Below are 96842 nucleotides of genomic sequence, written 5' to 3'. Positions count from 1 at the left end.
TCGCGCAAGGCCGCGCGTTTCGTACGCTTCTGCGACGCTTTCTCGATCCCGCTCCTGACGTTGGTCGACGTGCCCGGCTTCCTGCCTGGCACGGCGCAGGAGTATGGCGGCGTCATCAAGCACGGCGCCAAGCTGCTCTTCGCCTATAGCCAAGCGACCGTGCCAATGGTGACGCTGATCACCCGCAAGGCCTATGGGGGCGCCTACGACGTCATGGCCTCCAAGCACATCGGCGCCGACGTCAACTATGCCTGGCCGACCGCCGAGATCGCCGTGATGGGCGCCAAGGGCGCAACCGAGATCCTCTACCGCTCGGAACTCGGCGATGCCGAGAAGATTGCCGCGCGCACCAAAGAATACGAGGAGCGCTTCGCCAATCCGTTCGTCGCCGCCGAGCGTGGCTTCATCGACGAAGTGATCATGCCGCATTCGTCGCGTCGCCGCATCGCTCGTGCCTTCGCATCCTTGCGCAACAAGCAGGTCGATGTCCGCTGGCGCAAGCACGACACGATCCCGCTCTGATGGAGGCAATCATGGAGCCGGAACGCGAACGCATCATGACGCCGGAGGAGGCCCGCCGCGACCATCGCGAGATGCTGCGCTACATGGGGATCCACGCGCTCTACGGCCTGGCGACCGGCGCAACCGTCGCCGGCGTGCTGATCTGGCTCAATATCGGTGCGGTCGGCACCCATATCGCCCGCTCCACCAGCCCAATTCTTGCCACACATGGTCGTCGTGCCCTTTGCGCTGCTCTTCGGCGGCGCTGTTGCGGCATCGTCGATCGCACTCCTGCCCTATCGGCGTAAGTTCAAACGCTGACGCGACACCCAGGATTTGAAAGAGATACGCATGTTCAAGAAGATCCTCATCGCCAACCGTGGCGAAATCGCCTGCCGCGTCATCAAGACCGCGAAGAAACTCGGTATCGCCACCGTCGCCGTCTATTCCGACGCCGACCGCGATGCCATGCATGTGCGCATGGCCGACGAGGCCGTTCATATCGGCCCTTCGCCTTCCGCACAGTCCTATATCGTCATCGACAAGATCATCGAGGCGATCCGCAAGACCGGCGCCGATGCGGTCCATCCCGGCTACGGCTTCCTTTCGGAGAATGCCGCCTTCGCGCAAGCGCTGGAAAAGGAAGGCGTAACCTTCATTGGCCCGCCTGTTGGCGCGATCCAGGCGATGGGGGACAAGATCACCTCTAAGAAGCTTGCAGCCGAAGCCGGCGTCTCCACCGTTCCCGGTCACATGGGTCTGATCGCCGATGCCGGCGAGGCGGTAAAGATCTCCGGATCGATCGGCTATCCCGTGATGATCAAGGCGTCTGCCGGCGGCGGCGGCAAGGGCATGCGCATCGCCTGGAACGACCAGGAAGCGCGCGAAGGTTTCCAGTCCTCGAAGAACGAGGCGAAAAACTCCTTCGGCGACGACCGTATTTTCATCGAGAAGTTCGTGACCGAACCGCGCCATATCGAAATCCAGGTGCTCGGCGACAAGCACGGCAACACGCTCTATCTTGGCGAGCGCGAATGCTCGATCCAGCGTCGCAACCAGAAGGTCATCGAAGAAGCCCCCTCGCCCTTCCTCGATGCAGCGACCCGCAAGGCCATGGGCGAACAGGCCGTGGCGCTGTCGAAGGCCGTCGGCTATCACTCGGCCGGCACCGTCGAGTTCATCGTCGACGGCAATCGCAACTTCTACTTCCTCGAAATGAACACGCGCCTGCAGGTCGAGCATCCAGTCACCGAACTCGTGACCGGCCTTGACCTCGTCGAGCAGATGATCCGCGTTGCGGCCGGTGAAAAACTCGCCTTCGGCCAGGCGGAGGTGAAGCTCAACGGCTGGGCGATCGAGAGCCGTCTTTACGCCGAAGATCCCTATCGCAACTTCCTGCCATCGATTGGCCGGCTGACGCGCTACCGCCCACCGGCCGAGGGCGCCAACGACGACGGTACGGTGACGCGAAACGACACCGGCGTCTTCGAGGGTGGCGAGATCTCAATGTATTATGACCCGATGATCGCCAAGCTCTGCACCTGGGGGCCGGACCGCCTGACCGCTGTCGAAGCCATGGCAGACGCGCTCGATCAGTTCGAGGTCGAAGGCATCGGCCACAACCTGCCCTTCCTTTCGGCTGTCATGCAGCAGCAGCGCTTTCGCGACGGCCGCCTGACGACCGCCTATATCGCCGAGGAATTCGCCGACGGCTTTCATGGCGTGACGCCGGATGAGACCTCGGCGCGCAAGCTGGCGGCCATCGCCGTTTCGATCAACCAGGTGCTGCAGGAACGCGCCAGCCAGATTTCCGGCACCATCGGCAATCATCGCCGCATCGTCGGCAACGACTGGGTGGTCAATCTCGCCGACATGGACTTCCCGCTCACCGCGGGTTCTTCCGCCGACGGCGCCTATGTCCGCTTCAAGGACGGCACATCCGCCTCGATCGCCGGTGACTGGGCGCCGGGCCGCACGCTTGCCACCTTCAACATCGACAATCAGCCGATGAGCGTGAAGGTGGAACTGACGGGCACCGCGATCCGGCTGCGCTGGCGCGGCATCGACGTGGTCGCCCGGGTCAGAAGCCCGCGCGTCGCCGAACTGGCCAAGCTGATGCCGAAGAAGCTGCCGCCGGACACATCGAGGATGCTGCTCTGCCCGATGCCTGGCGTCATCACCTGTATCTCGGTCGGAGTGGGCGAAGAGGTAGAAGCGGGTCAAGCTTTGGCGACGGTGGAGGCCATGAAGATGGAAACCGTACTGAGGGCCGAGAGAAGCGGTGTGGTGAAACAGATTGTCGCCGAGAGTGGTAGCAATTTGCTTGTCAACGAATTGATCCTCGAGTTTGAATGAACCGGGATCGCGGGTAGAGTGGTATGAGCGAAGAACTTGTGAATTGCCTTTCGGACACCTTACTGAGTGGCCACCGCAATTTCATGAAATCCCGGAATTCGGAGCAAAGCGAGAGCCTGGCCGAAAGGCACCAGATCCTCAACCGGGGAACCAGATTTGGCTTTATTTGGATTCTCAGCCGCAAGCTCATGCCATCCGTGGCTGCACTGACTATTTCTCACTGAATGCCGTCAACGACGCCACCTTCATCGACGCAAACATCTCCTCGGCTGTGGCTTGTGCTGCCCGAATATAGTCTTCGATCAACTTCATTCCTTGATTAGCGCCCAATCGGCATAAGCGTAAGTCGGATTTGATTGTCGGCTTGAATCGCTTTATGGCCAACCGTTCGCGTTGGCTAAATGCGAGGAGCGGGTCGAGCACCGATACTCCCATTCCGTCCGCCACCATCTCGCAGACCGCCGTGGCTAAGCTTGCCTCCAGGGAAAGCTTCGTTCGAACTCCATGCTGTTCCAATACGGCATCGATCTTTTGCCGCGTGCGGTTTTCAGGCGAGAAACCGACGAATGGAAGCCCATCAAGGTCGCTCGCTTCGATGACTTCCCTCCCAGCCAGTTCGTGCTCCTTCGGCAGAATGCAAACGAGTTGCCCCGGACCGAGTGGGAAACTCTCGATCAACGGATGTTCCAGGTTGGTATTGACGATACCGATATCGAGCTGGCTCCTGAGAACCCAATCAACGATAAACTGCGAACTCCGCCCTACGACCGATATATGAGCATTGTGATGTTCGACGAGGAAGCGCTTGGTCGCATGGCTGATGAACATGCCTGAGAACGCTGGTAGAACACCAATGGCCACGTGCCCGCGCTCTTCGCGCTTGATGAGCTCGACCGCATGCTCGACTTGCCGAACGCCCGCGAAAATCCGGTCGATATGGCTGTATAGGCGCATTCCTGTCGCCGACGGCAGCAAGCGACCCCGAATGCGGTCGAAAAGCTCGAGTTCCGTATCTTCCTCCAGATGAGCAAGCAGCTTGCTGACTGCGGGTTGCGACACCCGCATCAGCTCAGCCGCCTGGCTCACCGTTCCCGCTTCCACGACCGCCTTGAACGCCTCGATCTGCCGCAGGTTGATGCTTCTCTTCATCGTATAACCTTTCTGAATAGGCCACACCAATTTACGCATTTGACGTTACAGGATTCGATTAATACCGTTGACCGCGCAAACTGGGAACTGGCGTCCTAATAATTCGCAAATCAAGTCGGACGAGCGAGGCTGGACCGGGAGAGCCGGTAAAGCATGCTCACCTGACAATAGGTGGCCTTCACCTTGGCATTGGCCGAGGCTGGAGCCTCGCGCCCAGACATCAAAATAGAGGGAACGGAAGAAGAAAATGAAACTTCGTACACTTACCGCAAGCATCGCCCTGAGCGTCTCGATAGGCATCCCCGCCTGGGCTGAATTTCCGGAAAAACCGATCGAACTGATCGTGCCGTTTGGTCCCGGGGGTGGAACGGATGTCGCGGCTCGTTCCATTGCCATTTTTATGGAAAAGCATCTCGGTGACGGCACCTCGATCGCTGTGATCAATACTCCGGGCGCTGGTGGTGTGATCGGATGGACCAAATTGGCCAACGCCAAACCTGATGGTTACACCATCGGCATGGTTACTCCTCCCAATTTCGTCGCACAGACGATCGCCGGCAATGCGAAGTATGAGTTGGGTGACTTCCAGCTCATTGGCAACATCGTACTCGATCCCGGTGTTCTGGTAGTCAGAAAAGACAGCCCGTATCAGACACTTGCCGACATTGTAAATGCTTCGAGGGCCGCTGAAGGTAAAGTGGTCATCGGCACCTCAGGCGCTGCCGGATCGTCGGAGCATATCGGGCTTCTGAACTTCAATCGCATAGCTGAAACGACGTTCACGCCTGCGTTTTTCGGCGACACTGCTGCACTTCGTCAGGCGATCCTGGGTGGGCACATCCCTGCTGGCACACCCAACCTTTCCGAAGTCGTTCAACTGATCCGCAGCGGCGATCTGCGCCTCTTGGGTGTTATGGCATCCGAGCGCTCTGCATATCTTCCAGACGCACCAACGTTCGCCGAACAGGGCTTTGATCTCGTTGTGACCGCGTCTCGCGGCCTGGCGGCACCCGCGGGTGTTCCTACTGACGTTATCGAGAAGCTAGAGGGTGCGATGCAGGCGGCGATGCAGGATCCGGCCTATAGAGAGACTGCCGCGAAGGCAGAAATCCCACTTTCCTTCCTGGACGCCGGTCAGTATGGCGAGCTTCTCAAGAAGATGGAATCCGACCTGGTGGCAACGTGGAAGGTGACACCGTGGCGCTAAAATCAATCTCGCGGCGCCACGCGGAATTGGGTTTTGCGGCGGCCGTTGTGGCTGCCGCAGGCTTCTTCTTCCAGCAAGCAGCCGAACATCCCGGGCTAAGCGGTTCCTATCCCCAAACCCTCTCTATCCTGCTGGGGATCTTCGGACTGCTAATGATCGGGCGAACCTTGATGGGACGCAGGGCCGACGATAACGAACCCATCTTCGAGCGCCCCGGTCGGGTCTCTCTCGGTGCGCTTGTCGTGGTGTTCTATATAGCGGCCGTTTCCTACGTCGGTTACCTCATTCCCAGCTTTATCCTCGGAGTGGCTTTGCCTTATGCCCTCGGTTACCGCGATCTGCAGGTAGCGGTGCTGACGACGCTGGCTACTCTCGTTTTCATCGTGCTCGTCTTCGTCGTGGCGCTCCAGCGTCCGATCCCTCCAGACCTGCTCGATTCGTTTCTGGCGGTGCTGAGATGATCGATTCAATTCTACTCGCTTTACCGGCAGCCTTTGCCCCGGCCAATCTGTTCGCCGTGGCCCTTGGCACTATGGCAGGACTCATCGTTGGGGCATTGCCGGGCCTGACAGTCATGACCGGCATGGCGGTTCTCATTCCACTTACCTTTGGCATGGATCCGTTGTTCGCACTCGGCATGATGGCTGGCATGTATAACGGAGGAAGTTATGGCGCGGCGATACCCGCAATTCTAATGCGAGTTCCGGGTACTGCCGCCTCAGTCGCAACCCTTATGGACGGGCACGCAATGACCCGGCAGGGAAAGGCCGGTTACGCGCTTCAGGTTGCGGTCGTTTCAGCTGTGATTGGGTCGATCTTCTCAGCGCTGTCGCTCATTACGCTTGCGCCTTCGCTCGTCAAGATCAGCCTGATGTTTGGCCCTGCCGAATTCTTCTGGCTTGCAATTCTCGGTCTCGCAACTGTCGCATCACTACTGGGCAACGACCTATTGAAGGGGCTAATTGCCTCGTGTCTCGGCCTGCTTCTCGGGACCGTCGGCATGGACATGGCGACCGGTGCAGAGAGATATACATTCGGGCGTCTCGAACTCGTAGATGGCCTAGATCTGGTGGTAGTTCTCACTGCGCTCTTCGCCCTTCCCCCGGTGATCCAGATGATCGAGAACGCCATTCCGAACGGCATGCCCGCGGAACTGTTGAATCTGCGCCGACAGAAATCACCGCTCAGAGAATGGAAACGGTTTCTGCCAATCTGGCTTCGCTCGTCCGTAATCGGCATTATTGTAGGGATCTTGCCCGGTGCTGGCGGTTCAATGTCTTCATACCTCGCATATAACGACGCCAAACAGCAATCTAAGGATCCCGACAGTTACGGCAAAGGTAACCCTGAAGGCGTTGCAGCATCAGAATGCGGAAACGGCGCGGATAACGCAGCTTCGCTCATTCCGGCGCTTGCACTCGGAATTCCGGGGTCGGGGGTAGCAGCAGTGATCCTCGGCGGTCTCCTTGTCCACGGCCTCCGTCCGGGACCTCAGCTGTTCGATGAACACGCCGACATCGTTTACGGCTTCATGCTTCAGATGCTCTTGTCCGGAATCCTGGTGGGTTTGTTGGGCGGATTGACAGCCACCAAGATCTTTGGTCAAGCGCTGCGCTTGCCGGAAGTCGTTCTCGGGCCAGTGATTTTGTTGTTTGTGACCATCGGGGTGTACTCGGTAAACAACGCCATCTTTGATCTGCAGACAATGGTGGTTGTGGGTTTGATCGCGTGTGTTATCGAACGGCTCGGCTATCCGAGCCCGCCGATTATCCTTGGCATGATCCTCGGTCCCATCGCCGAAGTTCAGCTGTCGCTCGCGTTGACAATTTCGGGAGGAGAACGGCTTGCGTTGGCCTCTTCGCCGATATCGTTCGTGCTGATCGGTCTGACCCTTCTCATTCTGTGTGTTCCCCTTTGGAAGCGCCGAAAAAGGCAGACCCCTGCCCTCACCTGAGGGATTCACAACGCGCATTAACGCCGTTCGCCTGCAGCATGTAGGCAACGATAAACATCTCACGCTCCGGCCATATCGGAGCGTGAGGGAAACGCCAGTCGATCACAAACGACAGTTTCATTTCTTTCCAGCAATACGGACCGGCTCACACCGAGCAACTCGATGTCCGGAAAATTCAATCGCAACGGTAGGGCATATGCATAAAGTCGCAATTATTGGAGCTGGCGGGATCGGAACCGCCATGGCTGTGTATATGACACGCCGCGGTCACACTGTCGGCATTTGGTCACGATCCTTTGATCCCACCAGGGACACCCTGCCAGGCCCATTGAAGCTGACTGCGACAGGAGTTGTGGATGGCTCTTTCGAGGTCAAAAAGCTTCAGCGCCTCACCGAGCTGGAAGGCTATCCTATAGTTATCATTGCATTGCCCGCCACTGCGTATTTCGACGTGCTGCCCGACTTGGCTATGCACTTGACTTCTCAACAGATAGTCATCTTCAGTGGCTCGCTCTCATTGGCGCCGCTGTGGCTTCACGAGATGGCACGATACGCTGGGAACGATCCAACGATTACAGCATGGGGAACAACCTTGCTGGCCGGAAGCTTTCAGCAGGGTGGAACCCTTCATATCCCCTTCGTTAGAAAAAAATTCGACCTGGCGTCCCTACCCTGTTTCGAAACTGCGAACTCCCTGGACCTTTGCAAGAAGCTTTTCGGTATCGAGTTCCAAGCTCTGTCATCAGTCCTCGATGTGAGCTTGTCGAACATCAATCCCATAGCTCATGCAGGTCAAATGATTGGGAATTTCAGCCGTATCGACAAGGCCGAAAAATGGAAACTGTTTGAGAACTTCACCCCCAGCGGCGTTCAGCTAGCAAACGCCCTGGATGCAGAGCGCTTGAAAATCGCGCAAGCCTACGGTGCGCAAGTGCGATCCCTCCAGCGCCACTATGCATTGTCATATGCGGTCGACGAAGCCGACGTGGCCACGATGGTCAAAGAGATTGATAGAACCGGTTCCCGAACACTTGGACCTGCAACATTGAACCATCGCTATCTCGTTGAAGACATGCCCTACGGTCTGGCCTTCCTGGAAAGGTTGGCAAGCCGGGCGAGCATTGACGTTCCCGTATTAAGTTCGGTCCTCTCGATTCTTGAAGTCATGTGCAAGCTCGACATACGCGGTGGCAATCGCATCCTCGATCTCGTGATCGGCGCACGGGATGACAAGCAAAGCATTATCGAGCGTTGCCAAGGGACACGAACACCCGATCTGACCCGAGCGCTCGTTGAATGAGTGATGGCCGGATCTCGGCAGGCGGCGCATGACGTCGTCTGTCGCTTTCCCCGCACGCTATGACCAATCCGATGTCTTCCAGATGCTTCGCCAATCCCGGTTCGTTGACGGAGGGCGTGAGCACCGGCAATACCGAGCGCACAGGCGACCAATCCTAAAGGCATGACGGTCGCGCTTCAAGGCGTATTGGTTTTGGTATCATTTGTTCCAATCGGGGCGGCCAATCCAAACAAGGAAGCGCGCTTTTGCAAGCGACGGGTTCGTGTTGAACACTCCAAGCAGTGGATGTTTGCGAAGGAAAGTGCGAAGCGCATCTGTAAAGGCTGGATCGGAGGGCGCGCTGTCGTGAGATGCGCCGACGAGCTCCACCACCTCTGTCTGCGGCCGCGCCACCTTGAGCGCGCGGACATCGACGAGATATGGATCTTCCTTGCCGATCAGACTGAGGATCGGGACTTCGACGCCCTCAATTGATCCAGGGAAACAGCTGGTTCCGCGATCAACCCACGTACTGCTGCTAGCGATGACCTGCTCTTCCCATTTAGAAAGTTGTAGCTCAGCTTTCGCAGTTCTTCCGCCGATGGAAGCGACACGTTGCCCTGCCAGAGTCGGAGAAGATGCTGCGTAACATCTCCCTGCCGCACAAGATCCGCATCCCGCTGATAGCGATCGATATCTTCTGCCGTCATCGGCAGCCGACCCGCGCAGCCCGCAATTGTGGCGGTTTGGAAGCGATCAGGATGGTCGACCAAGGTACGAGCGGTGACCATCGCTAAAGATCGTCGATCCGGTCATCTGGTTGTATTTTTGGATTGTCTTTCCGAAGCCAAACCCGAGCGCCACCGCACTAGCACTTTCAAAGATCATCAAGGAAGAAAGTCGTCGAGCGATCATGGAAGGCCACGGCGAATTTTGAGGGTGAACAGCTTTGAGGCATGAACCACCCAACCGCGCTCCAAGATCATTGGGCATCTTCGGCCAGCACGCCCGCCCGTGATCGCCTGGATGATTCATCCTTCACCGATATCCTTGGTGAGATGGTGGGTCGTCGCACCAAACAGCTTTACCCTATGCTTACCTCATAGAATCCTTTTTGCGACCTAGCCCTGCATGACAGCATGTCCCTGAAGTTGTTTCAACACGCGCTTGCGTGCGATCACTTGGCGCTCATTCGCCATGGCTATCACAGCGATCCCCTCTTAGTAATTTTCAGAGGAACAAAGTTGAACGAGATTTGCCCGTGAAACAATCGCGGAAACGATCTCATGACACCCCTCTCTCTCCTCGACCGTCTCGCGGGCCTTGATACAAACACAGTTTCGGATGCCCTCGACTTCCTTAATCTGCCCGGCGCTACAGTCGGGTTACGTCCGCTCTGGGCCTGCCCGAAGATCGTAGGAAGGGCGAGTACGATCCAGCTTGGCCCAAAGACTGGCACCGCACCAACGGTTCACCTTATCTCTCCGGTAATCGCACGGGTCGAGACTGATGACCGTGTGCTCGTCATAGCCGGCGGGGTCGAGGGTATCTCCTGCTGGGGTGACATCCTTGCCAATGCAGCCAAGAAACGCGGTGTGCGCGGTTCTGTCATTGACGGCTTTAGCCGTGATGTCGAGGGCAGCGAGGCAATTGAGTATCCCGTTTTCGGCTGCGGCGTCACGATGGTCAGCGCTCGAAACCGCGTTGTGCAGATCAATTCAGGCGCGCCGGTCCAGATGGCAGGAGTCACCGTCCATGAAGACGACTACGTGATCGCCGATCGCTGCGGCACGGTATTCGTGCGCGTTCGACACATCGAAGAAGTCCTCGATCTCGGCGAGAAGTTAGCACGGCGCCAGGACGGCATGGTCGCCGCTGTGAGGGCGGGGCGTTCAGTCGAAGAGGTTATGCACGACAAGGAATTTGAGGCCATCAGGCAGGAGCAGACGAAATGAACAACGAAGATCGCGAGCTGGTAGAACTCTTCTCAGGGCTCGATACCCCCGGTGTCTCCGACGCGCTGGACAAGCTTGGCCTCGGCGGACATTGTTTCGACGTCATGCCGCTTGCCAACTACACTGAAACCGTCGTCGGCCCGGCATTTACAGTGAAATACGTTTCAGCCGCCAACCCGCCAGGGACCGTCGGCGATTTCATAGACGAGGTCGCCGAAGGCGACGTCGTTGTCATCGACAATGGTGGGCGCACTGATTGCACCGTGTGGGGCGATATAATGACCCAGTATGCGGGCGCTCGGCATTTTGCGGCAACGGTTATCGACGGGGTCTGCCGCGATGTCTCCAAGGCACTTGGCGACAGATATCCCCTCTTTACCCGCGGTCGGTTCATGCGCACAGGCAAGGATCGTGTAGAGGTCGGAGCCATCAATGAAGTGGTCTCCGTTGGCCAGGCGCGTGTTGCGCCGCGAGACATCGTGGTCGCCGATGCGAATGGCGTCGTCGTCGTTCCTCGCAAGCGTGCCCGCGAGGTTGCCGAAGTCGCGCGCAGGATCGAAACCGTCGAAGCAAGCATTCGCGAAGCGATTGCCGCCGGTCAGACTTTGAAACAGGCTCGAGAGGCGCTCGGCTACCATCTCCTTCAGAGGAAATCCTGATGACCTCCCCCCTCCTCCGTGTCTTGCCCGAGGATACAATTGCGCGTGCACGCCTTCTTGGGACCTCGACGCTTTTCGAAGCTTCGGGCTTGCCGTGCTCGGTCGATCCTTCCATTCGCCCGGTATGGCCGGGCGCTGCGATTGCTGCGACTGTCTATCCACTGGCCTGCTCCCCAGGCGATAACCTCGCGATCCACATTGCGATGGAAAGAGCTCCGCGTGGCAGCGTGCTGGTCGTTGCTACTGGCAACTATCTTGCCGGTTACTGGGGCGAAGTCCTCACGGTCGCCGCAGAAGCGGCGGGGATCGTCGGGCTCGTCATCGACGGGGGGGTGCGCGACATTTCCGCCCTCGCCGCACGCCGTTTTCCAGTCTTTTCAAGGGGGATCTCCATGCGTGGCACGGTCAAGGCCAGCGTCCCGTCCGTCGGCGCACCTCTCTTTTTTGGCGGTGTTCCAGTTGCAGCGGGTGATTTCCTCGTGGCCGATGAGGACGGCGTGCTGATCCTTCCACAAGGCGCCGTCGAGCGGACGCTTGCCGATGGGGAGGCCCGCGCGGAGAAGGAAAAGGTCATGATGGAGAAACTCGCCAACGGCGAGACAAGCCTCGAACTCCTTGGGCTCTCTGCGTGGAGAAACAACGCATGAGCCTCGAAACCTTGAACCGGCACCTTGCCGCAGCCAAACCGTCGGCGACCTATCGGATGATTGACCGCGTCGCCGCGAAACGCGCAGCTGGTGCCAGGGTCATTTCGCTGAGCGCGGGCGAGCCCGACTTTGACACGCCTGCACATATCTGCGAGGCGGCGGTCGCGGCCGTCCGCGCAGGGCAAACGCGTTATACGCAGGTAGCCGGCCTGCGCCCGTTGCGCGAAGCGGTCGCGGCGAAATTCCGCAATGAGAATGGGCTTGGTGTTTCCTGGCAAGACACAATCGTCTGCAGCGGAGGCAAGCAGGTCATTTTCAATGCACTGGCCGCAACCCTCAACGAAGGCGATGAGGTAATCGTGCCAGCGCCCTATTGGGTCAGCTACCCTGAAATCGTGGCGTTGTGCGGTGCTTCGCCGATCGTTGTCAGTTGCGGTGAAGATGCTGGCTTCAAACTTACTCCTTCTGTGTTGGCGGCAGCCATAACTCCGCGCACTCGCTGGGTGATCTTGAACTCGCCATCCAACCCTACTGGCGCTGTCTACTCCCGCCAAGAACTGTCTGCTCTTTCCGAGGTACTTCTGGCCCATCCCCATGTCCTCGTTCTTTCCGACGACATCTACGAGCATCTGATCTTCGACGGCGCGACCTTCCACACGATGGCTCAGGTCGAGCCGCGCCTTGCCTCACGGACGTTGACGATGAACGGCGTCTCAAAGGCGTATGCCATGACCGGCTGGCGCATCGGCTTCGGCACGGGCCCACGCTGGCTGCTGGATGCGATGGAAAAACTCCAGGGTCAACAAACGTCTGGCGCATCCTCCATTTCCCAGCATGCCGCTCTTGCCGCGTTGACAGGACCGCAAGACTTCATCGCGACGGCACGAAGCGTATTTCAGGAGCGGCGCGATCTTGCCGTGCGAATGCTCAACGAAACACCGGGGATGAGTTGCAAGACACCTGGCGGCGCCTTTTACGCCTTCGCCTCCTGCGCGGGCCTGATCGGGCGGACGACCCCGGCGGGCACTCTCCTCACAACAGACGAGGATATCGCAATTGCGCTTCTGGAGGAATGCAACGTCGCGGTCGTCCACGGCAGTGCTTTCGGCCTTGGTCCTCACATAAGGTTCGCCTACGCACTCGATACCGAAACTCTGCGAAGCGCCTGCGAAGGCGTTGGACGTTTCGTCGATCGTCTGACGAACTGATGGAGGCAGGGATGACAAATGCCTGTACCACTGCAAACCTCTCCTACCTCAACCCAGACGTTCCGGAGCCCTGGGCGAGTTTCCTTGAGCAGATTGATCGCGTATCGCCGCATCTGGGCGCCCTGTCGCGCTGGACGGAAACTCTAAAGCGACCGAAACGCACGATGATCGTCGACGTGCCAATCGTGCGCGATGACGGAACCAATGAACAGACCATGGCTTGGATGATGGACACCTATTCGATTAATGTCGGTGGCACTGCTACAGGCGTCGTCACCGGCAAGCCAGTCGCACTTGGAGGATCACTCGGCCGGCACGAGGCGACTGGTCGCGGTGTCTTCATTGCGGCCCGCGAAGCCGGTCGTCGCCGCAACGTTCCGATAGATGGCGCGCGCGTAGCAGCACAGGGCTTCGGCAATGTCGGCGGCATGGTGGCACGGATGTTCGCGATGGCAGGTGCGAAGGTGGTTGCTCTACAGGACCATTCGACAACGCTCGTTAACGAAGCAGGCATCGACGTCTCAAAAGCCTTCGACCATGTCGTGCGCCATGGACAGCTCTTAGGCTTCATGCCCCGGGTGGAGGTTTCAGCTGAAGACTTTTGGCATGTTTCGACCGAGTTCCTGATACCGGCTGCACTCGAGGGCCAGCTTTTGCCGAACCGGGCACGGAAGGTCAAGACACGGATCGTCGTTGAGAGTGCCAATGGGCCAACAACGCCTGCAGCAGAAGATATTCTCGCCGATCGCGGAATTCTTGTCGTGCCGGATGTGTTGGCCAATGCCGGAGGCGTGACCGTTTCATACTTCGAATGGGTTCAAGATTTCTCTTCCTTCTTCTGGACGGAAGATGGTTGGCGCCTTCGATTCCATCTGGGCGGTCGCGGAGGAACGGGCAGTGCCACTGCGCACCGCCGCATTCATCGTCGCTTGCGAACGCGTGCTTTCTGCAAGCGAGCAACGAGGCCTCTATCCCTGACGCACTATGCCCGCCTTGCTCATCCGCGCCGAACACGAAAGCTATGCACCATGACGCAACAGTTTCGCAAGACAAGGTTTCGCCTACATCATAGCGGCGTCGACCTGGAGGTTTCAGCTCTCCAGCGTGATGGCGATCGCACACCGTTTGTATTTCTTCATGGCTTCGGATCGACAAAGGAAGACTACGCGGATTTCGTGCGACAGCGCGCCTTCGACGGCCATCGCTTCCTTGCCTTCGATGCGGCGGGCTGTGGTGAAACCCTCTCGTCAGAGCTTTCGCGCACTTCCATTCCATTCCTCGTCGAAACTGCGCTACGCGTGCTTGACGCAGTCAAGTTCGATCGGTTCCATCTCGTCGGTCATTCCATGGGAGGCCTTGCCGGCTTGATGCTGGCTCACCAATATCCGGAGCGGGTGATCAGTTTTGTAGACATCAAGGGTAACCTTGCTCCGGAAGACTGCTTTCTCTCGAGGCAAATCCTCGACTATCCCGAAACCGACGTCGATGATTTCTGGGAAAATTTCATAGCGCGGACTCACGCAGCTCCAGCCTTTTCCAACGCACTCTATGCGGCGAGCCTTCGCCACAAGGTTCGCGCCCGTGCTGTTCGCCCAATCTTCGAATCCATGGTCGATCTCTCCGACAATGGTGATCTGATCTCGAAGCTCCTCGGCCTGCCATGCCCCAAGATGTTCATGTACGGCGAGGAGTTCGCCACGCTTTCCTATCTTGGGCATATCCAGTCCAACGGCGTCCACCTGGCTGAGATTGAAGACTGCGGCCATTTTCCGATGTATTCGAACCCGACGGCAATGTGGAAGGAAATTGCCAACTTCGTCGCCTAGGTGCGATAAGCCGGCCAGACGCAGCGGGCGTTCATCATGGCGGACTACGCGACTTTCCCGCGTCTTTCGGTGTGGGATTTCAATCGCGAAACGACGACATCCACCATTGGATGGTGCCGATTCTTGTTCCAGGCGAGAGCTGCGGTGACCACCATTACCCGTTCTTTGAGCGGGCGTATCACGACATTCTCAGGAGCGAGTTTACGCATGGTTGAGGGCACGAGAGCAAGGCCCTGACCGCAGCCGACATAGGCGATCTGCGACGATACCGATCTGACCTCATGGAGTACGCGCGGCGCAAACCCATGCGAACGGCAGACTGAAACCAGCATGTCGAAATAAACCGGGCTCACTTGCCGAGACGACATGACCAGTTGCTCGGACTCCAGCGACTTTAGCCGAATACGCGGCAGTGTGGCCAGTGGATGATTTTTCGGTATGGCAACCGCTAATCGATCTTCCGTCAGCGGCATCGTCGCTATCCCGCTGCCAACTTCCCCCTCTAGGCGCACGAACGCAAGGTCCAGTTCCCCCGCCTCAAGGCCTGGAACGGCTTCAACGCTGTCGATTTCGCGCACGAAAACCGTCAGGTTCGGATAGGCTTGCCTAAGTTCACTCAAAAGTGGCGGAACGGTATCGAGCATTGCGGATGTGATCGCACCGATATGCAAGACGCCGGACTGACCGGCCGCCACCTCCCGCACAACGCTCTCCAACTGTTCCACTTGGTCTGCGAACCTGCGCACCGCCGGAAGCAGTGCAGAACCGGCAGCACTCAGCTTGGTGCCCCGTCGCGAGCGGTCGAACAACTGGAGTTTAAGTGACTGCTCGAGCACCTTAATCTGCTCCGTGAGCGGCGGTTGGGACATTCCCAGTCGCTTTGCGGCACGACCGAAATGTTGTTCCTCAGCGATTGCGAGAAACATCCAAAGTTGGCGGATAAGCCGAAAATCGATGACACCCATAGCCTTCTTTCATGAGCAGGTTCATAACGAACCGCTATTACACTCAGCGTATCACGGCGTTCCTTTAGGGAACATTCTAGGGCACATTTTTGGTTGACCCTTTGCCGGCCGCCATCATTTACACCGTCGCTTCGAAGTTATCCAATCTGTGCCAGCAACACCGGTGAAGCACGCATGTGCAATCGCCTCCCGCCGCGGAATACTCGGCGAAACTCGCAGCGCCTTCGATGAAAGGCAAGACCGGTGCACTTAGAGCTCTGTTCCGCTCATCATATCACTGAGATAACTTTGTCGAATTTTACATCTCAGAGAATGCGCGAGAAGGTGCCTGGAAACAAGGACGGGGAACATAACATGCGACACGTCAGGAAAGAGCGGACTGCGCATCCAAGCCAAGCCGCACCGGAGATCAAGGCAACACTCTGAACTGCGGGCCGGCGTCGCTCCAACTTTCGTTTAAAGCTCAATCGAGAGAGACCGTCCGTGGAACAATGTATTCGAATTGGTATGGACACGTCAAAGAGCGTCTTTCAGCTCCACGGCGTGAATGCAGCCTAGCAACCAAACCTGCGTAGGAAGCTTTCGCGTAGAGAAGCGGTCAAGGTTTTGCGACTGCGCCGCAGATTACTATCGCGCTCGAAGCCCGTGGTGATTCCATCAATATGCTATGCTGTTAAGTTCATTTGCCATGAGGTGAAGTTGATCGAGCCTCTGCCAGAACTCGGCGACCGGCGCCTGGCGCGAAATGTACACGCAACCCTAATAGCGAATTCGCAAGTTGAAGCGGACGGAAGCTTGCTGTCCTGCGGCGCAATCTATTTGAATTCTAGCTCGGGGCTTTCATGTCGCGCAGCGTACACAGTTTTGGGCGTTTATTTGTAAGTGGGAGTTGCCAGAAAAGTTCATATAAGGAAGCAGCCTGCCTGAAGCTCACATTGGAAATGGGCGTCACTGCCGTGCGAGGACGCGCTACTGCCGCCAGCGTTCTACGAATGATATGGCCAAAGCGGACGCCAAGTCCTTGTGTTGTTATGCCGGCCGAGGGAGTGTTAAGGTCGACCGTCTTTCAACTCTTGCGCTCATCGTACAAATCATCGTTAGCGGCCGAGAAGTCGCTCGATCCCGGCAGATATTTGCAGCAAGCGCTTGTCCCGGTTTCCTCGTGCCAGAACCATGAGGCCGACAGGACGGCCTACTACCGGTAAAGGTAGCGAAGTGGCGCAAAGATCGAACTGGTTTGCAATCCTGGGATTACGCTGCAGCAGCGTTTCCACTCGGTCGTAGACACGGGCGTCCTGCGACACGGAGCTCAACGTCGGCGCGCAAATTGGCAACGTGGGCACCATAAGAACGTCGATTGCCTGTAATCTTTCGTCCATAGCTTTCACAAGAGACTGCCGCCGTTGCAGCGTTAGCAGATATGTTTGAGGGTTGACGTTTGAGGCCAACGTCAACGGCTCACTCACTCGCGGATCTACCACTCCCGCTCGATCGGAATTGAGCCAGCCCGCATGGACCGCAGCGCCTTCGATCGCTCCTATAGACGCACAGGCCGTGCCCCTGTTGAGTTCCTCGAGGAGGTCGTCGACCAGAATGTCCTTAACACTGGCGCCGACAAGCTCCATGCTCCGCAATGCTCGATCAAAGGCCTGCGACACTTCTCGCTGCATGTCCTCGAAGAGGAGGCCTTTGGGAACCCCGATGCGAACGTTTAATAGGGAAAGCGGAACGATAGTGGCGGGTTCTTCTCCCGCCATTATGGCGTCGGCAAGGGCACAGTCCAGTACCGAACGCGCGAGCGGACCGATCGAATCCAATGTATCGGAAAGGGGAAAAGCACCCGCGCGCGGAATTCTCCGCGCAGTCGGCTTGAAGCCGACTGTCCCATTCAGCGCCGCCGGAATTCGTACTGATCCACCAGTATCTGTTCCGATTGATATTTCGCTTGTGCCTTCGGCCACGGAGACGCCTGCGCCGGAAGAAGATCCACCTGGAATAAGGCTCGCATCAACTGCATTGCCTGGCGTGCCGTAGTGCGGATTTAGACCGACAGAGGAGAAGGCGAACTCGGTCATATTCGTCTTGCCGAGTATGATGGCGCCTGCTCGACGCAACCGCGTTACGACAAGCGCGTCTCGTTGCGCGGCGGCTCCGGCCTGCAAAAGACGCGAGCCCGCCGTCGTCGGCTCCCCCACGACATCAAACAGATCCTTTACCGTGACGATCGTACCATCCAAAGGCCCAAGCACCGTCCCGCCCTTCCGTCGCGCGTCGGACGCCGCGGCCGCAGCTCGCGCCTCATCGTGATAGAGTTTCGTGAACACCTTTTCGGACTGGGAACGCTCATCAAGGCGTGAGAGAAGTGATTCAAGAAGATCCCGACTTGGTTTCATATGACGCGTCCGAGCCCGGATCAGGCTTTCTGATCGACAGCAAGATAGATCATGTCGTCGAGAATGCGGACCGGATAAATTTCGAGATCCTTGTTTATTGGCGCGCAGAGGCCCTTACCAGTCTTCACCTCGAAGCAACCGCCATGCAAAGGGCATTCAACGTTACAACCTTCGAGCCAGCCGTCTGTGAGGAGCGCGTTGCCATGGGTGCAAACATTCGACGTCGCGTGGTGGCTGCCGTCATCCAGATGGTACAGCGCGATCGAGAGGTCGCCTAAATCAATCCCGACCATATTGCCCGTCGGCAGATCCTCCACAGGCATAATCGCGATCCACTGCTTTTCGTCTGTTATATGCATAAGGGAGCTCCGATGCTGTCGACCGCCAACTCGTTGGGCAGCTTACTTTTCGACTGAAGAAGGCTCTGTGCCGCGCGCCCTGCGCGTGGATTGTTTACAGTGGTGGCGCCAACAACGATTTCATCGATGCCTAAATGGTACGCGATGAAACTCCCCTCCTTGGCGCCGCGGCAATAGAGCGTTCGGTGAGAGGCCTGCGGAAGACCGAAAACCTGAATGTTGAGGTCATATTGGTCGGTCCAGAACCACGGCACGTCGCTGTAGGCGAGTTCTTTGCCGCACATGTTTTGCCCAACGGTGATGCCGTGATTCATCGCATGTCGCCAGGCTTCCAGACGCAGATGGCACCCCAAAGCTGGATGCCAGAACGCTGCGACGTCGCCTGCGGCGAATACATCCGGCCTGCTGCTCCGTCCGAACTCGTCGACGAGGATGCCATTGTCGAACTCGATGCCCAGCTGCTGGGCGATCTCGACGTTGCGATCCATGCCGATCCCGGCGACGACGACGTCACCGTCGACGGTCGCACCACCCGCCAGATGAACACGAATGGTGCCGTCGCCGAGCTTTTCCAAACTCTCTGGTTTGGCTTCGAAGACGAATGAGACGCCGGCTGCCCGGTGCTTATCCTCGATATACTGCTGCATATCGGACGTGAAGGCACGGGCCATGACTGTTGAACCGCCCTCCACGACGATGACGGCACATCCTTGCGAGCGTGCCACGGCCGCCAGTTCCATCCCAATGACGCCAGCCCCGATGCAGACGACCCGAGATTGCTTCTTCAGAAAAGGAAGGAGCCGTCCCGCGTCCGCACTCGTGCGCAAGGGCAGCGCCAAACCGCCCCCAGGTATCGACAGTCGCCGGGCCCGGCCGCCAGTCGAGATCAGCATTTTGTCGAAGGCCAGGCTTTCGCCGTTAGACAGGCTCAAGCAGTTGCGATGCGGATCAGCAGTCGTCGCTCGGACACCGAAGCGCGTTTCGATCGCATGGCTCTCATAGTCATTCTCGCGGTAGATCACAGGGGGAGCTAAGCTGGCGGCCAGCAGGACCTCCTTTGAGAGCGGCGGGCGTTCATAGGGTAGTCCGGGCTCTTCTCCGATTAACACGATACGTCCTGCGAATCCGGCTTTGCGCATCGCCAGCGCGGCGCAGGCGCCTGCCTGGCCGGCGCCAAGGACAACATGCGTCATCATCTTGCTCCATCCACAAGAGTGAGGACCACGTAGTTGTCCTCGATACTGATCGGAAACTTCTCCAGCGACGGCTCCTGCGCGCAAGAAAGCTCCTGCCCTGAGGCAACTGCGACCGGGAAGCTGCGCGTGCGGACCTCCTCCGGAACGCACACCGTCTTTCCAGTGCGGATGTCGAATTCCCAACCGTGCCATGGACACCGCAGGATTTCACCTGCACGAAGGAACTCGTACTCCCCTGGCATTTGCGACTGTACAAGACCCGTGATCTTACCGTGGCAAAGGCTGCCTCCGCGGTGGGGGCAACGGTTGAGCAATGCGAAGTAGTCGCCTGCGACATTGAAGACCGCTATGGCCCTGCCCTTCACCGTGACCAATTTCCGGCTGCCTGGCGGCAGCTCGCTCGTCAAACCTACAACATGCCTACTCATCGGGACGCTCCGTAGAGATCAAGTGCGTTCTGAAGAAAAAGCCGACTCTGTTGGCTTTCGCTGGCATCGAACATCAGCGTCTGGGCGGGATCGTCGAAATCCCAGTGGGGATAATCTGACGAGTACATAATCCTGTCCCATCCAATCCATTCGATGATATCGGCGATATGAGCGCTGTTCTCGGCCTCTTCCATCGGCTGGGTGGTAAACCATATGTGCTCCCGGATGTATTCCGAGGGCAACCGCTTGAGGTGTGGCGTCTCTGCCTTTAGCGTCTTCCAGTGGCTATCGAGCCTCCAGCACAAGGACGGAAGCCAACCGAAGCCACTTTCGATGAAAGCGATCCTGAGGGTCGGGAAGCGCTCAAAGACGCCCGACAAAGCCAAGCTGATCACCTGCGACTGGCATGACTGGGCGTGGCCTGCCATTTCCTCGATGTAATAGGACGGCCAACCGCTCGGCGTAATCGGATACCCACTGTTTCCGAAGGCATGGATTCCGATCGGCAGATTGGCGCGGACTGCTGCCTCGTACATCGGCCAGTAGTCACGGTGCCCGAGTGGTTTCGCCGTTCGGCTGAGCAGAAGGATCTGTGCAAAACTCGGATCGCCAGAAAGGCGATCGATCTCGGCAACCGCCGCCGACGCCTCCTCGTAGGCCACCATGACGGATGCTTTGAGCCTGTGATCTTTGGCCGTCCAGTGTTCAACCTGCCAGCCGTTAACTGCTCGGCAGAACGCGCTGGCCATGTCGGGGTTCTGATAGTTTCCCGGATGCGGCGAGATAACGTTCAGAATGCCCAGTTGCACATTGTTTGGATCGAGGTGCTGCTGCTGCATCAAGGGCAGCGAACTTCCGGCCCGACTTCCGTCTGTGGGCCATGCATCGACGCGTGCCGCGTCCGGTTGCCCCTTTGGATAGACAGGGCCGGCAAACGGTGCCTGCCGACGACTAACTCCGAAAAGCTCGTAATGCTCCTGCCAACGCTTTTCCAGATAAGGATAAAGCTCCCGGATCGTTCGCGGAACGGGATGAATGTCGCAATCCGCGACCGCTCGCTGTACACGGTGGCTGCGCTTAATCTCGGGCTGCACGATGTTGAGCGTCATTGAAGCGACTCCGCCAGGCGTGGGTAGGTCTCAAGGGGATTGTCGAAGAGGATCTTCCGCAGATATTCCTCGGAAAGTCCCTCGGGGGTGGCGTTGTCGTCCTGAAATTGCCAGTGCGGGTAGTCCGACGAGAAGACCAGAAGGCGATCCGAATTCATATGGTCGAGAAACCTCTCGAACTGCTGCCGCTCCACGGGAGCGTCTGTTGGCTGCAAGGTGAGGCGGACGTGATCCCTCACGATCTCGAATGGCGTACGATCGACCCACGGCACTTCCATCCGCAGCCCCTTCCAGAACTTGCCGAGGTGCCACATATGGGCGGGCAGCCAGGTGAAGCCGGATTCTAGCAAGACAACCTTCAACTCGGGAAAGCGCGAAAAAACCCCCTCGCAAATTAGACTGGTCAATGTCGTTTGCATCGCCTGCGCCTGGTTGACGTAGTCCTCGGTGTAGTAAGACGTCCAGCCAACGGTGGTCGTGGGATGGCGAAAACTGCTCCCGGCGTGAATGCCGATGGTGAGCCCGTGACGTGCAGCAGCCGCATAGATGGGCCAGAAGTGCCTTTTTCCGAGAAGACTATCTCCGCTTGCCAGAAGCAACACCTGCACGAAGCGCTTGTCGCCCGCCCAATGCTCGATCTCGTCCACGGCTTTCTCGACGTTCTGCACCGGAAGCAAAATAGAACCCCGGAGACGCGGCTCCCTGTCGAGCCATTCCGCGGCGAGCCACGCATTGACCGCGCGGCACATCGCGGCGGCCAGATCCTCATTGTGGAGCCCCTGAACCCCGTAAAGGCAATTGCAGATCGCTGCCCGAATGCCCCATCGGTCGAGGATGTCGCGTTGCAGATCTTCCAATCGGCTCGCCGGCTTAGCGGCAGCCTGACGCCAATCCGGGCGAGCTGTCAGCGGCGATCCTGGTGGATAGTTGACTGTTTCCAGATCCGGAAGACCAGTCTGGGTGACCATCTCTCGCCAGTGGTCTGTCAAATACGGCAGAAGGCTGCCTATTGAGGGGACAGCGGGATGAATGTCGCAGTCTATGGCATTCTGAAGATGTTTCACGGGTGTCCTCACGTAGCGGCTGGCGCTTCCCATTGTTTTCGAATGAAAAGTAATGCTTTACCTTGGCTCAGTAAAATAGAGTTTCTTCGTCTTTTGCATCGAAAAATCAGATTCAATTGCCCGCAGATATGCTGCGGGCACTGCGACCGGAACGCTAGCGCAGGAGTTGGCGCAGAAAGAGCCTGGTTCGCTCGTGGTACGGGTTCTCGAAAAAGGCGGTGGGCGTGTTCTCTTCAACGATCTGGCCGCGGTCCATGAAGATCACACGGTCCGCGACCTTCCGGGCGAACCCCATCTCGTGGGTAACGCACACCATGGTCATCCCATCCTCCGCGAGGCTTACCATCGTATCGAGCACTTCCTTGATCATCTCCGGATCAAGGGCAGAGGTTGGCTCATCGAAAAGCATGATTCTTGGATTCATGCAGAGGGATCTGGCGATAGCAACCCGTTGCTGTTGACCACCCGAAAGCTGGCCGGGATACTTGCGTGCCTGCTCCGGTATTTTCACGCGCTCCAGAAAATGCATCGCGATATCTTCCGCCCTCTTTCTGGGCATCTTTCGTACCCAGACCGGTGCAAGTGCGCAGTTCTCAAGAACTGTCAGGTGCGGAAACAGGTTAAAATGCTGAAACACCATGCCCACTTCCCGGCGCACCTCATTGGTGCGCTTGAGATCGTCCGTCAGTTCGATCCCATCGACGACGATCGTTCCGCGCTGATGTTCCTCTAGCCGATTGATACACCGGATCATGGTGGACTTGCCTGAGCCAGACGGCCCGCAGACAACAATGCGTTCGCCACGCAACACCTGCAGATTGACGTCGTTGAGCGCATGGAATTCACCATACCACTTGTGCACGCCGCGAATATCAACGGCGATTTCCGGCTGCACCGGTAATGGGCTCGCTTCGTTCGGCAGGTTCGGTTTAGGGACTTTCGTATGCGTTGACATGAGGTTCTCCTATCGCTGATGGCCGGTATTCAGGCGGCTCTCCATGTAGATCGAGTAACGCGACATGCTGAAGCAGAAGAGCCAGAAGACGAACCCAGCAAAGACGAGCCCCGATGTCGGCGTCTGCGGCGAGGCCCAGTTCGCATCCGAGAAGTTCTGGCGGACGGCACCGAGCAGGTCGAACATACCGATGATGTAGACCAGGCTTGTGTCCTTGAAGATGCCGATGAAGGAATTTACAATCCCTGGAATGACGAGCCTCAGGGCCTGCGGCAGCACGACAAGGCCCATCTTGTGCCAGTACGTTAGCCCAAGCGAATCCGCCCCCTCATATTGCCCCTTGGAAATCGCCTGCAAACCACCCCGCACGACTTCCGCCATGTACGCCGAAGAAAACAGGGCGACTCCAACAAGGGCTCGCATCAACTTGTCGAACGCGAAGCCCTGCGGCAGGAAAAGCGGCAGCATCACGCTTGCCATAAACAATACCGTAACCAGCGGCACACCTCGCACCGTCTCAATGAAGCCGATACAGGTATACCGGACGAACAGCATCTCGGAACGGCGTCCCAGCGCAAGCAGGGTGCCGAGCGCTAGCGAGACGGTGATCCCAACAATGGACAGGATCAATGTAATCATGAGACCGCCCCAGAGAGGCGTTTCGACATAAGAGAGGCCGAATGAGCCTCCGACCAGAAGGAAGAAGGCAAAGACAGGAAACAGCCCGAAAAGGGCAACCGCATTTGCGACTTTGCGTGGAAACCGGGGGATCAGCAACGGCACGAAAAGACAGATGAAGACGCTCGCGCATATGATTACCCGCCACCGCTCGGCAATAGGGTAACGGCCAAAGAGAAACTGCTCTATCTTCGCGTCGACGAAAGCCCAGCAAGCCCCCGACCAGCCGTCTGGGTGCAGACCTCCCTGCGAGACCGTGGCGCAGAACGTCCTGTCTGTCCCCGTCCACTGTGCCTCAATGATCGCCCACCGGACGAACGGAGGCAAAATATAGGCGAGAATGGCAAGACCGAGGATCGTCAGCAGAGCATCGCCAACCGATGAGAACAGATGTTTACGGATCCACCCGAGTAAGCCCGTTTCATCCAGCGGCGCCGGCTCACTCATCATCATTTCGCTTCGAACAAAACCAAGGGAGTTCTTCTGCATTGCCTTATCTTTCTACGAGCGCCACCTTGGCGTTGAACCAATTCATGAACGCTGAGGTGAGCAGGCTCAGACCCAGGTAAGCGGCCATCCAGATTGCAACCACTTCGATCGCCTGGCCGGTCAGGTTGAGAATCGTGCCGCCTATGGCCACCAGGTCCGGATAACCGACAGCGATCGCCAGCGAGGTGTTTTTGGTAAGATTGAGATACTGGCCAGCCAAGGGCGGGATGGCGATACGCATGGCTTGCGGTATGACGACGAGCCGCAACGTCTGTCTGGGGCGCAAGCCCAGAGCGAACGAAGCCTCGGACTGGCCATTGTGGACACCTAGAATGCCCGCGCGGACGATTTCAGCGATAAAAGCGGCCGTATAGAACGATAAGGCGAGGTACAGCGACAGGAACTCCGGCTTGATCTGGAAGCCACCGCTCAGGTTGAACGTCCCCAGCCTTGGATAGTCGAACGACAGCGGGAAACCGGACGCCGCGAAGGCCGATAGCGTCAGTCCGAGACATAGACCGACGGCGACGAGAAATACCGGAAATTGCCGGCCACTTACTCTCTGGCGCCGGCGAGCTGCGGCCGTAACGAGAACGGTCAGGACAACCGCCACGGCGAGCGCGGCGGCAACCAGCCAGGCACCCTCACCCCAGACTAGCTTCGGCGTGTAGAGCCCACGGCTGTTCACGAAAGAATGAAAAGGCAACCCGATGCTTTCTTTTGGTAGAGGCAAGACCGAAAGGACGCCGAAATACCAGAAGAAAATAACCAGCAAAGGTGGGATGTTCCGGAATATTTCGACATAGGCCGTGCAGATGGCCCGCATAAGAAGATTGCGCGACAGGCGCCCGATACCGACTGCGAACCCAACGATCGTTGCCGTGAGTAGGCCGGCGACGGCGACGGTCAACGTGTTGAGTAGGCCAACTAGAAGTGCGCGTGCGTAGGTCGAGTCAGGAGAATACGCAATCAGGCTTTCGCCGATGTCGAATCCGGCACGGCCGTGAAGAAAACCGAAACCCGTCGAGATGTTTGCGCGCTTCAAGTTCTCAAACGCATTGCCTGCTATCCAGTGCAGGAACACCAGCAAAACGATGAAAGCGAGGATCTGGAATGTGATCCTGCGGATCTTTGGATGGTAAAATAGCGAGGCCTTGCCCGCCGCGGTCAGTGGCGTGACGTCTTGTACGGTCATTGGAATTCCTCTGATGAAAGTGCCGGTGGGCTGTGGCCGCCCACCGGCCGGATCTTGATCAGCGAACCGGCATTCCGTACTGGAGGCCACCCTTGCTCCAAAGAGCGTTGATGCCGCGCTCGATCTTCAGCGGGCTGCCGACGCCGACATTTCTGTCGAAGATTTCACCGTAGTTGCCCACGCCCTTCACTATGTTGACGACCCAGTCCTTCGTCAGCCCCAGATCGGTTCCGATCTTGGAATCATCTTCCACACCGAGGATGCGCCGGACCTCCGGTTTGTCCGACTTGAGCATTTCTTCGAGGTTCGCCTGCGTGATGCCTAGTTCCTCGGCGTTCAGAAGGGCGTAGTAGGTCCATTTGACGATGTCGAACCACTTGTCGTCCCCTTGGCGAACCGCGGGGCCGAGAGGCTCCTTCGAGATGATTTCGGGTAGGATGACATGATCTGAAGGCGAACCGAGAACGAGCCGGGTTGCATAAAGCCCGGACTGGTCGGTCGTGTAGACGTCGCACCGGCCTGAGTCGTAAGCGGATGTGACTTCATCCAGCTTCTCGAAGACGACCGGATTGTACTCCAGCTTGTTGGCTCGGAAATAGTCCGAGATCGTCAACTCCGTCGTCGTGCCCGTTTGCACGCAGACGGCAGCCCCGGATAGCTCGAGGGCAGACGTGATACCTGGCAGCTTCTTCGCATTTATCATGAAGCCCTGGCCGTCGTAGTAAGTAACACCTGCGAAATTCAGGCCAAGCGCGGTATCGCGGCTAATCGTCCAAGTCGTGTTTCGCGAGAGGAGATCGACTTCGCCAGATTGGAGGGCCGTGAAACGCTCCTTCGGCTCGAGGGGACGGAACTTCACTTTGGACGTATCGCCAAACACGCCGGCCGCAACGGCGCGACAGAAGTCCACGTCGAGGCCAGTCCAATCTCCCTTATCGTCAGGGGCGGAAAACCCAGCAAGGCCCGAACTGACCCCGCATTGAACAAACCCCCTCGCCTTGATGTCATCCAGCGTCGCTCCGCAGGCTATCGAGGCCCCCAGTGTGACAGCAAACAGCCCAGATACCGCCGTCATTGTCGCTTTCATCAGATGCATTCCCCTTTATTTATGTGATTGTATATATTTGGTTTTCCATCAAACGGCTCCCAAACCGGCTGACTTCAATCTGCTGTCGGCACATCTGTCCGAAGGCAGAATTCATTTGTTGACGAACGTTAACTGCATTAGGGTGATGCGATAAAATAGATTTTGCAGGCCTTCCTGATGAGAAAACTCGATGCAACGTATTACATTGCGAATGTTGAACTATGTCGAGGCGGCCGCTCGGCTCGGGAATGTGACCGAAGCGGCAAAGGAGAAAAACGTATCCCAGTCGTCGGTGTCGCTCGCCATCGCTGAGTTGGAAGCTTTTGTAGGCGCGCCACTGTTCATCCGCCACCACGCAAAAGGGGTTGACCTCACCCCGGCAGGCGCAGGGCTCATCCTTCAAGCGCGCCATCTGCTGAACCATGCTCAGGACTTCGAGAAGCACGCCATGGGTCTATCCGACGGGCTGCGCGGGGAAGTGACGGTCGGATGCTTCGTGACACTGGCGGCGAGATTCATGCCAAAACTGCTGGCAAGCTTTTCGCAAACCTATCCGGGCATTACGGTTCGACTTGAGGAAGGGAGTCAGGACGCGATTGTCGACATGATTATGTCAGGGCGCGTCGAGCTTGGCCTGTCGTACCATTCGGCACTCAGGCAGGAAATCTCAGCCCAACACCTGGGAGAACTGCCTCCGCACGTCCTTCTTTCCATGGATCATAAATTTGCGAAACGCCAAAGTGTTAGTCTGAGGGAACTGGCGGCGGAGAACTTCATCCTTCTCGACCTTCCCTTTTCGCGTGACTATTTTCTCAACCTTTTTCGCCGTATCGATGCGGAGCCGCGGATCGTGTTTCGCTCTCAGTCCCCGGAGTTGATACGTGGGCTAGTTGCGAACGGGCACGGCTTCACCATCCACAACGCTGTCAGTTCGCGCATGGTCGCCAATGATGGCATGCCCCTTGCCGTCCTTAGAATTGAAGAAGAATTGCCCGGCGCCCGCGTGACTTGCCTGCAACTGGAACAGACCGCGTTACGTCCAGCCGTGGACACGTTCCGGCGGTATCTCACTGCCGCCTTTTCAACGGGCGGTCTTTTTGCCGATAGCCTGCGATCTCGACAAGACCGACCATAACGAAAAGCGCTTCTGACCGCGCCGTGGAACGGCTTCGAATGAACGCAGTTGGGCAAGCCGGCTGGACTGGAAAGGCTCGTTTGACGCGTCAGGAGCCTGATCCTTCGCACTGATCAAGCGCCCGTCTGTGACGAGAGTATACCTTGCAACCAAAGATGCTTGCAGGACTACGCCGCGGTGGTTGGTTGCCCAGACCTAGGTGTAAGCACCTTTGTACAGGCCTGCTTCAATCGACTGCAGGATCTCGGTTTCCTTCCGCTCCTGGGCGCGCACCGAAGCCAAGAGCACCTCTGCCTGTTCCGGCCGGAACGCGACGACACCATCCAGGTCACCGACAACAATGTCCCCGGGATGGACAAGCATGCCTCCGATGCTCACCGGTACGTTGATTTCACCGGGGCCGTTCTTGTATGGCCCACGATGAATAACGGTGCGTGCGAAAACCGGAAAATCGCTCTCGGCAATCGCGGCCTTGTCTCGGATCGCTCCGTCCAACACAAAACCGGCAGCACCCCGCTTTTTCGCTATGGCGCAAATTATCTCGCCGATAAGCGCACGGCTACTATCGCCCTCCCCATCGACGACCAACACATCTCCAGGCTGGATGAGTTCCAGCGCATCATGTATGGCCTTGTTGTCTCCTGCCCGCGTCTTGACGGTAAATGCAGTTCCAACCATCGGTGTGCCATCGTGAAAGGCCTGGAGACCCAAGGCTCCCGGCTGACGATCCAGATTGTCGCTGATGTTTGCAGTGGCAAGGCCTCGGAAAGAGTCGATGATCTCTATCGATGCCGTTACAAGCGGGCGGTCGTGAAGCGGTTGGGTCAACGGATGGTCCTGACTTGGGTCGGAGCACTTGTCTGCCTGAGACGAGCGAATGCTGGAGTAGAGACTGACGCGAAGACGGCGCCAACGGTGTCAGAAGACGCATGCCACGGAACGGAGTGGCGCGGATTTGTCGCCACGGTTCGCAAGCGTTGAAGTTGCTGCAGCGAAGCGAAGACGTTCATGCCGATTCCCAAACCTTGGCCAGCACGGCAATTTCGTCGTCACAAAGCGGCGTTGCGAGAGCTTGGACGGATTGTCGTATCTGGTTGGGCGCCGAGACACCGCACACCATACCCGCAACTGTCGGTCGACTGGCGAGCCAATTGAGCGCGATATCATGAAGCGGTCGACCCCAGTCCACCACACATTCATGCAGGCGCTTGACAACGCAGAGGTTCCTGTCAGTCAGGAACTGACCCCGATGGCGGGCATCCTGTTCAAAGCGGCTGCCGGCTGGGACATCCACCATCGAATGATACTTGCCGGTCAGCAGTCCTGCGGCAAGGGGAAAGAACGCGATCATCCGACTCTTACCGCGTTCCAGAGCAGGAACGATATCTTTCTCAACGCTGCGGTTTATCAGATTGTATTCGTGGTGGATGTAGGAAAAGCCATTCATACCAAGAAGGTGTGCGGTCCATTGAGCGTCAATGTAACGCCAGGCCGGAATGCTGCACGCACCAAGTTCGCGGATCTTTCCCTCTGCAATCAGGTCGTTGAGCGCGCCAAGTGTTTCCTCGATAGGCGTGACCTGGTCCATCACATGATAATTGTAGAGGTCGATGTAGTCAGTACCCAGACGCCGCAGGCTTGCCTCGAGCGATGTCCGGATGTACCGCGGCGAGCCGGAATCGGTTGCGGGTAGCGACCCTTCAACGCCCCGACTGTCGTACCCGAACTTAGTCGAGACGATGAAATCTGCACGCGAGGTGCGCAGAAATCCGCCGACGATCTCTTCGGAGGCACCGCCTCCGTAATGTGGTGCGGTGTCGAAGGTTGTCACCCCACAGTCCGCAGCCTCGCCAAGAAGGCGTTCGGATGTAACCGGGTCAATCTGTGCGCCAAGCCTGTTGCAGCCGAGCATGATGGGTGAGAGATTCAAGGCACTCGACTGCGCCAAGCCCATTGCGTGAAAAGAAGTCGTCATCATTGTACCTCGCACGAACTGGACCCAATTTCGGGTCTGCTTTTTCGATCAGACCTGGAATGGACTAGGCCAACGCTGTGGTTTGCATGATTCATCAGCGGGTCACCTCGGATGGATCGATGTTTGCAAGTTGCTCCACCGTGATCGAACGCAAGGGCGGTCTCGATCGGAACAGGCCCGCCTCACTCGGACTGATGCTAAGTTCATCGGCGACGATCTGGCTTATGATTTGGCCACATGTCTGGCCCTGACACGGCCCCATCCCGGTTCGGGTGTAGGCTTTCAGCTCATTGACGCCTCGTGCGCCATCGCGCAGCACGTGTCTGATTGTCCCGGCGGTTACAGCCTCGCAACGGCAGACGACCTCATTGTCGCCGATGGAAGAGGCACTATCCCGCGGCGAGTACAAACGATCCAGAAAAGGCCTGAGTGCTTTGGCTTTTCTGCGTGCCAGATGCCAGTGAGCGAGTGAGGAGCGACGAATGGGATCGCTTCCGAGCAAACCTTCAGCGATTGCAAGTGCCGCCAACCGACCCGATTTCTCGGCAGCCTCAGCGCCCTCAATGCCACCGGCATCGCCTGCGACATAGACATTCTCACTTGTGGAGCGGCCCTCGCCGTCAAGCCGTGGCCGGAAATATCGCTGGATGGAGTACCATCCCAGTTCGCAGCCGATCGCCCCGAAGATGCGCACGGCAGGCATGACGCCCTCGTGGAAGAGGATATTGGCTGTATCATACCGCTCGCGCCGACCCGCTCTCACGAACGACAGGGCTTCGACCTGCCGCTCGCCCTCAACTGCGATCTTGCTCGCGCCCGTGACGTACCGCATCTTCATGCGACGAGCATTCCATTGATACTTGAGACCGTAGAGCAGGGATCGGACGTCTCCGAGCATACTCGGCACGGCAGCGACCGCTTTGCGATAGTTTTCGCTGGGTGTTGTGTCGATATAGCCGGCGATAGTCACGCCGGCGCTGCGCAGTTGATTGATAAAGAGGAGCGGCAGAGGCCCACAGCCGACAATCCAGGTATCAGGTTCGGGCAAAAGTCCGCCCGCCTTGAGCATGATCTGTGCCGCACCAACTGTGCGCACTCCGGGTAGGAGCCAACCTGGTCTCGGTATCGATCGCTCCATCGCGCCGGTGGCGACCAGGAGCCTTCGCCAGGCCCACCGTCGTGCTGCACCGTTTGAAAGCGTGAACAGATAACCTGCGGGATCGACCGACCACACCTGATGTCCGCTGTGATATTCGATACCCGCGGTACGAAACTTGGAAACCAGTTTTCGACCAACTGCATAGCTTGGGCCAAGGGCTGCCATCCGATCGGGAGGACAACTCTCGATATCCCTGTAGATCTGGCCGCCGGGAGCTACCTGGTCATCGAACACGACGACGCGAAGACCGTGACTTGCCGCCTCGATCGCCGCAGCCATTCCCGCAGGCCCGGCTCCGACGATCGCCAGATCGAAAGCTTCACTCGACAAGGGATGGTGCTCCGCTTTGCATATCAATGCGCATACCGGGACGGACCTTGACGAGGCACGCTTGCACCGATGTTTCGCCGTCAATGGTCATGAGGCACTCAAAACAAACGCCCATGAGACAATAGGGTGCTCGAGTATCGCCCGTGACGGGAGAAGTCCGAGTCCACCCCAAACCCGCGCGAATTGTGGCCGCAGCAGCACTGTCACCAGCGTCCACGACACACTCATTTCCATTGATCAGGACCATGATCGGTTTCGTCGGTCGACGGTCAAGCTGCGGCATCGAATCTTCCTGAACGAAATGGTGAGTATCGCTCTCTAACAGCGCCTTCGGCCAACGCCTGCGCGAGCTCGCCGGCGTGAACAGGCGCCAGGGTGACCGCCGAATGGCAACCGACCACGTGGACCCGGCCCGTTGACGTTGTGTCATAGACTGGATTGCCATCCTTCGTCATAGTGCGCAGACCTGCCCAGATCCGGACAACTTCCAGTCTTCTCAGCGACGGCACGATGCTCATTGCCCGTCTCAAGAAGGGGCCGCATGCGAGAGGATCGGCACTATCGTTCATTCCGGCGTGCTCACTGCTGGAGCCAATCATGAACGTGCCGTTTGCAGCTTGCCGCAATCCACCTGCCGGGACTGCTAGGATGCGCTCCGCACGTTCGGTAACAACCAAATGTCCGCGCAACGGTTGAATGTCGACTTGCATGCCTATGCTTTTTGAAAGTCCGGTGGTCCCAAGGCCCGCAGCCACCACGGTCATACTCGCTTGATAGTGCCCCGTCTCGGTGACGATCCTTGTGCTAGCGGTGTTGTCTTCGATTGCGAGCACCCGCTCGCCTGCAAGGACCTCGACACCGAGCAACTTCATCCAAATCTTCATTGCGTGGAGAAGCTTCAGCGGATTAGCCTCGCCGTCCTCCTTCCCGTAGACCGCCCCCGCGACCCGTTCGCCAAGAGGCAGCCTCGGCAACAGCTTTTGCAGCTCATGCCTATCAATCATTTTCATCTCGTGCTGCGGGTCCGCACGATGCAAAGCCTCAATCCGGCGGGATTGGGTTTCGAATTCCTCCTGCCCGACGCAGAACGACAGGCCGCCTGTCAGCTTATGTTCGACATCAATCCCGGTGCTTTCAAACAACGCACGTTGGAATGTCAGCCACTGTTTGGCTGCCCTTTTGGTCAACGTGGTGTAGGCCGGCATGCCCTGGCCTTTTCCCTGAACCCACACCAGGCCGAAATTCGCGCGTGCGGCGCGAATGGCTGCGTCACCTTCATCGAAGACCAGGACCTTGCGACCAAGACGTGCGAGCCCCAACGCTACGGCCGAACCCACCATACCGCCTCCGATAACTGCCACGTCTATCGTGTGAGACGGCATGGCGCTCTCCCCTATGCCTTCGTCTGAAGTTGATGGTATCGGTTCGCGGAACGTGCGTCCTTCAAGGTGCTGCCAGCCTTGACGTCGTCACGGATCCGCTGTTCGGCCGCCTGTATCTCCTCGGCGATCGCGAGAATCTTCTCCTCCACAGCTGCCGGAATACAGAGCACGCCATCCGCATCACCTACAATCAGGTCCCCGGCATTGACCCGGATCGCGCCTACGCTCACACCGCCGTTTACTTCATCCACTTGCACCCGATCCTTCCCCGTGCGCATCGTCGAGTGTCGTACAAACATTGGATAGTTGATTTCCATTGCGAGCGAGACGTCGCGGCATGCCCCCTCGATGACTGTACCCGCCAGACCGCTTTGCGAAGCGACCATTGTCAGGATATCACCCCAGACCGTCGCATCTGCGCGACCACCATTGTCCAGAACGACGACCGCACCAGGTGGAACATCATCAATGTAGTCGCCAACCGTTCCAGGATTAACTGGGTCTATCGCACAGTAGCGAACCGTGAAGGCACGGCCCGCGAGCTTGAACGATGGTAACAGTGGCTTCACACCAAGGCATTGACCAGGGATTGCGCATTTGTCGAGCGCATCCGATAGGCTGGCGGTATCGAGTTGGGCGGCACGGGTAACATTGCGATCGATATTCAAGCCTGAGCTCCTTGCCTGCGAATTTTAGTCGGGTTTTGCTGATTGATTTCAAATCCTTGCAACAATCGCGTCGCAGGGAAAAGAACGACGAAGTAGCACACGGCCACGATCGTATAGACTTCAAGCGGCCGATAGGTTGCTGACGTGATCTGGATGCCTTGATAAAGCAGATCGGGAACCGCAATCGTCGACACCAGTGATGTATTTTTGAGCTGCAATATCGATTGATTCATGAATGGCGGAACCATTCTTTTGATCGCTTGTGGCAGCACGATCAATCGCATGATCTGCACGGGCTTGAAGCCAAGAGCTCTGCCGGCATCCGTTTGCCCAGTGGAAATGGACAGGATACCTGCACGGAAAATTTCACCGTAGAACGCACCGGCATATCCGGACAAGACGATGATCGCAGCCAACCACGGCGTCAGCGTGACCGGCAAAAGAACAGGCAGCGCATAGTATACCCACACCAGTTGAACGAGGACCGGCGTGCATCGAAACACCTCGACGACAAGGATTGCAAACCATCTCAACGGCGCGAACTTGGACATTCTCGCCGCACAGAAAACGAGGCCCACAACAAGCCCCAACACGATCGTCCCCAATGCGAACAAAATCGTGTAGCCAAGACCCTGCAACAGCAGGGTCCCGTATGGCAGTACGATACCGAAGTCCCAAGTGTATGTCATATCGCCGACCGCCGAACAGTCATCACTTCAACTAGGCCATTCCGCGCGCTGTCGGTATGCCGAAGTCTTCGTGCAGTACAGCGAGGATTTGCTTTGGATCGTCGATTGCGACGAGGCGACCGTTGACTTCACGCACCAAGGCCGGGCAGCTTTGATGCTCTTCGCCGACGAGATCGACGAGCAACTTGCGCGGCTTGGCGAAGGGTACGCGCACGACTTCAAGTCCTGCAGTCTCCTGCCCAAAAACCGCAAGCACACCTTCAAGAAGCATGCAGTCCGGGCAAAACTGTTTTTCGCCGTCCGCTTCGAAGCCCGGCGTCAAAAGGAAAAGTTTCTGCGTTGTCATTACGAACTCCTAAGCTCAGAAAAAGGAATGGCGAACGTCGCTGTCGAGGCGCTGAAAGGCCTCGGCATATTTCACTCCGGCATGGCTTCCGCGCTGTTCGGCCAAGCGGAGATAGTAGTCCCAGAGGTTGCTCTGACTGGGGGTGGCCTCAATGACCTGTCGCTTCAAATCCCAGACGTCGGAGATATCGATCAACAGGTTGGGCAAGAAGCCGGATTGCTCAGGGAAGTGAGGCTCGAAACACACCATCTTCGGCGACTTGATCGTTTTTAGGCCGCGGCCCGGAGACGTCACCATCATTCGCGCGCGGACCGCTGCCTCGTAGGCAACCACATGATCGATATTGCTCGGATCCTTGCTGGTATGCGTGATGATAACGTCAGGCTGCGATGCGCGCATCTCTTCTGCAATCTCTCCATAAAGTGCCTCCGAGGCGACGAGCGGGAAGTCCTCCAATCCCAAAATCTTAAGATTGGCGCCAAGAATGTCCGCTGCGGCCTCGGCCTCGGAGCGGCGCTTTTCGACGACCTGGTCGAGCGTTACATCCGCGCTGGTCCATAATTTGGGGGATTCGCCGCGAGCACCTGTGGTGATGGAAAGGATGTCGACGCCCATACCCTGCTTCACATGCTTTGCAATTGTTCCTGCAGCGCGCCAAACGAAATCACCGGGATGAGCTATTACGAGCATTAGTTTCGGCATCTAGTTCTCCATTTCAGAACGGCTCCGCACCTCTTAAGGACGGCTTCGTCTCGTACATACCGGCAACCAAGGCGCCACGCCTCAACGGCGCGGATGGCGCAGTCATTGCTGGATTGTCGAGGTTGTGATCAGGGGTGGCGTGCCGATTGAAATGCGACCTGCTGCCAGCCCGTTGTCTCCTTGACCCACGTTTGAGTGACCGTTGCTATCGCGTCGGCGGAAGTGTTTGTCTCGCGCATTCTCGATGTCATCTTCATTAGGCCGGTTACCACCGCAACAGGACCATAGAAGCGATAGGTGAGGTCTTCCCGTTCGATGGAAACGAATTCGATGACGTGGGTCATGCGATCGAAAAGTTCTTCTCGATTCTGTAGATGCCCGTTCGAGTGAACATGTGTGAGATTATCGGGAAGTATCCTTCTCAACAACTCGAAGTCCATGGTGGTGAGGCCCTTGATGCGCGTTGCTTCACACGCCTGCAATTCCTCAATAAGTGCGCTGGCCATACGTCTTTCCTCTTTTGTTAGCGCGAGACTGTCGCGTGGCAACTCACCGCCATCACAAATCGCGCTTGATTAAGTGATCGCTGACACGGGATGCATCGGCGCCGCAGCCACGGGATTAAAGTTGTGCCTGTACGTCGTCGGGGATGTCTTTTCGCTCGAGACCTATCTTCTCGAACCCTTGCAGTATCCACTCGGTCGTTTGCCGCGATCCCCGCGCGCTCTTAATCCAGGCGTTGAGAAAGTCTCGCCACTCGTAGTCAGCATCCCGCGGAATGGCCATGCAACTTTCCAGGTTCAACCTCGGCTGCTCGAGGAGCGTTATCCGGGACAATGCCGGAAATTTCGCGCGAACACCCATGCCTTGCATCATCGCCACCACAAATGCGTCCGCGCGCCCGGCCTGAGCGGCCACAATCGCGTCGTCGCGTGTCTTGTAGGCAGTGGTTTGAGCGTTTGGGCTGTAGCGGCGGCAAAGTGTGTCAGCAAGCCCGCCGATTACCGTCGCTATTTTGATCTCTGGCTTGTTCAGATCGTCCCACGTCGCGCCGGTGACGTTGGTGCCAGAGACATAGACGATGCCTTGCGTATAGATCGGGTCGGTGAACCTCACCGCCAAGGCGCGTTGCGGCGATTGATTGAAAGGGAAAGCGAGATCCGCCTTGTCCGTCTGTACGTCGGCGATCGAGCTGGAGGTGTTACCCTCAAGGATCGTCAATCTGACATCAAGCACCTTAGCTATATCTTCCGCCATCAGCATGCCTGCGCCTTCCCAGGTACCCGCTGCAAGGTTCTTGATATAGAAGGGGGCCTCGCCCGCAAGAATGGAGACCCTGAGTTCCCCTGTCCGCCGTATGCGCTGCAGGGTCGCCTCATTGGTGGCCGTCTGAGCCTTTGCAGTCGATGCCAGCGCCGCCGCTCCACCGAAAGCGAGCATCTTCAACATATCCCGCCTTATGCCGCGCACAATCGGTCTCCTTGAAACGAGCTGATCTCATGCCGCTCTCGCGAGGACATTTCGCAATCACATAATGCGACAAACGAATTCACGTCCAGAAGAAATTTACAAAACTGGAAAATTCGTATAATATTTCATTATCTACTAGATTTGTAGATTCTGGTTTCTTTGAATGAAGCGGGCCTCATGGGAGGTATTGGATACGTAAATAGGATCAGTTTGGGCGCCTAGATTTCCATCAAGGGTCAGGCGCGCCGCTACAACGGTGAGGGGATTTCCGTGCAGCACAAAAGCATAGCTCTCATAGCATTGACCCTGCTCTGGCTTCAGTCAGCAGCAGCGTTTGCCGATACACCACGCAGCGTCACTATCGTGCTGCCCGATCCACTTGCGTCTGTCGACGCATGTCAGGTGCAGACCTCGACGACGGGTCGGGTCATCAAGCTCAACGTCCTGGAATCCTTGACACAAGTCGATGTCGCAAACGGCGGTGTAAAACCGCGGCTGGCCGACGAGTGGAAGCCTATTGATTCAAATACCTGGGAATTCAAGCTCAGAAGAAACGTCAAGTTCCATGACGGCGCGGAGATGGACGCAAAATCCGTGGCGTATTCGATCGAGCGCGTGCTCGACCCCAATCTCGGATGCGACGCCTATGCGTTTTACTTTGCCAACACCAAGGTGACGACCGAGATCGTTGACAGTCATACCATACGCATTGCCACCGTCCCGCCTCAGCCTATCTTGCCGACATTGATGGAGGCCGTATCGATCGTGTCCCCTACGACACCGCGCAAGGAATTGACGCGTCAGCCCATCGGAACCGGACCATTTCGCTTCACCAGTTGGGACCCACAGTCGGAGATCGTGCTCGACAAATTCGAGGGCTACTGGGGTGAGAAGCCGGCAGTGGAAAAAGCACATTACAAGTGGAGGCAGGAATCGCTCGTCAGAGCCGCTATGGTCAAGCTTGGTGAAGCCGATATTGGCCTCAACATAGCCGATCAGGACGCCGACGATCCGAAAACGGATATCTCCTTCCACAATTCGGAAATGCTGCGCATCCAGATCAATACGGATCGCCCCCCCTTCGATGACGTTCGCGTTCGCAAGGCGCTCAATCTTGCCCTGGATCGTGCGAGCCTCGTGGGCGTTCTGATTAATCCAAAGGCCACGCTGGCCGCTCAGATCGTCGGCCCGAGCGCACTTGGTTTCAATCCCGAAATCAAGCCCTATCCGTTTGATCCCGATCAGGCGCAGAAACTCCTTGCAGAAGCAAAAGCTGATGGAGCACCAGTGGACACCACGATCCAGATGATCGCGCGTGCAAACAACTTCCCAAATGCCGACGAGGTCATGGAAGCCTTTGTGGCGATGTGGGAAGCAGTTGGCCTGAAGGTGAGCGTGAAGACGCTCGAGATGGCGCAGTACCGCGCGTCGGGCAAGCCACCGTTCGAGCCCAATCGCCCAGCGACACTTCGCTTCAGCTCCCATGACAATGCGACTGGGGATGCCGGAGTAAGCATCTTGGCGAAGTATCATTCCAGCAGCTTCCAGGCAGACGTGCCGAACACGGAGGTGGACGCCATGATCGAAAAGGCCCTCGCCTCCACCGGCGACGAGCGCCGTGTCCAGTTCCAGGCAATCTTGAAAAAGGTGCATGATGAAATCGTCCCGGAGATCTGGGTCTACGACATGGTCAGCACAGCTCGCGTTAACCCGCGGATCGATTACAAACCGAATGCCGCCTCCGGTTCGATCATTGATTTATCCAGCATCACGTTCAACTGACGCGACCTGCGAAGGTCTTCCGTCATGGGCCCCCATCTCCCTCTCTCGCGCCATCGGTCCACGACTGAGTGGCAAGGAGCAAACGCTCGATGCTGAGTTTCATCACCAAGAGAGTGCTGCAAAGCCTGGTCTCGATTGCCTTCATGGTCGTCACTGTCTTCTTCCTGGCTCGACTAACAGGCAGTCCGGCAGACCTCTATCTCCCGGTCGACGCTTTGGAGTCGGCTCGTCAGGAGTTCTCCGCGTTACACGGTTTCGATGACCCACTGGGAACGCAGTTCCTGAGGTTCCTGGAGGATCTTCTTCATGGTGACCTTGGCCAATCCCTCCGCCTGAACATGCCGGCGACCGAAGCTGTCCTGCTGGCGCTTCCCACGACATTGACACTGGCGGCGATCGCAATTCCCGTCTCATTGGTCTTGTCGATCATTCTTGGCGCAGCGGCCGCACTCAAGCCCGGAGGCATTTTCGACAGGGTCGCAAGCGCCCTCGCATTGACCGCTGCAAGCATCCCCGAATTCTGGGTCGCCATAGTTGGAATTGTTGTGCTCGCAGTCAGCCTGCACTGGTTGCCGTCATCGGGCTTCGGTACGCCCGCGCACTGGATACTGCCCGTCGCGGTGCTTACGGTCAGGCCACTTGGGATACTGGTTCAGGTTGTAAGGGGTGCGCTCGTCTCTGCGCTCGGCTCGGCATATGTAAAGACGGCGATCGCCAAGGGTGCAGGCCCAGCGCGTATTCTTTTCGTCCATTGCGTGAGAAATGCGATGGTACCGATCGTGACCGTTGCCAGCGACCTCGCACTTAACATTCTGAACGGCGCTGTGATCGTGGAGATCATTTTTGGGTTCCCTGGGATCGGGAGACTGATGCTCGACGCCGTTCTCTATCGAGACTACGCGCTTCTCCAAGCACTTGTGCTGACGACGGCTATCCTCGTTTTTGCCGTAACAGCGCTCACCGACATCCTTTATGCAATCGTTGATCCAAGGGTGGAAAATGTCTGAGATCGCTCAAGTCATGCATCAACCATCCCGGATCAGGATATTGAAGATGGTAACAAGAGACCCCCTTGTATTACTCTCTGCACTTTTCCTGGTTTTGTTGCTTTTCGCCGCAACGGTCGGCGCTTCACTTGTCGAACCAAGCATTGCAAAGATCAACATTGCGCTGCGAGGCCAACCTCCGTTCCAACTTGAGCATGGCTGGCTCTATTTCCTCGGGTCGGACAGCCTGGGCCGTAGCCTTTTGGCAAGGATCATCTATGCCAGCCGAAATACCTTGATGATCGCGACATCGGCCGTTGCCATCAGCCTGGTCATTGGTGTGGTGCTGGGTGTTTGGGCCGGTTACAAAGGTGGCTGGCAGTCAACGCTGATCATGCGGATCACCGACTCCATCATGAGCTTTCCCATCCTGCTTCTCGCGATTCTCCTGCTTTACATCATGCAGGCTCAGAACCAGACCATCGTGATCGTCCTGGCGGTAAGCCGAATACCGATGTTTCTGCGCGTTGCCCGCGCCGAGGTGCTCGAGGTTCGCGAGCGCCTGTTCGTAACCGCCTCAATCACGATTGGCAGCAAGACTGCTTGGATACTGCGAAAACACGTGCTCCCAACGATCACGCCGACGTTGTTGACATTGGCAGCACTTGAGGTCGGTTTCGTGATGTTGTCAGAGTCGAGCCTCAGCTTCATTGGTCTCGGCGTGCAGGCGCCCGAGATCTCCTGGGGACTTTTGGTGTCGCAGGGCACACAGCATCTAGGCACGCTCTGGTGGCTTGCGGTCATTCCCGGCTCGATGATCGTGCTGACAGCACTTTCTCTGAACCTTCTGGTTTCCTGGACGCGCATCTACCTCGATCCAAGACAGAAATGGCGCGTGGAGGCATGAGCATGTTCAACCTAATTGATACGAGCCCATTACCCGAAGAGCGCGATCTTTTGACAATCGAAGCGTTGACGATTGGCTTCAAGGCGAATGGAACAGTGGTTCCGGCCGTGACCGACGTCAACTGGTCGGTCAAAAGCGGCGAGACACTCGTCATCATCGGCGAGAGCGGTTCAGGTAAGAGTGTAACTGCTTCGGCCATCATGGGACTACTCGACGTTCCGCCAGCGGTAATCTCTTCCGGGCGCATCACATTCGAAGGCTTGGACTTGCTGGAGATCACGCAGGCGAAGCGGCGTAATGTCGTCAATGGCCGAGGGATAGCGATGGTGTTCCAGGATCCTCTGGCAAGCCTAAACCCCGTCTTCACGGTCGGACAGCAGATTGCCGAAACGATGCATCTGCACGGCGTTTCCCGCGCCAAGGCAAAGGAAGACGTGATTGCATTGTTGACCCGGGTCGGCATCAAGAACGCTCGCAGCCGCGCCAAGGACTATCCACACCAGTTTTCCGGAGGTCAGCGTCAGCGCGTCATGATCGCCATGGCGATCGCCTTATCACCGGCCTTGCTGATCGCAGACGAGCCCACCAGCGCGCTGGATGTGACAATACAGGCGCAAATACTCACACTCTTGAAGAGCCTCCAGGCTGACAACGGCATGGGGATGATCTTTATCACCCACGACATCAACGTCGCCGCTCAGATCGGCGACAAGGTTGCGATCATGTCGAACGGCCGGGTCGTCGAGGCCGGCCCGGTCAGGGAAGTCCTTTCAGCGCCCAGGCATGAGTATACCAAGATGCTTCTTTCCTGCGTTCCGGGAAGCAAAGCATTGGCAGAACCTGTCGCTTGCGACCGTGACGGTTCATTCTTGAGCGTCGAGCAACTCAACAAAATCTATTCCAAGCGAAGCTTTAATCCCATGCGTCGCAAGGATGAAGCTGTTCACGCGCTCAAAGGCGTCTCATTCAACGTCAACGAGAACGAAATCGTCTGTGTCGTCGGGGAATCCGGATCGGGAAAATCGACATTGGTCAAATCGCTCCTTGGATTAGAAGCGGTGGATTCCGGCAAAGTATCGTTTTGTGGAAGCCCCATTTCCACCCGCCATGGCGCCACCCTGAACCAATTCAGACGGAATGTGCAAGCCGTCTTCCAAGATCCCACTGCGAGCCTCAATCCCCTCATGACGGTGGCGGAGATCGTAGCGGAACCCTGGCACGTCCACACGTCCGTCGTTGCTAAGGACGAATGGGAACCTGCTATCGGGGACCTTCTCGAAACTGTCGGCTTACGCCGTGACCACGCGCATCGATTTCCACATCAGTTCTCCGGGGGACAGCGGCAGCGTATCGCGATTGCTCGCGCCCTTGCCTCACGGCCGCGGTTGATCGTTTGCGACGAAGCAGTATCCGCGCTCGACGTTTCCGTGCAGGCGCGAATTCTCGATTTACTTCGCAAGCTGAAAGCCGAAGCCGGTCTGGCGATCCTGTTCGTGACGCATGACCTCGCCCTGGTGAGAGACTTTGCAGACCGCGTCATCGTGATGAGCGAAGGCCATATCGTCGAGCAGGGCTTTGCCAAGCAAATATTCGAGGCGCCAACCCACCCTTATACGCGCACTCTGTTGGCGTCTCAGCGGCGCCTGGTGCCCGGTCATACAACAGAAAATGTGTGAGGAGAGAGTGTGATGACAATTGTTTCCATTATCGGGGCCGGGCACATTGGAATGCCAGTCATCGATGCAATCACTTCGGGATCGCTTCCGGGCTACCGGTTGGGAAAAGTCCTTGTGAGCGACCGTTCAAAGCGGACAGCAAACGATGGAACATACACGGATGACTGGAATGATCTTGCGCAATCCACGCCGGATATCATCCTCGAGCTTGCCGGCCCCTCCGCTTTCAGGGCCTTTGCCGAGCGGGCCATTTCCGTTGCCGAGACCTGGTCGATAAGTAGCGCCGCCATGGCAGAAGTCGAGTTCGACAAGACTATTACCCGTAGTTTGATCGCCAATCGTCGGTTGCGTTTTCTCTCAGGTGCGATCGGCGGATTGGACGCGATCGCGGCAGCCGCAGTCGACCCCAGCTCCGAAATTATTATCACCGCCGCCCTTAGCACCACGCCGCCCGATGCTGAGCCCGACGTCATTGGGTCTGCACGGGACATTGTACAGCGGTTTGAGGGCGTGAACGTGGTTTCGGCGATAGCACTTGCGGGACACGGTCTTGATAAAACGAGGGTGCGTTATTTCCACCGCCCAGGCACGGAACAGAGGCGCTTTGTCGTGGACGTTTCGAGCCAGCATGGTCAGTACCGGCTGGAGTCAAGGCCGACACCCAAACCAGGTCCTTCCGCCGTCGTGGCGTCGGTCCTATCGGCGCTGCGAGCGCGATCAAACAGGATCGTGATCGGATGAACCTCGTGCGTCTAAACTTTCACAATCAAGGGGCTCCGACACGGAGAAGAGAAAAGATGGTTCCTCTCAAGAGCGTATGCGTACTTTCTTCATTGCTTTTCTCATTTGCGCCAGTGGCTTTGGCGCAAGAAAACAACACCGTGACGATCGCACTCCAATCATCTCTGCCCTCCGTTGATTCCTGCCAGGTACAGACGGGATCGACTGGTCGGGTGATCAAGCTGAACGTCGTCGAGGCGCTAACAGAAATCGATTTCGAGAAGGGCGGCGTAAAACCCCGCCTTGCCACCGGGTGGGAGCGTATCACGCCGCAAACCTGGAGGTTCAAGCTGCGCGAGGGAGCGAAATTCCACGACGGATTACCGCTGGACGCCCAGGCGGTGGTATTTTCGATCGAGCGGGCACTTGATCCCAAGCTGAGCTGCGATGCGTACCAGCGCTACTTCGGCAACACCAAGGTTTCCACCAAGATTGTCGACCCGTCGACAATCGAAATCACCACGGATCCGGTGCAGCCGATCCTGCCTACCCTGATGGAAGCCGTTTCGATCATTTCGCCCTCGACACCGAAGGGAGAGCTAACGCGCAGTCCCATAGGCACTGGGCCTTACAAGTTCACGAAATGGGACACACAACGCGAGATTATCCTCGACCGCAACGACGCCTACTGGGGACAAAAACCCGAGGTGGTCCAGGCAAAGTATGTATGGCGCGAGGATTCGTTTGTGCGCGCCTCTATGGTCAAGCTCGGGGAGGCTGACCTTGCGCTAGGCATCGCCGATCAGCATGCGGACGATCCCTTCATGGATTTTACATTTAACGATGCCGACACGACGCGCATCCACGTCCATATTGATCAGCCGCCTCTAAACGACATTCGCATTCGCAAGGCTCTGAACCTGGCCCTCGATCGCGAAGGCCTGGTGGGGGTTCTGTTTAACAAGGGCGTACGACCCGCCTCCCAGATCGTCGGTCCGGCGACACTTGGCTACAATGGAGCATTGAAGCCTTTCCCATTCGACCTGTCCGAAGCAAAACGGTTCGTAGACGCCGCAAAGGCCGATGGGGTGCCTGTCGATCGTACGATCGTCATGCATGCCTCAACAGGCGGTTTCCCTAACGAAGACGAGGCGCTCGAAGCGTTTGTCTCCATGTGGGAACAGGCTGGGCTTCACATAAAAGTCGAGAAGCAGGAGCTTGCCCAATTCAGGAAGGCCCTTCGGCCTCCTTTCGACCCGAAGCGCTCACCGACAATCAGTTTGACGTCACACGACAACCTAACGGGCGATGCTGGCTTCAGCATAATGTCCAAGTATCATTCGAGCAGTTGGCAAGCCGATGTCCCAGGCCCGCAAACCGATGCGCTCATCGAAGCTGCCATGGCCTCGACGGACGAGACACGTCGCAGGAAGTTCGAAGACATATTCGCGAAAATTCATTCCGATGTCGTGCCGGAGGTGTGGCTCTACGAGATGGTGAGCACGATTCGTGTCAACCCCAGGATCAAATACACTCCGAACGCGGCCAGCAATGTCCAGGTCGAACTCGCTACCATAAAGTTCAACTGACGTACCGGCCCGGAAATCCCTCAGGTCATGGCCAATCAGGCAGCAAACCGTGACGTGTGCCGGCACCCACTCTGTCCGACACGATGGTTGCTCATGGCAAGGGATTTCCAAGGTTCGTCCACCAACGCTTGAAACCTGGCGAGCTGAGATAGGCGCTGCGGGTTTATTCAACAAAGGAAAACAACATGTCCCTCGCGAGGATCTTATGCACAGCGATCGGCCTAACGGTTCTCCCAACGATAGTCATGGCCCAAGACAATAAGGCAGTCACCATCGTGCTGCCGGAGGCCCCTGCCTACGTTGATTCCTGCCAAGTACTAAATTCATCGACCGGACGGGTCGTCAAACTCAACGTTCTCGAAGCACTGACCCAAGTCGATCTCGACAAAGGTGGCGCAAAACCGCGCCTTGCTGCGAGTTGGGAACGTGTCTCTGATAAAACGTGGCGCTTCCACCTGCGGGAAGGCGTGACATTTCACGATGGGACAGCGATGACGCCAGTGGCGGTCGTCTACTCAATCGAACGGACTCTCGATCCAAAGATGTCGTGCGATGTTCGACAAAGGTACTTCAGCAACAGCAAGGTATCAGCCAGCGTCGTTGATGGATCGACAGTGGACATTAGTACGGATCCGGCGCAGCCCATCCTGCCCACGCTTATGGAAGCGATACCAATCATTTCGATGGCAACACCGCGAAATGAGGTGACGAGACAGCCGATCGGGACTGGACCATATGTTTTCAGCCAGTGGGATACACAAAGTCAGATCGTCCTCGATCGAAACCCAAATTACTGGGGTCAGAGACCCGAAGTTGCCCAGGCAAAGTATCTCTGGCGTCAGGAATCATTCGTGCGCGCTTCGATGGTTGGTCTGGGCGAAGCAGATATCGGTCTGCTGATTGCCGACCAGCACGCAGACAACCAGAAGACGGATGTCGTTTTCAACAACGCCGAAATGACCCGGATTCATATCCACATCGACCAGCCTCCATTGAACGACCTGCGAGTGCGCAAAGCTCTCAATCTCGCCTTGGACCGCGACAGTCTCGTGGGTGTACTCTTCAACAAGGGCGCACGCCCTGCTTCGCAGATCGTCGGACCAAGCGTGCTTGGCTACAATCCCGATGTCAAACCCTATCGCTTTGACGCGGCCGAGGCAAAACGGCTGGTCGACGCGGCAAGGGCAGACGGCGTACCCGTCAACCGACAGATCATCATGCACGCTCGGGCAAACAATTTTCCGAATGACAATGAGGTCATGGAAGCATTTGTCGCCATGTGGGCTGCAGCGGGCCTGAACGTGAAGGTTGAGGTTCTTGAGTTGGCGCAATTCAGGGCGGCGCTTCGCCCACCCTTTCCACCTGGTCGCCAACCCACCTTGAGCATTACGTCACACGACAACACGACCGGTGATGCCGCCTTCTCGATTGTGTCAAAATATCACTCGAGCAGTTGGCAGACAGACATTCCGAGCGCGGAAATGGACAGGCGGATCGAGGATGCGACGGCGGCGACCGGTGAAGATCGAAGAAAGAGATTTCAGGACATCTTTGCCGAAGTCCATGAGAACGTCGTTCCGGAAATCTGGATGTATGACATGGTCAGCACGGTCCGTATCGCGCCGCGCATCAATTACATCCCGAACGCTGCGACCAATGCCCAGGTAGATCTCAGCGACATTTCCTTCAACTAGAAACAATTGAGAACGCTGGCACCTTACGCGCGACGGTGTCCGGCGAACCATCATATCGCGCGCAAACTCCAGATAGGACAATCAGATGACATTGACCGCTCAAAACGTTCTCGACACAGAAAATGCCAGGATAAAAGCTCTGGTCGACAAGGATATCGACCAACTCGAGGAAATCCTCTCTCCCAAATTGACCTACATTCATTCCAATGGTCACGTCGACAACAAGTCCCAGGTCATCGAAAAGATGCGCGGAGGGTTTCGTTACGCAGGTCTCACCCGCGGCAAGCTTCACGTCGAGATCTACGGCAACACCGCCGTGATGACGGGGCCGATGGACGTCCGTTTCATTTCCGCCAACGATCCGGCCGAAACGATCCAGGCGATGTCCGCCATGGTCACCCAGGTTTGGATCCAGGAAGAAAACAAACCTCGCATGGTTGCCTACCAAGTGGCGAAGACCGCCTGAGACACCCAAGTCCGGTTCCACGCCATTCCATCGCGCGGGTCACGTCGCTCAGACGTGATCTGCTTGCTGGTCGGCTCCTGGAGAAAAAGCGAAAATGACATACGAAAGGCAGATACGTCACAAGCCCGTTCATGGTGCCACGATTGGTATCGTCATGCTGGATACAAAATTCCAGCGTTTGCCCGGCGACATCGGCCATGCAGAGACCTTCCCTTTTCCTGTGGAATACAAAGTTGCAAAAGGGGTAAGGAAAGGCGCGCTCTTAGCGCCCGAGCAAACCGATGTGCTCGAAACGTTTCTAGATGCTGCCAACGAGCTCATCGATCTGGGAGTCGATGGCATCACCACGAGTTGCGGCTTTCTGTCGAAATTCCAACCGGTCCTGACCGAGCGGTTGTCGGTTCCGGTCGCAACATCCGCCCTCCTCCAGGTCCCAATGGTTAAGGCCACACTTCCGAAGGGAAAACGCGTCGGCATTCTGACGGCCGTTGAGGATGCGCTTACGGCTGAACATCTAAGCGTTGTCGGGATCGATCCCAGCACACCCATCGCGGGCCCGGACCCGAACGGAAAGATGCGCCAGAATTCCATCAATGGTCGCGCGTCGGTTGATTACTTCGAGCAGGAGAAAGACGTCCTCGCCGCAGCCCGAAAGCTGGTCGACCAGAACGTCGATATAGGCGCCATCGTGCTCGAATGCACGAACTTCCCTCCCTACGCCAGCGCAATCGAGCGCGCGCTGGGTCTCCCTGTCTACGACGTCATCGGGATGATCCACTGGTTCCAGAGGGGACTACGGCCTCGCCGCTATGATGTCCCGAGTTAATTCCACGCACCAAACAAAGACGTACATTTCAGCACCCAAAGGAGAAAACATGATCAACTTCACCAGCACACCAGACATTGTCGACGCGTTTTTCGAGGATGCGCAGGTCGCAGACGCAGGCCTGCGTGATTTTGGAGGTATCAAGAAGTTCTGGGGGGAAATCCAGACGGTCTATTGCTACGAAGACAGTACCCATATCGCAGGAAGTCTGGATACCGACGGTCATGGGAAGGTATTGGTGGTTGATGCAGGCGCCTCCATGCGGATGGCTCTCACCGGTGACGAAGTGCTTGGTCGAGCGATCAATAACGGTTGGCATGGCATCATCCTGAACGGGTGTATCCGCGACGTACCACTCGTGCGAGAGATGTCGATTGGCGCCCTGGCCATTGCGTCACACCCCGGCAAGCGCTTTCGCCGTGGGGATGGCAAGCGCAATGTCCCCGTGAACTTCTTCGGCATCACTTTCATGCCGGGCGACTACATTTTCTGTGACGAAACAGGCGTTGTCGTACTGCCTCGTGCAGTCGCACGAGACAACATCCAGGAAGTGGCGGACTCGCTCAAGGATTGATCAACTTTGTGCAGGGGGATCGCTTGTGCAGTGATCCCCTTCTTACCGGCTATCGATCCGACGATCTGGACCGCCGGCATTGCAACACTTCCCGTGCCGGAATCTCAATATGGCAGCCGCACGAAAACAACGGAGTTCGAACCCAATCATGAGCAATATTGAGGCATACAATCCGGCGGCGGCGCGTCGCAGACCGGTCCACGGGGTCTCCGTCGGCATCATCGTTCTCGACACTGGCTTCCAGCGAATTCCAGGAGATATAGGCAACGCAACGACGTTTCCGTTTCCTGTGCAATACATGGTTGCAAAAGGTTTGAAGGAGGGGTCCAGTCTTCAGCCTGATCCCGAGACGCTGCGGAACTTTCTGGATGTTGCAAACCAGCTTGTCTCGCTTGGAGTGTCGGGGATAACGACAAGCTGCGGCTTCCTATCGCTGTTTCAGGACCTGCTGACAGAGAGCCTGCCCGTTCCTGTGGCGACATCCAGCCTACTGCAGATACCGTTGGTTGAGCGATTGCTGCCCAAGGGAAAGCGGGTGGGCGTTCTTACTGCCACGCACGCCAAACTGACACCGGCACATTTCATTGCGGTTGGAGCCCGAGAGGACACACCGTTTGAGGGATTGGAGATGGAGGGGACTTTCCGCCAAAACCTGCGCCAGGGAGTCTCACCGATCCACTATGCCGACCATGAGGCAGATCTGCTCGATGCCGCTCGGCGCCTTCTGGAGAAGAATTCAGACATCGGCGCCATTGTTCTGGAATGCACCAACATGCCGCCTTATGCGCACGCGATCTCGGCCAAATACGGTCTGCCCGTGTTCGATGTCATCAGCATGATCAAATGGTTCTATGGGGCTTTGGTGCCGCGCCCTTACTCTTGAAATCGGACCGTGTTAGCAAATGCCATAACGGTCAGAAGGAAACCAAAGACTGTGGGGGCGAAATGAGCATTCGGACTTTCCCGATCTGGTATGTCGACGCGTTCACTGAGAACTTGTTCGGTGGCAATCCGGCTGCGGTCGTAGCATTGGAAGACACCTGGTTGCCCGACGAACAGCTTCGGGCTATCGCAGGCGAGATCAACCTGTCGGAAACGGCATTTTTCCTACGCGGACATGATCCCATCCCACTTCGCTGGTTTACACCGCTCGTCGAGGTTCCGCTCTGTGGGCACGCCACCCTCGCTACGGCATGGGTCATTAGGAATGAACTGCGAGAGGCCAACGGCGAGCATATCGTATTCGATACGGCGAGCGGACGACTGAACATCAGCGGTTCTTCTGGTCGGTTCATTCTGGATTTCCCCGCCAGGCCTAGCGTTACGTCGAGCATGCCGCTTTCGACGTTGACAGACGTGATTGGCGCTCCCGTTGTGGAGCTCTTTGAAAGTGTTGACCGCTATGTCTGCGTCGTCGCTAACAAGGACGCCGTCAAACGACTTGCGCCCGATCTCTCCAAGATCGCCACGCTGCCGCTACCCGGACTGGTCGTGACCGCCAGAGATGGCGACGATGCGTTCGTCTCGCGGTACTTTGCGCCGGCAAAAGGTGTTGCGGAGGATCCCGTAACCGGGACGTCGCATTGCACTCTCGCGCCATTCTGGGGCGACCGCCTTAACCGCAATCCGATCCTCGGGCGCCAGTTGTCGGCCCGCTCCGGGGAAATTCTTTGTCGAGTGGAACGTGATCGGGTTTTCCTGGAAGGTAAGGGGCGCCTGTTCCTGAAAGGTCACATCAACGTGCCTGTCGCAGGGAACGCTGCAATCTATGAGCCACCGATTTAGGCTAAGATTTTAGCGACGCTGGCCGGCCACATCTGGCGCAAGCCCTGACCCGCATTCCTGAATGCCAACGAGAGACCGACCTTGGAAAACCAACTTGCCGTAGCAAACCGTCACAGGTAACTGGAGCGGCCAATCGACTGGTAAGCCACACGTTCCTGATATGAGACGCACCCTCCGTCAAGGAATTCAACGTCACGCGGTGCCACGACACTTGGAAGATTATGCAAAAGACCTCGGAGCAACGACACATTCTCACGCAGATCAAATACGTCGCTGAAGCCTTGGGAGAGACATTCGCCCCGTTCTGCGAGGTCGTGGTGCATGACCTTTCCGATCCACAGAATGCTATTGTCTCCATTCACAACAACTTGTCATCTCGAGAGGTAGGCGATCCGACCACCGAAATCGGCCTTGCGCGGATCGACGATCCCGACATGCCGCAGATCATGGCGAACTACCCGAACAAGTTCAACGACGGCCGGCAGGTCAAGAGCACATCCATTGGCATCAAGGATTCCGATGGAAACTACATTGCTGCTCTGTGCTTGAACATTGACATAACCATTTTCCAGGATATTCAGAACATCCTGCACGCATTCAGCAAATTCTCGGCTAATCCCATCGTCGAGACGATCGATCCGTTCGGCACGAACGCGATCCGCGCGCGCATCGATGAGTTCGCCGCCTCCAAATCGAAAACACCCAGGACGTTGAAGGCCAGTGAAAGACGGGAGCTGATGCGAGAGCTTCGGAATTCCTCGCTGCTGGAGGCGCGGCGCGCCATGGAGACCGTGGCCCTCCACCTGGGTGTTTCCAAGGCAACGGTCTATGCGGACGCAAAGTAACCCTGGCCTAGGTGAGGAAGCATTGTCGGAGCTTTTTCCAGCCGTTTCATCTCGCAGGGTCGAGCCGCCATATTGTTGGAGTTGGAGCGCAGCGGCCCGATCGCGTTTGTCTGAGAAAACTCGCGGCTGCTCGATCACGACCCTCGTGGCTTGCACCAACACCTCCCGTCCGTCATCGGCAAAGAAAAGTCCTGAGTTCTTTTTCCCGAAGTCGAATTTGTCGGCTAGCGCGGGTTGCGCGATTTTAACGCGATCCCCGTCCTTTGCTCAGGCTATGGCAAGCCTTTGTAGACTTTCGCGCGCCCCACCCGATCCCCGTCGCCGGGAGGCGGCCGTCCGCCTCCTAACATAACTCCATGGTCAAGACGGCAAGCCCGCGCTCGACAAAGTCAACGGGCGATCCGCTACCTCTATCGTGCAGCGTTCCCCTTAAGCTCCCGAGCGATCCTTTATCCTTGCCGCGATCCATGCTGAAACTTGACGACGGGGTCCGTGAGCGAGCGGCCGGCCTTGATCGCCGCGACCCTTCCCGCCTCGGAATCGCGCTGGCGCCCGGCGATATCGATGACCGCCTGGAGCTTGTTACGCGGAATGAAGCAAACGCCCGACGCATCCGCGAGCACGACATCACCAGGCATGACTTTGCAGCCCAAGACAGTGACAGGCCCATTGATTTCCGCGGTTTCCAGCGTCCAACGGCCTGTCACCGGCGTGGTTTCACTTGCCCAGATTGGATACCCGGTCGCCTTGATATGCGGCACGTCACGAATGCCGCCGCTGACGATTGCGCCGGCCCCCCCTTGTGGAAGCGCTATTTCGGCCGACATGCCACCCATGTTTGACACGCCGTCGATCCCCTGAATAACCAGAATGTCACCGGTTTCGGTAATGTTGTGAGCTTCAATCTCGGCTTGGTAGACCTTGGCGACTTTTGCCCTTTCGGCGACGGACTGGGTTCCCTCCAGGAGCTCGTTACGCAACGTGATGACCGGTCCGGCGATTACCGCTTGGGGATCGATCGGTCTCAAGGTCGATGATGCGATAACGTTGCCGCGATAGCCAAGTTCGTCCAAAGCGTCCGAGACGGTCGGCGTATCCATGGTCTTGAGCTCGGCAATCAATGCCGCATCGGGCCGTTCGATTGTAAACGACGTGATACGGTCCGGATCAATTCTGCCAATTGTCTTTTTCATAAGGCTTCCTCCTGAGTTGCGGGCCTTCAGAAGAGAACAAACCAACGAAGAAAGGAATTTCGCATTCGATAAGCCCGCGTTTTAGCTCGCGAAACGCCGGGCTACATACGGCGTGAACTCAGCTCGCGGCCTGCAGTTCGAGTTCGTTCCTGATGCAAGCGACAGAATGGAGTTCTGAAACGTCCCGTAGTTCCGGAACGGATTGGGCGCAGGCTGTCGTCGCGTAGCGACAGCGCGTGCGGAACCCGCAGCCCGATGGAGGAGAAATCGGAGAAGGCGGATCGCCTTGAAGTATGACAGTTCAGCGCAACGGAACCCATGACAAAACATCTACCTTCCCTTCGTGCGATCCAGACATTCGAGGCTGCGGCGCGTCATCTCAGTTTTACGCAAGCGGCGGACGAACTTCATGTGACACCGGGAGCGATCAGCCGGCAGATACGAGCGTTGGAGGATCTTTTTGGACAGCCGCTTTTTGAGCGAATCCACCGCGGAGTGAATTTGACCTCCTTTGGAATCAAGTACTTCAATGGTATCTCGCATCATTTCTCTGAGTTGCGAAAACTAACCGAAGCGACGATCCCGCAAGAAACCTCCGCTTCACTGCATATCCTGTGTTCGCAGACGTTTGCCATTCGCTGGCTTATGCCGAGATTACCAGACTTTCATCGCCGGTATCCGCAATTCGATGTCACGCTAACCACCTCTTCAAAACCGTTGGATTTCGCAACCTGCAACGCAGACGTTGCGATCCGCCTCGGCCAGGGCGACTGGAAAGACACCATTTCGTATCCCCTGGTGACAATGCCGCTCATGCCTGTCTGCAGCCCGTCCTACAGGCGATCGGCGGATTTTCGACCTTGCAAGATTTCCAGCGCGCGACGATCCTCAACTCGCTTGCCCGACCGGACGACTGGAACAGTTGGCTTGAGGCTGTCGGGTTTGAAGGACAAGTCGGGCGCGAGATGGGATTTGAGAACTCCGCTCTTACCTATCAGGCTGCGATCGAAGGATTAGGGTTTGCCCTCGCACAACTGCCCCTCGTTGAAGCCGAGCTTGCTCGCGGGGATCTTATTACTCCCTACCCCGTGACGCTGGATAACCACATCACCTTCCATTTGATATTTCCCGCCGGGGCACCCCGCAACGCGATGCTGAAGAACTTCGAAACCTGGATCATCTCGAAAGCTGTCGCTGGTCTGTCTCCGTCGGAAAAGTAAGTCTCAGCCGGCACGTTTGCGTATTGGGAGCATACAGCAGATCTGTCTTCAGCCTCTGCGTTGGCAGGGCTGATGCCGAATGACGGAGCCGGTCAAGGTGACCGCGCCGATGAGACGCCCAGGAAAACCTCGACCTCCATGATCGACAGCTCCACCGGTTCCTTTGGGCGAGGATCGCGGCAATGCCGGTCATTGCGGAGCGGGTCGCTGCATCTAGGCCAGCGACGTCTGCCGCTTCGATATGGGCGTTGAAGCCAATGAACACGGCGGCTTGACTCACGAAGGAATGGAGTGCCGCAACGAGTTGCGGCATCTCGGTCACCTGGACGCGGGAAGCGACGAAGCGGCCGAGCTTAGGCAGAGATTAACTAAGAGCCTGCCGTCTAAGTGGCGATACTAGGACACCTCTCGGCCGGGATGCCGGCTGACTATAGGATGTGCCCGCTCCAGACGTTGCGAGCGACAAAGTCGGACGCTATCTCTGTGAACGTTTCCGCCACGAAACGAGCCGCCGGACTGACCGGCCTATCTGCAGGATAGGCTACCACCAATTTGCGAGTGGGGGTTGGATCGACCAACGGAGCGGCACTTAGACGCCCGGATTTCACCAACGAGTAAATCGGTGCCAGGGGCAGAATTGTCGACCCGAAGCCGTTTCTCACCAGATTGATCATGGCGCCGAAGGAATCGGCCTCGACACTGGTTTTCAAGGCAACACCAGCCTGGTCGGCGCATTCTTCGACGATAACGCGCAGTCCGTGTCGTGGGCTCGGCAGAACCATTTCTGCTTCCGCTAACCTGGCAAATTGCACGGGAACATCCAAACTTAGGGGATGTTCGGCGTCCGCGCTGACATACATCAAATTCTCCATCATGATGGGCCTGATGCGCAACGATCGAAGAGATTCCGGATTGTACGATACGGCCAGCTCGACTTCGCCGCGTTGGAGCCAGTCCATGAGATGGCCGCTGAAAGCGGACAGAATACGAATCGCGAGCTTAGGGTGGGCCTTCTTGATCTCGCTGACCAGCGGTACCGTCATGATCTCGGCCACCGTCGGCGTCATGCCCATCACCACCATACCTTGATAGGACGCTTTTCCACCTGACGTTATGTCACGAATGGCTTCAAGCTCGATCATGACCCTCGTGGCATGCTCCAACACCTCCCGTCCGGCATCGGTAATGACCATCCCGCGCCCGTGACGATTGAAGAGGAAGGTTCCTAGTTCTCTTTCCAGAAGTCGAATTTGTCGACTGAGGGCGGGTTGCGCAATATTGAGGCGATCCGCCGCCTTGCTCAGACTACCAACTTCAGCAACATGAATGAGTGTCTTGAGTTGCGCGACATCCATGTCTTTTCCCTAGTCTATGGCAAGCCTGCTCAGCCTTTCTGAGCACCCCTAGAGCTATATCTGTGTTGTGGTGGCGGGTAAACCCGGAGCAGGGGTGACCATCGTCAACCCTCGCGATGACCGGCCTTCAAGCCTGCGTAAGCCAGTGTCTTAGAACAGCGCTCGTTTCGTCAGGCTTTTCGATCGCCGGCAGGTGTCCGCATCCCTCGAAGACATGGTAATCTGAACCTGTAATGCCCAAATGGATCTCCATCGCATCTTCCGGCGGCGTCAGGACATCACCATCCCCAACACCAACAAGAGTGGGGATTTGGATTGAGGGCAGCAGTGGGCGCGAGTCTGGACGCCCGAGAATAGCATGTTGCTGTCGCAGGAACGCCGCTCCTCCCACACGAGCAGCCATTGCCTTGAGTTCGCCACCGACCTCCCCGTCTACGTGCGACGCATGGACGAGTTTCGGCAGGAGGCGATCAGTTACGCCTGCAAACCGTCCGATTCCAAGGGAGGCTATTGCGGCCTTTCTTTGCTCGATACGCTTTGGATCATCCTGTGCAGCACTCGTGTCGAACAGAGCGAGACGAGTGACGCGCTCCGAGGCCTGCCGCAGGATCTCGAATGCTACATAACCGCCCATGGACAGAGCTACGAGCACGAATTTTGGCGGCGCTGATGCCAACGCTCGTCGCGCCATGGCTTCGATGCTGCCATCCAGCGTAAGGTCTGCAATCGTTGCATGAACGATGTCATCGAGAGAGGCAATCTGATCCCGCCATAGGCGGTCATCACAAAGCAGACCAGGGAGAAAGAGGACAGGAATTTTCGTCATGCGAGATCCGTCGACAAGGGCCAGGAATAAGCCTGCTTCCTTCCGAAGCCGGCCTGCCTGTTTAACTCATTAAAGTAGATAGGGTTATGGCGCAAAAACGATCAGCAGGTCCTTGGCATCGATCTGGTCGCCGGCGCGCACCAGGACTTCGGCGACCGTGCCATCCTTCTCCGCGTGCAACGCGGTTTCCATCTTCATCGCTTCGATCGACAGCAGCACGTCGCCCGCCTTGACCGCCTGGCCCGCATGAACCGCGACCGTCGAGATCACGCCCGGCATCGGCGCGCCGAGTTGCACAGCGTTGCCGGCCTCGGCCTTGCGGCGGATGGCGCTGGAGGCACCGCGGTTGCGATCGGGAACTTTGATCGGGCGCGGCTGGCCGTTGAGTTCGAAGAACACCTTGACCATGCCCTTCTCGTCGATCTCGCCCTGGGTCTGGTTGAGGATGACGAGCGTCTTGCCCTTTTCGAGGTCGGCGAACAGCTCCTCACCCGGCGCCATGCCGTAGAAATAGGCCGGCGTCGGTAGAACGCTGACGGGACCATAGGTTTCGGCCGCCAGCGCATAGTCGGTGAAGACCTTGGGATACATTAGATAGGAGGCGAACTCGTAGTCATTGATCTCGCGTTCCAGCTTCTCTTCGATCGTCTTGCGCTCAGCATCGAGGTCGGCGGCTTCGAGCAGCGAGCCAGGGCGAACCACATAGGCCTTCTCGCCCTTCAACGCCTTCTTTTGCAGGCCTTCCGGCCAGCCACCCGGGGGCTGACCGAGATCGCCCTTCAGCATCGACACGACCGATTCCGGGAAGGCGATGTCCTTGGCCGGGTTCTCGACGTCGGCAACGGTCAGATCCTGGCTGACCATCATCAGCGCCATGTCGCCGACCACCTTCGAGGACGGCGTCACCTTGACGATGTCGCCGAACATCTGGTTGGCGTCGGCATAGGCCTGCGCCACCTCGTGCCAGCGGGTTTCGAGACCGAGCGAACGGGCCTGTTCCTTGAGGTTGGTAAACTGGCCGCCCGGCATTTCGTGCAGGTAGACTTCGGACGCCGGTCCCTTGAGGTCGCTTTCGAAGGCGGCGTACTGGTGGCGCACCGCTTCCCAGTAGAACGAGATCCGGCGGATCCATTCGGGATCGAGACCCGGATCGCGCTCGGAGCCGCGCAAGGCTTCGACGATCGACCCGAGGCAGGGCTGCGAGGTATTGCCGGAAAGCGAATCCATCGCCGCATCGACGACATCGACGCCAGCATCGACGGCAGCCAGCACGGTTGCAGCGGCAATGCCCGATGTGTCGTGGGTGTGGAAGTGGATCGGCAGATCGGTCGCCTCACGCAGCGCCTTGAACAGCACGCGTGCCGCAGCCGGCTTCAACAGGCCAGCCATGTCCTTGACCGCGATAATGTGCGCACCGGCCTTTTCCAGCTCGGCGGCAAGCGCCGTGTAGTATTTGAGGTCGTATTTCGGCCGCGCGGCGTTGAGGATATCGCCGGTATAGCAGATCGCCGCTTCGCAGATCCTGTTCTCCTCGGCGACCGCCTCCATCGAGACGCGCATGTTGTCGACCCAGTTGAGGCAGTCGAACACGCGGAAGACGTCGATGCCGCCCCTTGCCGCCTGGCGCACGAAGTATTTGACGACGTTGTCGGGGTAGTTCTTGTAGCCAACTCCGTTGGCGCCGCGCAGAAGCATCTGCAGCAAGAGGTTTGGCGCATCCTCGCGGATACGTGCCAGCCGGTCCCACGGATCTTCGGTGAGGAAGCGCATAGAGACGTCGAAGGTCGCCCCGCCCCAGCATTCGAGCGAGAACAGGTTGGGCAGGGCCCGTGCATAGGTGCCGGCAACACGGGCGATGTCGTAGGTGCGCATGCGAGTGGCGAGCAACGACTGGTGACCGTCGCGCATCGTCGTGTCGGTGATCAGCACCTGCGGCTGCTCCCGTACCCATTCGGCAAATTTCTTCGGGCCGAGCTCGTCGAGCTTATGCTTGGTGCCCGGCTTGATGTCGCCGCCGATGAACGGAACGACGGGGGCCGCGATCTCGTCCGACGGACGCGGACGACCCTTGGCTTCCGGATGACCGTTGACGGTAACATCGGCCAAGTAGGTCAGGAGCTTGGTCGCGCGGTCCTGACGGCGCACCTGCTGAAAAAGCTCCGGCGTCGTGTCGATGAAGCGCGTGGTGTAGGTGTTGTCGTGGAATTTCGGGTGGCTGATGATCGCTTCGAGGAAGGTCAGGTTCGTCGCCACGCCGCGGATCCGGAATTCGCGCAGTGCGCGGATCATCCGCTTTATCGCCTCGTCGGGGTTCGGCGCCCAGGCCGTCACCTTTTCCAGAAGCGGATCGTAGTAGCGGGTGATGACCGCGCCCGAATAAGCCGTACCGCCATCGAGGCGAATGCCGAAGCCGGTTGCACCGCGATAGGCGGTGATGCGGCCATAGTCCGGAATGAAGTTCTGCTCCGGATCTTCCGTTGTAATGCGGCACTGCAGCGCGTGGCCGTTGAGGCGGATGTTTTCCTGCGAGGGAACGCCCGATTCCGGCGTGCCGATGGCATAGCCGTCGAGGATGTGGATCTGCGCCTTGACGATATCGATGCCGGTGACGACCTCGGTCACCGTGTGCTCGACCTGGATGCGCGGATTGACCTCGATGAAGTAGAATTTGCCGCTGTCGGCATCCATCAGGTATTCGACGGTACCGGCGCCGATATAGTTCGTTGCCTCGGCAATGCGCTTGGAATAGGTGGCAAGCTCTTCACGCTGGCTGGCGCTGAGGTAAGGCGCCGGCGCACGCTCGACGACTTTCTGGTTGCGCCGCTGGATGGAGCAGTCGCGCTCGAACAAATGCACGACGTTGCCGTGGGTATCGCCGAGAACCTGACTTTCGACGTGGCGGGCACGCTCGACCAGCTTTTCGAGATAAACCTCGTCCTTGCCGAAGGCGGCCTTGGCTTCGCGCTTGGCTTCCGTCACCTCGCGGGCGAGATCCTTGGGGTCGCGGATTGCGCGCATGCCGCGCCCGCCGCCGCCCCAGGAGGCCTTGAGCATGACGGGATAGCCGATCGCCTCGGCCATCTTCGCCACTTCAGCCATGTCTTCGGGAAGCGGTTCCGTTGCCGGCACGACCGGTACGCCGATCGAGATCGCCAGGTTGCGCGCGGCAACCTTGTTGCCGAGCTGGCGCATGGTTTCCGGCTTCGGGCCGATGAAGGTGATGCCGGCCTCGGCGCAGGCCTCGGCGAATTCAGGGCTTTCCGACAGGAGGCCGTAGCCCGGATGGATGCCATCGGCGCCGGAAAGCTTGGCGACGCGGATCACTTCGTCGATCGACAGGTAGCTCTCGATCGGGCCGAGGTCTCGCGACAGATGCGGGCCGCGGCCGACCTGATAACTTTCGTCCGCCTTGAAGCGGTGCAGCGCCAGCTTGTCCTCTTCAGCCCATATCGCGACCGTTTTCAGACCTAGTTCATTGGCCGCGCGAAACACGCGGATTGCAATTTCGGAACGGTTGGCACACAGAATTTTGGAGATAGCCACGGGCTCACCCTCGATAAGACGGAACCTACATGTTGGGATAGACGGGCCCTTCGCCACCCTGGGGCGGCACCCAGTTGATGTTCTGGTTCGGGTCCTTGATGTCGCAGGTCTTGCAGTGCACGCAGTTCTGCGCGTTGATGACGAAGACAGGCTTGCCGTCCTTCTCCACCCACTCATAGACCCCGGCGGGACAGTAGCGCGTCGACGGGCCGGCAAAAACGTCGAGTTCCGACGTCTTCTGCAGCTCCGGGTTCTTCACCTGCAGGTGGATCGGCTGGTCTTCCTCGTGGTTGGTGTTCGACAGGAACACCGAGGACAGGCGGTCGAAGGTCAGGACGCCATCGGGCTTCGGGTAATCGATCTTCTTGTGTTGAGCTGCCGGCTCCAGGCTCTGCGCATCGGTCTTGCCGTGCTTCAGCGTGCCAAACAGCGACAAACCGAACAGCTGGTTGGTCCACATGTCCAAGCCGCCGAGTGCCACGCCGATCGCCGTGCCGAACTTCGACCACAGCGGCTTGACGTTCCTGACCCGCTTCAGGTCCTTGCCGATGTCTGTCTGGCGCCATTCGTTCTCGATCTCGACCGGCTCGTCGTTGGCCCGGCCCGAGGCGATCGCTTCGGCCAGCTTGTCGGCCGCCAGCATGCCCGACAGCACCGCATTGTGGCTGCCCTTGATGCGCGGCACGTTGACGAGGCCGGCCGAACAGCCGATCAGCGCGCCACCGGGGAACGACAGCTTTGGCACCGACTGGTAGCCGCCCTCGGTGATCGCCCGGGCGCCATAGGACAGCCGCTTGCCGCCCTCGAACGTGCCGCGAATGGCCGGATGGGTCTTGAACCGCTGGAACTCCTCGAACGGGAAGAGATAGGGGTTCTTGTAGTTGAGGTGCACGACGAAGCCGACGGCGACCATGTTGTCTTCGAGATGGTAGAGGAACGAACCGCCGCCGGTCTTCATGCCGAGCGGCCAGCCGAACGAGTGCTGCACGAGGCCGGGCTTGTGGTTCTCGGGCTTGACCTGCCAGAGTTCCTTCAGGCCGATGCCGAATTTTTGGACGTCGCGGTCCTTCGAGAGATCGAATTTTGAAATCAGCTGCTTGGCGAGCGAGCCGCGCACGCCTTCGCCGATCAGGGTGTACTTGCCGAGCAGTTCCATGCCGCGGGCGAAATTCGGTCCCGGCTCGCCATTGCGCTCGATGCCCATGTCGCCGGTGGCAACACCGATGACGGCACCTTCGTCGTTATAGAGCACTTCGGTTGCGGCAAAGCCCGGATAGATCTCGACGCCGAGCGCTTCGGCATGGCCGGCAAGCCAGCGACAGACATTGCCGAGCGAGACGATGTAGTTGCCGTGATTGTTCATCAACGGCGGCATGGCGAAGTTCGGCAGGCGGATCGAGCCCGCGGGACCGAGCAGCAGGAACTGGTCGTCCTTGACTTCTGTCTTGAACGGATGATCCGCCTCTTCGCGCCAACCCGACAGCAGCCGGTCGATGCCGATCGGATCGACGACGGCGCCCGACAGGATATGCGCGCCGACTTCGGTGCCCTTTTCCAGAACCACGACCGAGAGCTCGGGATTGATCTGCTTCAACCGGATCGCGGCTGAAAGACCCGCAGGCCCCGCGCCGACGATCACCACGTCGAACTGCATGCTGTCCCGCTCGGGTACTTCTTGCTTAGCCATTCACCCTTGTCTTTCCACACAAGTTGGCGCTCGGGTCAGGCAAATCGTGCCGCCTGCCCATCTCAGGTCATCGTTAACATCTGAGCAGGCAGCGCATTGACGCTGCCTGCTTGACATTCCAAGCAGCGAACTTGCAGGGACGTCTGCTTGGAAACTTTGCCTTGATCATGAGACCTGCTCCAGTTCCGGTAGGGCTTCGAACAGGTCGGCGACGAGGCCGTAGTCGGCAACCTGGAAGATCGGTGCCTCCTCGTCTTTGTTGATGGCGACGATGACCTTACTGTCCTTCATGCCGGCCAGGTGCTGGATCGCACCGGAGATGCCGCAGGCAATGTAGAGATCGGGGGCCACCACCTTGCCGGTCTGGCCGACCTGCCAGTCGTTCGGCGCATAACCGGCGTCGACCGCCGCACGGCTTGCACCGACGGCAGCGCCGAGCTTGTCGGCAACCGGCAGGATCACTTCCTTGAATTTCTCCGCCGAGCCGAGCGCACGGCCACCCGAGATGATGATCTTGGCCGAGGTCAGCTCCGGACGATCCGACGACGACAGTGCGTCGGCAACGAAGCTCGAAAGACCCGGGTTGGCGGCAGCCGCGATCGTCTCGACCGAAGCCGAACCACCTTCTAAGGCCGACGCGAACGAGGCGGTGCGCACGGTGATCACCTTCTTGGCTTCGCTCGTCTGCACCGTCTGGATGGCGTTGCCGGCATAGATCGGGCGCTTGAAGGTATCGGAGGAGATCACCTCGGTGATTTCGGAAACCTGGACGACGTCGAGAAGGGCGGCAACCCGCGGCAGCACGTTCTTGCCGACCGAGGTGGCGGCTGCAAGGATGGTGTCGTAATTGCCGGCAAGCGACACAATCAGCGCCGCCAGCGGCTCGGCCAGGTTGTTGGCAAGGCTTGCGTCCTCGGCCACCAGCACCTTGGCAACGCCGGAAAGCTTGGCCGCCTGGTCGGCTGCCGCCTTGGCACCCGCACCGGCGACCAGCACATGCACGTCGCCACCAATTTTACTCGCTGCCGTCAGCGCCTTGGCGGTCTGGTCGGAAAGGTGGCTGCCGTCGTGATCAGCCAGAAGCAGAATAGCCATGATAAAATCTCCCTTTCCTGAACTTACAATACGCCGGCTTCGGTCTTGAGCTTTTCGACGAGCTCGGCGACCGACTTGACCTTGATGCCGGCCTTGCGGCCCGACGGCTCCTCGGTCTTCAGCACCTTGAGGCGGGCAGCGGTGTCGACGCCGAAGTCGGCCGGCGACTTCTTGTCGAGCGGCTTCTTCTTCGCCTTCATGATGTTGGGAAGCGAGGCATAACGCGGCTCGTTCAGGCGCAGGTCGGTGGTGACCACGGCCGGAAGTTTGATGTCGATCGTCTGCAGGCCGCCATCGACCTCGCGCGTCACCGTAGCCTTGCCGTCGCCGATCTCGACCTTGGAGGCAAAGGTGCCCTGCGCCCAGCCGAGCAGTGCCGACAGCATCTGGCCGGTCTGGTTGCTGTCGTCATCGATCGCCTGCTTGCCGACGATGATCAGGCCGGGCTGTTCGGCCTCGGCCACACCCTTGACGATCTTGGCAACGGCGAGCGGCTCGACCTGGTCTTCGGTCTCGACCAGGATTGCCCGGTCGGCACCCATGGCGAGTGCGGTGCGCAACGTCTCCTCGGCCTTGGCCGGTCCGACCGACACCACCACGACCTCGTCGGCCTTGCCGGCTTCCTTCAGCCGCAGCGCCTCTTCCACCGAGATTTCGTCGAACGGGTTCATCGACATCTTCACGTTCGCCAGCTCGACACCCGAGCCGTCAGCCTTCAGACGGATCTTGACGTTGTAGTCAACCACCCGCTTAACCGTCACAAGTATTTTCATGGGACCAATCTCGACTTAAACGTGCGGAAGCGCCGCGCGCAGCTCTGCTTCATTCCGCAATGCGACTGAGGATGCTTCTCGCTCGAATTCGAACGGGCTCGTCCACCATTGCACCATCCACCGCAGCCGCGCCTTCTCCACTCGCCACCACCCGTCTCGCCCACTCAATCTCCGATGCCTGCGGCCGGAAGCCCGATCGAATTGCCTCAATCTGACGGGGGTGGATGGCAAGCTTCCCGCCAAATCCAAGATCGAGCGCATAGCGGGCATCCGATGAAATCAATTCAGCGTCATCAATCGATGTCGTCACGCCGTCAACGGGCCCCGGCAGACCGGCAAGCCGCGACGCCAGCACTAGCTCGCTGCGAGCCCAAAGCAGGGCGTCGCGGGTATGCGAGCAGCCCACATCGGCGCAAAAATCGACGGACCCAAAAACGAGCCTCGATACACCGGCGAGAGATGCGATTTGTCGCGCCTGCGACAGCCCTTTCGCGCTTTCGATCAACGCGATTACGGGGACGGAGCTGCTTTGCGCTAGATCTGCAAATGCACCACCAAGCTCGGCCTTCGGGACGATTATCGCAGCGAACTGCGCTCCACGGACCGCTGCAATGTCCATAGCATGCCAAGGCGTATTCTCGCCATTAACACGTACCAGGATAGGTAGATCGGTGAAATCCGTGCGCAGTTGAGCTCGCGCCACGTCTTTTGAACTGCTCGCGACCGCGTCCTCGAGATCGATGATGATTGCATCCGCACCAGATGAGGCGGCCTTTTCAAAGCGCTCGGGGCGATCCCCTGGGACAAAAAGCGGTGCGATGAAATTCTCGAACTTCATTTCCAGATCGCCTCCGCACTCATGGCGATCGGACCATTCTCGCGCGCCGTCCAAAGCTTAAGCTTCCCAGGTTCCTCACTGGCATGAAGGCAAATTCGGTCGTCGTCGAAGAGCGGAGATTGCCCGCGAAAGGTAAACAGCGAAGGCGGCGCGCCTTTCAGTTCCGTGGCAAAATTCAGCAATACGGTCGCTTGAAGAGGACCATGGACGACCAGCCCAGGATAGTGCTCGACCTCGGTCACGTAGCGGCGATCGTAGTGAATTCGGTGCCCGTTGAAGGTCAAAGCCGAGTAGCGAAACAATAGAGGCGGGGCCGCAGACCAGTGGCGCGTATGGGTACCCTGGGGGGCAACGTCGTCGCTTGACGGTGGTTTGGCACTGCCTTGTCCACTATCAGCCTCGCGGTAGACGATGTTCTGCGTCTCTTCCGTTGCAAGCCTGCCGCCAACCTCGAACCTGTGATTGACTGTGACGAAGCACAACGCACCCGAACGCCCCTCTTTCAGCTTGATGTCAGTGATACGCGAGACCCTCTTGACCACATCACCTACGCGAAGCGGCTGATGAAACGCGACCGTGCTTCCAGCCCACATCCGTCTCGGCAGGGGGATCGGCGGCAGAAACCCACCTTTCCTCGGGTGGCCGTCATCACCCAGAGCGCTTGTCAATGCCGCTGGTTGGGCGAGACAATAGTTGATCAAAAGCGGCGCCAGATCGCCCTCGGCCGGTGCCTCGCTAGACAGGTCGAGCGTCGCGTTGAACTTGCGGACAAGATTAGCCGAAACAACATCCGCAGCGACCTCGTCGCGGCCGATCCAGGAGCGAGCTGCATCAAGATCGATTGCCTGTGCCGATGTCATGAGCAAATCTCCGCTGCAGTTCGAGGAGCATCCATTTGGGCGCTACTGCGCTGTCCAAGCGCTGGCACTGTTCCGTACGATCGTTCGGATCCCTTGAAGATGGGCGCTGGCGCCGGATAGGAGACCGGGCCAGCCTCCGAGTTCACGGTGATGCGCCGCAGATGCGGGTGACTGGACAAGGCCGCCATATCGTTGACTGACGCGAAGGCAACATCAGCGCTCGACAGCAAAGCCTTCGCCTCCTCCTCTGTAAGGCCGGCGAACGCATATGCGACGAGGTCGTCGGTTGCCACGCGGTTGGCGACCCGCCCGACATTCTTGGCGAAAAGCGGATCCTTCGCTTTCTCGGGCTGTTTGAGAAACACCGTGCTGAATTTAGCCCACTCACGATCGCTTTGGATCGAAATGAGTATATCCTTGCCATCCATGGTGCTGAAGACGCCGTAGGGTGCAATGGAAGGATGCGCCAAGCCAATGCGCTTGGGCGTTTTACCGGCTTCCTGGTGGAGGAGCGGCACTGTCAGCCAATCAGCCATGACGTCAAACATCGATACACGGATATCCGCCCCCTCTCCGCTCACCGAACGGGCAATAAGAGCCTCCAAGATTGCAGAATATGCTGTGGCGCCTGTCGCAATGTCGACGACCGAAATACCGACGCGCGCGGGAGCCTCCGGCCCCCCCGTGATGGAGGAAAGTCCTGACTCTGCCTGGATCAGCAGATCGTAAGCCTTCCTGTCGGCAAGTGGACCGGTCTCGCCGTAGCCACTAATCGAACAAACGATCAACCGCGGATAGGTTTCGCGCAGTTTTTCAGGACCGAACCCCAGTCGATCCAGCGAACCAGGCTTAAGGTTCTGGACGAGAACATCCCCCTTGGCCAACAGATCAGCAAGCTGTTGCTTTCCCTCCGCAGAGGCGAGATCCACAATCAGCGAATCTTTGCCGCGATTGAGCCAGACGAAGTAACTGCTCTGCCCCGAGCAGACGTCATCATAGCCTCGCGCGAAATCGCCTTCGGGACGCTCGATCTTTGAAACATGTGCGCCGGCATCAGCAAGACGCGCCGTGCAAAAAGGTGCAGCGACAGCCTGTTCAATGGCCACGACCTCGATACCTTCGAGAGGGAGACGTCTGGTCTTTTCCATTAGAACGACCTCGGCAAATCGAGCACGTGTTCAGCGACATAGCTCAGGATTAGGTTCGTTGAGATGGGGGCAACCTGATAAAGACGGGTTTCGCGGAACTTGCGCTCCACATCATATTCACAGGCGAAGCCAAACCCACCATGGAATTGGATGCAGGCATTGGCTGCTTCCCACGACGCCTTCGCCGCAAGATACTTTGCCATGTTGGCCTGGGCGCCGCAGGGCTCCTGAGCATCGTAGAGCCGGCACGCCTCGTAACGCATGAGATTGGCGGCTTCGATTTCGATGTAGCTCTCCGCTATGGGGAACTGGACACCCTGGTTTTGGCCGATCGGCCGGCCGAACACGGTACGCTCCTTCACGTAGTTGGAGACCTTTTCGATGAACCAATATCCATCCCCAATGCACTCCGCGGCAATTAGCGTGCGCTCTGCGTTCAGTCCGGTCAGGATGTACCTGAAGCCCATTCCTTCCTCACCGATAAGGTTCTCGGCTGGAATTTCGAGATTGTCGAAAAAGAGCTCGTTGGTCTCGTGATTGACCATGTTCAGGATAGGCCTGACGGTCATTCCGTTGCCGATCGCGTCCTTGAGATCGACGATGAAGATCGACATTCCCTCTGACTTTTTCTTCACTTGATCGAGCGGAGTGGTGCGCGCCAGGAGGATCATAAGATCAGAGTGCCGAATACGAGAGATCCAGACCTTCTGACCGTTGATGACGTACCGGTCACCCTTCTTTACCGCAGTCGTCTTGATCTTGGTCGTGTCCGTACCCGTCGTCGGCTCCGTTACACCCATCGACTGCAGGCGTAGCTCTCCCGAGGCGATTTTCGGCAGATAGCGTTGGCGTTGCTCTTCAGAGCCATGCCGCACCAGCGTGTTCATATTGTACATCTGGCCATGACAAGCACCGGAGTTGCCACCTGAGCGGTTGATCTCCTCCATGATGACCGAAGCTTCCGTCAAGCCGAGGCCGGAGCCACCATACTCTTCCGGAATGAGCGCTGCCATCCAGCCGGCTTTCGTCAACGCGTCGACAAATTCCTCCGGATAACCGCGCTGCTCGTCAATCCTGCGATGGTATTCGGCTGGAAACTCCGCGCAAAGCGCGCGAATGGCATCTCGGATGTCGTGAAAGTCTTCGCCACGGGTGATCTGCATAGGGTTATCTCCGGGTTTTCTTGGACGCGCCAAGCGGCAAGGCGCTGCGCTGTCTTTTGTGATTCAGCGCAGAATAAATGGGTTTGCGACGCCTTCGGCGAGATTGATCCAAACGGTTTTGGTCTGCAGATATTCGTCGATTGCGGCTTGTCCGCTTTCTCGTCCGATTCCGCTCATTTTATAGCCGCCAAACGGCGCCATGAAGCTGACGGCGCGGTAGGTGTTCACCCAGACGGTGCCGGCGCGGATCTTATCGGCCATGGTGAAGGCACGTCGGATGTTCGACGTCCAGACACCGGACGCGAGGCCATAAATGGTATCGTTGGCGATCTCGATGGCCTCCGCATCATCTTCGAACGGAATGATCGAAAGAATCGGCCCGAACACCTCTTCACGAGCAATACGCATCGTATTCGACACATCACCGAAGATCGTCGGTTCGACGAACCAGCCGTTTCCAAGCCCCGCATCGGACGGCACGCCGCCGCCGAGCAGGCAACGTGCGCCCTCGCCTCTTGCAACGTCCATGTAGTCCAGAATCTTCTGGCGCTGCGCTAGTGTCGTAACGGGGCCGACTTGCGTGGTTTCTTCCATCGGATTGCCCAGACGCGCGCTCTTTGCAAAGGCGACGACCTTCTGGCTAACCTCGTCATAGACCGACCTCTGTACCAACAGGCGCGAGCCGGCGATGCAGGTTTGCCCGGATGCAGCAAAGATGCCGGAAATTGCCCCCTTGACCGCGTCGTCGATATTCGCGTCAGCAAAAACGATGTTTGGAGATTTGCCACCGAGTTCGAGTGTAACGTGCTTGATATGCTTTGCAGCTCCCGCATAGACCGCCGCACCGGTCGCGTCGCCGCCGGTGAAAGCGACTTTTGCGACCATCGGGTGCTCAACCAGCGTAGAACCGACCTCGTGACCGTATCCTGTCACAGTGTTGACCACGCCATCGGGAAAGCCCGCTTCCTTGACAAGCTCCATCAGCGCAAGCGTTGAACAAGACGTGAACTCGGAAGGCTTGATGACGATTGTGTTGCCAGCAGCCAACGCCGGCGCGAGTTTCCACGTCAGCAGCAAAAGTGGGGAATTCCACGGCGTGATGGCAACTACCACGCCGAGAGGCTCGCGTCTGGTATAGGTGAAGAGATCGGGCTTGTCGATCGGCAGCACACCGCCTTCGATCTTGTCGGCAAGACCGCCGAAATAATAGAACCATTCGGGAATGTAACGGAGCTGGCCGTGCATCTCGGCAAAAAGCTTGCCGTTGTCACGGGTCTCGATCGAAGCGAGCTTTTCCGCATCCCGCGCGATCAAGTCGCCCAATTTGCGCATGAGCTTGCCACGGTTTGTGGCGGACATCGTCGACCAGGGTCCCCTGGTGAACGCTTTGTGAGCGGCCTCGATGGCAGCTACGGCGTCGTCCGAATTGCAGTGGGGTATTTCGGCCCATTCTTCCCCAGTGAAAGGATTAATCGACGCAAGCCAACGACCTGTTCCGCTTTCGGTTGCCTGCCCATTGATTGTGTTTTTGAAACGAACGAGTTCGGCCATCTTTCAGTTCCCACTCTTGGATCGCGGCGCCCCCCCGTTTGTGCTGACGGCGGAACCGACGCCCGATCTCTTAAAATCTCAGGGTCTGGGGTGAAGGCGCGACCGGGGGCCCGTTCGCACCTCCAATCGCCGATTCAAATTGGCTGGAAGCCGAGAGCAGAACGGAATCGGTTCTTGATGTAGGAACCATCACGGGGCGGTAGAACGCGAGGTAGGTTCTCGGCCTTGATCTTGATCGTGGCGAGCTTCAGTCCGTCACGTGCGTAAACGCGCTTGTGAAGGTCTTTTACCCCTTCCATGTCGCGAATTTCCTTCGTCCAGGAAAAGCCGCAGGCCTCTGCGACCTTATCGAGATTGATGCCGCGGCCCGCATGGCTGACCTGCATGCCTGTTTCGCCGAAGTGACCGTTGTCCAGTACGGCAATCGTCAGGTTTGCAGGCCGACGAAGCGCGATCGTTGCCAACGCACCGAAACCCATCAGGGCCTCACCGTCGCCGGTGACCACAAGAACGTTTTTATCTGGCTGGGCACTGGCAATTCCAAGCCCGACCATTGCAGCGCTACCCATTGCAGCCCAGAGATAATAGTTGTTGTCATGATCTCCGGCGGCCATGACGTCATAGGACGATGATCCAAGACCAGTCACAACAAGCAGATCCTTGCGGTCAGCTAGCAGAGCATTGACGACTTCGCGCCGGTCAAGCGGCCCGCCTGTAGTTACTTCACCCATTTTTTCTCTCCGATCAGACGCTGGCCCAGCAGCAAGGCGCAGGCGGAATCTCCGTTGAATGCCATTGTCGCTGCGCCGTGCAGCAAGGGCTCGACTTCCTCGGGTTTGTCAGCGCGCCAGGTCAGGGTTCCCATGAGCTTGAGAGCCGCCTCGGTTGCCTGACCCATGGGGTTTTGCCAGGCATTGAACTCTGCCCAGTCGCCACGCATGGTCACGACCATGAGCAGAGGGAACTTTGCGCATGCCTGCAGCGCCAGCGTATTGATGCAATTGCCCACGCCGCTTGACTGCATGAGAAGCGCACCCCGTTCACCCCCGAGCCAGGCGCCGGCCAAATAGCCGATGCCTTCTTCTTCAGTGGTCAGCACGACAGACTGTATGCCATTGTCGGCTTCCGACAGACGAATTGCAGTCGAGTGGCCGGCATCAGGGACGTAAACTACGTGCTTGACATCGTGCTGCTTGAGGACACGAAAGACATCCTCCTGCCAGTTAACTTCAGTCTTTTCATCCGGCGTTGCCGTGCTCATTTTGATCTCCGGGACCATTGGAAGTTACAGATTTGAATACCGCTCGATCTCAGTGAAATCGAATAGCCATTTTGACAAAGAGATATTGAATATTGGAATACCTCGGAAGGTTCCTCCAGCCGTGCACTTTCTCTCATAGCCCATAACCATTTGATTCATTTTATAAAAATATCATCGCGGTTCGCGATCGACCGTTCCTCGTCGGCTAGCGGACGCGCAAGCCGACGTTTCGCTCGATAGCTCCGTCACCGTCGAGGTAGCCGTGCTTCCTAAGATCGGGCATCAGGATCGCAGCGATGAATGCGAGTGCGGCAAGACCAGCAACGTAATAGAAAAACAGTTGCTCTAGATTTGCTGAACGCAGCCATAGCGCAGCGTACTCGGCTGTCCCCCCGAACGAAGCGTTTGCAATCGCATAGGGCAATCCGACGCCCAAAGCGCGAACGGCGGGTGGAAACATGTCCGCCTTAACCAGGCCGGAAATCGGCGTATAGAAAGAGGCGATTGCAAGACCTGATACAACGAGCCCAAAAGCCGCGAGTGGACTGCTAACTGTTTGCAAGGCGTAAAGGATCGGGACAACCAGGACTGTCGCCAGACCTGCAAACAGCAGCATATGGTTCTTTACGCCTAACCGATCTGCCACCAAACCGAACAATGGCTGAAACAGCATGAAGCAGACGAGCGCGGCGGTCATGATGAAACTGACCACCTCAGGCTTCATGCCTGCCGACACGACCAGGAATTTCTGCATGTAAGTGGTGAAGGTGTAGAAATAGAGCGAGCCACCGGCCGTAAACGCCATGACAAGGAAGACCGCGCGTTTGTGAGCGAGCAAACCTTTTATGGAGCCGGCCTCCTTGCGGTGCATATCAGCCTTGCTTGCCGTTTCCGTCATCGCACGCCGCAAGTAGACGACTACGATCGCGCTGAGCGCACCGATGAAGAACGGAATGCGCCACCCCCACGACTTCAGGTCCTCGGGAGAAAGTGTGTATTGCAACGCCGTCACCGTTAGCAACGCGAGGAGCTGCCCAGAGATAATGGTGAAGTATTGGAACGAGCCGAAGAAGCCTCGCCGGCCAGCCGTTGCCACTTCACTGATGTAAGTGGCACCGGTTCCATACTCCGCTCCAACCGACAGGCCCTGCAACAAGCGTGCGGTGACGAGAAGGGCAGGTGCGAGCGCACCGATCTTATCGTATGTCGGCAACAGGGCGATAAGCAAGGAACCGCCGCTCATCATGAGGACGGAAATGATCATGGAGACTTTTCGTCCCCGGGTATCGGCGATCCAGCCGAACAACCAACCACCCAGTGGTCGCATGAAAAATCCAACCGCAAACACGCCTGCAGTGGCCAGGAGCTGGCTTGTCTGGCTGCCACTTGGGAAGAATGCATGCGCGAAATATATTGCGGTGTAAGCGTAGACGAAAAAATCGAACCACTCGACCAAGTTACCAGCACAAGCGCCGATCAGTCCACGAATTCGCGATCTGTCCGCTGGAATAGAGTGCGGATGTTCGCCGGCAGGCGCTGCTGTTTGAAACCTAGCCATGTTTGTTCCTCCCTGGCACTCAAAAGTCGCAATCCTGCGGGGCTCCTCCCACGCAAGCGCGCCTTCGTGCTTCCGCCCAAACCAAGGGCGGAACCAAAAAATCCAAAGTCTGTTGACGGCTCAAAGCTGAGTGATCGGCGACGATTGCAATGATGATGAACTTGTTGCCAAAAGCGATCGCTGCGGCAACGCATTCGGCGTGTCTCGTCGAAGTCCTCCTCAGGGCTCTACTAAAGCCCTCTCCTATGTGAAAACTACACAAGAACGCCGTGTTGTTCGAGCGCTGGGACGAACTATCAGCTATGCCCAGAATTTATAGGTGCCGATCTTAAGCGGGATGCTCGCTTCCGCGACAGCGTCTTCCGCAAGACAAACGCACGCGCTAAAGGACGGTTATTTTTCAATCCCGGCTGGGCGTTACAGTCGATTAGGCGTCCAACGTCTTGACGATCCTTCCGTCATCTTCTGGTCGTTGCCGAGCGGCATCATCGTTCTGTCCGAGTAGCACGGCGCCTTCACGATGCCGGCTTAGCCGCAGCAGAGCGAGGGCTTGCCGAACAGCCAGGTGTAAGGCGTGCGGCAGGGCTTGTGACGGCGTTGGCGCCGATGAAATGGAAACAGCTGCCTCGGCAAACTCCGAGGTCCCATCGAACTCAAAGACCCATCATGGGTATCGAGGGACAGGTCCATATTTCCGATGACACGCGTGTGGATCTGTTTGAGATAGTCCATCATAACATCTGTGTATGTCATAATGTCATAATTGTATTTGATGTTATGTGAGCAACATGACTTATTAACTTTCGAGGCGTAGCGCGCCTGGGAGGTATCATGAAATCTATCGACTCTGATTTTGCAGCTGGACTGCTGTTTCTAGTTATAGCGGCTGCTTTTGGCATTACCGCGACCACCTACGGGTTCGGCAGCGTACAGCGGCTGGGCGCCGGTGTGTTTCCACTCGCAGTGAGCTGTCTGCTGGGCCCCGTTGGATTAGTTCTGGTGATTAAAGCGCTGCGTGGAAGGATCGGTGAGGCAATAGCCCCGATCGACCTGCGCGCCCTCGTGAGCATCCTCGCGGCGCTGTTGTTCGCCGCCGCGACACTGCGCCATGCGGGCATCGTCGTCGCAGTACCGGGTGCCGTTCTCATTGCCAGCCGCGCTTCTCGCGACCTGACGGTTGTGCAAGCCCTCGGAATTTCCGCGTTTCTGACAATCTTCGTTTGGGCGGTATTCGTCCTCGGCTTCAGTGTGAGGCTGCCTCTCTTGGCGGGAGTACTGTAATGGAATGGTTGGGTAATCTTGCCGGCGGCTTTGAAACTGCGGTCACACTTCATAACATTTTGCTATGCTTCACCGGCGTTCTGCTTGGGACCGCGATTGGCGTGTTGCCCGGCGTTGGGCCACTGGTAACAATCGCGATTCTACTGCCCCTCACCTACTCGCTGGAGCCCACGAGTGCGCTAATCATGCTGGCGGGCATCTATTACGGTGCTCAGTACGGCGGATCGACGACAGCGATTTTGGTAAACCTTCCCGGTGAATCCGGATCTGTCGTCACGTGCATTGACGGCAATGCCATGGCCCGCAACGGCCGCGCAGGCTCTGCGCTCGCAATTGCGGCGCTCGGATCGTTCTTTGCCGGCACCGTTGGCACCCTGATGATCGCCGGATTTTCGCCCTATCTGTCCAAAATCGCGTTGTCGTTCGGACCAACGGACTATTTCTCCCTGATGGTTCTGGGCCTGATTGCAGCCATCGTCCTTGCGTCTGGCGGCCTGCTCAAGGCGTTCGGGATGATTCTGACAGGTGTACTGCTCGGTTGTGTCGGTACCGACCTTACGACCGGCACCGCGCGCTACACATTTGGCTCATTCCAGTTGATAGACGGGCTCGACTTCACTGCACTCGCGATGGGCTTGTTTGCCTTTGGTGATATCGTAGCCAACGCCGGCAAAACCCACGACCGGAAAATGGTCAAAGGCAAGGTTCGCGACCTTTGGCCCAACAAGGAAGAGTTCAAGGAAGCCTGGCCTGCTGTCTTGCGCGGAACTGCGCTCGGATCAGTTCTCGGACTGTTGCCGGGCGGCGGGGCAACCCTATCATCCTTCGCCTCCTACTCCATCGAGAAGAAACTCTCGAAGACGCCGGAACGTTTCGGCAAAGGAGCACCGGCTGGCGTTGCCGCTCCGGAAAGCGCAAATAATGCTGGCGCCCAGAGCGCGTTTATTCCCATGTTGACGCTTGGCCTGCCCTCGAACGGGGTCATGGCGATGATGATCGGCGCCATGATGATACACAACATCGTGCCCGGCCCCGAAGTCATGACACGCAACGCCGACCTGTTCTGGGGACTGGTCGCATCAATGTGGATCGGCAACCTTCTGCTGGTCATCATCAACCTGCCATTGATCGGAATCTGGGTCCGGCTCCTGCGCCTACCCTACAGCTATTTGTTCCCATCCATCCTCGTGTTCTCGATGGTCGGCCTTTACTCGATCGACAACTCCACTGCGCCCATCATCATGGCCGCCGGGTTTGGCCTACTGGGCTACCTTTTCAACCGTCTGGGATGCGAACCGGCACCTCTGCTGCTCGGATTCATCCTTGGGCCAATGATGGAAGTCTATATGCGCCGGGCACTTTTGCTGTCCAAGGGAGATGCGACCGTCTTCTTTACGCACCCGCTTTCGTTGGCCCTCCTGACGACTGCGATGGTCCTACTGATTTCCGTTCTGTCGCCGGTTATCCGGCGTAAACGCGAAGAAGTCTTCGTTGAAGACTGAGCTTTCTAAACAACGACAACCAAAGGGAACTGGAGACCAAACATGACCACGATCTGGCGCCGTACCTGCACCGCTCTCGCGTTGCTAACTTCGCTTGCAATGGGCACAGCTGCCCAAGCCGAAGACTTTCCAAGCCGGCCCGTTACGATCATCGTGCCCTATGCACCCGGTGGGCAAGGCGATATTACCGGGCGCCTGATTGCGGAACATCTTTCCGGACTCATTGGTCAACCGGTAACCGTCGAGAACCAGTCCGGCGCAAATGGCGTCATTGGCATCTCAGCGATCGCAGAAGCAGAGCCAGACGGATACACCATTGGCGTTGTTGTTGCATCGCATGCCATGGCGCGCGCATTGGTGCCCAACTTGCCCTACGATCCTGTAAAGAGTTTCACCCCGATTACGACAACCGCCCGTACAGACATTGTACTCGTCGCTAATCCGAAGCTTGGGGTGCACGACCTGAAAGGGTTCATCGCCTATGCCAAGACGCATCCTGGCGACGTGGCGTTCGATTCCTCCGGTCCCGGCAGCAACTCCCACGTCTTTGGGGAATGGCTTGCAGAGGCTGCAGGCCTCGATCTGATCCACGTGCCCTACAAGGGCGCAGGCGACGCGCTTCCTGATCTGCTGTCGGGCGTACTGCAGTTCGGCTTCAAATCGGTGCCCGCGGTGCGCGGCTACCTCGATAACAAGCAGTTGATTGCCATTGCATCCGGCGGTCCCGAACGCACTCCAATCTACCCCGACCTGCCTACCGCTGCAGAGCAGGGTTTGCCGGGATTCGCGGCAAACTCCTGGGGCATGGTCATGGCGCCTGCGGATGTCCCCGCGGACCGCGTGGCCTACCTGAATGCCAAGATCGTGGAGGTGCTCAAAAGGCCAGACGTCGTGGAAAAATTCCAGTCCATGGGCGCCAACGTCATTGCGAACACTCCGGACGAGGCCCGCACGATGCTTGAAGGCGAGGAGAAGACCTACTCGGACCTTATCAGCCGCCTGGGTATTAGCCTCAACAAGTAATTGGAAAGCGTGCCGGTCCGCCGGCACGCCACCTTGGGGAAACCGGACATGACGATTGGCCACAGGTCTCTGAACGCACGTCAACTCGAGGCCTTTCGCGCCGTGATGATGTCGGGAAGCATCACGCGCGCGGCACGGTTGCTCGCGATTTCGCAGCCCGCGGTCACTCGGTTAATCCGTGATCTGGAGATCGAACTCGGAATGAAGCTCTTCTCGCGCGACGGTGCAACGGTAATGCCCACTCCCGAGGCGCGAGAGTTCTATGTGGAGGTCCAGCGCCACTTCATCAGCACCGAAAGACTGCGTGATATTGCTGTCGGCATTCGAGAGTTCGGCGCCGGGCGTTTGCGGCTCGCCGCCATACCCGCCCTTTCTGGACACTGCCTGCCGGACGCCATCACAGCTTACGCCGCTGATTTTCCCAATACGATCGTATCTGTCCACAACGGAGCGTCCGCCGATATTATCGACCTGGTCGCCACCAGCCAGGCCGACCTGGCGATTGGTGCGCGGATGCCAGGTCGAGGCGATCTTTCCTACCGCGATCTTCCTGAGGCACAGGCCGTCTGCATCTTGCCGCGGACACATCCCCTTGCTCGACAACAGGAAATCACACCTGCGGACATGGACGGACAAGACTATATTTCGCTCGGCCAGAGCAGCCTGATGCGACTAGAGCTAGAGGCCCTCTTGCGGGCAGCCAATTCTCACCCCCGACTGCGAGTAGAGAGCCTCTTTTCCGGGACTCTGGTTCACTATGTGGACCGCGGTCTCGGCCTCGCCATTGTGGATCCGCTGGTTGCATCAATGGTTGACCCAGGACGTACCGTGGTTCGCCGGTTCGTTCCACGCATTCGATACAATCTCTCAGTGGTTTACGCGCCCGATATCGTGCGCAGCCCCATGCTCGAGAGGTTCGTAGAGATTTTTACCGAAACCTATGTCCGGCTGACCGCCGGCATTGCTACCCACGTTGCCTGATACTGCGCATCGGCTGAAAGGAACATACATGCCAAGCTTCGAGACATTCCTCGATGAGATGACGGCTGCGACTGATCGCGTCGGTCGCGAGGAACCAGCGGAACACCGCCTTCTGCGCACGGGGCAGTTGGAAGCCCGTCCAGGCGGCAAGGGCAGCTACTTCACGACGCTCGACATTGCTCACGGAATGCTGCGCGACTTCACAATGTACATTGTGTACCCGACCTTGGTTCTGCACAGGGGCAGCAACGATATCGCTCAATCACGGGCGATGGTCGGCGAGATGTTTCCAACGGTGCTGAATTACCTTGGCTATAGTGGCTTCAGCGAACTGAAGAAACTCGGGCATGATTTTCTCACACTGGCCCCCACCCTCGATCACAGTCAATTTGACGAGGGTCTGAGCGCGTACCTGCGCTATACGAATCTGCTGTATGGCTGGGCCTATCATTGGTTCCCGTGGGACGTCGGCGACGCCATGCGCTACGCAGACGGTAAAGAGGCATCGCTTCCCGCAATCGTCGATAATCTGGTGCCAACCGACACGATTATCCGCCTGCGCTGGGAGCCGATCGGCATTGAGGTTCGTGCTTATCTCGCCACTTCGGGCAACGCCGAGCTCTGTGACGAATTGATCGCGACGATGCCGTTCACCTGCCTGCAAACTCATGCCATGGTCGCGGGAGATTCTCTGATGGCCTACTCGCCGCTGGTTTCGACCGCTCCGACCCCATTCAAGGAAGAAATTCGTCTGGCTCCTCCTGGCCGGCTCAGGTTCAATCCGCGCACCGGACAAAAATTCATCGTGCAGTACGGGCGTACGACTGAGGATATCTTTGCTCCCGTCATCGGCTCGGTGCTCGCGGAAGACGTGCCGAAGCTCGCAGCGGTCGGCGCTGAAGTCTGGGAGTCCACCTATCGCACGAAAAAGCCAATCTGGCTGACCGTCGAGCTGGACTAAAGACAAAACCGGACCGTAACGCAGCACCTGTCCGCCGAGGGCTGAGCAGACAGGTGCTGCGGAGAGTGCAAGTCAAGCAAGGAAACGAAATGCGGGAAGAGTTGCTCATCATCGTCACTGGCGGCACGCTCGATAAGGTCCATGACACATTTGCGGAGGCCCTGGCCTTTGATCCAAATGGGAAAAGCCACATGCCAGAAATCCTGGCGAGTGCGCGTTGTCATTTCCCCCAGACACAGCTCATCTTTCTTAAGGACAGTCTGGACTTTACCGATGAAGACCGCGCTTTCATCAAAGCCGAAATCTGCAACGCGACTGAAGAGGCTATCGTCCTGACCCATGGAACGGGGACGATGGCGCAGACTGCGTGCTTTCTGGCCGACCAACAGATCGAAAAGACCATCGTACTGACTGGTGCAATTCGGCCGTACTCATTTGCCGGCTCCGATGCGCAGTTCAATCTCGGTGGCGCAGTCATCGCGGCGCAGACTTTGCCTCATGGCGTCTGGGCAATCATGAACGGCCGCGTTTTCCCGGCAGATCGCGTCAAGAAGGACGTGCAGAGCGGTCGTTTCGACCTTTGACGCTCACAGGCAGCCACGAATGCCCGCCCTACCATGTCAACCACTACGTGACTGTATTCAAGTGATACGCTTTCGATGTCCCATTGCCTATCGTCCGGCAAAACTGCGAAACACGATATGGTTGCAGCCCTCCCAGTCCTGCTGTTAAGGAGCTTTCTCACTTTCGAAGTGACGGGGAGGATTGACAGATGGATCTCAAGATTGCGGGCAAAAATGCGCTGGTCCTTGGATCGACCCGGGGCATTGGCAACGCCTGTGCGAAAGTTCTTGCAGAGGAAGGCTGTCGCCTGACGGTCTGCGGACGATCAGCCGACACTGTCGAAAAGGCACGCCGTGATCTATCCGGAAGCGGCCACGACGGGATCGTTGTCGATCTGAGCGACCGGACGTCGGTGAAGGCTCTCGTGATGGCAATCGAGAGCGGCGACCTCCTGGTTGACATTTTGGTGAACAACACCGGAGGGCCGCCCCTCCAGAAGATTGTCGAGACGTCACTGGAAGATTGGGAAACGAACGTTCGCTCGATGCTTTATCCGATCTTCGAAATCACTTCAGCTGCGTTGCGGGGCATGACAGAGCGGCGCTGGGGCAGAATTATCACCATCGTGAGTTCCGGCGTCATCCAGCCCATTGTGGGTCTCGGCATATCCAATGCGCTCAGGTCCAGTATTGTCGGCTGGTCAAAGACCCTTTCGGAGGAAGTCGCTCCGTCCGGCATTACCGTCAATTGTGTGATACCTGGCCGCATTCGGACACAACGCGTGCAGCAGGTCGACGAAGTGCGAGCAGAAGCCCTCGGAGTCTCTCTCGAAGAAATGTGCCAACATTCGGTCGCGGCCATACCTATGGGTCGGTACGGCGAACCTGAGGAGATCGCCAGCGCGGTTGGGTTCCTTGCAAGCGGGCTAAGCTCGTACATGACGGGATCGATGATACGCGTCGACGGCGGCTCGATCCGCTCACTCTAACATGTTCCCACGCAACGATTTATACCCGGCCGCTCGTTGAGCTATAAATCTCTCCTGCCCGGCAAATAAGAGCTTCGCAATCATTCGGCATCGCCTCTAGAAACCGAGCCGCTTCTTGGAAAGCAACCCACGCTTAATACCGAAATCTATCAAAACGCTTTTTCGCATGGCACCCGAAACCAGACACGCGCAATCCGGCCTGCTGTGACGCCGGCTTAAAACCCACTTTCAACGCCGGCCACCTCGAGCGGCAAGTTCGTCTTGTCCAGCGCATCCACCGCTTGTATGGGCGTGTGTCACCGGATGCCAAGGCGACGCTCTCGTCGCCACGTGCTGGTAGCGAAAGCGCTACCTGGGCGCCACCACACTCAACGGAACTGCCCTGGGAACCGTAGGCGCGATGGGGTTGCGCGGTTCGCCGTTCAGTTTAACGTGTTCCCCAAGAATTTCCGCCTCGAACAAGTGACTGACGCGCCTCCAGGTATCGTTGCTGTAGAGAGACTCACAATGCAGAACGCTTCAGTTCGTTGTCACGTGCTTGTTCCTTGCGAGCGATATCACTTGCTCTGGTAAGAATGATGTCAGCATTTTCAGCCGGCAGGCACATGAAGCCGTCGGCGTCGATCGCCACGACGTCGCCATGTTTGATGCACACGCCGTCGATCTCAACGGAGCTGCGAATACTGACGGTCTCTAGGCGGCCCACACTTCTGAATGGGGTTGCGCCCCGGCACAGAACCGAAAAACCCTGGTGCCTCAAACCATCGAAATCACGCGTAAGGCCATCAATCAAAACGCCGACGGCACCACGATTACGGGCACGCATCGCATGCGCCTCCCCCCATGTCGCTCCTCGCGTGGCACCTTCCACCTGAATTACCACCAGATCACCCGGTTGAACGAGTTCGCTCACGACATCCTTGTGAAGCAATTTCGGAGCAGCTTCACCGACCTTCGCTTCGACAGCCCTTTGATGAATCGTGAAAGCCTGGCCGATTGCCATCTCGCCGGATCTACCCAGCCACTGCAATCCGCAAGAACCGCTCCCGACACTCAATCCAAGTTCGTCGGCTGCGTCTGCGATGTGCGTTACCCGCACCAACGGATCAATCTTCATCTGCAAAACTCCTTTCACTCGACCTTGACCAAGTGGTCGATCACGGCATTCACATCCGGTAGCGTATCGAGCTCGCGCAGAGCTTCGAAAGCGAGCGCAGCCTTTTCAGGCGGAAGTCCAACGCTGGCCGCGCAGTCGCGCATCTTGTCGCCCAGATCGCTCCAGTCGAGCGGGTTCGACGGATGCCCGGGCGGAACATCGATCCGCTGGCGCAGCACACGACCATCTTTCAGGGTAGCCGTCACCCTGGCATAGCCGCGATACCCCCAACTCAGATTGGCAGAAACCGGATCCTCAACCGCCTGCTGCGGGTCTTCCCAGGCGTGAATGCGCGACATGACGTCCTTGACCGCCTCACGCTGAGTGGCATCCGTTTCGAACGTTACGATGCCGACCCGATCGTCCACGAGCGCGGCCGCAACGGCGTATTGCATGCTGAACTTGGATTGAAGGCCGGTCTCCGGCTTGGGGTACATCAGCGGCTGCAGAGCGCCGGGTGCTACCGCTACCTCGATGTTTTCTACATTTCCCGCAGTGGCTCCCAGTTTCTTGAGGTCCAGGACTGCAGCCATCGCCCGATGTCCGGCTATGCAGGACGGGAAACGCTTGAGCGTCGCGCCCGGATCGATCACCGCCCAGGGTCGACCAAGCGAAGCCTCAATCAGGTTTGCGTCGGAGTTCTCGTCGCCATAGGCCGCGAAGAAGCCTCGTTCAGCCTCAAGGGCGACAGGCGATGCTGTGAAGCCCAATCGCGTCAAGGCTTCCGCATCGACTGCCAGTCGAGCGGCTAGTCCAGAATGAAATGGTTTTGCCATTGTGCCGAGGCTGCAGAGCAAGCCACCTGAGTTCGTCGCAACAATGCCCAGTCCATGCTCGATCTGTGTGGCAGAAAGAGCTTTGAGGTAGGCGATCGCTGCAAATGAGGAAAAGCCACAAAGCGTCGCGGTCGCATGGAAGCCACGGCCCGAATGTCCGCGCCCTATGGCCGATGCAATTTTTGCACCCACCTCGATGCCGACGATATAAGCCTCGAGGAAGCGCTTACCGCTCACCGTGCCGCCCCCCAGTTCCGAGCACAGCGCAGTGACGACGACGGCACTTGGATGCACGGGCGTCATCAGATCATCATAGTCGAGAGCGGCGGCGAACGTTCCGTTGACGAGTGCTGCAAGTTGCGGCGTCGCGCGACGGGTGGTGCCAAGGATCGGAACTGCCCCGCCAGGCGCCTCATCGATATAGGCAAGCATCGTCGGCGCGACTTCGCTGCCTGCACCCGATAGGATGCAGGCGAAGCTGTCGGCGACGATCATCTTTGCCCGTTCAACAGCCTCCCGGGGGAAATCTTCGGAGCGGAGAGTAGATACGAACCGCGCAATGGCGGCCGTTGCTCCGATGCCGGTGCGCTCGTTCATTTCTTGGCCATCCCGGCTTCCGCAGCGATCGTTTTCCACTTTGTGTAGTCCTCCTTCAGGAAGGTGCCATAGTCGGCAAGGCTGCGATCCCGGAAGGTGAAGGATTCAGCTTCCCATTTCTCCGCGCGTCCAGCCGTCTTCTGGAACTGTGATACCTCATCATGCAACGTGACCCGGATATCCTCCGGCAGGCCCGCTGGCCCAAAAAGACCGAACCAAATCAGAACCTCAAAGCCCGGATAGGTTTCCGCGACGGCCGGGACGTCCGGTATGAGCTTGGAACGCTCCTTCGATGTCACTGCCAGCGGCTTGACCATCTTTTGCTGGATGTTCCCAAGGACAATTGAAAGCGAGCTGATCCCGAGATCGATGTCGCCTCGGGTTAAGTCGATGAGCGTCGGGCCGAACTGCTTGTAGTTGACGTGGCGGAGTTCGATCCCTGCCGACTTGTTGAGGAGTTCGCCGGCCAGGACAGTGGAGTTGCCCACCGAACCGTATTTGATCTCCTTGGGAGCAGCTTTCGCCTTGGCGACCAATGCTTTGAAATCCATGTCGCCGACCGATGGACCAGCGGTAATGACCATCGGCGTATCTCCCAGATAGGCGATGGTCGAGAAATCCTTGATCGGATCGTACTTCAGTTCCTGGTCTGTCGCAGGTCCAATCGAGTGTGTGGAGCCGCCGCCAACCAAAAGTGTGTAGCCGTCGGGCGAAGAACCGCGGACATTTTCCACACCGACCGCGCCGTTGCCTCCTGCCCGGTTCTCCACGATGACTGCCTGCCCCCATGTCTTGGCGAGGTGATCGCCGAATTCGCGGGACAACCGGTCAATGGTTCCGCCCGCCGGGTACGGCACGACGATTGTAATCGTTCGTTCCGGGTAATTGGCAGCCCACGCCTCAGTGGCCACCAACATGCCGATTGCCGTGACGGCAGTGAGTAGTTTTGCTCCATACGTCATCAGTTCCTCCCGTGTGACGTGTCATTTACGTAGAAATCAATCCGCTTCCTGGAAAATCTCCTCACGACGGTTGCGGAACACCGGCGCGACCAGCAGGGCCAGCAGAGCGGCCGCCGCAACCAGCAGGGAAAGGCTGATCGGCCGGGTCAGGAAAACGCTCGGATCGCCCTGCGAAATCGTCAGTGCCCGCCTCAGGTTTTCCTCGAGCATCGGCCCCAGGATGAACCCGAGCACGAACGGGGCGGGCTCACAGCCGCAGCGGACCATAAGGTAGCCGAATAGACCGAAGCCGAAGGCCGCCATGACGTCAAACGTCGAGTTCTCCAGACTGTAAAGGCCGATTGCCGAGAATAGCAAAATGGCGGGAAGCAGCAGACGATATGGGATTTTAAGAAGCTTCACCCAGATACCGACAAGTGGAAGGTTCAATATGACCAGGATGACGTTGCCGATGAGCATCGAGGCGATTAGGCCCCAGAACAGATCGGGCTGCTTAGTCATGATCATCGGGCCGGGTTGGATGTTGTGAACCGTCATGGCGCCGATCATGAGCGCCATAGTCGAAGTGGCGGGAATGCCAAGGGTGAGCATTGGAATGAACGAGGTCTGCGCCGCTGCGTTGTTGGCGGATTCGGGTCCGGCGACACCCTCTATAGCGCCCTTTCCGAAGCGGCTCGGATCGCGCGCCACCTTCTTTTCGATCGTGTAGCTCGCAAAGGAAGACAACACTGCGCCACCGCCCGGCAAAAGGCCGAGGATAGAGCCGACCGCCGTACCGCGAATCGCGGCAAACGCAGCCGCCTTAAACTGCTTGGCCGACAACCAAAGTCCTGAGACCTTGTTGGCAACGAGGTTTTGTTGCGGCGGGTCCTCGATATTACGCATGAGTTCGGCGATCCCGAACACGCCCATGGCGACGACGGCGATGTCGAAGCCGTCAATGAGATTGAGGTTGCCAAAGGTGAAGCGCGATGCACCCGAATTTACGTCGGTGCCCACCGTCCCGAACAAGAGCCCGAGCATGATCATGGCGATCGCCTTCATTGCCGATCCATGCGCAAGGACGACAGAACCGAGCAGGCCGAGAACCACCAGGGAGAAATACTCCGGCGCACCGAAGGCGAAGGCGACCTGTGCAAGGACTGGCCCGAATGCCGCGATGAGGATCGTTCCGACAATGCCTGCAAACAGTGAGCCGAGCGCGGCGACGACAAGGGCTGCTCCAGCCTCACCACGCTTGGCCATCTGGTGGCCATCGATGGCGGTAACGACCGACGAGCTCTCACCGGGTAGATTTACCAGGATAGCCGTCGTCGAACCGCCGTACTGGGCGCCGTAGTAAATACCGGCGAGCATGATGATGCCGGTGACTGGCGAAAGCACATAGGTGATCGGCAGCAACATCGAAATGGTCGCCACAGGGCCGATGCCTGGCAGCACGCCGACAAGCGTTCCCAAAAGCACGCCGATGAAGGCAAAGCCAAGATTGTTCAGGCTGAAGGCGACACTGAACCCGTAAGCGAGATTAGAAATGATATCCATAATTTATCTCCACGGGAGCAACGGCGCCTGTAGGCCGAGTCCGTAAACGAAGAGGAGACCGGCAACGATCGACAAGACCGCAGCCATGAGGATGACCTCCCGCCAGCGCCTGTCGCGACTTGCAACACCTGTCACTCCGACGAGTAGCAACGATGCGACAATCAACCCGAGGCTGCGCAAAGTGAGGACAAAGAGACCGATGGCGACAAAGACGTAGAGGACGGGCAGCAAGGCAATCTTTAGGTCTTCGCCCTTTTCGGCGAGCACATTTGCGACCCCCTTAATTCCGATCGCCAGAGCAAGAAGAACAAGCGCGCAGCCAACCATACGCGGGAAGAATGCGGGGCCCATATCCATCGGCTCGCCAAACGAGAGCGAGAGGGAGTCGACGACAAAGCCGGTGCCCAGGATTCCGAAGACGACTGCGCAGATTACGTCCTTGTTCTTTGCTATGCGGAGCAAGCTGGTGCTCATGGTTCAAACCTCCGAAAATCCTGGCAGTGCCGAGAGAAGCGCTCGAGCAACATGGCGATTTTGGTCCGGGTCTTTCCGACCAAGGACACCGAGAAGCTGCTTCAAATCGTCCTTTTCTCCATACGAAAGCAATTGCGTTTCGAGGTCTGCGGCCTGCTCGCGGGACATGCCGGCGTGATTGGCACAGATGCCGATCTTTTCGCGCAGATCGGCAGGAGAAAGCGGGCTAACGGGTGTACCCGGCGCATGGGCGACCTTGCGAACGTAGGATTTGCCCGATTTCGTGGTGATTGTTATCTGCACGTGGCCGCGCGCACCGGAGATCTCGCCGCTTGCCTCACCGAGGCCCTCTTCGCAGGCGGGATCTTCGACATTGCTGACCATGTGTAGATTGTTCTGCATGACCTCACGCTGGACCGCGCCATCGGAGAAGGTCGAGAGGGTCGCCTCGCCATCATGCAGCGCCGCGAGGAAGGCGTACTCCATGCTGAACTTTGCTTGGAGGCCTGTCCTGGGTCTCGTGTAGACCATGTTGACAAGACCCTTTGGCGGCAACCGGCACTCAATATGTTTCACGTCGGCGAAGTGTAGATCATGTTCCTTTCGCAGATGAAGAACTGCCTCGATGCCGCGATGGGCGGCAAAACAACAGGGGTACTTTTTGAGCGAGACGCCTGGTTTCAGGATAGCCCAGGGCTCACCGATATCCTCGACAACGCGCTCTACACAGGAATTCTGCGTCCCATAGGCATTGAAGAACCCACGTGGCGCTTCAAAGATGTCGGTGACAGCATCCAGGCCATTGCGGGCGAGATCGGCGGCGGCGACCGCATTGCGCGCCGCCCACCCCGAATGGACTGGCTTCATGGAGGAGCCTGTCTGTCCGAGCAGGCCGGACGAGAAGGAGGCCGCGATAGAAAGCGTCCGTGCTGTTTGCTCGGCGTCATATGAGCGCAGCTTGGAAAGTGCTGCGGCAGCGGCGAATACACCCAGTGTCGAAGTGGCGTGGAAGCCCCGCAGCCGGTGGTGCTCAAGCGTCATCGCGATACCGATCCGCGCACAGACCTCATAACCGACAATGAAAGCGCCCGTGAGCGCCTCTCCCGAAACTCTTGTGGCGGCGATGTCACCGATCATCGCGGCGACCATCACGGCGGCGGGGTGACCTGGCAACATGGAAAAGACATCGTCATATTCCAGCGCATGGCCGAACGTACCGTTGACGAAAGCCGCCAACTCCGCCGACGTTTGAACGTCGGTACCGAGCACGGGCACGTTGCCGCTCATGCCCGCGGTTTCAATATACCGCATCAGGCTGGGGGCAGTTTCGCTGCCTGCCCCCGATACAATCGCAGCAAAGGTGTCGATGACGATCGTCTCGGCCTTGCGGCGCAAATCCACCGGCAGCGTTTCGCATTTGGTGTTTGCGATAAACTCGGAAATAATCCTGGTGACAGGTTGCACGTTCGCCTCCCATTGCAAAAATGCCGGCCGCCCTCCGCAGCCGGCAGTATGCCATCAGTTTTGCGGCTTGAGCCCGAGGCTTGCGATGAGTGGAAGCCACTCGTCGAAATCCGCATTCAAGACCTTGGCAAAGCTTTCGCTGCCAACCTCTGGCGCACGGTCGAAACCTTGCGTGTCGAGCGTCTTGTTGAACGCCTCGGTCTTCAAGACGCTGGCGATCGCATCCTCAAGGACCTTGATCCGGTCATCTGGAACCTTTGCGGGCGCCATTATCCCATACCAGGTTATCATCGAGACGCCTTTGACGCCTGCTTCGGAAGCCGTTGGCAGGTCAGGCAGTTGCTTGGAGCGACGATCGTCGATCACGGCAAGCGGCTTGATCCTATCGCCCTCGAGGAATGGAACGAGTGACGTTATGTTGGCGAAGACAACGTCGATATTGCCCGCCTGAAGATCGGTCAGCGCAGGCGCCAAGCCCTTATAGGGGATATGGACGAGCTGCCCGCCGGTCTGCTTGGTAAACATTGCGCCGGCAAGATGGAGAACCGATCCGACACCGGGCGAACCATATGTCAGTTTTGGCTCTTCCTTTGAGCGCTTGACCAGGTCCTGAAGTGTGTTGACCTCAAGCGAAGACTTGACCACAACGGCGGACTGAGCGGTGCCGATCATCGATACTGGTCGCAAGTCCGTGCGTGCACTGTAAGCGAGTTTGTAGACGCCCTCGGAGAAAACCAACGAGCCATTGCCGCCAAGCACGATCGTGTAACCGTCCGGGTTCGCGGCAGCCGTCAAGCCGATGCCGATTGTTCCGCCGGCGCCGGCATGGTTTTCGACGATCACAGATTGCTTCAGCTCTTTGCTTAGCCCATCTGCCAGCGTTCGCGCCAGAACGTCGCTCGCCCCGCCGGGCGCGAAAGGTGCAATCAGAGTAATAGTGCGGCTTGGATAGGTCTCCGCGTGCGCAGGCAATCCTGCTAAAGCAAGTAGACCCGCCAAACAAAGAGCATTCCACTTCAGTTTACGCATAATCTCCTCCTCCCATTTTCATTTGCCAAACTAGAAAAATGCCACCCCGCGCGTTTTCGTCTTCAACCGGAAGATCGCGGAGGACGTTGCAAAGTAGAGCTCCGAGCGATCCGAGCCTCCAAAGCAAAAATTCCGGCACTGATCGGGCGTTCGGATCACGCCGAGGAGTTCACCGGAAACAGCAAACACATGTACGCCGCCGGGACCTGTGCAATAGATACGGCCTTCTTCATCGACCTTCAGGCCGTCGGCCTTGCCTGGTTCCTCCCCCTTGAGCTCGGCAATCACTTCACCACCCGAAAGGGTGCCGTCGTCATCCACCTTGAAACGCCGGATGTGGTCGCGCGGCGTGTCGTTGACGAGAAGTGAGCCTTCGCCCGGCTCGAGGCAGAGACCGTTCGGCTGACCGAAATCCTTTGCAAGCAGCGTCAGCGTTCCATCCGGATCGAGACGGTAGACGCCTTGATAATCAAGCTGCTGCGGACGGGCGAGGCCGGCAGCCGGGCTTGTTCGGCCATAGGCAGGATCGGTAAACCAGATACGGCCCTTGCTGTCGGCGATGATATCGTTCGGGCTGTTCAGCTCTTTACCGTCGAAATGCGTGGCTAGCGTGCTCATATACCGGCCGTCCGGTTCCATGCGCGTGACTCGGCTCGTGGCATGCTCGCAGCTTATGATCCGACCTTCGGCATCGACGAAATTGCCGTTGGTGATGTTGCTCGGCGTCTTGATGACGCTAACGCCCTCACCGTCCTTCCATTTGTAGACCTTTCCATGGGCCATGTCGGAATAGATGAGATAGTCATCCTTGTGATGCCAGATGATGCCTTCGGTGAGCTTGTAGCCCTCGGCAATCGTCTCCATCACCGCACCCGGCAGGATGATCGCTTCGAGTTCCGGTTTCCTAACGTCGAAAATCATAGGTTTGTCCTTTCGAAATGGAGTGCTTGTTTCAGGACTTGGGTGGACGCGTCCGCGAAACCGAGTCACGGCTGTCGTGTGCGTCGGCCCACGTGGCAAGTGCCGCGTAGCGGCCACGCCAATCGATGTGCTGAGCTCGGGCATCGAGCCAGCCGAGAGCACACAGCGCGGCTGCGGCGCCGATATCGAACTTGTCGCCACGCTCTGCTCGAGCTTTGTCGATAGCACCGATACAATGCTCTACCTTTGCCCACTGCGCCGCTTCAAACTCGGGCCACTGGCGCTCGGCTGGCTTGCCTTTTTCAAGCATGGCCAGCACACCAGCCACGATCAGACCATCTGCTGCAGCGTTCATCGTCAGGGCACGGGTACGCTCCCTTTGCTCTGCCGGGACGAAACGGGGTTCGGCGACAACGGAATCGAGATAGTCACAAATGACCAAGGAATCGTAGATCGCGTCACCATCATCCGTTATCAGGGTCGGAATCTTCCCTGTGGGATTAAGCTTGAGCAGATCCTCATTGATCTTGCCCTGACCGACCGCAGCCGGCTCGATCTCAACGCGATTTTCCAACCCCTTTTCGATTGCACAGATCATTGCCTTGCGAACGAACGGGGAGAGTTTGCCATGCAGAATTTTCACTTTAGCCTCCCAGATAATGCGGCAAGCCTAGGTCTGCAGGCCGCAATTGTCAACGCAAAATCGCATAAAATGAGATTTTATCTCTTTTCCTATATTATGCGATTATTTATTTGCGTCTGGAGCCCCATCGTCTAGAATGCATCCAATGCTGCGGGAGGAATCGCATGGAGTGGCCAGTGGCGCCTGAGTTGGAAAAAGCGGATCTCGCCGATACCGAAAAGAACGATTCCCGCTCAAGCGGATCGAAGATGCTCAATGCTCTGGATCTTTTTTCGATTGAGCGGCCGGTAATAAGCGCGCCAGATATCGCGGCAGAACTCGGCCTGACCCGGGCGACGGCTTACCGATACCTCAAGACGCTATGCGAAGCCGGTCTTTTGCTGAGGCTGGGAAACAGCGACTTCTGCTTGGGTCCGAGAATCGTTCAGCTCGACCGCCAGATCCAGCTATCAGATCCGCTGATTGCCGCCGGCCGGCCGGCCATGGCGGAATGCCTGCGAGATTTTCGCTGGGATGCGCTGCTTCTTTGCAATTTGGCGCGCGACATCGTTCTATGCATCCATCAGGAGGTCCGCGCAGACTCTGAAGTTCGGCTGAAACGGGCAAGAGGAATGCCGTTTCCACTTTTCCAGGGCCCAGCCTCACTCGTCATACTGGCTCATCTTCCGATGGGACGTATGCGCGAACTCTACATAACGGCGCTCGAGGACCGCGATGCGTTCGCGGCGCAAATGGGTGCCGACTGGACGGCTGTGCGCAAACAGTTGAAGGCGATCAAGAAGGACGGATTCGCGATGTCGTCTAATCAGTTCCACACCGGCCTCATCGGCATTGCCGCCCCAGTCCTTGATGCCGGCGGGCGTGTAATCGGCAGCGTTGCGGCCGTTGCGCCCCAAGCGGCCAGCGAGCAGTTCGATCGATCCGAAATGGTTGAAAGCGTGAAGACCTGCGCGCGCAACATTGAGCAAAAGCTGCACGGTCTGTCATGGAATAGAACGAACTGATTGAATACGCGCAAAGCGCCACCGCTTCACACACAGGCGATCGCCTTTCGATGTGGCCTTGCCCCCACACCCGTGGCAATGTCGCGCATATGTCCGCTTCGTTGAAGCCGGCGGGTTTGAAGGTGCACACTAACTGGGTGTACCGGGCTCCGAAAGCAAGCCCGCATCTTGTGCTCGTATGGAAGCGCCGGCCGCTCTATCCAAGATAGCATTCTGCTAGCACCCTACCCGACACGTCACGCCCTTGCATAAGTTGACGAAGTGGAACCATCAGGCTTCCCGATCTTCTGTGCGTTAAATGCATTCATGACTGCGCTTCTTGAGAACCCGCGGCCTCTAGAACCAGGCGGCAGGTCACTAGGCGTGTTGCGAAATGGGCTGCGCAACTAATCTAAAAAATTTGTAGCTTAAAAAAAATTTGACAACAATTTGAAAGGCCGCCATAACCGAGCAACTTCAGGAGGAGGAAACCTTGCTCAGTTCCAGTACAGATAAGCGGGAGTCGTCCTCCGCATCGATTCAGATCGAAAACGTTGACAAGCGGTATCCTGAGACCGGCAATGGGCCCGGGATGCATGCACTGCGCGGGGTCTCGTTGACAATTGCGCGCGGCGAGGTCGTTGTCATCATCGGTCCATCCGGATCAGGGAAGAGCACCCTCCTTCGATCGATCAACGCGCTTGAGACGATCGACAGTGGGAAAATCGTTGTCAACAGTGAGACAGTAACCGATCAAGCCACCAACTTGCCCGCTTTTCGCGCGAGAGTCGGTATGGTCTTCCAGCATTTCAATCTCTTCCTTCACATGACGGCATTGCGAAATGTTGTTTTGCCTCAGGTCGCAGTGAAGCGCGTACCCACGGCCGAGGCGGAGGTTGCTGCGGCCAAATACCTTGCCCGTGTCGGCATGCTGGACCGTGCCCACGCATATCCGGCCCAGCTCTCCGGCGGCCAGCAGCAGAGGGTTGCGATCGCTCGAGCACTCGCCATGCAGCCGCAAGTGATGTTGTTCGACGAGGCAACCTCGGCACTCGACCCTGAAACAGTTGGCGGAATCCTCGATCTGATGCGCGAGCTTGCGAACGACGGCATGACCATGGCGGTCGTTACCCACGAGATGAACTTCGCTCGAGAAGTCGCGGATCGCATCGTCTTTATGGACGCGGGCGCGATAGTCGAGATCGGTACGCCCGAACAGATTTTTCAGAACGCGACAAGCGAACGGACAAGGAGATTCGTTTCGCTTGTTGGGTCGGCATGAGCATTCACGCCGAAGAACTCAACGCAAAGGGGAACAAAATGAAACAGCTTGTTAAATCGATCGCCGCCCGGGCAATCGCGGTAGTGGCCCTATTCCTCGCGCCGTCAGCGCACGCTGATATCATGGACGATATTCTTCAGCGAGGCGAGCTTCGCGTCGGCGTACAGACACAAGGCGAGCCGGTCAGCTTCATAGACAAGAACGGCGAACGCACCGGGCTCGCCATCGACATCGTGAAGATGATGGCAGCTGATCTGAACGTGAAACTGGTGATCCAGGACTACGACTGGAAGGGCCTCATTCCAGCGCTATTGTCCCACAAGTTCGACATCATTGCAGCCGACATGACCCCCACTCCGCAGCGCACCACTCAGTTGCTCTTCTCGCGCCCGTTCTTCTATCAAGACACAATCGCATTCGTGCAGAAGAACAGCCCCTACAAAACCTGGCAGGAATTGAACGTCAGCGGGCTGAACGTTGGCGGCACGCAAGGGGGCACCTACGTCACGGCGATCAAGGAATTCATGCCCGACGCGACCGCAAAGGAATTCGCCAGTGGGCCTGCAACCGCCCAAGCAGTGTCGTCTGGTCGGGTGGACGCAGCAGTATCGAGTGCTTCGAATGTGGCGGCCTATTCTACCGGTTTTGATAATCTGCGGCCTTTGGAAGGGGTTATCACCCGTGAACCATTGGCGTTCGCCGCTCGTAAGGAAAACATCCAGCTGAAGTTTTGGATGGACAACTGGATCGAATTGCGGACAGCCGACAAGAAGCTCGACAAGTTGATCGAATACTGGTGGACCACCACGGACTGGGAAAAGGATCACAAGTAGTACGCCACTCCCATTTCGGCAGGAGCAAGTACTGCCGAAATCGACTTCTCTCCGGAGGGAAACGATGCCGGACGCTTGGAACTCCATTCAATCTGTCTTCAATTTTAGGTTTATTCTCCAATATCAAGATCAGTTCGTGCTGGGCATCGCCAATACGATAATTGCCGCGGGCATTAGCCTTCTTGCTTCGTTTGCGCTCGGCTTTGTGATTGCACTGATGAAGATCTCAAGCCGACGATCCTTGGTCTATACCGCTAATTCATACATCCAGGTCATCCGCTCTACTCCGCTGCTTCTGCAGATTTACATCGTGTACTTTGGCCTTCCTGCCGCTTTCCCAATTTTGGGAGGAGTGCCGGAAATAGCGCTCGGGACCATTGCACTTACGGTTCACACCGCTGCCTACATGGCCGAAATCATACGGTCTGGCATCCTGTCGGTGCCGCGCGGTCAACGCGAAGGCGCGATCGCTGTAGGGATGACGACGTGGCAGCAGTATCGCTACGTCATTCTTCCGCAAGGCATCGTCAACACGATCCCCGCCCTGCTTGGACAAACTGCCATTCTGATCAAAGACACCTCTCTTCTGTCGCTGATCACTGTTTTTGATATCGTCAGCGCAGGGATGCTCCTCAATAGCGATCTTGTGCGCCCCAACGAGGGCTTCCTTTCGGTCGCTTTTATATTCTTCGTCTTCTACCTCGCTATGGTTGGCATTTCCAAGGTCGTGGAACGGCGTTTGGCCGGAAGGGGCTGGAGGACATCGGTATGAGCCATCCTGTTACCGTTCTTGTCAGCGTCTGGCCCGCGCTAATCTCGGGCTTCATTGAGACACTGCAGTTGGCATTGGCAGGCGTCGCCTGGGGATCGATCCTTGGCACGACGCTCGGTATCGTTCGTGGTCAAAGTGTCAGGTTTGCCACACCACTAATCGGCGCCTATCTTCACCTATTACGTGGAACGCCATTTCTGGTTCAGCTTTATGTCATCTACTTTGTGTTGCCGAACACCGGATGGTGGATATTTCAGTTCGATTCATGGACCGCGGCTTCGATCGGCCTTGGCATTTATACTTCGAGCTATGTCACGGAAATTGTCAGCGGCGCCATTCGCGCTATACCGCGCGGCCAATGGGAGGCTGCCTTTTCACTTGGTTTCGATCGAGTCAAAACACTGCGGCTCATCGTCCTTCCACAGAGCGTTGGCCTCATCCTGCCATCTTTGGGGGGACTGTACGTCACTTTGATCAAGGCGACCTCAATCGTTTCCGTCGTTGGCATCGTCGAATTGATGCGCCAATCCGAAATTCAGATTGTTCGGTTCCCCGGAGACATTCTGTACATCTACACACTTGCCGGAACTCTCTATTTTTCTTTCTGTTTTCCTGTACTCATGCTGGTTGACCGGTTGGAAAAGAGGGCCACCAGAGGGCAGCGGGTCAGAGTTTAGAAAGGATCACTCATGCCAAAACGGAAGCACAACGAGACCGTCCAGCTTGAGGTCCGGGAGTTGCCCCAATTCGACACCACCATGAACGTAATGGCGACAATCGTCGCCCAGTTCGGATCGAATTGCCAAGCATCACTTTATGAACTGCGAGATGGCGTGGCTCAAATGCGGGCGTCCTTGGGCCACGTCATGGAAATACCCCATGGATCGCGGCTGCCGGCCGCGTTGTTGGATAAGTTTCGTCAAGAAACACGCAACCGCGCCCCGCGCCTGCAATTCACTGGTTCCACGCCTGATGGCCGGCGCCTGAGTTCTTCGCTGACAGCCATAACGGACGCATCATCGGGCGAAGAGATTGGATTGCTAAAGATCGACTACTGCATCGAACATCTCATCTCAAGCATCGACGTCCTTCAGACATATTGCGGCATCGAGGGGCAGCCAAGAGCTGAGGAACCAAGCACCGACGACGATATAGGGCGGCTCGTCGATGGGATCATCGCAGAGGCGTTCACTAACAAGGGCGGTCGAGAGAGGCTATCCGGAAAAGAATATCGCCTCGATATCGTCCGTCGACTTGAAGATAAGGACGTATTTCGAGTCAAGGGATCGGTGGAGATTGTCTCCGGCCGTCTGAATGTCTCTAAGTACTCGATATACAACTACCTTGATCAAGTTCGTCGGGCGCGACCTACAAGATAGAAATCAACATCTTTCGGAGCATTTCAATGCTGGGACGTACTTTGCCTATCAACAGGCCGAGGCAAATCATGCTCGACCATCCGACACCGTTTCGGCGACTGAAGAATGTCGAAAAGCTGCTGGGTCGAGGCGGGCTTTACATTAAACGCGACGATCACATGGAGACCGCACTCGGCGGCAACAAGGTTCGCAGCCTGGAGTTCTGGCTGGGCGCCGCTATCGAATCCGGATCGGACGTTTTGGTGGTGGCTGGCGGTGCAATGTCGAACCTATGCCGGCTCACCGCCGCTGCTGCGGCGATGCACGGTTTGGATTGCGTCGTCATCCACAATTCAGACGCATCGGAAACCGCCAAGCAGCAATCATTTCTGAACAGGCTATTTGGAGCAGAGGTTCGTTTCCTCGGCCGCCTCGGGGAGGACCAGCGCGCCGGCGCTGTCGCAACTGCAGCAGAAGAATTACGCGCTGCCGGACGCAAACCCTATATCGTCGGTGATGCCGTCGTTGGTGCGCTCGGCTATACAGTTGCAGCCCAGGAACTTCATGACCAGGCCGAGGCTGATGGCATCGCGTTGCGCCACGTTTTCCTGAGCGGGTCAATGGGACCAACTGAAGCGGGCTTTCTTTTCGGCAATGCGCTTCTCGGCAATCCATTCGCGGTGCATCTTGTCAGCGTAGAATACGGTCAGGCTGAACTTGCCGCGCGGGTTGCTCGCATTTACGACGACTTGAAATCCAACACGCAGCTGCAGGCACCATCGTTCGAAGAACTGCCAATCCACTACCATATGGACTATCTGGGTGACGGATATGGCCGACCATCCCCCGATGCCGAGCGCGCCCTTATAATGCTGGCGCGCACGGAAGGTATCCTGACGGAATTCGTCTACACTGCGAAAACCGCCGCAGCGTTCCTGGAGCTATCGGAAAACGGTTACATCCCGAATGACGAAGCATGCTGCTTCTTGCACACGGGTGGTGTTCCCTCCCTGTTTTCGCAGTTCGATCTCTTCCGGTCGCTGGACTGAGAGAAAAGACGCACCATGTCTCTCCAAGATGTATTGTTCAACAATCCCGGACCAACAAACATACCATCGAGCGTGCTCGAGGCCATGCGACGCCCGGTCATCGATTATCGTGGGTCGGAATTTTACCGGATAAGACAGGGCTGCCTGAACGGGCTGGGAAAGGTCCTCAAGACCGAAAGCAGTATCGTTGTCATGCCCGCAACCGGGCATGGCGCCTGGGAGACTGCGCTCGTCAACCTGTTCTCGCCCGGTGACGAACTGCTCTCGCTTTCGTTAGGGTATTTCGGCGACGCCTGGGCAAGGTATGCCCGAAAATTCGGCCTCAAGACGGTTCAGCACAAATGCGATCGAAGACACGGCGTCAATTTCGAACAGTTGGAGCGAGAGCTGCGGGCAGACCTCGGCGGGAGAACTAAGGGGATCCTGGTTACCCATTGCGAGACTTCTACCGGCATTATGACGGATGTTGCCGAGGTGCGACGCGTTCTTGAACGAACCGGCCACCCGGCCCTCTTGCTGGTCGACGTTATTTCCTCTCTTGGATGTGCGGACTTCCGAATGGACGCCTGGAAGGTCGATGTCGCATGCGGTGCAGTGCAGAAGGGACTCATGATGCCGGCCGGGCTCTGCTTCTTGGGCGTCAGCGAAAAAGCACTGTCTGCCTCACGTTCGTCCACTCTCCCAAAAGCCTATTGGGACTGGAACGAAATGCTCGTCGACGGCCGTCAATCGAATTTCCCGGGGACCGCACCGGTGCAGATGTTCTACGGACTGGAAGAGGCGCTACGACTGATCGACGAAGAAGGTCTTGAAGCTGTCCATCAGCGACATCAGCGCATCGCATCATGCGCAAAAGCAGCTGTTCGCACCTGGTCGGGCACATCCAAGGACATCGCGCTCTTTAGCGATAACGATAGCAACTCTCCTTCTTTAACGACGATAGTGTTCAAAAGGCCCAATCTCGCGGATCGGGTTCGCGAAACGGCGCTTTCGAGGCACAAGGTTCAACTCGGGGGCGGTATCGGCGAACTCGAAGGGATACTTATCCGGATCGGTCACATGGGCAAGGTACACGACGGACACCTGCTTGGAGCGCTAGCGGGTCTTCAAGCTGCGATGCGCGTAAACGAGGTGGATCTTCAGCCAGGCGGGCTTGATGCCGCCATCGCCTGTCTAGTCCCATTGAACGGCTGAATGAATATCTTCAGTACCAAGCGAACACAGAACTAGAGGAGGGAAGCTATTCACCCAAACAGGGCTCGCAGCGCGGATGATCTCTATTTCTGAGTAAAGTCACGGGGAAAGCCTTCGCGCATGCTGCCAACACCGGTTCGTTCGCTAACCGGCCGTTTCCGTTGACAACAACGTCTCGAGATTGATGCAACCGCGACGCTATCGCCGTTCTCACCACTATCCAGTGAGAACGTTCATGACACCATAACCGCCACAGTCGAGAACCGCTTCGGCCGGATCAAAGATCTCTCTAATTCCATTCTAGCGGCGGATCGACAATAGCTGCCGCACGGCGGCGATTTTCGCCACCGACGAGATTGTCTTCACCGCTCAGTCAAACGGATTTAGCAAAGACTTCACGCGCGAGTACAACTCGGAGGTCGTTACGCACTTATTGAAGCGTTAAACAGCGACCCGATCTCGTCGGGGTTATGGGTCCAGTCGTCCGTGCAGCCAACCTTCCAACAGTACGCGACCTCGCCATCGCGGCATCACAGAGCCGCCAGCAGGGTTCCAATGGACTTCTTCGCATCTCCATAGAACATGCGGGTGTTGTCCTTGTAGAACAGTGGGTTCTCGATGCCGGAATAACCGGTGCCCTGACCGCGCTTGGAGACGAACACCTGCTTGGCCTTCCACACTTCGAGCACCGGCATGCCCGATATCGGCGAGTTGGGATCTTCCTGGGCGGCCGGATTGACGATATCGTTAGAGCCGATGACTATGACGACATCCGTTTCGTGGAAGTCTTCGTTGATCTCGTCCATCTCCAGCACGATGTCGTAAGGCACCTTTGCCTCGGCAAGCAGCACGTTCATGTGGCCCGGCAGACGGCCGGCGACCGGATGAATGGCGAAGCGCACTGACTTGCCGGCCGCCCGCAGCTTGCGGGTGAGCTCGGAGACCGATTGCTGCGCCTGCGCCACCGCCATGCCGTAGCCCGGCACGATGATGACGCTGTCGGCGTCGTTGAGGGCTGCGGCCACGCCATCGGCATCAATGGCGATCTGCTCGCCGGTGATTTCCATGGCCGGCCCCGTGGTTGCCCCGAAGCCGCCGAGGATGACCGACAGGAACGAGCGGTTCATCGCCTTGCACATGATGTAGGAGAGGATCGCGCCCGAGGAGCCGACCAGCGCGCCAGTGACGATCAACAGGTCGTTGCCGAGCGTGAAGCCGATGGCAGCGGCCGCCCAGCCGGAATAGCTGTTCAGCATCGACACCACCACCGGCATGTCGGCGCCGCCGATGCCCATGATCAGGTGATAGCCGATGAAGGCGGCGAGCGTCATGACAAGCAGCGTCCAGGTGCCGGCACCATTGACGTAGAGCACCAGCAGCACGAGCGACAGAAGGGCAGCACCGGCATTGAGCAGGTGACCGCCCGGCAGCTTCTTGGCCTTGCCGTCGACCTTGCCGGCAAGCTTGCCGAAGGCGATGACGGAGCCGGTGAAGGTGACAGCACCGATGAAGACGCCGAGGAAGACCTCGACCTTCATGATCGACAGTTCCACCGGTTCCTTGTGGGCAAGGATCGCGGCAAAGCCGGTCAATGCAGAGCGGGCCGCCGCATCGAGGCCGGCGACATCAGCCGCTTCGATATGGGCGTTGAAGCCGATGAAGACTGCGGCAAGACCGACGAAGGAATGGAGTGCTGCAACGAGTTGCGGCATCTCGGTCATCTGGACGCGGGAGGCGACGAAGTGGCCGAGCACGGCGCCGCCGGCGATCATCAGCGCGATGATGAACCAGTTGCCGACATCAGGTCCGAAGACCGTGGCGACAATGGCAAGCGCCATGCCCGTCATGCCGTACCAGACGGCGCGCTTGGCGCTTTCCTGGCCCGAAAGCCCGCCGAGCGAGAGGATGAAGAGGACGGCTGCCGCAATATAGGCGGCCGATACGATACCGATCATCATAATGTTTACCCCTGCCCGATCAGGATTTCTGGAACATGGCGAGCATGCGCCGCGTGACGAGGAAGCCGCCGACGATGTTGATCGTGGCGATCAGCACCGACAGCGCCGCAAGCA

The 96842-nt window shown here is 57.8% G+C and carries 93 protein-coding genes and 5 pseudogenes; 47 read left to right on the top strand and 51 right to left on the bottom strand.

All coding sequences use genetic code 11. From position 1 onward, the window contains the following. The 3 genes from BLU15_RS29665 to BLU15_RS29655 form a co-directional block, all read left to right on the top strand. The coding region (locus BLU15_RS29665; RefSeq protein ID WP_176960391.1) for a carboxyl transferase domain-containing protein at nt 1-522 on the top strand (522 nt) is incomplete at its 5' end. An 11-nt stretch (nt 523-533) separates the two neighbouring features. Next, nucleotides 534-809, top strand: a complete 276-nt coding sequence (locus tag BLU15_RS29660; protein WP_244546846.1) for a hypothetical protein — start codon at nt 534-536, stop codon at nt 807-809. A 43-nt stretch (nt 810-852) separates the two neighbouring features. Beyond that, nucleotides 853-2856, top strand: a complete 2004-nt coding sequence (locus BLU15_RS29655) for an acetyl-CoA carboxylase biotin carboxylase subunit (RefSeq protein ID WP_090300372.1) — start codon at nt 853-855, stop codon at nt 2854-2856. 210 nt (nt 2857-3066) lie between these two features. Here BLU15_RS29655 and BLU15_RS29650 read toward each other — a convergent pair whose 3' ends face one another. After that, nucleotides 3067-4005, bottom strand: coding sequence for a LysR substrate-binding domain-containing protein (locus tag BLU15_RS29650; RefSeq protein ID WP_176960390.1), 939 nt, complete (start codon nt 4003-4005; stop codon nt 3067-3069). Nucleotides 4006-4252: 247 nt separating this feature from the next. Between BLU15_RS29650 and BLU15_RS29645 the strand changes: the two genes are divergently transcribed. The 12 genes and pseudogenes from BLU15_RS29645 (at nt 4253) to BLU15_RS40975 (ending at nt 14740) form a co-directional block, all read left to right on the top strand. After that, entirely contained in the window at nt 4253-5212 is a 960-nt protein-coding gene (locus BLU15_RS29645; protein ID WP_090300367.1) for a tripartite tricarboxylate transporter substrate binding protein, read from the top strand. Further along, a complete protein-coding gene (locus tag BLU15_RS29640) occupies nt 5188-5673 on the top strand; it encodes a tripartite tricarboxylate transporter TctB family protein (RefSeq protein WP_176960389.1) in 486 nt (161 codons plus the stop codon). Before BLU15_RS29645 ends, BLU15_RS29640 begins: the two co-directional genes overlap by 25 nt. After that, entirely contained in the window at nt 5670-7166 is a 1497-nt protein-coding gene (locus tag BLU15_RS29635; RefSeq protein WP_090300364.1) for a tripartite tricarboxylate transporter permease, read from the top strand. The genes BLU15_RS29640 and BLU15_RS29635 overlap by 4 nt, the downstream gene beginning before the upstream one ends. A 196-nt stretch (nt 7167-7362) precedes the next feature. Beyond that, on the top strand, nt 7363-8466 hold the full coding sequence (locus tag BLU15_RS29630; protein ID WP_090300362.1) for an NAD/NADP-dependent octopine/nopaline dehydrogenase family protein: 1104 nt from the start codon (nt 7363-7365) through the stop codon (nt 8464-8466). Between the two features lie 162 nt (nt 8467-8628). Continuing rightward, nucleotides 8629-8940, top strand: coding sequence for a hypothetical protein (locus BLU15_RS29625; protein WP_090300360.1), 312 nt, complete (start codon nt 8629-8631; stop codon nt 8938-8940). Between the two features lie 143 nt (nt 8941-9083). Then, nucleotides 9084-9242 carry a hypothetical protein gene (locus BLU15_RS39880; protein WP_210187478.1) on the top strand — a complete coding sequence of 53 codons (159 nt, stop codon included), beginning with the start codon at nt 9084-9086 and terminating at the stop codon, nt 9240-9242. Nucleotides 9243-9731: 489 nt separating this feature from the next. Next, nucleotides 9732-10400 carry an RraA family protein gene (locus tag BLU15_RS29620; RefSeq protein ID WP_090300358.1) on the top strand — a complete coding sequence of 223 codons (669 nt, stop codon included), beginning with the start codon at nt 9732-9734 and terminating at the stop codon, nt 10398-10400. After that, nucleotides 10397-11059, top strand: a complete 663-nt coding sequence (locus BLU15_RS29615) for an RraA family protein (protein ID WP_090300356.1) — start codon at nt 10397-10399, stop codon at nt 11057-11059. Before BLU15_RS29620 ends, BLU15_RS29615 begins: the two co-directional genes overlap by 4 nt. Further along, the gene (locus BLU15_RS29610) at nt 11059-11706 is read left to right on the top strand and encodes an RraA family protein (protein WP_090300354.1); all 648 of its coding nucleotides are present in this window, start codon (nt 11059-11061) and stop codon (nt 11704-11706) included. Before BLU15_RS29615 ends, BLU15_RS29610 begins: the two co-directional genes overlap by 1 nt. Next, a complete protein-coding gene (locus tag BLU15_RS29605; RefSeq protein ID WP_090300352.1) occupies nt 11703-12914 on the top strand; it encodes a pyridoxal phosphate-dependent aminotransferase in 1212 nt (403 codons plus the stop codon). Before BLU15_RS29610 ends, BLU15_RS29605 begins: the two co-directional genes overlap by 4 nt. Continuing rightward, nucleotides 12914-13892: pseudogene (locus BLU15_RS40980) on the top strand (Glu/Leu/Phe/Val dehydrogenase). The gene BLU15_RS29605 and the pseudogene BLU15_RS40980 overlap by 1 nt, the downstream one beginning before the upstream one ends. Before the next feature lie 50 nt (nt 13893-13942). Then, nucleotides 13943-14740 (top strand): alpha/beta fold hydrolase, encoded by a 798-nt coding sequence (locus BLU15_RS40975; RefSeq protein ID WP_090300350.1) that lies wholly within the window; start codon nt 13943-13945, stop codon nt 14738-14740. Nucleotides 14741-14784: 44 nt separating this feature from the next. Here BLU15_RS40975 and BLU15_RS29590 read toward each other — a convergent pair whose 3' ends face one another. Continuing rightward, on the bottom strand, nt 14785-15705 hold the full coding sequence (locus BLU15_RS29590; RefSeq protein ID WP_090300348.1) for a LysR substrate-binding domain-containing protein: 921 nt from the start codon (nt 15703-15705) through the stop codon (nt 14785-14787). A gap of 483 nt (nt 15706-16188) precedes the next feature. Here BLU15_RS29590 and BLU15_RS40970 point away from each other — a divergent pair. After that, a pseudogene (locus BLU15_RS40970) lies at nt 16189-16416 on the top strand (IS110 family transposase); the annotation flags it as partial. Between the two features lie 386 nt (nt 16417-16802). Here the strand turns inward: BLU15_RS40970 and BLU15_RS29585 are convergent. The 10 genes and pseudogenes from BLU15_RS29585 to BLU15_RS29540 form a co-directional block, all read right to left on the bottom strand. Then, nucleotides 16803-18098, bottom strand: coding sequence for an amidase (locus BLU15_RS29585; RefSeq protein ID WP_090300346.1), 1296 nt, complete (start codon nt 18096-18098; stop codon nt 16803-16805). A gap of 20 nt (nt 18099-18118) precedes the next feature. After that, complete coding sequence (locus BLU15_RS29580) at nt 18119-18457, bottom strand: non-heme iron oxygenase ferredoxin subunit (protein WP_210187477.1); 339 nt, start codon at nt 18455-18457, stop codon at nt 18119-18121. After that, a complete protein-coding gene (locus BLU15_RS29575) occupies nt 18448-19650 on the bottom strand; it encodes an NAD(P)/FAD-dependent oxidoreductase (protein ID WP_210187476.1) in 1203 nt (400 codons plus the stop codon). The genes BLU15_RS29580 and BLU15_RS29575 overlap by 10 nt, the downstream gene beginning before the upstream one ends. Next, nucleotides 19650-20081, bottom strand: coding sequence for a Rieske (2Fe-2S) protein (locus tag BLU15_RS29570; protein ID WP_090300342.1), 432 nt, complete (start codon nt 20079-20081; stop codon nt 19650-19652). The genes BLU15_RS29575 and BLU15_RS29570 overlap by 1 nt, the downstream gene beginning before the upstream one ends. Continuing rightward, nucleotides 20078-21190 (bottom strand): amidohydrolase family protein, encoded by a 1113-nt coding sequence (locus BLU15_RS29565; RefSeq protein ID WP_090300340.1) that lies wholly within the window; start codon nt 21188-21190, stop codon nt 20078-20080. The genes BLU15_RS29570 and BLU15_RS29565 overlap by 4 nt, the downstream gene beginning before the upstream one ends. Then, nucleotides 21187-22287 carry an amidohydrolase family protein gene (locus BLU15_RS29560; protein WP_090300338.1) on the bottom strand — a complete coding sequence of 367 codons (1101 nt, stop codon included), beginning with the start codon at nt 22285-22287 and terminating at the stop codon, nt 21187-21189. The genes BLU15_RS29565 and BLU15_RS29560 overlap by 4 nt, the downstream gene beginning before the upstream one ends. A gap of 121 nt (nt 22288-22408) precedes the next feature. Further along, nucleotides 22409-23119 (bottom strand): annotated as a pseudogene (locus BLU15_RS29555) (amino acid ABC transporter ATP-binding protein); the annotation flags it as partial. 99 nt (nt 23120-23218) lie between these two features. Next, the gene (locus BLU15_RS29550; protein ID WP_090300334.1) at nt 23219-24376 is read right to left on the bottom strand and encodes an amino acid ABC transporter permease; all 1158 of its coding nucleotides are present in this window, start codon (nt 24374-24376) and stop codon (nt 23219-23221) included. 4 nt (nt 24377-24380) lie between these two features. Then, entirely contained in the window at nt 24381-25571 is a 1191-nt protein-coding gene (locus BLU15_RS29545) for an amino acid ABC transporter permease (RefSeq protein WP_090300331.1), read from the bottom strand. Between the two features lie 58 nt (nt 25572-25629). After that, a complete protein-coding gene (locus tag BLU15_RS29540) occupies nt 25630-26646 on the bottom strand; it encodes an amino acid ABC transporter substrate-binding protein (protein WP_244546848.1) in 1017 nt (338 codons plus the stop codon). Nucleotides 26647-26848: 202 nt separating this feature from the next. On the opposite strand from BLU15_RS29540, the gene BLU15_RS29535 reads away from it, so the two are divergent. Then, nucleotides 26849-27793 (top strand): LysR substrate-binding domain-containing protein, encoded by a 945-nt coding sequence (locus BLU15_RS29535; RefSeq protein ID WP_090300329.1) that lies wholly within the window; start codon nt 26849-26851, stop codon nt 27791-27793. 195 nt (nt 27794-27988) lie between these two features. Here BLU15_RS29535 and BLU15_RS29530 read toward each other — a convergent pair whose 3' ends face one another. The 11 genes from BLU15_RS29530 to BLU15_RS29480 all read right to left on the bottom strand — a co-directional run bounded on the left by BLU15_RS29530 (nt 27989) and on the right by BLU15_RS29480 (nt 36493). Further along, the gene (locus tag BLU15_RS29530) at nt 27989-28621 is read right to left on the bottom strand and encodes an RraA family protein (RefSeq protein ID WP_090300327.1); all 633 of its coding nucleotides are present in this window, start codon (nt 28619-28621) and stop codon (nt 27989-27991) included. Between the two features lie 178 nt (nt 28622-28799). Continuing rightward, nucleotides 28800-29768 (bottom strand): aldo/keto reductase, encoded by a 969-nt coding sequence (locus tag BLU15_RS29525; protein WP_210187475.1) that lies wholly within the window; start codon nt 29766-29768, stop codon nt 28800-28802. Nucleotides 29769-29862: 94 nt separating this feature from the next. Then, nucleotides 29863-31257 (bottom strand): FAD/NAD(P)-dependent oxidoreductase, encoded by a 1395-nt coding sequence (locus BLU15_RS29520; protein ID WP_090300323.1) that lies wholly within the window; start codon nt 31255-31257, stop codon nt 29863-29865. Then, on the bottom strand, nt 31247-31504 hold the full coding sequence (locus BLU15_RS29515) for a (2Fe-2S)-binding protein (protein WP_210187479.1): 258 nt from the start codon (nt 31502-31504) through the stop codon (nt 31247-31249). Before BLU15_RS29515 ends, BLU15_RS29520 begins: the two co-directional genes overlap by 11 nt. Before the next feature lie 22 nt (nt 31505-31526). Beyond that, the gene (locus BLU15_RS29510) at nt 31527-32639 is read right to left on the bottom strand and encodes an NAD(P)/FAD-dependent oxidoreductase (protein WP_090300319.1); all 1113 of its coding nucleotides are present in this window, start codon (nt 32637-32639) and stop codon (nt 31527-31529) included. A gap of 11 nt (nt 32640-32650) precedes the next feature. Further along, entirely contained in the window at nt 32651-33307 is a 657-nt protein-coding gene (locus tag BLU15_RS29505; RefSeq protein WP_090300318.1) for an RraA family protein, read from the bottom strand. Further along, nucleotides 33304-33996: an amino acid ABC transporter permease gene (locus BLU15_RS29500; RefSeq protein ID WP_090300317.1), complete on the bottom strand. Its 693-nt coding sequence runs from the start codon at nt 33994-33996 to the stop codon at nt 33304-33306. The genes BLU15_RS29505 and BLU15_RS29500 overlap by 4 nt, the downstream gene beginning before the upstream one ends. A gap of 31 nt (nt 33997-34027) precedes the next feature. Further along, nucleotides 34028-34342, bottom strand: a complete 315-nt coding sequence (locus BLU15_RS29495; RefSeq protein WP_090300315.1) for a DUF3088 family protein — start codon at nt 34340-34342, stop codon at nt 34028-34030. 15 nt (nt 34343-34357) lie between these two features. Next, nucleotides 34358-35044 (bottom strand): PIG-L deacetylase family protein, encoded by a 687-nt coding sequence (locus BLU15_RS29490; protein WP_090300313.1) that lies wholly within the window; start codon nt 35042-35044, stop codon nt 34358-34360. 128 nt (nt 35045-35172) lie between these two features. Next, nucleotides 35173-35550 carry a nuclear transport factor 2 family protein gene (locus BLU15_RS29485; RefSeq protein WP_090300311.1) on the bottom strand — a complete coding sequence of 126 codons (378 nt, stop codon included), beginning with the start codon at nt 35548-35550 and terminating at the stop codon, nt 35173-35175. Nucleotides 35551-35665: 115 nt separating this feature from the next. Next, complete coding sequence (locus BLU15_RS29480) at nt 35666-36493, bottom strand: transporter substrate-binding domain-containing protein (RefSeq protein ID WP_090300309.1); 828 nt, start codon at nt 36491-36493, stop codon at nt 35666-35668. A 291-nt stretch (nt 36494-36784) separates the two neighbouring features. Here BLU15_RS29480 and BLU15_RS29475 point away from each other — a divergent pair, with 291 nt between their 5' ends. The 13 genes from BLU15_RS29475 to BLU15_RS29415 all read left to right on the top strand — a co-directional run bounded on the left by BLU15_RS29475 (nt 36785) and on the right by BLU15_RS29415 (nt 50364). Further along, nucleotides 36785-38296: an ABC transporter substrate-binding protein gene (locus BLU15_RS29475; protein WP_176960388.1), complete on the top strand. Its 1512-nt coding sequence runs from the start codon at nt 36785-36787 to the stop codon at nt 38294-38296. Between the two features lie 89 nt (nt 38297-38385). Beyond that, nucleotides 38386-39303 (top strand): ABC transporter permease, encoded by a 918-nt coding sequence (locus BLU15_RS29470; protein ID WP_090300304.1) that lies wholly within the window; start codon nt 38386-38388, stop codon nt 39301-39303. Continuing rightward, a complete protein-coding gene (locus BLU15_RS29465; protein ID WP_090300302.1) occupies nt 39296-40189 on the top strand; it encodes an ABC transporter permease in 894 nt (297 codons plus the stop codon). The genes BLU15_RS29470 and BLU15_RS29465 overlap by 8 nt, the downstream gene beginning before the upstream one ends. A 2-nt stretch (nt 40190-40191) precedes the next feature. After that, the gene (locus BLU15_RS29460) at nt 40192-41865 is read left to right on the top strand and encodes a dipeptide ABC transporter ATP-binding protein (protein ID WP_090300300.1); all 1674 of its coding nucleotides are present in this window, start codon (nt 40192-40194) and stop codon (nt 41863-41865) included. Between the two features lie 12 nt (nt 41866-41877). Beyond that, on the top strand, nt 41878-42606 hold the full coding sequence (locus BLU15_RS29455; RefSeq protein WP_090300298.1) for an aspartate dehydrogenase domain-containing protein: 729 nt from the start codon (nt 41878-41880) through the stop codon (nt 42604-42606). Between the two features lie 56 nt (nt 42607-42662). Next, nucleotides 42663-44174 carry an ABC transporter substrate-binding protein gene (locus BLU15_RS29450; protein ID WP_176960387.1) on the top strand — a complete coding sequence of 504 codons (1512 nt, stop codon included), beginning with the start codon at nt 42663-42665 and terminating at the stop codon, nt 44172-44174. 245 nt (nt 44175-44419) lie between these two features. Then, nucleotides 44420-45868 carry an ABC transporter substrate-binding protein gene (locus tag BLU15_RS29445; protein WP_176960386.1) on the top strand — a complete coding sequence of 483 codons (1449 nt, stop codon included), beginning with the start codon at nt 44420-44422 and terminating at the stop codon, nt 45866-45868. A gap of 85 nt (nt 45869-45953) precedes the next feature. Then, entirely contained in the window at nt 45954-46334 is a 381-nt protein-coding gene (locus BLU15_RS29440) for a nuclear transport factor 2 family protein (protein ID WP_090300292.1), read from the top strand. A 94-nt stretch (nt 46335-46428) separates the two neighbouring features. Then, nucleotides 46429-47160: an aspartate/glutamate racemase family protein gene (locus BLU15_RS29435; RefSeq protein WP_090300290.1), complete on the top strand. Its 732-nt coding sequence runs from the start codon at nt 46429-46431 to the stop codon at nt 47158-47160. A 49-nt stretch (nt 47161-47209) separates the two neighbouring features. Continuing rightward, nucleotides 47210-47734: a ribonuclease E activity regulator RraA gene (gene rraA / locus BLU15_RS29430; protein WP_176960385.1), complete on the top strand. Its 525-nt coding sequence runs from the start codon at nt 47210-47212 to the stop codon at nt 47732-47734. A 148-nt stretch (nt 47735-47882) separates the two neighbouring features. Next, nucleotides 47883-48617, top strand: coding sequence for an aspartate/glutamate racemase family protein (locus BLU15_RS29425; protein ID WP_090300288.1), 735 nt, complete (start codon nt 47883-47885; stop codon nt 48615-48617). 62 nt (nt 48618-48679) lie between these two features. Then, on the top strand, nt 48680-49519 hold the full coding sequence (locus BLU15_RS29420) for a PhzF family phenazine biosynthesis protein (protein ID WP_090300286.1): 840 nt from the start codon (nt 48680-48682) through the stop codon (nt 49517-49519). A 221-nt stretch (nt 49520-49740) separates the two neighbouring features. Then, nucleotides 49741-50364 (top strand): helix-turn-helix transcriptional regulator, encoded by a 624-nt coding sequence (locus BLU15_RS29415; protein WP_210187474.1) that lies wholly within the window; start codon nt 49741-49743, stop codon nt 50362-50364. A 449-nt stretch (nt 50365-50813) separates the two neighbouring features. Here BLU15_RS29415 and BLU15_RS29410 read toward each other — a convergent pair whose 3' ends face one another. Together BLU15_RS29410 and BLU15_RS29405 are read right to left on the bottom strand one after the other, a co-directional pair. Then, entirely contained in the window at nt 50814-51485 is a 672-nt protein-coding gene (locus BLU15_RS29410; RefSeq protein ID WP_210187473.1) for an RraA family protein, read from the bottom strand. A gap of 190 nt (nt 51486-51675) precedes the next feature. Beyond that, entirely contained in the window at nt 51676-51852 is a 177-nt protein-coding gene (locus BLU15_RS29405) for an oligopeptide/dipeptide ABC transporter ATP-binding protein (protein ID WP_090300381.1), read from the bottom strand. A 23-nt stretch (nt 51853-51875) separates the two neighbouring features. Between BLU15_RS29405 and BLU15_RS40965 the strand changes: the two are divergent. Further along, a pseudogene (locus BLU15_RS40965) lies at nt 51876-52394 on the top strand (LysR family transcriptional regulator); the annotation flags it as partial. Nucleotides 52395-52417: 23 nt separating this feature from the next. Next, on the top strand, nt 52418-52777 hold the full coding sequence (locus BLU15_RS40225; RefSeq protein WP_244546843.1) for a LysR substrate-binding domain-containing protein: 360 nt from the start codon (nt 52418-52420) through the stop codon (nt 52775-52777). Nucleotides 52778-52855: 78 nt separating this feature from the next. On the opposite strand, the pseudogene BLU15_RS29390 reads toward BLU15_RS40225, so the two are convergent. From BLU15_RS29390 to BLU15_RS29320, 15 genes and pseudogenes are all read right to left on the bottom strand, one after another. Next, nucleotides 52856-53129: pseudogene (locus BLU15_RS29390) on the bottom strand (NAD(P)(+) transhydrogenase (Re/Si-specific) subunit beta); the annotation flags it as partial. A 76-nt stretch (nt 53130-53205) separates the two neighbouring features. Further along, a complete protein-coding gene (locus tag BLU15_RS29385) occupies nt 53206-54132 on the bottom strand; it encodes a LysR substrate-binding domain-containing protein (RefSeq protein ID WP_090300278.1) in 927 nt (308 codons plus the stop codon). 127 nt (nt 54133-54259) lie between these two features. Next, entirely contained in the window at nt 54260-54958 is a 699-nt protein-coding gene (locus BLU15_RS29380; protein ID WP_090300276.1) for an alpha/beta fold hydrolase, read from the bottom strand. Nucleotides 54959-55042: 84 nt separating this feature from the next. Next, nucleotides 55043-58501: a pyruvate carboxylase gene (gene pyc / locus BLU15_RS29375; protein ID WP_090300274.1), complete on the bottom strand. Its 3459-nt coding sequence runs from the start codon at nt 58499-58501 to the stop codon at nt 55043-55045. Between the two features lie 25 nt (nt 58502-58526). After that, nucleotides 58527-60188, bottom strand: coding sequence for an electron transfer flavoprotein-ubiquinone oxidoreductase (locus BLU15_RS29370; protein ID WP_090300272.1), 1662 nt, complete (start codon nt 60186-60188; stop codon nt 58527-58529). Nucleotides 60189-60353: 165 nt separating this feature from the next. After that, a complete protein-coding gene (locus tag BLU15_RS29365; RefSeq protein WP_090300270.1) occupies nt 60354-61283 on the bottom strand; it encodes an electron transfer flavoprotein subunit alpha/FixB family protein in 930 nt (309 codons plus the stop codon). A gap of 23 nt (nt 61284-61306) precedes the next feature. Next, nucleotides 61307-62056, bottom strand: a complete 750-nt coding sequence (locus tag BLU15_RS29360) for an electron transfer flavoprotein subunit beta/FixA family protein (protein WP_090300268.1) — start codon at nt 62054-62056, stop codon at nt 61307-61309. 49 nt (nt 62057-62105) lie between these two features. Next, nucleotides 62106-62894 carry an HpcH/HpaI aldolase/citrate lyase family protein gene (locus tag BLU15_RS29355; protein ID WP_090300266.1) on the bottom strand — a complete coding sequence of 263 codons (789 nt, stop codon included), beginning with the start codon at nt 62892-62894 and terminating at the stop codon, nt 62106-62108. Continuing rightward, nucleotides 62891-63754 (bottom strand): HTD2 family dehydratase, encoded by an 864-nt coding sequence (locus tag BLU15_RS29350; protein WP_090300264.1) that lies wholly within the window; start codon nt 63752-63754, stop codon nt 62891-62893. Before BLU15_RS29350 ends, BLU15_RS29355 begins: the two co-directional genes overlap by 4 nt. Beyond that, nucleotides 63751-64902, bottom strand: coding sequence for a CaiB/BaiF CoA transferase family protein (locus tag BLU15_RS29345; protein WP_090300262.1), 1152 nt, complete (start codon nt 64900-64902; stop codon nt 63751-63753). Before BLU15_RS29345 ends, BLU15_RS29350 begins: the two co-directional genes overlap by 4 nt. Continuing rightward, entirely contained in the window at nt 64902-66065 is a 1164-nt protein-coding gene (locus BLU15_RS29340) for an acyl-CoA dehydrogenase family protein (protein ID WP_090300260.1), read from the bottom strand. The genes BLU15_RS29345 and BLU15_RS29340 overlap by 1 nt, the downstream gene beginning before the upstream one ends. Nucleotides 66066-66128: 63 nt before the next feature. Beyond that, nucleotides 66129-67616, bottom strand: a complete 1488-nt coding sequence (locus tag BLU15_RS29335; RefSeq protein WP_090300258.1) for an aldehyde dehydrogenase — start codon at nt 67614-67616, stop codon at nt 66129-66131. Nucleotides 67617-67750: 134 nt separating this feature from the next. After that, nucleotides 67751-68347 carry a thiamine pyrophosphate-dependent enzyme gene (locus BLU15_RS29330; RefSeq protein ID WP_090300256.1) on the bottom strand — a complete coding sequence of 199 codons (597 nt, stop codon included), beginning with the start codon at nt 68345-68347 and terminating at the stop codon, nt 67751-67753. After that, on the bottom strand, nt 68335-68877 hold the full coding sequence (locus tag BLU15_RS29325; protein ID WP_090300378.1) for a thiamine pyrophosphate-binding protein: 543 nt from the start codon (nt 68875-68877) through the stop codon (nt 68335-68337). Before BLU15_RS29325 ends, BLU15_RS29330 begins: the two co-directional genes overlap by 13 nt. A 205-nt stretch (nt 68878-69082) precedes the next feature. After that, on the bottom strand, nt 69083-70435 hold the full coding sequence (locus BLU15_RS29320) for an MFS family transporter (RefSeq protein WP_090300254.1): 1353 nt from the start codon (nt 70433-70435) through the stop codon (nt 69083-69085). 831 nt (nt 70436-71266) lie between these two features. Here BLU15_RS29320 and BLU15_RS29315 point away from each other — a divergent pair. From BLU15_RS29315 to BLU15_RS29285, 7 genes are all read left to right on the top strand, one after another. Next, nucleotides 71267-71716 (top strand): tripartite tricarboxylate transporter TctB family protein, encoded by a 450-nt coding sequence (locus BLU15_RS29315; protein ID WP_090300252.1) that lies wholly within the window; start codon nt 71267-71269, stop codon nt 71714-71716. Next, nucleotides 71716-73218: a tripartite tricarboxylate transporter permease gene (locus BLU15_RS29310; protein ID WP_090300250.1), complete on the top strand. Its 1503-nt coding sequence runs from the start codon at nt 71716-71718 to the stop codon at nt 73216-73218. Before BLU15_RS29315 ends, BLU15_RS29310 begins: the two co-directional genes overlap by 1 nt. Nucleotides 73219-73260: 42 nt before the next feature. Continuing rightward, on the top strand, nt 73261-74241 hold the full coding sequence (locus tag BLU15_RS29305) for a Bug family tripartite tricarboxylate transporter substrate binding protein (protein WP_090300248.1): 981 nt from the start codon (nt 73261-73263) through the stop codon (nt 74239-74241). Between the two features lie 48 nt (nt 74242-74289). After that, on the top strand, nt 74290-75222 hold the full coding sequence (locus BLU15_RS29300; RefSeq protein ID WP_090300247.1) for a LysR family transcriptional regulator: 933 nt from the start codon (nt 74290-74292) through the stop codon (nt 75220-75222). Between the two features lie 28 nt (nt 75223-75250). Beyond that, entirely contained in the window at nt 75251-76183 is a 933-nt protein-coding gene (locus BLU15_RS29295) for a cucumopine synthase-related protein (protein WP_090300245.1), read from the top strand. A gap of 89 nt (nt 76184-76272) precedes the next feature. Then, the gene (locus BLU15_RS29290) at nt 76273-76767 is read left to right on the top strand and encodes an asparaginase domain-containing protein (RefSeq protein ID WP_090300243.1); all 495 of its coding nucleotides are present in this window, start codon (nt 76273-76275) and stop codon (nt 76765-76767) included. Nucleotides 76768-76955: 188 nt separating this feature from the next. Then, nucleotides 76956-77735 (top strand): SDR family oxidoreductase, encoded by a 780-nt coding sequence (locus BLU15_RS29285; RefSeq protein ID WP_090300241.1) that lies wholly within the window; start codon nt 76956-76958, stop codon nt 77733-77735. A 502-nt stretch (nt 77736-78237) separates the two neighbouring features. Here BLU15_RS29285 and BLU15_RS29280 read toward each other — a convergent pair. The 9 genes from BLU15_RS29280 to BLU15_RS29240 are packed head-to-tail and all read right to left on the bottom strand — an operon-like array spanning nt 78238 to nt 87299. After that, nucleotides 78238-78852, bottom strand: a complete 615-nt coding sequence (locus BLU15_RS29280; RefSeq protein ID WP_143034286.1) for an RraA family protein — start codon at nt 78850-78852, stop codon at nt 78238-78240. Between the two features lie 14 nt (nt 78853-78866). Beyond that, nucleotides 78867-80264, bottom strand: a complete 1398-nt coding sequence (locus BLU15_RS29275; protein ID WP_090300238.1) for an MmgE/PrpD family protein — start codon at nt 80262-80264, stop codon at nt 78867-78869. Next, on the bottom strand, nt 80261-81226 hold the full coding sequence (locus BLU15_RS29270; RefSeq protein ID WP_090300236.1) for a Bug family tripartite tricarboxylate transporter substrate binding protein: 966 nt from the start codon (nt 81224-81226) through the stop codon (nt 80261-80263). Before BLU15_RS29270 ends, BLU15_RS29275 begins: the two co-directional genes overlap by 4 nt. Before the next feature lie 36 nt (nt 81227-81262). Further along, nucleotides 81263-82768: a tripartite tricarboxylate transporter permease gene (locus BLU15_RS29265; protein WP_090300234.1), complete on the bottom strand. Its 1506-nt coding sequence runs from the start codon at nt 82766-82768 to the stop codon at nt 81263-81265. 3 nt (nt 82769-82771) lie between these two features. Further along, complete coding sequence (locus tag BLU15_RS29260) at nt 82772-83242, bottom strand: tripartite tricarboxylate transporter TctB family protein (RefSeq protein ID WP_090300232.1); 471 nt, start codon at nt 83240-83242, stop codon at nt 82772-82774. A 3-nt stretch (nt 83243-83245) separates the two neighbouring features. Next, entirely contained in the window at nt 83246-84706 is a 1461-nt protein-coding gene (locus BLU15_RS29255; RefSeq protein WP_176960384.1) for an MmgE/PrpD family protein, read from the bottom strand. 54 nt (nt 84707-84760) lie between these two features. Beyond that, nucleotides 84761-85735 carry a Bug family tripartite tricarboxylate transporter substrate binding protein gene (locus BLU15_RS29250; protein ID WP_090300229.1) on the bottom strand — a complete coding sequence of 325 codons (975 nt, stop codon included), beginning with the start codon at nt 85733-85735 and terminating at the stop codon, nt 84761-84763. Between the two features lie 30 nt (nt 85736-85765). Then, on the bottom strand, nt 85766-86656 hold the full coding sequence (locus BLU15_RS29245; protein ID WP_090300227.1) for an SMP-30/gluconolactonase/LRE family protein: 891 nt from the start codon (nt 86654-86656) through the stop codon (nt 85766-85768). 31 nt (nt 86657-86687) lie between these two features. Further along, a complete protein-coding gene (locus tag BLU15_RS29240; protein ID WP_090300226.1) occupies nt 86688-87299 on the bottom strand; it encodes a glutathione S-transferase family protein in 612 nt (203 codons plus the stop codon). Between the two features lie 164 nt (nt 87300-87463). Here BLU15_RS29240 and BLU15_RS29235 point away from each other — a divergent pair, with 164 nt between their 5' ends. From BLU15_RS29235 to BLU15_RS29200, 8 genes are all read left to right on the top strand, one after another. Then, entirely contained in the window at nt 87464-88303 is an 840-nt protein-coding gene (locus BLU15_RS29235) for an IclR family transcriptional regulator (protein WP_090300224.1), read from the top strand. A 472-nt stretch (nt 88304-88775) separates the two neighbouring features. After that, complete coding sequence (locus tag BLU15_RS29230; protein WP_305765357.1) at nt 88776-89564, top strand: amino acid ABC transporter ATP-binding protein; 789 nt, start codon at nt 88776-88778, stop codon at nt 89562-89564. Nucleotides 89565-89602: 38 nt separating this feature from the next. Next, nucleotides 89603-90397, top strand: a complete 795-nt coding sequence (locus BLU15_RS29225) for an ABC transporter substrate-binding protein (protein WP_090300374.1) — start codon at nt 89603-89605, stop codon at nt 90395-90397. Between the two features lie 64 nt (nt 90398-90461). After that, nucleotides 90462-91169, top strand: a complete 708-nt coding sequence (locus BLU15_RS29220; protein ID WP_090300223.1) for an amino acid ABC transporter permease — start codon at nt 90462-90464, stop codon at nt 91167-91169. Continuing rightward, the gene (locus BLU15_RS29215) at nt 91166-91846 is read left to right on the top strand and encodes an amino acid ABC transporter permease (RefSeq protein ID WP_090300220.1); all 681 of its coding nucleotides are present in this window, start codon (nt 91166-91168) and stop codon (nt 91844-91846) included. The genes BLU15_RS29220 and BLU15_RS29215 overlap by 4 nt, the downstream gene beginning before the upstream one ends. Before the next feature lie 12 nt (nt 91847-91858). After that, nucleotides 91859-92548 (top strand): helix-turn-helix domain-containing protein, encoded by a 690-nt coding sequence (locus tag BLU15_RS29210; protein WP_090300218.1) that lies wholly within the window; start codon nt 91859-91861, stop codon nt 92546-92548. 68 nt (nt 92549-92616) lie between these two features. Beyond that, nucleotides 92617-93576, top strand: coding sequence for a pyridoxal-phosphate dependent enzyme (locus tag BLU15_RS29205; protein WP_090300216.1), 960 nt, complete (start codon nt 92617-92619; stop codon nt 93574-93576). 15 nt (nt 93577-93591) lie between these two features. Further along, nucleotides 93592-94770, top strand: coding sequence for a pyridoxal-phosphate-dependent aminotransferase family protein (locus BLU15_RS29200; protein WP_090300214.1), 1179 nt, complete (start codon nt 93592-93594; stop codon nt 94768-94770). 530 nt (nt 94771-95300) lie between these two features. Here the strand turns inward: BLU15_RS29200 and BLU15_RS29195 are convergent. Next, nucleotides 95301-96728: an NAD(P)(+) transhydrogenase (Re/Si-specific) subunit beta gene (locus tag BLU15_RS29195; RefSeq protein ID WP_090300212.1), complete on the bottom strand. Its 1428-nt coding sequence runs from the start codon at nt 96726-96728 to the stop codon at nt 95301-95303. 19 nt (nt 96729-96747) lie between these two features. After that, nucleotides 96748-96842: proton-translocating transhydrogenase family protein (locus tag BLU15_RS29190; protein ID WP_143034285.1), on the bottom strand; the 95-nt coding region annotated here is incomplete at its 5' end.

Origin of the sequence: Ensifer sp. YR511 (genome assembly GCF_900103045.1) — a bacterium.
In the GTDB taxonomy this organism is placed as follows: Bacteria; Pseudomonadota; Alphaproteobacteria; order Rhizobiales; family Rhizobiaceae; genus Ensifer; species Ensifer adhaerens.
Note: the sequence above shows the minus strand (reverse complement) of the source record. Positions and strands in the feature narration are given on the sequence as shown.

Coding starts and splice junctions, on each gene's coding strand:
- BLU15_RS29660 (WP_244546846.1), top strand. CDS start 534: ATGGAGCCGGAACGCGAACGCATCATGACGCCGGAGGAGGCCCGCCGC.
- BLU15_RS29655 (WP_090300372.1), top strand. CDS start 853: ATGTTCAAGAAGATCCTCATCGCCAACCGTGGCGAAATCGCCTGCCGC.
- BLU15_RS29650 (WP_176960390.1), bottom strand. CDS start 4,005: ATGAAGAGAAGCATCAACCTGCGGCAGATCGAGGCGTTCAAGGCGGTC.
- BLU15_RS29645 (WP_090300367.1), top strand. CDS start 4,253: ATGAAACTTCGTACACTTACCGCAAGCATCGCCCTGAGCGTCTCGATA.
- BLU15_RS29635 (WP_090300364.1), top strand. CDS start 5,670: ATGATCGATTCAATTCTACTCGCTTTACCGGCAGCCTTTGCCCCGGCC.
- BLU15_RS29630 (WP_090300362.1), top strand. CDS start 7,363: ATGCATAAAGTCGCAATTATTGGAGCTGGCGGGATCGGAACCGCCATG.
- BLU15_RS29625 (WP_090300360.1), top strand. CDS start 8,629: ATGACGGTCGCGCTTCAAGGCGTATTGGTTTTGGTATCATTTGTTCCA.
- BLU15_RS39880 (WP_210187478.1), top strand. CDS start 9,084: ATGCTGCGTAACATCTCCCTGCCGCACAAGATCCGCATCCCGCTGATA.
- BLU15_RS29620 (WP_090300358.1), top strand. CDS start 9,732: ATGACACCCCTCTCTCTCCTCGACCGTCTCGCGGGCCTTGATACAAAC.
- BLU15_RS29615 (WP_090300356.1), top strand. CDS start 10,397: ATGAACAACGAAGATCGCGAGCTGGTAGAACTCTTCTCAGGGCTCGAT.
- BLU15_RS29610 (WP_090300354.1), top strand. CDS start 11,059: ATGACCTCCCCCCTCCTCCGTGTCTTGCCCGAGGATACAATTGCGCGT.
- BLU15_RS29605 (WP_090300352.1), top strand. CDS start 11,703: ATGAGCCTCGAAACCTTGAACCGGCACCTTGCCGCAGCCAAACCGTCG.
- BLU15_RS40975 (WP_090300350.1), top strand. CDS start 13,943: ATGACGCAACAGTTTCGCAAGACAAGGTTTCGCCTACATCATAGCGGC.
- BLU15_RS29590 (WP_090300348.1), bottom strand. CDS start 15,705: ATGGGTGTCATCGATTTTCGGCTTATCCGCCAACTTTGGATGTTTCTC.
- BLU15_RS29585 (WP_090300346.1), bottom strand. CDS start 18,098: ATGAAACCAAGTCGGGATCTTCTTGAATCACTTCTCTCACGCCTTGAT.
- BLU15_RS29580 (WP_210187477.1), bottom strand. CDS start 18,457: ATGCATATAACAGACGAAAAGCAGTGGATCGCGATTATGCCTGTGGAG.
- BLU15_RS29575 (WP_210187476.1), bottom strand. CDS start 19,650: ATGACGCATGTTGTCCTTGGCGCCGGCCAGGCAGGCGCCTGCGCCGCG.
- BLU15_RS29570 (WP_090300342.1), bottom strand. CDS start 20,081: ATGAGTAGGCATGTTGTAGGTTTGACGAGCGAGCTGCCGCCAGGCAGC.
- BLU15_RS29565 (WP_090300340.1), bottom strand. CDS start 21,190: ATGACGCTCAACATCGTGCAGCCCGAGATTAAGCGCAGCCACCGTGTA.
- BLU15_RS29560 (WP_090300338.1), bottom strand. CDS start 22,287: ATGGGAAGCGCCAGCCGCTACGTGAGGACACCCGTGAAACATCTTCAG.
- BLU15_RS29550 (WP_090300334.1), bottom strand. CDS start 24,376: ATGCAGAAGAACTCCCTTGGTTTTGTTCGAAGCGAAATGATGATGAGT.
- BLU15_RS29545 (WP_090300331.1), bottom strand. CDS start 25,571: ATGACCGTACAAGACGTCACGCCACTGACCGCGGCGGGCAAGGCCTCG.
- BLU15_RS29540 (WP_244546848.1), bottom strand. CDS start 26,646: ATGACGGCGGTATCTGGGCTGTTTGCTGTCACACTGGGGGCCTCGATA.
- BLU15_RS29535 (WP_090300329.1), top strand. CDS start 26,849: ATGCAACGTATTACATTGCGAATGTTGAACTATGTCGAGGCGGCCGCT.
- BLU15_RS29525 (WP_210187475.1), bottom strand. CDS start 29,768: ATGACGACTTCTTTTCACGCAATGGGCTTGGCGCAGTCGAGTGCCTTG.
- BLU15_RS29515 (WP_210187479.1), bottom strand. CDS start 31,504: ATGGTCCTGATCAATGGAAATGAGTGTGTCGTGGACGCTGGTGACAGT.
- BLU15_RS29510 (WP_090300319.1), bottom strand. CDS start 32,639: ATGCCGTCTCACACGATAGACGTGGCAGTTATCGGAGGCGGTATGGTG.
- BLU15_RS29500 (WP_090300317.1), bottom strand. CDS start 33,996: ATGACATACACTTGGGACTTCGGTATCGTACTGCCATACGGGACCCTG.
- BLU15_RS29495 (WP_090300315.1), bottom strand. CDS start 34,342: ATGACAACGCAGAAACTTTTCCTTTTGACGCCGGGCTTCGAAGCGGAC.
- BLU15_RS29490 (WP_090300313.1), bottom strand. CDS start 35,044: ATGCCGAAACTAATGCTCGTAATAGCTCATCCCGGTGATTTCGTTTGG.
- BLU15_RS29485 (WP_090300311.1), bottom strand. CDS start 35,550: ATGGCCAGCGCACTTATTGAGGAATTGCAGGCGTGTGAAGCAACGCGC.
- BLU15_RS29480 (WP_090300309.1), bottom strand. CDS start 36,493: ATGTTGAAGATGCTCGCTTTCGGTGGAGCGGCGGCGCTGGCATCGACT.
- BLU15_RS29470 (WP_090300304.1), top strand. CDS start 38,386: ATGCTGAGTTTCATCACCAAGAGAGTGCTGCAAAGCCTGGTCTCGATT.
- BLU15_RS29465 (WP_090300302.1), top strand. CDS start 39,296: ATGTCTGAGATCGCTCAAGTCATGCATCAACCATCCCGGATCAGGATA.
- BLU15_RS29460 (WP_090300300.1), top strand. CDS start 40,192: ATGTTCAACCTAATTGATACGAGCCCATTACCCGAAGAGCGCGATCTT.
- BLU15_RS29455 (WP_090300298.1), top strand. CDS start 41,878: ATGACAATTGTTTCCATTATCGGGGCCGGGCACATTGGAATGCCAGTC.
- BLU15_RS29450 (WP_176960387.1), top strand. CDS start 42,663: ATGGTTCCTCTCAAGAGCGTATGCGTACTTTCTTCATTGCTTTTCTCA.
- BLU15_RS29445 (WP_176960386.1), top strand. CDS start 44,420: ATGGCCCAAGACAATAAGGCAGTCACCATCGTGCTGCCGGAGGCCCCT.
- BLU15_RS29440 (WP_090300292.1), top strand. CDS start 45,954: ATGACATTGACCGCTCAAAACGTTCTCGACACAGAAAATGCCAGGATA.
- BLU15_RS29435 (WP_090300290.1), top strand. CDS start 46,429: ATGACATACGAAAGGCAGATACGTCACAAGCCCGTTCATGGTGCCACG.
- rraA (WP_176960385.1), top strand. CDS start 47,210: ATGATCAACTTCACCAGCACACCAGACATTGTCGACGCGTTTTTCGAG.
- BLU15_RS29425 (WP_090300288.1), top strand. CDS start 47,883: ATGAGCAATATTGAGGCATACAATCCGGCGGCGGCGCGTCGCAGACCG.
- BLU15_RS29420 (WP_090300286.1), top strand. CDS start 48,680: ATGAGCATTCGGACTTTCCCGATCTGGTATGTCGACGCGTTCACTGAG.
- BLU15_RS29415 (WP_210187474.1), top strand. CDS start 49,741: ATGCAAAAGACCTCGGAGCAACGACACATTCTCACGCAGATCAAATAC.
- BLU15_RS29385 (WP_090300278.1), bottom strand. CDS start 54,132: ATGGATGTCGCGCAACTCAAGACACTCATTCATGTTGCTGAAGTTGGT.
- BLU15_RS29380 (WP_090300276.1), bottom strand. CDS start 54,958: ATGACGAAAATTCCTGTCCTCTTTCTCCCTGGTCTGCTTTGTGATGAC.
- BLU15_RS29370 (WP_090300272.1), bottom strand. CDS start 60,188: ATGGCTAAGCAAGAAGTACCCGAGCGGGACAGCATGCAGTTCGACGTG.
- BLU15_RS29365 (WP_090300270.1), bottom strand. CDS start 61,283: ATGGCTATTCTGCTTCTGGCTGATCACGACGGCAGCCACCTTTCCGAC.
- BLU15_RS29360 (WP_090300268.1), bottom strand. CDS start 62,056: ATGAAAATACTTGTGACGGTTAAGCGGGTGGTTGACTACAACGTCAAG.
- BLU15_RS29355 (WP_090300266.1), bottom strand. CDS start 62,894: ATGAAGTTCGAGAATTTCATCGCACCGCTTTTTGTCCCAGGGGATCGC.
- BLU15_RS29350 (WP_090300264.1), bottom strand. CDS start 63,754: ATGACATCGGCACAGGCAATCGATCTTGATGCAGCTCGCTCCTGGATC.
- BLU15_RS29345 (WP_090300262.1), bottom strand. CDS start 64,902: ATGGAAAAGACCAGACGTCTCCCTCTCGAAGGTATCGAGGTCGTGGCC.
- BLU15_RS29340 (WP_090300260.1), bottom strand. CDS start 66,065: ATGCAGATCACCCGTGGCGAAGACTTTCACGACATCCGAGATGCCATT.
- BLU15_RS29335 (WP_090300258.1), bottom strand. CDS start 67,616: ATGGCCGAACTCGTTCGTTTCAAAAACACAATCAATGGGCAGGCAACC.
- BLU15_RS29330 (WP_090300256.1), bottom strand. CDS start 68,347: ATGGGTGAAGTAACTACAGGCGGGCCGCTTGACCGGCGCGAAGTCGTC.
- BLU15_RS29325 (WP_090300378.1), bottom strand. CDS start 68,877: ATGAGCACGGCAACGCCGGATGAAAAGACTGAAGTTAACTGGCAGGAG.
- BLU15_RS29320 (WP_090300254.1), bottom strand. CDS start 70,435: ATGGCTAGGTTTCAAACAGCAGCGCCTGCCGGCGAACATCCGCACTCT.
- BLU15_RS29315 (WP_090300252.1), top strand. CDS start 71,267: ATGAAATCTATCGACTCTGATTTTGCAGCTGGACTGCTGTTTCTAGTT.
- BLU15_RS29310 (WP_090300250.1), top strand. CDS start 71,716: ATGGAATGGTTGGGTAATCTTGCCGGCGGCTTTGAAACTGCGGTCACA.
- BLU15_RS29305 (WP_090300248.1), top strand. CDS start 73,261: ATGACCACGATCTGGCGCCGTACCTGCACCGCTCTCGCGTTGCTAACT.
- BLU15_RS29300 (WP_090300247.1), top strand. CDS start 74,290: ATGACGATTGGCCACAGGTCTCTGAACGCACGTCAACTCGAGGCCTTT.
- BLU15_RS29295 (WP_090300245.1), top strand. CDS start 75,251: ATGCCAAGCTTCGAGACATTCCTCGATGAGATGACGGCTGCGACTGAT.
- BLU15_RS29290 (WP_090300243.1), top strand. CDS start 76,273: ATGCGGGAAGAGTTGCTCATCATCGTCACTGGCGGCACGCTCGATAAG.
- BLU15_RS29285 (WP_090300241.1), top strand. CDS start 76,956: ATGGATCTCAAGATTGCGGGCAAAAATGCGCTGGTCCTTGGATCGACC.
- BLU15_RS29280 (WP_143034286.1), bottom strand. CDS start 78,852: ATGAAGATTGATCCGTTGGTGCGGGTAACGCACATCGCAGACGCAGCC.
- BLU15_RS29275 (WP_090300238.1), bottom strand. CDS start 80,264: ATGAACGAGCGCACCGGCATCGGAGCAACGGCCGCCATTGCGCGGTTC.
- BLU15_RS29270 (WP_090300236.1), bottom strand. CDS start 81,226: ATGACGTATGGAGCAAAACTACTCACTGCCGTCACGGCAATCGGCATG.
- BLU15_RS29265 (WP_090300234.1), bottom strand. CDS start 82,768: ATGGATATCATTTCTAATCTCGCTTACGGGTTCAGTGTCGCCTTCAGC.
- BLU15_RS29260 (WP_090300232.1), bottom strand. CDS start 83,242: ATGAGCACCAGCTTGCTCCGCATAGCAAAGAACAAGGACGTAATCTGC.
- BLU15_RS29250 (WP_090300229.1), bottom strand. CDS start 85,735: ATGCGTAAACTGAAGTGGAATGCTCTTTGTTTGGCGGGTCTACTTGCT.
- BLU15_RS29245 (WP_090300227.1), bottom strand. CDS start 86,656: ATGATTTTCGACGTTAGGAAACCGGAACTCGAAGCGATCATCCTGCCG.
- BLU15_RS29235 (WP_090300224.1), top strand. CDS start 87,464: ATGGAGTGGCCAGTGGCGCCTGAGTTGGAAAAAGCGGATCTCGCCGAT.
- BLU15_RS29225 (WP_090300374.1), top strand. CDS start 89,603: ATGAAACAGCTTGTTAAATCGATCGCCGCCCGGGCAATCGCGGTAGTG.
- BLU15_RS29220 (WP_090300223.1), top strand. CDS start 90,462: ATGCCGGACGCTTGGAACTCCATTCAATCTGTCTTCAATTTTAGGTTT.
- BLU15_RS29215 (WP_090300220.1), top strand. CDS start 91,166: ATGAGCCATCCTGTTACCGTTCTTGTCAGCGTCTGGCCCGCGCTAATC.
- BLU15_RS29210 (WP_090300218.1), top strand. CDS start 91,859: ATGCCAAAACGGAAGCACAACGAGACCGTCCAGCTTGAGGTCCGGGAG.
- BLU15_RS29205 (WP_090300216.1), top strand. CDS start 92,617: ATGCTCGACCATCCGACACCGTTTCGGCGACTGAAGAATGTCGAAAAG.
- BLU15_RS29200 (WP_090300214.1), top strand. CDS start 93,592: ATGTCTCTCCAAGATGTATTGTTCAACAATCCCGGACCAACAAACATA.
- BLU15_RS29195 (WP_090300212.1), bottom strand. CDS start 96,728: ATGATGATCGGTATCGTATCGGCCGCCTATATTGCGGCAGCCGTCCTC.